Source organism: Maribacter sp. C-4077, assembly GCF_055378385.1.
Window position 1 is genome coordinate 935,172 of the sequence record NZ_AP038807.1, and the last position, 115,343, is coordinate 1,050,514.

Below are 115,343 nucleotides of genomic sequence, written 5' to 3' on the forward strand. Positions count from 1 at the left end.
TCACGCAATTATGAAGTATTTGGCCTTTATTTCTTTTCTCCCCTTTCCACAAAAGGATTTTATTCATAAGAAACAATCTCAAAATACATTTTTGAATTTAGTTTTAATATTTCACCCTCCACGGGTCAAAACATTCATCCTTTAAAAATTTCGCTTCCGATTTTTTAAGCTCTAATAATTTGGCGAATCTCGAATATTTTTAAGAATCAGTCTTTTTTCACTTCGATGAAGTAGACAGTTTTGCGACCCGCAAAACATAACTTGCTATCCGTTTCACGGATGCATTTTTTATTGATAATTCACCTTTCAATATTCCAATTGTAAAAATTGAATTAATCGGACAAATGAGATAAGATATTGAACCTATTTAAAGTTTTGATTGATACTGTGGTTTATAAGGAAAAATTTAAACCTTGAGAATGAATATTTGTGGGAAGGGGAAGGTAAGTACTAAACAACCTTGAATTGATTTATTTATTAGAAATTAAGGTAAACGACAGAACCACTAACCGGCAATAAGCATTTACGAGCTCAATATCTGTTAATTCCTATATTTTAAATTACCCAAATAAATAAAAGCGTGGACATACCACGCCTTTATCTAAAAAAACTAACTCAACTAAACAACAATATTTCTAATATGAACTCTTCTGCCAAGGAACTTCTCCCCCTTTCTGAATGTGTTTCATTAAAAGAAAATTTAGTTCTTGATATTTTTCAATATCACTATCTATTCGGTTCATTTGTTCAAGAGGGTCTTCCTTTAAATTGTACAACTCATATCCTTCATTAGGAGAATTCTGTAATAACTTCCAATCACCCTTACGAAGAGCATAAATCGCTTGACCGCCATATTTTGTACCACCTTCCCTTCTTGTAAAGTAAAATGCTCGGTCGGGTTCAAGTGAAGGTTCTGATTTTACCAACTGGGAATAAAAACTTTGACCCTCTATTTTATTTTTGGGTTTTACGCCTGCAATTTCAAGTAGTGTTGGATACAGGTCCATAGAAATTTGCACTTCTTCGGAAACACTCCCTTGTCTTATTTTCCCAGGCCAGCTAATTGCCGTTGGGACTTTTAAACCACCTTCATACATACTTTGTTTACCATCTCGAAGCGGGCCATTATTTGCCTTACTCGGTAAATGTCCTCCATTGTCACTTGAAAAAACAATCAAGGTATTATCATATTGACCACTTTCTTTCAATGCTTGAATAACCTTACCAATACCATTATCCATATGTTCTATAAAAGCGACCAAATTAGCTCGAGTTTCCTCAATTCCTTTTTCCCTTTTCTTTACTTTTTCAAGCCAATCCTCTGGAGGTTGTACCGGAAAATGTGGCGCATTGTAGGCTAAATACAAAAAAAATGGACGATTATCGTCTGCTTGACTTTTGATATAATCTACGGACCAATCTGTAAAAAGATCGGTAGCATGACCTTTGGGGTCAATGACCATCGCATTCAAACGCATATAATTGATATCATGTCTACGATGATCCCAATAATCATCCATCATATCCCCTAGCCATCCATGGAAGAAATCAAATCCTCGTTCTATTGGTGTATTGGGGGAATCTAGACCGAGGTGCCACTTGCCAATCAAGGCTGTAGAATATCCCACCATTTTAAGCTCTTCTGGCAACAGTGTTGCTTTTGGATCCAAATATCCCCAATTATTATCGGGATTAGTTCGAATTACACCGGGAACACCAACATAGTCTTGATAGCGACCCGTAAGCAATGCAGCTCGTGTTGGTGAACACACAGGAGCGTTTGCATAAAAATTGTCAAAACGCATACCTGACGCAGTAATTTGGTCGATGTTGGGGGTGCGGATATCTTTGGTGCCATAATATGATACATCATGATACCCTTGGTCGTCAGTTAAAATCAATAAAATATTAGGTTTCTCAACAATACCCAAAGAGTCCTGACCCGAAATATTACAACCAAACACCGAAGCAATTAATATGCAGAGGTATTTAAAATAGACCCTATTAAACATAGTGATATCTTGGATTTAAATTAATCACCTCTTTCTGCAAGTTGATCCTTCCCTTTTACCATTTTGTCATTATGGTCTTTTACTACTCGATTAATATTGGCAATTACATCCGGATTTTCCTTTGAAATATCATACTTTTCCGAAGGATCAATACTTAAATTGTACAATAATGGAGAATCATGTTCTGTTATTTCAGTACCATAAGCATCTTGAGTTATGAAATGAGCTTTAAAATCACCAACACGTACGGCATATAATTTATCGCCTCTATAATAGAACATATCCTTTCTCGCGCTACTCTCCTTATTAAAAAGCACGGGGGCAAGGTCCACACCATCAACAATCCTGTCCCGTGGTATATCAACGCCCGCTATTTTGCTAAACGTAGTAAACAAATCCATGGTACTGCCCAAATCGGTAACAATACCAGGAGCTATTCTACCGGGAGCCCAAAAAATACAGGGCTCTCGCATTCCACCTTCCCAGGTAGAACCCTTTCCATTTCGTAATAATCCGGCGCTACCACCTTCTTCGTTCATTATCAGCCAAGGACCATTATCTGACGTGAAAACTACAATCGTGTTTTTATCTAGTCCTGTCTTTTTTAATTCATCCAGGATTTGGCCAACACTATGGTCAATTTCCTCTACCACATCTCCATAAATTCCCCTTGGACTTGTTCCTTGAAAATCCTTAGAAGCGAACAAAGGGACATGAGGAAGGTTATGGGCCAGATATAAGAAGAAGGGTTCATCCTTTTTATCATTTATGAACTTTATGGCCTCCTCGGTGTATCGCTTTGTGATGGTATGTTGATCTGCTGGACGCTCGATAATTTCCGTATCCCTCATCAAAGGAACATTGAATGTATTGATGTCCTTTCTTTTCTCGGATTTCCAAAATTCAAAGTAACCTCCAGCTGACCTGAACGGCACTATATTGTCCATATCATTGCTATAGGGTATTCCGTAATAGGAATCGAAACCGTGGTTTGTGGGCAAATATTCTTCCTTGTGTCCCAAATGCCATTTTCCTATAGCTGCCGTAGCATAACCGCCTTTTTTCATCTGTTCTGCCAGAGTTACTTCAGACTGAGGCAGTCCATTATGGGAATCAGGAAAAAGTACACGATTTACGGAACTTGCCATTCCGCTTCTAACCGGAAGCCTTCCAGTTAACAATGCAGCCCTACTGGGAGTACATACACTAGCACCCACATAAAAATTGGTCCATTTTTGACCTTCATATGCCATTTGGTCAAGATTGGTTGTTCGAATGGTGGGGTGTCCATAGGAACTCAAATCCCCATAACCCAAATCATCTGCAAAAATGATGATTACATTGGGTTTTTCCTTCTTGGAGTTATTGCCCTGGGCTATAGCGATAGTATTGAAAATCAATATGATTCCCAAAACAAGATAATACCTTCCAGAGGATGCAAGAACTAAATTTAACAGCCCACCTAGTTTTAAACTATTCATAATATTCAAATTAAAAAATTATTAATAACCTGGATTTTGTTCTAGTACAGGATTTGCATCCAAATTTGTTTGTGGAATAGGGAACAGTATATGAAAGTCTTGCGCGTTCTTGCCTCTTGCCTGAGCTCTTGAAATCATAACGCCATGGCGAATCTGATCCTCTCTAGAATTTCCTTCAAAATAAAACTCCCATTCCCGCTCATTCAAAATGGCATCACGTAAGGAATCTTTTGTGAAACCTGATAATGTCAAGAGAGATGCCTCGGCACGATCACGCACTTCATTTATCAAATCAATAACCTCTTGGGAAGGTCCTGAAATTTCATTAAGGGCTTCCGCTCTTGTCAATAGGATATCCGAGTAACGAATTACCGGTATGTCATTACCTGCGTTCGCACCTACTGCATTTGGATCCCAAGGCAGTTTAAATGGATGTGTTTGGTCATTTCCAAGACCCTGAACGACCGTACCGTCTGCTAAGGTGTATTCCCTGATCATTTGAGATACCCTAGTGTCGGACGCCTCAAATGAATTTACAAAATCGTCAAAAAGATACGTTCTTGCGGCAAAAACTGCATTGTTAGAAAATGGTCTGGGGAAAGCTGGTGGAAAAATCAAGGCATTGAGTAAATTACTTGCAGTACCTGATGTAGCCAATTTAGGGAGTGTCCAAATTAGTTCTGCATTACCCTCATTTTCTATGGCAAAGACATCACTGTAATTTGGTAAAAGAGCGTATTGACCCAAATCTATTACCTGCTCAGCAGTATCCGCGGCTTTTTGCCATTGCTTTGTGTTCAAATAATATTTCGAAAGTACAGCTAGTGCAATTCCTTTAGATGCTTTACCAAAGGCTTCCGGTTCCAATGGCAATGTTTCTATGGCAGCGATTAGTTCTTGTTCAATAAAATTTCTAACATCTTCTTCACTAGCCCTTGGCTGTAAAGGGTCATCCGTAGGAGTTTTGTACAATGGCACCCTACCGAATAGTTTGTATAATTCAGAATAACACCAACCTCGTAAAAAATGGACCTCCGCTTCCGTTGTTTGAATAAAGGCATTGGAAAATGCTTCATTTTCCAGATTGGCCAAAACTAAATTAGCATCTCGAATTGAATTATAATACGTATTCCACATGGTCAGAAAATGATCATGATTACTTGTCCATGTATAGTTGATGTATTGTACCCACAATTCTTCTATGGATCCACCAGCTCCCCAAGCTTCACCAGTAGTCATGGTGCCCATATGGTATGGCGCCCAAGCTGCAACTGCACCTGAACGATGCGCATAGGTATATGCAGAATTCATTAATGAAGAAATTCCTTGTTCTGTGGTAAATAGGGTAGTTGGTGATAACTCAGAAAAAACTTCTTCATCCAGGCGTTCTGAACAACTTAACGTACCTATGCAAAAAAGAACGGCTATGATTTTATTTTTATATGATTTCATTTTTATATTTTTTTATTAGACCTTAAAAGCTAGCAGACAAACCCATGAGATAAGTTCTGGCTAATGGATAACTACTGTAATCCACCCTTACATTACTACGTCCAAATGAATTTGCTTCTGGATCAAAACCTATGTAATCAGTGATAGTAAAAAGATTTTGACCTGTTAAATAAACTCGCAAGGAGCTTAGGAAATCTATAGATTCTGTTGGTACATTATAGCTAAGCTGAACGTTTTTGAGTCTTATGTAAGAAGCATCTTGAATAGTAAGAGTATTTACTTTGCTTGGGCCATAGGAATTCGGGTTAGTTGCTGATGGCCATTTTGTATCGGTATTTTGAGGCGTCCAACGATTTAAGATTGGTTCCGATAAGCGGTTTCTTCTAAAGTTTGCAGGATAAATAGATTCAATTAAATTGATGTTTATCAAATCAACTCCAGATTGACCTTGGATAAAAAAATCCAGTTGTAAATTCTTATATGAAAAAGAATTTTGAATTCCATAAGTAAAGTCCGGATAAGGATTCCCGATGATCGTTTGGTCATCCGGATTTATCACTCCATCGCCATTACGATCTTCAAATATCGGAAAGCCTGGTTCAGCAGTTGGTTGAGCAGAATTGGTAATGTCATCACCTTCTTGAAAAATCCCTGTAACTACATATCCATAGTAAGATGAAAGTGGAGATCCTCTTTGAATAATTGCCGTATTTCCCACGGATTGAATATTACCGGTTACAATACTTTCAATTCTGCCTAAATCAAGAACCTCATTTCTAATAGCGGCAAAATTCAAGGATGTACTCCATTTGAAATTATCATTTATGATGTTCGTAGAATTTAGAAGAAATTCAAATCCTTTATTTTTAACCTCTCCTACATTACTTAGGACAGAGGAATAGCCAGTAGCGCTCGGTAATGGAAGGTTAAACAACAAATCCTTCGAGCTTTTGGTAAAATAATCAATGGTTGCGCTGTAGCGTCCTCCTGAAATTCCTATATCCAAACCAACATTAAACTGTTCTGTGGTCTCCCACTTTAAATCAGGATTGGCGATACGGCTTGGTATAATTCCCACTTGTGCGGTACCATCAAATATGACTTCTGGTCCTGTACCAAATGTTAGCTGAGAAGCATAATTTCCAATTTCCTGGTTACCAGTCTGACCCCAGCTAGCCCTTAATTTTAATTGGCTGATATTATCGGGAATGAAGTCTTCTTCTTCTAATTTATAACCTACAGCAAAAGAAGGAAAATATCCCCATTTGTTATTGGCTCCAAACCTAGATGAACCATCAGCACGAACTGAGCCTGTCAAAAGAATTTTATTGAACAAATTATAATTAACACGCCCCAAATAGGAGAGAAGCGTGTTTTCTTCCTTGCCACTATTAAGATTGTCGGTATTAGTATTTCCTAAAGCAAGGTTGTTTGTAGTCAAATTATCAGTTGGAAAACCACTAATATCACCTGCAAAAAATCTAGTTGCAAATTTTTGGTAGGTTGCACCTCCAAGAATAGTAAGTGCATGATTTTTATTAAATTCCTTATTATAAGTCATTGTGTACTCGAACAAATAATTTGATCTTTCCAAAGTATTGATAGCAGCAATACCACCTGCTGCACCTCCTCGTAGAGTATTTTTATTGTTATATATATCCCTACGGGAATTTTGCCTATCAGTACCAAAATTAAATTTACCGGACAGTGCATCTGAAAAGTTATAATTTATAAATGCACTGCCAAACGTACGGTTTGTCTCGTTTAAACTGGTTATACCTCTTATTAGAGTTACAGGGTTATTTACAGTCAAATTCGAAGATTGGGAAAAAGAACCATCTGGATTAAAAATTGGCTCGGTTGGGTCATACAACAAAGAAGCGTAGATTGGTCCAGCATTTTCATTTGTGTTTAAACCATCTATACTGTTATTATCCTTGATTAAACTTGTATTAAAGTTTATCCCTATTTGTGCTCGTTCTCCAATTTTAGTGTCTAAATTTATTCTTCCAGTATATCGCTTAAGACCTGAATTTTCAACGACACCTTCTTGGTCAAAATAATTCATTGAGGCATAGTACGAAGTTTGCTCGTTGGCTCCGCTAACGGAAAGTGTATGATTGGAAATAGGAGCAGAACGAAAAACCTCATCTTGCCAATCAACCCCAACACCTATGCTTTCTATATCTTCACTTGAAAAAACCGTATTATTTCCTTGCGCTATTGATAAATCATTTATTGCACTAATGTATTCTGCAGTAGACAATACGTCCAATTTTTTTACTACACCCTGAACACCACCATAAACATCATATGTAACGTTAATCCTTCCTTGCTTTCCTTTCTTAGTAGTAATTAAAATAACCCCATTTGCACCCCGAGATCCATATATAGCGGTAGCAGATGCGTCCTTTAAAATCTCGATAGATTGTATATCTGCAGGATTAAGAGCATTTAGAGGGTTTCTAGGACTTTGATTGTCACTTACTTGGGCCACGCCTCCAGAACCCAAATTAGGGCTATTGTCAATAGGAAAGCCATCAATTACATATAGTGGTTCATTACTTGCATTCAATGAATTTGAACCCCTGATGCGTATTGCTAGTCCTCCACCGGGTTCTGAGCTCGCTTGATTAATTTGTACCCCGGCAGCCCTTCCTAACATTAGTTGGTCAACGGAAGCATTCGCTCCAGGATTTAAATCATCAGGACTAAGAGAGGCCACAGCCCCTGTTAAATCGCTTTTCTTTTGAGTTCCATAACCTACTACCACAATTTCATCTAAAGCAGCAGCACTCTCCTCAAGGGTTACATTTATTATTGATTGCCCTGATATTGCAATCTCTTTAGTCGAAAAACCAATATAGGAGAAAATTAAGGAGGCATTTTCATTATTAACATTTATACTATAATTACCATCAAAATCGGTCTGGGTTCCATTAGTGGTACCTTTTTCCACAATATTTGCTCCTGGCAGAGGAGTCCCTAAATTATCCAATATTGTACCAGAAACAGTAAAACTTTGGTCCTTAAAATCAGTTTTTAATGGTTCCATGTGAATATTTGCCAATTTATAGATTGTAACCTGTCTGTCATTGACATTAAATCCAAGGTTAAATTTTTTAAAAACCGGCTTCAGAATAGTTTGCAAAGTAGCATCCTTTTTAGCTACCGATACTTTTTCTCCCTTGGGCAATACGTCATCTTTATAAAAGAAGATATATTCACTATTTCTCTGAATTTCATTAAGTAAATATTCTAATGGAACTTCATCCACTTTAATGTCCATTCTAGTTTGGGAATAAGAATCATTTGCCATCACCGTAGTCAACCCTAACGTTAAAAGTAATACGATGGTTCTCATAACTGTTTTGATGATGTGCTTTTTGGTAATATTACCCGAATACGGAACACATCTTAAGTATTTATTCATAATTTTGTAATTCAATTAGTTAATTATTGTTAGTCGATAATTCTAATGTTTAGCCAGTAAGTGTTGGCGCGCTTACTGGTTTTTTATTTGTTTTTATTTCATTGGCATATGTTTTATTATTGTTAGTTGGTTAAAATTATTTTACCATTATCTTTAATTACCCTCATTTTAGTTGCCTCATTAAGAATATTGATGACTTTGTTTATATCATCTTTTAAGTCCAACTTACCGGAGAAGGTTTCTTTGGATAATTCTTCATCAAAAATCAGTATTTCAATATTATAGTATCGTGATAATTTTGCGACGATATAATCCAATGGTTGTCGTTTAAGGCTTAAGTAACCATCCCTCCATCCAAAATAGTCATCCACATCTACTTTGCGTCTTTCAACTATTAGGCTTTTTACGTTCAAGCTTGCAAGGGTTCCAGGTGTTATTTTGAATGATTTGGATTCATCTTCCAGATAAGTAATTTTAACACTTCCGCTTTTTAGCACGGTATTTAATTGTTCGTCTTCCAAATAAGCAGAAACATTAAAAATAGTTCCTAGTACCTCAATTTCTTGATTTTTGGAGAGTACCTTAAAGGGTTTTTCAGCATTATGCGCAACGTCAAAAATCGCCTCGCCTTCCAAATAAACTTCTCTATTTTCCCTATTAAATACCGCAGGATATATCAATTTTGAACCTGAATTAATCCATACTCGTGTTCCATCGGACAAGAGAACATCAGACTTTTTTCCATAGGGGACTATTATAGTGTTATAAATAGGTTTTTTATCAATTAAAGTTTCTTGGTTAAATGTTTTCCCTTTGCCTAAAATAACATTGGCTCCATTGGGAGAATATTGAACCGTATTGTTACTATCAATAGGAATATTCTCACCATCCCCTAGAACTACCGTTACTTCACTTTGTGTTTTAGGATCTACCCTTGGGGTTTTATTCACAAATTCTTGTAAACCTTGTTTCTGGTCATCATAACTGTAAAAAAATAATCCCATTAAAAGAGCAAGACTAGCTGCAGCGGCAAAAACGACATAATACTTTTTACGCCTATTTTCTTTTTCAAAAGCCGTTGCCGAGTTCATTATTTGTCTTCGCAAGGCCCTTCGTTCCTCATTGGTTAATATTCTACTTTTATTTGATTTCATATAGTATAGTCTGATTTATAAAACCAGATAGTAATAAATAATTTATTGTCTTATATTAATAAGAGTCTCTAAACTCTATTATATAGACATACAATTAGAAAAAAATTAAAAAAGTATTGTAAATGCCGAATTACGTAGTGTTTTTATTGTCCTATACAATAAGGTCCGGGCTGAAGAAACTGAGAGGTTGAAACATGTGGCTATTTCTTCATAAGATAAATTCTGAGTGAAACGCATTTCCAAAATATTTTTTTGATGTTCAGTTAAATTGGAAAGTTTTTTCGCTAACTTATTATTGCGCTCATTTACTATTTCTGAGGATATAATTTCGTCTTCATGAGAGGATACCAATTTTAAATCGTTGGGGAATACATTCGATTTACTCTCCCAATTAATATTGACATGTTTGACTTTTAGGGTATTTTCTTTATAAAGCCTTCTCTTATAACAAGTAATTATATATCCCTGAATATTGTTTACATCTGAAAGATTCTTATGAGTTTTATAAAAATCCAAAAACAAATCATGAATTTGATCCTTAACAATTTCACGATCTCTAATAATGTTCATACCTATGTAAAAAAGCTTGTCCACAAATAAATCATAAAGCTCGCCGAGAGCATTGATATCTCCCTTACGTAAGTCTCTCCAAGCTTCTTTCTCGGCTAGATTTTCAATATTTTCTATCTTTTCAGCCTTTTCCATTTAAAAATAGTTCAGCCTTTTGGCTATATAATTTAATGCGTATTGATATAATTATTAAATAGGTATTTTGATGCTTTATTTTTTATCACATAGTTATCAAATATACTATTTTATTGAGTATATAGTAATCAACAAGTGTTTTTGTTAATTTTTACATGTTAGATTTTTTAAAAAAAATCCAATAAATCTGAGTCTAAGAGAATTTCTTTATTCTTAATTCCCCAAAATATTTTAAATAAATTCTGAATCTTTTTTGATTTAGATGTCTATGCATTGTTCATTTTCTTCTCATTCCATTATAGACCAATAATATGGTTAGAATGAGGTTTCTTCTTTTTCTTTTGAAAAGTATTACTATACTTTTTTGCCTTGGATTTGCTGAAATGATATTAGCACAAACCAAAACAAACATTGTTTGGATTGTCTGCGAGGATATTTCACCCTTTATAGGCGCATATGGTGACCCCATAGTTAGGACACCAAACATTGACAAGCTTGCTTCTGAAGGTATTCGATTTACACATGTCTACACTACAGCTGGAGTATGTGCACCTAGTAGATCATCTATAATAACGGGCATGAATCAAATCAATATCGGTACTATGCACATGAGAACGCGCAATAGACCCGATTTAATGCCCGAGGGTGTACCAAGCCATTCCGCGGTATTACCTGTAGGAGTTAAAGCATTTCCAGAGTTTTTGAGAAAAGTGGGGTATTACACCACAAACAACGCAAAAGAGGATTATCAATTTGAAGAACCTGTAACAGTTTGGGATGAAAGTAGTGTTGCTGCATCTTACACAAACAGAGAAGGAAACCAACCATTTTTCAGTGTATTCAACTTGGCAATTTCACACGAGTCACAAATCATTTCGCCGCCCGATTCATTATACTACGATGTCGAAAAAATGAACCTGCCACTGTATTATGAAAATACCAAGATGATGCGGCATGATATGGCAGCAATGTATACCCGAATTGAACAAATGGATGATGATGTAGGTGAGGTCATTGCGAAATTAAAAGCAGACGGAGTATACGAAAATAGCTATGTATTTTTTTTTAGTGACCATGGGGGTAATTTACCTTGGATGAAAAGGGAAATTTTAGAGAGAGGTACCCATATCCCTTTCATTGTTAAATTACCAAATGGAAAAAGTGCAGGAACAACGAACAATGATTTGATAAGCTCAATTGATTTTGCCCCAACCGTATTGTCCATAGCAGGTATCAAACCTCCAGAATACTTAGAAGGTAAAGCTTTTCTTGGGGAGTATAGTACTTCCGAAAAAAATAAATATGTATTTGCAGCAAGGGACAGAATGGCTAATAAATATGATCGGGTCCGTTCAGTTTCCGATGGAACCTTTAGATATGTATATAATTTTCATCCCGAAGTCTCAAAATATCAAGATCTCGCTTACCGAAAACAAATGGGAAGCATGCAAGAAATCTTAGACCTTAGGGATTCTGGAAAAATAAATAATCCTTATTTAGAAGATTGGTTCAATACACCAAAAGAAGTTGAAGAACTGTATTATACAACCAAAGACCCTGACGAGATAAACAATCTAGCCAAAAATAAATATTATCAAAGCAAGAAGGATGAATTGAAAAAGGCTTTATTTGATTGGTTGAGCCGTATGGATGATAAAGCTCAAGTTTGTGAATCTGATATGGTTATGAACGACTGGTGGAAGGGCAAAAATAAACCACTTACAACAAAAAGTCCCAAACTGAAGAAACTAAAAGAAGGTATTCAAATTACAAACCAAGAACCTGGGGCATCAATTGGATATCGCATATTTGATGGCCAGGTAAAGGATACGGTAATAACCAAAAAAATGAAAAGTTGGGATTTCGCCTACGTAATGGGGAATGGCAATAATACAAAAGTTAAAGTTTCAAAACCTTGGAAAGTTTACTTGGGAGGTACAATACCTTTAAAAAAAGGCCAAATTCTTCAAATAAATACACAAAGAATAGGATACAACCCTTCTGAAGATTTAATTAAATTCTAATCAAACACCTTGCTTTAATTACGTTAGGTATAAAACCAGGAACAGAGAATGAAAATTGTAAAATTAGTTTTAGTGTTATTCCTTTTTGCCTCCTGCGGAGAAAAAAAGGATGTAGCTGAGGAAAGTTTAGAACCTAAAAAAAGACCTAACATAGTTTTCATCATCAGTGATGATCATGCCTATCAGGCCATCAGCGCCTATGGAGGCAGGTTGGAGCAGATAGCGCCAACACCTAATATAGACCGTATTGCGGATGAAGGGATGCTGTTCAATAGGTGCTTGGTAACGAACTCGATCTGCGGACCATCCAGAGCGGCGATACTGACCGGAAAATATAGCCACCAGAATGGATTTATAGACAACACCATAGGTTCCAAATTTGATTTTGACCAACAGACCTTCGGGGAACTTTTGCAGCAGGCTGGATATAAGACAGGTGTATTGGGGAAATTGCATTTAGGTCAAACGCCTACTAAAGGTTTTGACTATATAGACATTCTTCCGGGTCAGGGTTCCTATTACAACCCCACATTCGTTAATGAGGAAGGGCAATACCAATTGGAAGGTTATACGACGGATATCATTACCGAAAAGGCTATTGATTGGATAGATTCGGTAAAGACCCAAGAACAGCCTTTCATGTTATTTTTAGGCCATAAATCCCCTCATAGGCAATGGCAACCAGGACCTGAAGAACTTGGTATGTATGAAGGGGTTGAAATTCCAGAACCTAAAACGCTATTCGATGATTACTCCGGGAACAGGGAAATAGCAGGGATGAACTATATGTCCATTTCCGATGCCATGAAAATGGCGCAGGATTTGAAGATTACGGATGGTCCCCAAGCGGGTCTTACCGAGGAACAGCAAAGGAAATGGGATTTCATCTATAAGCCTATCAACGAGGAATTCAAAAAAGCCAACTTAAAAGGGGATGACCTTACCAGATTTAAATACCAGCGTTATATGCGAGATTATCTTGCATGTGTTGCAGGTGTGGACAAAGGGGTAGGTAATGTGCTAGATTATTTAAAAGAAGCTGGACTTGATAAGAATACCATTGTCATTTATACTTCGGATCAAGGATTTTACTTGGGAGAGCACGGTTGGTTCGATAAAAGGTGGATGTATAAGGAGTCTTTACGTACGCCTTTAATAGTTAAATGGCAAGGAGAAGTAAAACCGGGTACGGTCAATAACGATTTGGTTTCTAACCTAGATTTTGCCGAAACCTTTTTGGATATCGCCCAAACCGATATTCCAGATGATATGCAGGGTAAAAGTTTGGTACCTATATTAAAAGGAAATACGCCAAAGGATTGGAGAAAGGCACACTATTATCATTATTATGAACATCCCTCAGAACACGATGTAAGAAGACACTATGGGATAACTACGGATAAATATAAACTTATCCACTTTTATTATGACCTGGATAAATGGGAACTATATGATTTGGAGAAAGATCCTAGTGAAATGAACAATATCTATGGAAATCCAGAGTATGCCCAAATACAGGAGGGATTGCATAAGGAGCTTGAGGAGCTTCGGAGTAAATATGGGGATAATGATTCATTGAACCAGCAGTTCATTGAGGACTATAATGAACGTGTCAAGGAAAATCCGTTTATTGAATATTGGAAGTTATCTCCTGAAGAGATGAGGAAGCTATACGAGGATTATCAAAAAAGTCAGAAATAAAACGATAAGATAATTTAACCTATCTGAATAAATTATTTAAAGCTTAACTCATGCATTACTCAAGGTATAAACACAAATGTGTAACTCAAAATGTTTTAATTATCTCAACATTTGGTCTTATATTCTTTTCCTGTTCTAATAAAAAATCTGAAAAATCTGAAAATTTTACCCATAACATTGAATTAAATAACCAAGAAAATTCGGAAGCACCAGAAGGAATGGTCTGGATACCTGATGGGATTTTTGAACAAGGAGCTTTATTTGGAGATAAAATGGCAATGCAACATGAAAGACCTAGTCAGACAGTTAAAATTGATGGGTTTTTTATTGATCAAAACGAGGTGACTAATGAACAATTTTCTCAATTTGTTGAGGAAACTGGTTATATAACCATAGCAGAAAGAGAAATCGATTGGGAGGAAATTAAAAAACAACTCCCTCCTGGAGCAGTGAAACCACATGATTCAATTTTACAACCTGGATCTTTGGTGTTCAAGAAAACTAAAACTAGTGTTCCAAATTTGTTCGATTACTCACAATGGTGGGAGTGGAAAATAGGAACTAATTGGAAACATCCAAATGGACCAGATTCCAGTATAGATGGAAAAGAAAATTATCCAGTAGTTCATATCTCATATGAAGATGCTATGGCATATTGTAATTGGGCCGGCAGAAGACTACCAACAGAAGCTGAATGGGAATATGCAGCAAGGGGCGGTCAAAACGAAGCTTTATTTTATTGGGGCAATGAACTTAAAAAGCTTAACGAATATGCAAATACTTGGGAGGGCGAATTTCCTGTATCCAACTCCAAATTGGATGGTTTTGAAAGTCTGGCCCCTATTCAACAATATCCAAAAAATGATTTTGGGCTATTTGATATGGCCGGAAATGTCTGGGAATGGACGAGCGATTGGTACAATTCTAATTATTATGAAAACTTAAAGTCAACCAATCAAATAACTCTTAATCCTAAAGGCGCTGAAAGCCCCTATAATAAAAATAATCCCATAGCTCAAGAAAAAGTGATTAAAGGAGGTTCTTTTTTATGCAGTGAATCATATTGTGCAAGCTACCGTATTTCTGCCAGAATGGCTACAAGTATCGATTCTTCCATGGAACACTTAGGGTTCAGAACGGTTGTTACTAGAGATATGTTAGATTCTCAAAATTGAATGAACTAAACATTACAAAATAAATGGAAAATTGAGTCATTTCAATATATCCTACATTCAAAAAAAATTCATTTCATTATGAGTTCAGAACGGCATCCAACGCATCATCTGCATCTTTGTGAATAAAATTGGCTTGATACATTATGGTTGTTTTTAAATCGCTATGACGATATAATTTTTGCAACATTAGAGGAGAAATGGTATCGCCAGCAATGTTTCCAAAAGAATGGCGAGCAATATGATTAGAAAGGTTCTTGGTTATATTGCATTTTTTAGCAAGTTGTTTAAGATATTTATTAAGAACAGCGATTCCATTACGTGTCTTTACAAATATGTCCCTTTTGCTTTTTTGGTCCGCATGCTTTAAATAAGGAAGAATGTAATCATCCTGAGAGCGTTGAGATGGTCTATAAAAATTCAATATTCCTTCGGCATGTTCGGGTATTTTTAGACTTAAGGGCTTTTCATTCTTGTTCATCGTATAATAGAGTCGGCCATCCATTAAATCCGACCATTTCATTTGAAGTACATCAGATATACGGATCCCGGCAAAATAGAACGAGAATAACCAAACATTACGAGTGTGCCAAATGGGACTATCTTTCTTCAATGATACCTTTTCAATTCGTTCAATTTCCTCCCTGGTCAAACCAATTTTCTGGGTAGGTTTGATTCGTATTCGTTCCTTCTCTCCAGCAAATGGATAGTGTTTAGCTTCTACAATTCCCTCCTTAATTGCAGCATTAAAAAGTGTACGTATATAAATAAGGTGGTTTGTAACAGTCCGGGTCTTATGTTCCAAATAAGAAATACAGAATACCTTGAAATTACTTAAAAAGGCTTCTGTTATGTCTTCAAAATACAAAGAATTATCTCTACTAAACTCCTCCTTAACATGCTCAAGGAAATTATAGCCAAATTTACGAGAGCTTCCAACTCTAATTCGTCGCCTTTCCTTAATACCATTAATTACCAATTCTCTTTCTTCAAAACGATTCCACTTTAAAAACTCGTGTACATTGATTAACATAGAAAGTTCCCCTTTACATGTAGAAAATTTCCCTGCCTGATATCTATTGGTAACCCTTTCTGCTCCAAACTGGAAAAAAGAGACAGTACGACCTTTATGTTTTGCTTTATTCTTTATTTGTTTACTAGAAATATACTCTTTGGAAGCATCGGCTTCCAAAGCAATACTATCTACCTCTGTCAATTTTTTTAGTAAATAATTGTTCAGTCTTGCCGAATTTATATGGGACTTTTTGACCCTGCCCAAAACATTATCCCAATCCTTTTCCAAAATATATTTTCCAGTAAAAATGTATCTCGTTTTTCTATTCTGGGTAATTCGAATGGCTAAGTACCGTCCTTTTTTGATCATGTTTCCAAAGAACTATCTTTATTGAAGCCATTTTAGGTGGAAATATTGCTTAAGTAACTACAATGTAAAAATTTTACCTAAAACATTTTGAGGGTTTTTATGATTTTTACTGATTCTTTAAAAAAGTTAAGTAACTGATTATTAGACATATGAATACATATGAAATCATATAAAACCAGTTCTTCTTTGGCTCATAACCCGAAGGTCACTGGTTCGAGTCCAGTTCCCGCTACTAGCAAACAAAGGGCTTTCAAGAGATTGAGGGCCCTTTTTTTATATAATCTTTATCCAAGTCCAAAACTGGACGAGAGCTTTATCCTGAATGCTGTCAAAGTGTTTATTAATATACTATCTCCAATTCCGCATAGGAAACTGGCGAAGTAATATCCGGTCTTTGTCCCAAATTGCCCCTATAGATGTCCTTGCTGATCGGCCAAGTCTCCAATTCCTCATCGGGTAGATCATCCTCGATCACGTTTATAATTTCTGCCTCTTTCAAGTTGGGGTCCAGCCAAACCTCAATATCCATTTCCTGTAAAATTACCGGTCGCCTGTTTTTTTTATTGTGGATTTTTTGGAACAATGGGGTCGCGCTTTTTGTAAGTATGGAGAATGTAACTGTGCCGTCGGAGATGGTAGTGTAAATCCCCGCCAGACTGAGCGGGCTATCGTCTTTTCGCTTAAAATAAAAAGGGATTTTAAAATTATTTCTTGCGGTGTGGGGTTCAAAAAATCCCTTTAGCGGTACAATACATTTCTTGAAGCCTTTGTAATTGGCGGAGTTGAAAAGTTTTTCTGATTTCGCGTTCAGCCCAGACCCATATTTTATCGTATCCTTATAATATTCTTGCGGTTCTACATGGAACTTGTAATGGGGTATGATTCCCCATAGGGCATTGGTTAATATGTTCGGGTTTTCCTCCGTAATGATCCAGGACCGATTGTGCGCGAATCCATTGTTAAAATAACGGTTGTATTCATTTTCAGGTTCGGCATACACATAGTTGTGATCCAAACGGTAATAGGTCTCTACCAATTTTACATCGCCAAACTCTTCCGTTGAAAAACACATCGTCCAAGACTTATAACTTTCTATTGGGTGTATAGGGTGCCTTTAATTCCTCCAAGGTTTTTTCAAAAGCTTCCATGGAACTATTTAATTCCTTCAAGGCTTGTTTGAAGGTATTGAACTCTTTTGAAGCGATTTCAATGTTCGTCACTTGTGTTTTGGTAGGTTCCTGTGTCGTTTCCCAATGAGCCCCTGCTACCTGTCCTACCCTAGATCTAATGGAAGGAGGCGTGGGCTCGTCCAAGGATTGTTTTACGGGATTGCCATATAAAGCCTTTCGTAGGGAACTTATCTCAAGCCCTAACTCCTTCAACTGATTGAAATGGGTCTCCTTGGCCAAAGGGGTCTTCAGCAAGGCTTCCTTCATGTGCCTGATCTGATTACCGTATTCACCCAATTTTTCGCCCGCATTATAAATTTGTCTGGAAAGCTCCGCCGTTCTATCCTGAAAAAGCTGAATGTCCCCATGTGCCATATTTTCCCTTTCATTGTGTACGGGTACCACCTTAAAGCTTTCCGGTGTTCCCTGGGGTTGCAATTCCCCGTCAAACAACACATACATTTGAACGCTGTAAGTGCCCGGTGAAACCAAAGGACCTTGGTCCTCTCCCGCCCAAGGCGGCCTAAAATCCGGAACGGACAAATCTATGGGGTTGGGCGCCGAACGCCTCAAATCCCACGTGGTACGTTGTAGCCCTTTACCGGACTTGCCTTGCAACCATCGTACAGGTTCTTGGTTTTGGTCCGATATCAAAAAGAGCACCTTGGCATCTTCCTGTCCCTTTTCTTCTTCCAGGGCTTCCCAGCCTGGAAAGGGAACCGACATATTCTTCGACCTCAGCTCCTTTTCCTTTTCGCTTCGTAAGGTCTTGCCCGTTTTTGGCACATCTTTTATCCAGTAAGAGAATGTGGCACCAAAAGGCGGATTGTCCGTGGCAAAGCTTGTGGATCCCAAAGTGGGCATGCCCTTGGCCTGCATAGGGACATTTGGTACGTACCACCACGCATCCCGTACCGGGAATAGTTGATTGTTTTTATCCGATATTTTTTTACCCAATCCCCGTAACGGGGTGTAATCGTCCAGTACAAAAAATCCCCTTCCAAAGGACGCTCCCACCAAGTCGTTGTCCCTTGGGTGCAATTCGATGTCCCGAAACGGAATCGTGGGCACTCCTGATTTTAAGGGAATCCAATTTGTCCCTTTATTCGGGGAGAAATAAATGCCATATTCCGTGCCAATGAACAATAGGTTTGAATCGACATAGTCTTGCTTTATAACCCATACGATGGTCTCCTTGGGCAGGTCGCCCACTATGGAAGTCCACGAACGGCCACGGTCCGTACTCATGAACAAATACGGGGTGTAATTCCCTATTTTATGGACATCCGCGCTAACGAACACAACATTTGGATCATGAGCGGATGCTTCGATATCGTTTATAAAGGAAAGCTCAGGAACTTTGGGCAAGGCCCCACTTTTCCGCCAGGTCTGGCCTCCATCCTCGCTTACATAGATCAATCCGTCATCGGAACCCGTATACAATAAACCTTCCTGTTTAGGAGATTCTGCAATAGAGGTCAAAGTGGCATATTTGGACATGGCTCCCGTGTCATACAGGGCATCCACGCTCCAGACCCTGCCCATCATATCCAATTCATAACGTACTCGATTGGTCGTTAAATCATCGCTTATCGGTTGCCAGGAATCTCCCTTATCGTCACTACGCCACAATCGTTGCGAGCCGTAATATATCCTGTTGTTATTGTGGGGGCTGATCAATAACGGACTGTCCCAGTTCCATCTGTCGGCCATACCATCGGTTGACTGGGGCTGAATATCCATTCCCTCCTCCGTTTTCCTATCATGCCGATACAAATTGCCTTCCTGGATTTCCATATAGACGGTATTGGGATCCGTGGGGTCGAACGCATTGTCGTAACCATCCGCGCCCAAAGGCACATACCAATCCTGATTGCGAACGCCCTCAGTATTCATCGTCCGGGAGGGGCCGATCAAGGTGCCTAGATCCTGCGCGCCTCCCACTATATTGTAAAAAGGACGGGCATTATCCAAGGAAAGCTTGTAAAACTGTGAAATGGGCAGGTTTGGAAAATGCCGCCATGTACTGCCCTCATCAAAAGTTTCGTAAAGTCCGCCATCTGTTCCTGCGAGCAAATGCCTGCCATTGTTCGGGTCGATCCAAAGAGCGTGATTATCGCTATGCTTTTCACGACCTGTGCCCAAAACCTTAAAGCTTTTGCCGCCATCCCGGGTTACCCTAATGAAGACATCCATTTGATAGATCAAATCGGGATTCGTTGGTGACGCCTCGATCTCCTGATAGTAATGTGGTCCCGTTCCTCCGGATATATAATCGTTGCGTTTTTCCCAACTTTCTCCTTTATCGGCCGAGCTGTAAAATCCCTTTTCGGCAGCATCCGCTTCAATGGTAGCATATACCAGATTTGGATTTGCGTGTGTAACTGCCAATCCTATTTTGCCCATATCCCCTTTGGGCAGCCCTGTGGTCTTTTGGGTCCAGGTGTCACCGTTGTCAGTGGATTTATAGATTCCTGATTTTGGTCCACCGGATAGCAGGGCCCAGATGTGCCTTCTTCGTTGGTAGGCCGCGGCATAGACAACATCTGGATTTTCCGGGTCGAACTCAATATCGGTAACACCCGTATGCTCGTCAATTTTAAGGACCTGGTTCCAAGTCTGTCCGCCATCGGTGGTTTTAAAGACACCGCGGTCCCCGCCCGAAGACCACAATGGGCCTTCAGCGGCCACCAATACCACATTGCTGTTTCTGGGATCCACCAATATTTTACCTACATGCTCGGAATTTTCCAGACCCATGGATGTCCAGGTGGCACCTCCATCGTTCGATTTATAGATACCATCTCCCCAGCCTACATGTCTGCCGCTTACGTTCTCACCGGTTCCTACCCAAACAGTCTGGGAGTTGTTGGGGTCAATGGTCACGCAGCCTATGGAATAGGAGGACTGATCTTCAAAAACGGGATGCCAGGTTATTCCGTTATTTTGCGTTTTCCACACACCGCCGGACCCCACGGCAACATACCAGATACTTGGATCCTTTTGGCTTACGGCAATATCCGCAATTCTTCCACCCATAAGTGCCGGACCAATAGCACGGAACTCCAAGCCATTTAGGTCCTTGGCAATACCCGAAAAATTGGGGTTTTGGGAATGGATAAGGTTAACATTGATAAGCAATAAAAAAAGGAGCGCTTTAACGGAGTTTTTGATATACATGGTTGAACCTTTAGTATGTTTGGAATGATATGGAGTTCTAAAGTAAAAATAACGAACCCTGATCAAACATTTGGGTGCCTCCAAACAATTTTTGGACATATTTTTAGGACCGATGGATTTCCTATAGAAAAAACATAATTCTTTTTGAGTTAGTAATTAAACGTATTGCTGTACCTAGGAATTCTATTCGATGATATCTTGCACCCAATCAAAAACTAGGAATGCATAAATGAGCCAGACCATACAAAGAATCTATTTGGCGGACGATGATAGTGACGACAGAGCATTTTTTTCCGATGCCTTAGGTGAAATTCCTATTGCCACTACAATTGAGGAGTTTAGTAACGGGGTAGACCTCATGTCCTTTTTATTGAACAGTGAGCACCAAAAACCCGATGCCATTTTCTTGGATTTAAAAATGCCCATGATGGACGGATTCGAATGCCTGGCCGACATTCGGGATTTAGAGTCGTTCTCGAATATTCCAGTAATCATTTACTCCACCTCTTTTCATGAAAAAGATGTAGAAAGACTAAAAAAAATGGGAGCTACCCTTTATTTAAAGAAACCCTCTTCATTCAATCAATTGAAGACCTTACTGCATAAATGTCTTTCTCATTTAGCTCAAATGTCCAAAGGTACGACCAAAATTGAACCTCAATTTCTAATTTCAATTTAGATTGTTTTAAAGTTTTCTCTTGTAGGATTGAGATAAAGAGAAAATCTTATTTGTTCAATGAACACATTCGTTCAATTTTTGGGTCAATAAAAACTTCCGAAATACGTACGTTCCTACCCAAATTTATATTACTTTGGGCGTCAAAATCCATTGGCTAAATGCACGAACTAACCTACACTTCCCAGGCAAAAAAGAATGTTTCTCTTAAAGACCTGAACGATATTCTTAAAACCGCCAATGAATTCAACAAAACCCACTCCATAACCGGTTGTTTGGTATACCACAACGGACTTTTTGTACAGACGCTGCACGGGGCGAAAAAAGGAATTTTTGACCTCTTGAAAAAAATTCAAGGGGACGAAAGACATACCAATGTAAATCTTGTATGGGAAGGTCCCGCAGAAAAAGAAGTATTCAAAGGGTGGCACATGGCCTTCTTCTCACCTAAAACTTCCGGTAAAACTTCTGAAAGTCTGATAGATTTTGAAAGGAACCTTATAACGCTTTCTACATTTTATAAGGCAGATTCAGCATCGGTACGGATATTTTGGTCCATTGTGAAGGATTTATGTTTGAACGAGGCACAAACACACTAATCAACTACACAAGATTAGTAATTAGACCGCTTTCCTAAAAAAGGACAAGCCTTCATCGGTTATTTTGATACCTATATAGGACATGGCCGTTTTTAAAGTTTCCACTTCCCTTTCCGCATTGTCGTTCAAAACTCCCAAAGAGCTTATTATCAAGGAATTCAATTGTCCTCTTGCCCTACCATTCAAATCTTGGTTCTCTTCAATATAAATGGCATCCCTTAATTTTATGTTTTTTGAAATAGCCTCATCTATCTGTAATATAAGATCTTTAATCTCATCGATAGGGTTCTTCGACAGGATTAAATCGAACTGTGTGCGGATACTTTTCTTCCATAAATTCAAGAGTTGTAATCTGGACTCAATATCCTTTTTAACCTCAACGAAGAGGCCGGCTTTTTTATGCTGCATTGATTCGCTCATCATTTGATAATTTAATTCAAAGTTATCAGTCCTTTTACCTGTTCATTATCCCAAAAGTTTGAAATAATTGTCCATATAGATTTAAACCAAAACACATTGTTTCAATCCTTCTAAAAAAAATTAGGCCGAGAGCTTGGTGCCACGCGCTTTCGTCAAATACACTTTAGGAGAACACTTAAAGCGTTTGTTAAATATTTTCGAGAAATAGCTACGACTGGAAAAACCAATGGTGTAAACAATTTCGGAGACGTTAAGGTCCGTTTCCTGAATTAATTTTTCAGCTAAATCCAAACGTTGGTTCTTAATGCAACTTGCCACTGTTGAGCCTGTAAACACCTTGAAACCAGATTGCAATTTTGCTGCGGACAATCCGTACTTTCTAACAAAATATTCTATAGAGTAAGGAAACTCCGGCTTTGTCCTGATTTCCGCAATGGCATCCTCTACGCGCAACATCTCTCGCTTCGTTAATGTGGAATCATGTAAGGATTTTTTAGAATTATCACTTTTATAATGTAGAATCTCCAATGCCAAAGTAAAGTGAACTAGCCCTTCAATCAATAATTTTCGGACCACACCAGTTTGGGAAATTGACTTTATTTGAAGCAAGTGCTCCTTAATCTTTAGATTGACCGTTCCAACATATTCATATTTTTTGTTCTTTAAAAATTGGGAAAAAAGCTGATTTTTTAATTTTTCGGTTTTCTCCACTGAAGTTTCGGAAGTAAAATCATCAGAAACTTGAATAACTGAAAAATGGACCTTCTTTCCAGGTTCCAATTCGATATTCACTTCCTCTTCCATACCCCCAAGAATTACCGTCCTTAAAGAATCCACCTCAATGGAAGACTTACTCGCAGGTAACTTTAGGGTAAAATTTCCTTCTAGGCAATAAATGAAAAACAAACCGCGTGTGGAAGGGTTTTTCAGGTTTAAATTGACTGTTTCCATAGTCTTTAAATCGAATTGGCTATACCCTATACCTGATTCCAGCTCCACGGACTGGACGCGTCCTGTTCCTTTATGGTTATCGAACATTAATATACGTTCCGTATCGAATATCGAAATACTTCCTCCTAGACTATTATTAAGCTGATTTAATTTTGCGTGTGTAGTGTTCATGGTTGACTGATTTAAGATTTTAAAAAGTGATGTTAGAATCACCTATTATTTTGAATCCCAAAAATCTTGATTAACCGATGATTTATGTTATAACATTTTCAGTTTTTGTTATAACATTTCATTCCGTTATCACTTAAATGGGGAATGGCGCTATTTAGATAACGAGGGCAAATAAACCGTGAATACGGCTCCTTCGGTATTCTTGCTGGTCGCCGTAATTATTCCATTGTGCGCTTCCACGATTTTTTTGCAAATGGCCAATCCAAGTCCGGTACCTGAATATTCATTTTTACCGTGCAGCCTTTGAAAAATCTCAAAAATCCTTTCCCCGTATTGGTCATCAAAGCCAATACCGTTGTCAATAAATTCCAACTTGTGATAGGTTCCTGCTGTAAGCTTGGGGATTTGGTTTAAGGCGTCAACCGTTATGCTGCTGTGCTTAATGGCAACCACTGGAACGGTTTCTGCTGCCATGTATTTTAAGGAATTTCCAATAAGATTTGAGAAAAGTTGTTCCATCTGAAATTGAACCCCATTAATTTCCGGAAGTTTATCCGCCTTGATGGAGGCATTTGTTTCACAGATCCGTTCGCCCAAATCTTCCAACACATCGTTTAAGATTTCGTTAAGGTCGATTTTTGCGGGCTTGTCCTCCACATCCTCTATTCTGGAGTAGGACAATAAATTGGAAATCAAATTTCGCATTCGCTCCGTTGAAGAAGTTATCTTTTCAAGATAATTTTGAGATCTGGGCCCCATCCTTTCCCTTTCTTCCACATTCAATCTACTAATGAACATCTGAATTTTTCGCAGGGGCTCCTGTAAATCATGGCTTGCAATACGGTTAAAGGCCTCCAAGTCAGAATTTATCTTTTTCAATTCGGCATTTTTGGCTTGCAAAAGGGATTCGTGTTCTATCTGTCTGGTGACATCCTTAAAAACACCTACCATGTACCAATTATTTTGGGTTGGATAATACTCCCCGATCGTATTGATATATTTTACCTCCCTTGTTCTGGTTTTGACCTTAAAGGTTATATCGATCCTTTCCTTGGTTTCCTGCGTTTTTGCTATGATCGACCTGACCCATATCATATCCTTTTCATGCACAAATTTCAATATGGTATCCAGGGTTGGATTCGCAGCAAAAGGAGCGTCGTAACCCAAAAGTTTATAGACGTTCTCGGAAAGGGACAACGTGCCATTGGTTAAATCCCATCGAAAACTGCCCGTGCTTGCAACATATTCAGCTTTTAGGAGCAACTTATTCTGTATCTCCAATTGCCGCTCGTATTCCTTTTCTTTGGTAATATCCTTTAAAAAATTGACCACCCCATTCTCTAGTTTAACCAGCCTAGCACTGAACCATACCGCCAAACTTCCAAAGACAAATTTGGCCGTATAATTGATAGTTTCCCCAGTGGAATAGCATTTTTTGGCCCTGTCAAAAACGCCGTTTTCCATAACCTGTTGGTCATAATCCAACCATCGCAAACCAATCATTTCATTGACTTTCAAGTCTGTGATTTCCTCTATACGGTTGTTGACATACTTAATGGTAAAATCCTCTATATCACCCCTATCATTGAAAAGTGGTTCTAAGTAGGCAATAACATTATTGCTACGATCCAAGATTTTCTCCCTAAATAAGTTGGACAGTTCCAACTCTGAAATTCGGTTCCTCAGTTCAATTCTGTCCGGCATATCATTGGGAAATTTATTGGGTAACTTGTAATTTGTCCATCTAAAAGAATTCTCAAGGACACCTATTAAATATGGGTTTTTAAATTCTTAATAGAAAGTTTTCCTTCTTAAAATCATCCATATGATAGGCCCAATTCATTTTTATCACTTGGGCCAGGGATTTCTTCAAGTCCTCAAAACTGGAAGGTTTTTTGATGTAGATATTGGCACCGTTCAGAAATGTGCGTTCAATATCCTTGTCAGACGACGAAGTGGAATAAATTGCAATGGGCAAATCCTTCAGCAACGGATTCTTTCGAATTTCGGTCAAACACTCAAATCCGTTCATTATCGGCATGTTAAGGTCTAGGAAAATTAGATTGGGTAAATTCTTCATTTGCTGCCTTAAGTAATCCAAGCAACTTTTCCCGTTGTCCAATTGCTCTAATTGGGTATTTAAGTCAACTCCTACCAAGGCATCGGCAAAAAACTCCCTGTCGTCCTCATCATCGTCTACCAGCAAAATTTTCATTTTATTCATACAATTTTCCGTTAAATGGTGTTTATAGTGTTATTTCTTATTTTCAAATATTGTGTTGTCGTCAAACCGGTAACCTTCTTGAATTGGCCGGATAAATGAGGTACACTGCTAAAATTTAGGCTAAAAGCAATATCGGACAATGTTTTATCTTCTTGCATTAATAGATCCTTCACTTTTTCAATGCGGATCAACACATAAAAATTTTCAATCGTAGTAAAGGTTTTCGACGTAAAATGGTTGGATAGGTATGAATAACTATAACCCAATTCTTCCGAAAGCATTTTGGATATAGAAATATTCCTATCATAATCCCCTCGAACATATTTTTTTATAAGGGCCTTTATTTGATCCAGTAATGACAATGTATTGCCGGCATTGATCTTTATTCCATAGGGGGCCAAACCCTTGGAAAGTGCCTGCATCTCCTTTTCCTCGATTTCCCCAGATAGTATAATCGAATCTTCATGAATTCGTTCAACTGGGATATCCATGGAATCCATGGTCCTTTTTACCACTTCCATGACAACTTTTTCAACTTCATAAGTGAACTCAAATTTCACGTTTCCAATTCAAATTAGATAAACCTCTAAAATATTTACATTCCATAAATCCGAATAACAAAATACAGTTTTTCTTTAACGATTTTTGGCAACGGGCGAACTTTACATCCCACTTTGTAAGCTCTAAATATATACGCCTTATAAATGTACCTCGGATTACAACTGACTTTGATTAACAATTCTTTAGGAATTGAGATTAGAATCCATAATTTTATATAAAAGATTACATTTCAATCAATTATAGCTTATTCTCATTAATAAAATTGCATTTAGCCCCAAGCTGATTTTAAAAATCAAAATCTGTCAAAGAAGTAATTGAACTGATTTCCAAAATCCGAAAGTACTCGATTTAAAGGATGAAAATTATAGTTAAGTATTTTTGATGATAGCCTACGGCGGGCCACAGGAGGTATTTCAAAAAGCGATCGAATTAAAAAAATTTTCCTTTCATGAGACGATTATTACAGACCAAAACTCATAATTTAAGAGCTATCTTGGGGGCTTGACGGAAAATTTGGCAAACAAACATTCCAAATATGCTTTATCTCCATTGGCACTAGCTGCATATATCAATAGAATGCAGATTGTGAGTCTATTATTGAAATATGGTGCGTCCTACCTGACAAAAATGAAAAAAGGATAAAGCCCACAAAATTTGGCAGAAAGGGAAGGGTATGATAAAATCTATGAATGTCTCTCGAAAGAATTAATTGACCGGAAGCAATCGGGCCACCACAATAAATTTTATACTTTTAATTGATAGGAATTAAGTAACGACCAAAACCTTCATTTTAAATAAAATAACCATGTCCGAACCTAACGAATTAGATAATTACTTGGACAACCACTATATACACCGTAGCAATTGGTTACGAGCGGCAGTTTTGGGAGCCAATGACGGCATTCTTTCTACAGCCAGTATTGCTATTGGCGTAGCTGCGGCCAGTGAAATAAGGGAACCAGTGGTTTTGGCAACATTGGCGGGCCTAGTTGCCGGGGCTTTATCAATGGCAGCCGGCGAATACGTCTCCGTAAGTTCACAAACCGATGTGGAAAAAGCGGATATAAAAAGGGAAAAAGAGGAATTAGAGGAAATGCCTAATTTGGAACTAAAGCGCTTGGCACAAATCTATGAGGAAAGGGGTTTAAAGAGAGAAACTGCCCTAACGGTAGCCAAGGAACTCACGGCACATGATGCCTTGGGAGCCCATATTCGTGACGAATTGGGAATCAACGATATTAGTGCAGCCAATCCTTTACAGGCAGCCATGGCATCAGGCGCCGCATTCACCATAGGTGGGATACTTCCATTCTTAGTTACACTTTTTCTACCCTTGGAAAACATGGAGTATTACTTGTATGGATTTGCCATTTTTTTCCTGGTGCTTTTGGGGGCCATGGCGGCAAAAGCAGGTGGTTCAAGCATCCTAAATGCGGTTGCCCGGGTAACCTTTTGGGGTACCATAGCCATGGGGTTGACCGCCTTGGTAGGACATTTTTTTGGGGTTAGCGTCGCCTAAATCTTGTATTGCTTAGTTGCTATCGATTAAAAAACGCTTAACGAAACTTTTTTTCAATAATCCTCTGGCGCTGGACAAAAGGTTTTCTGTTTCCTCCAAGGTGGTATTCCTCATATCTGCAATTTCATCTGGTGTGAAACCTTGATCTGTGTATAATTCAAATACGCACCTCATGGGCAAGGACATTTTACCCAATACCATATCCATATGCCTTTCAACCCGCTCCTTGTCCAAACTTTCATCCAGTTTTTGCGCAAGGCCCTTTTCCTCTTCGGTTATAAAGACATGGTCCAATGAATAGTTGGTCCTGTCCAAGGAACTATCGTCCAACTCTTCCAATAGAACCAAATCACCATCACCATCGGTACTAAAATCTTCCTCCATGGCATCCCACTCCTTTTTGGAATAGGTGTCAATGTTTTCAAAAAATATGTGATCAAATTCCTCTTCGGTCAAACGATCATCTAACAGGTCATCTACTTTTTTAAAAAGAAAAGGGCGAAGGCCATATTCATTTTTCACAAGTTCCCAATTGTCATAAACTTCAATAAACAATTGGTCCGTAAAGTCATTGGGATCGAACATTCCCTTATTTAATTTACCGGCACGTATTGCGTTCTTCAACCTTATAGCAACATAATTTTTAACCTGTGGCATCAAACGCAATAATTCCTTATTGAAAGCCTCCCGGTTTTCTTGGTTTTAAAAATCAACCAGATTATTATAGGTCTCCTGAACCATCCAAAGTATGGTACCCATAATTGCTTTGTTTTCTTTTGTTCTATTCATGGCTTAACTGTTTTATTCATTGAATGTACGTTGATATGAAAACAAAAAACATGATTTATATCATTAAAAATCAAATATTTAAAGCGTGTCTTATGAAGGTGCCTATGTATATCGCATGATAAATGTCATACTTTTAAAAATGGGAAACCATTAATTTTAAAGGTGTTAAATCAAGAGCAATGAAAAACATTCTTATCCCGACCGATTTTTCTGATAGTGCCGAAAATGCCATCACTTTTGCATTAGACCTATTCAAATGCGACCGCACCAATTTTTATTTGATGCATGCGTATGCCGATGAGCTCTACGCAATGAGCCCCGATTCAGAGGGAATTGATTTTAAGAAGAAAAAGTTCCATGAAGCTTCGGAAAAAAAGCTTGGGGAAATAATTTCAAAGAATATAAAAGAAAAACATAATCCAAGGCATCGTTTTGAGTCTATTTCCGTATTCGAATCTCTCGTAGACGGTGTTAACGACTTTGTCAACTTAAAGAACATTGACTTGGTATTAATGGGAACCAAAGGGCAAACAGCTGACAAGAACATCACTTTTGGAAGCCATACCGTTCAGGTCTTTAAATATGTAAAGTGCCCGGTTTTGGCCATTCCTAGTGATTATACATTTTCACAGCCAAAAAAGATATTGTTCCCATCAGATTATATGGTTCCCTATAAACGAAGGGAACTAAAACTATTGGATACTTTGGCCGGCCGATTTAAGTCCGAAGTCCATTCGCTCTACATTTCGGATTTTGAGGATTTGAGCCATAGGCAAAGGGACAATCAGTTGTTCCTCAAGGGATCACTGCCCAAGGCCAAACTAAGCTTTATTAGAATGGAAGTGAAGAACAGGGGAATCGCCATAATGGACTACGCCCATGAACACAAAATGGATATGCTGGTCATGGTAAATTCCAGACATTCTTTTTTGGAGGATATGCTCTACCGCTCCACCGTGGACCAAATTGCCCTAAACCCGGTAATTCCGTTTTTGGTATTGCAGAACTTACCTCGTTAATCATAATATTTTAGCCATGAAACCCTCATTAAGGGATTTGTTATGAAAAGTTGAATGTCTATACAAAAGTAAATGTTTAAGAATTAAGCTATTGACCTAAATTTAAACATATGAAAAAAATAATTCTACCTACAGATTTTTCTGAAAATGCCTGGAACGCCATCTTTACGGCCCTAAAGATCTATTCCGATGTCAAGTGCCATTTTTACATCGTGAACGCCTATGAACCAGGTGTTCTAAAACCTTTGGGCACTGAAAGTCACAAAAGATTGGACGTGATTTACGATTCCCTTTCACAGCACTCAGAAAAGGAATTGGCAGAAATACACACCTATCTAGACAATAACCATCACAATCTACAACATAGTTTTGAGACGGTTTCCTTGGGAAGCACGCTTGAAGAAGCTATGCAAAAAATAGCAAAGGAAAAAGATGCGGATCTTATTATCATGGGTACCCAGGGAGCTACAGGAGCCAAACAGGTGTTCTTAGGTAGTAATACGGTAAAAGTGATCGATAAATTACCAAATATTTCCATCTTGGCCGTACCGGATTCCTTCAATTTTCAAAAGTTGAAAACTGTCTTATACTCTACGGATTATATGAAGGGATACGACAAATTTGAACTGGACAGTCTATTGGAACTTGTAAATATTTGGAATGCGAACATTGAAATAATACATGTAACGGAAGAGTTCTCCCTGAACGAAACACAACAAACCAACAAAAATATATTGGAGGAACGGCTTTCCGGTTTAAACTTTACATTTGTTGATCTTCCTTTCAAATCCAGTACGGCATACACTATAGGACAGTATACCAACAACAAGACTTCAGATATATTAGGTATTACAAGACACCATCATACCTTTTGGGAAAAAGTCATTGGTGAACCGGTAGTGAAGAAATTGGCATTCCACTCAGAAATCCCTTTGCTAATCCTCCCGGAAAAATAGGCTTTTGGCAAGCGGGAGCGATTCCTAAGAAAATTCCCTGATTACTTCAAGGATATCGTTCTTTTGAAGTACCCCGGATTGCCGCCATACCTGCTTGCCGTTTTTGAAGAGCATCATGGTAGGCACGCCCCTAACATTGTACTTTGTGGCCAATTTTTGGTTTTTGTCCACATCTATTTTTACGATTTTCAGACGGTCCCCCATCGCATCCTTCACTTGCTTAAGAATGGGAGCCAACATTTTGCAGGGCCCGCACCAATCAGCATAAAAATCTATGAGCACGGGAATTTCAGAATCTACTATATTCTTAAACGAGCTCTTCATTTGTTACTAGTTTTTGTTTTGAAAAGACACCTTTAACATTCATGGCAATACTAAATCCGCATTAAAAAATTTAGTTAAAGGATGCTTCAATTTTAAGCGTTTTAACACCCAAGTTACTAAATTCAAAAGAATGAAGAATTGATATTTATCATGGATTTTGGGCAAAAGTTTGTGTACCTTAAATACATAAAATCAAAGGCTATGAAATCAGCCATAACAAGTCTTGATACCCCCAAGATGTCCCGATAGCTAGTCGGGATGGCGAAATCGAAGATTCATGAACGCCTATGGCAAACAAAATGAGATGATGTGAATAATTACATCTGACCCATGTAAAACAATAAAAATAAACAGATGACACGTATTCTTTTACCCACAGATTTTTCGGATAATTCATATAAGGCGATTTCGTATGGAGTTTCGCTATTTAAAGACACACCCTGTACCTTTTATCTCTTGAACACCTATATGCCCCCGGTATACCATACGGAGTACATCTTGGGAAGCCCGGGACAAATTGGTCTTGGGGATATGATACGCGAGGAGTCCAAGAATAACCTCAAAGAGTTAAAGGAAAAGCTGGAAACAGAGTTCAAAAATCCATTGCACTCCTTCATTACGCACTCCGCGTTTAACATGCTCACCGAGGAAGTAAGCCGAATGACGGATGCAGAGAAAATTGACTTGGTCGTTATGGGTACGAAAGGTGCCACAGGTGCCGAGGAAATATTGTTTGGGACCAATACGGTACATACCATTAGGAAAAGTAAATGTCCAGTCTTGGCAATTCCCAAAGAATATAATTTTAAACCACCAAAATCAATTCTATTTCCTACGGATTATGAGGTTTCCTATTCGGAAAAGAAGATTTCCTCCCTTTTGCGAATTGCGAATAAACAGGATGCCAAAATTCATGTTATGCATGTTTTTACCCAATTGGAACTGGATTCCGATCAGAACGAAAATCAGAATGCCCTTAAGGGAATATTAGGTAAAAACGGTGTATTTCATGAAGTGGAAAATGATGAGATCATAACCGCTATCAACAAATTTCAGGAACATACAGCGGTTGATATGTTGGTCATGATACAAAACAAACATACGTTCTTGGAACGACTTTTTATTGAACCCACTATCAAAAAAATAGGCTTTCATGTAAAGGTTCCGTTTATGGTCATTCCACAACTTTGACCTTATGAAGACCCTTAAAATACTTGTGCCCACTGATTTTTCAGATGAGGCCTATAATGCACTTTTCTACGCTACCAAGCTGTTGGCAAACCAGTCTTGTATTTTTTATATACTACATGTTTTCAAAAAACCGACGGGCATTCTACCAAAGTCACATCATCTTACTGATAAAAAAATCAGCCTATTGGAAAACGAGTCCATGGAGAATTTAAAAAAGACGTTCCATAAAATCCACTTGGATGATAAGAATGTTTTGCATGAATTTAAAACGCTATCCAAGCAAGGGTTTCTAAATGAGGCCATTCATGAAACCATAGGAATTTTTAATGTTGATTTAGTGTTCATGGGCAACAAGGGAACTACCGGGTCCAAGGAAATTTTTATGGGGAGTAATACGGTACAAACCATCAGGAATTTGACAAAATGCCCTCTCATGGCCGTTCCCAAGCAAGTAGAGTTCAAACTACTAAAAAAAATAGCCTTCATTACAGACTTGAAAAAGGGCTGCAATCTAAAAACCATAAAACCTCTTTTGCAATTGTTAAAAATCCTTGATGCATCACTACATATCGTACACATTATAGAAGAAGAGTTTCTGTCTTCCCTGCAAACATCCAACAAAAAGTTATTGCAAATTTCCTTTAAGGATTTGAACCCTAGTTTCACCTCAATTTTTGAGTTTACGGATAAAGCACAGGTTATTGACAGTTATGTAAAAAATAGTGAGGTAGATTTTTTCTCCTTGGTACACACCAAAAAGAGTTTTATTGAGCGGATACTTAAAAAACCGGTACTTATGGATTTAAGTATGTATTCAACAGTACCTTTTCTCATTCTACCGCATAGGGAATGACAATTATCATACTTTAAATACCTTATTTAACCTAACTTAAAAGAAATTAAAATTATGGAGATGAAATGAGCCATAACAAGTCTTAATACCCAATGAGATGGTTATTGGCGAAATCAAAGATTCATGAACACCTATGTAAACAAAATAAAATGATGTGAATAATTGCATCTGTCCTATGACAAACAATAAAAACAAACAAATGAAAAATATAGGTATTTGGTTGGACAGTAAATATGCTTTGATCGTACGTTTGAATGAAAACGAAGACTCTTTGAAAAAAATAGAATCCGGTGTTGAATTTTTCAATAGAACCAGCACCTCTGGGTCAAGGGTCAAATGGGGTGGAACGCAAGATATAACACATGAAAAAAAATATTTGGAAAAGGAAAAACAGCAATTTAAAACATATTTCAAGGAGGTGGCCCATGCAGTAGCCGACTGTGATGCACTGGCACTTTTTGGCCCTGCGGATATTAATGAGAAACTAAAAAAGGAACTGGAAGAAAACTATCCAACAATCGGTAAAAAAATAGTTGCCGTAGAAAAAGTGGATAGTATGACCGAAAATCAAACTAGGGCTCTCATTAGAGACTTCTTCAACAATAGATAAACCGATTGCCAATGGAACATTTTCTTACGGTTTTTGAGAATCCCATGGTCCAAAAGTTCATAAAACTTGCATTGTGGATCTTGCTCATTATCTTCATCATAGGTTTACTAAGAAAAACACTTAAAAAGCGAATTGAAGACAACTCCATTAGATACAAAGCTCAAAAAGGTGTAGAAATCCTTGGCTACTTTCTGATTTTGCTTATAGTCTTCATGGCATTCACCGTGGATGACATTAAGGACTACACGCTTGTCATTGGTTTATTTACCGCTGGGATAACCTTTACCCTCCAGGAACTTATTCTAAGCATGGCAGGTTCATTTTATATTTTCTTTGTGCGTGTCTATAAACCGGGTGATAGAATTGAAATTAATAATATCAAAGGTGATGTTATCGATATAGACAGTATTTACACAACCCTCATGGAAATAGGAGAATGGGTCAGTAGCGACAATTATTCCGGAAGAATAGTAAAAATTAGCAATGCATTTGTCTTTAAAGGCCCCATTAAGAATTATTCCATGGATTTTCCCTTTGTCTGGGATGAGCTTAATGTTCTTATTACTTACGGCTCCAATATGGAACTTGCCCAATCCATTATATTGGAAAAGGCAAATGAAATATTATCGGACTATACCGAAAAATCCATGGCACAATGGCAAGAGATGGTAGAACGTTATTATATTGAAAATGCAACGATAAAACCCACCCTGGCCGTTCAACTTACCGATAATTGGATAGCCTTGAACTTACGGTACATTACGGACTACAAACAAAGAAGGGATACCAAAAACAGATTGTTTTCAAATATTGAAAAGGCGCTAAAGAAAACAGAAGGTGAAGTAACTTTAGCCTCCACAACCCTTCAGCTTCTAAAAATACCCGAGGTTGAAGTTCAACTAAAAAAAGGATATGAAGGAGCCTAACATTGAGGAACAAAAATCCTCCGGGGAAAAAGTACTTTTCTCTATGGATAAACTAAGAAATTCGGTTAAACAAAGTGGGGCGAGCCATGAATTGGTGGAGGATATTGTGATGAAGGTAAGGGATGAAATTTATCCGGGAATCACTACCAATGAAATCTATAATCGTGCTTATGCCCTTTTAAAAAAGAGCAAGTCGATTTTTGCTTCCAAATACAAACTAAAAAAAGCTATCTATGAGTTGGGACCCACGGGATTTCCATTTGAACGGTTTGTAGCTGCCATTCTAAAATACTCGGGGTACCAGGTTGAAGTGGGCGTGTTTTTAGAAGGCCATTGTGTAACCCATGAAGTAGATGTCCTGGCCGAAAAAAATGAAAGCACCACCATTATTGAATGTAAGTTCCATAGTGATAAAGGACTCAACTGCAATGTGAAAATTCCCCTCTACATACATTCAAGGTACAATGATATCAAGGAGCACTGGATAAACGGAAAGAGAGAAAAGAATACACTGGAAAAGGGTTGGGTGGTTACCAATACCCGTTTTACACATGATGCCATTAAATATGGTGTATGTGCCAACCTGTACCTTCTAAGCTGGGACTATCCCAAAAACGAAGGTCTCAAGGACCGCATTGACCGTTTGGGACTATACCCCATTACGGTTTCCACACTTTTAAGCAATCGAGAAAAACAATTTCTGCTCAGTAGGGATATAGTACTTTGCAGGCAACTTAGAAAGGATAAATTCTTCCTTGATCATTTGGGTATCTCCACAAACCGAAAAGCGAAAATATTGGATGAGATAGGTCAGCTTTGTAATCCATAAACCATGAAGAAAGTTAAAATTCATTTTCTTGGTGCCAGTGGTACCGTTACGGGTTCAAAATTTTATCTAGAAACCCCGGAAGTAAATGTTATGGTAGATTGCGGCATGTTCCAAGGTTTGAAAGAACTCAGGGAAATCAATTGGAAACCTTTGCCCATTGATGTATCAAAAATCGATTTTGTGTTGCTGACCCATGGACATTTGGACCATACCGGATACTTGCCAAGGTTGCTAAAAGAAGGGTTTAAGGGTAAAATTCTTGGAACCGCCCCCACTTTGGACATCGCACAGATTATTTTGATGGATAGTGGAAAAATTCAAGAAGAACAGGCCCAATCGGCCAATGAGGAGGGCCACAGTAAGCATTCACCGGCCCTACCCTTTTATACTGTTAAGGATGCAGAAAGAACCTTTACATATTTTCAATCCTGTGAAAAAGAGCAATGGATTTCCCTTTCCCAAAATGTAAGGGCCAGGTTTCAATACAACGGCCATATTATCGGTGCTACCTATATTGAACTGGAAATTTGGGAAAAAGTATTTGTGTTTTCTGGGGACGTTGGAAGAACGGCAGATATTCTTTTATCCCCTCCAGAACGGCCCAAATGGGCAGATTACTTGTTTCTGGAAAGCACTTATGGCAACAAATTGCACCCGGAAGAAGATATTACAGCAATTTTAAGTTCCTTGATAAAACAAACAATCCAAGAAAGGGGAAATCTTATTATTCCCTCCTTTGCCGTGGAACGTTTACAGTCCCTTATGTATACCTTATGGGTATTGTTCAAGAAGAACAAAATTCCCAATATTCCCATTTTTGTGGATAGCCCTATGGGCAACAATGTACTTTCCGTTTTTGAAAGGTTTCCTGCCTGGCATAATGTAACCATTGCCGATTACCGTGCCATGATGCACCATTTTAATATTATTTCCTCCTATGCCGATACTTGGAAAACCATTGATGACCCCAGGCCAAAAATTATCATTGCCGGTAGTGGAATGGTCACTGGTGGACGGGTCCTTACCTACTTGCAACAAATGCTTGATAGGACGACCACCCAAATTCTGTTGGTTGGTTTCCAAGCCGAAGGCACCCGGGGCAGACAACTTTTGGATGGAGCTCATGAATTGAAAATATTTGGAAAATATTATCCAGTAAAGGCAAAAATCCACTTTCTGGAAAGTCTTTCTGCCCATGCGGACCAAAACGAATTGTTGCATTGGACAGATACCATTGAAAACGTTCCGGAAAAGGTATTTCTTATCCATGGAGAGCCCAATGCCCTGGATGCCTTACGAGTAAAACTTAAAGATACAAAAGGCTGGAATTGCCATGTCCCGAAGCAATTCGAAACCACAGAAATTATGTGTTGAAAGGGTGAATGCCTATTCATACCGTCGTATGATTTTTGTCATTTTTAATGCAAGGTTGAAGGCATATATTTGATTAATGCTAAAATCATGTCATGAAAAAAATACTTTTCCTTTTCACCGTTCTTCTTATGGGATGTTCTTCCACCAGTTTAATCGAAAACTGGAAGGACCCAGATACCGTACTATTTAACGCGAACAAGGTCCTATTGGTTGGAATGACCCAAAACAAAGAAGCACAAAATGCCTTTGAGGGACAACTCCAAAAAGAATTCGAAAAAAGGGATGTGGAAGCTTGGAAAAGCTTGGATGTTTTTGATGTCACATTTACAAATTCCAAAAAAAGCGAGGAAGAGTTGGATAAGGTGGAGCAAAGCCTACTGGACAAAGGTTTTGATGCCATACTGTTTACTAAAATTACAGGCTCCGAAAACAGGGAAAACTTTTTGAAATCCATGTCGCGATGGGAAGATGGCCAAGTAAGGTTCAACGATGACTACTTGGAACACCAAGGCATTTATTTTGACGAAGCCTATTATGAAAACTTCAAAGTCTATTTTGCGGAGACCACACTTTACTGTATTTGCGAGGGAAAAGAAAGGGCCATGATTTGGCGGGGCATTATAGAGATCATGGACCCCAGTAATGTGAACAAAGCCATAAAAGACTATGTCAATTTAGTCGTTACGGCATTGGAAAAGCAAGATTTACTTTTTATTCAGGATTTCTAAGGGCCTTTTTCGGTTTACATTATACACTCAAAACAGGGGGCTGAATATTTTACCGATTCCTTCCTTTAGTTTTTTAATCCATGGGCGTTCAACATATTCATCATACGTCAACAAGTGTCCTGATCCACTATCTATTAAAAAATCGGATTTTAGCAATTCTGCAAACTCCTTTTCGTAGACAATGGCATTTACCTCATAATTTTGCTCAAAACTCCGATCGTCCAAATTGGCCGTGCCAATCGAGGAAATGGCATCGTCGCTAACGATGATCTTGCTGTGCAGGAATCCGTCCGGAAAGAGGTATATTTTTACGCCCGACTTTAAAAAGGTCTCAAAATAGGAGTGTACGGCCCAGCTGACCAAGCGGTTATCTGCATTTTCAGATACCAAGAGACGTACATCCACCCCACTCAATGCAGCGGTCTGCAAGGCTTTTATTAGCGCCTGGTTTGGTATGATATAGGGATTTGTGATGTATACATATTTTCTGGCGGCATTGATGATGGAAAAGTAGGTCTGCTCCAAAGCGGGAAAATCATCGTCCGGCCCCCCGGAAACGATTTGCACCATGGTATCGGCTTTTGATTTGGAAATACCCGCGAGGTTTTCAAGGGGTTCCAATAATTCTTGAGAGACCAGGTACCAATCCATCATAAAAACCTGATTTAAGTGGTTGGCGGCAGGCCCGGTTATTTTTAGGTGCATATCGTGCCACTTGCCCAAGCCGGGGTCTCCTTTTAGATATTTATCGGATATATTGATGCCACCCGTAAATGCGATTTGACCATCCACCACGATTATTTTTCTATGGTTTCGATAGTTCAGTGAGGAGAAAAAACGTCCGAATTTAAAGGGCAAAAAGGGGTATACTTTCACCCCAATATCCTGCAATTTTTTAAGATAGGACTTGCTCAGGGAAAAACTCCCAATACCATCATAAATCATTCTTACCTTAACGCCCAGAGCTATTTTATTTTTAAAAAGCACCCATAATTTGTCCGCCAACTCTCCATCCTCATAAATGTAATACTGAATATGAATTTCGCGCTGTGCCTGCTCCAATGCATTAAAAATGGCATCAAAGGTGGTCTTACCGTCCTTTAAAAGCTGTAAATCGTTGCCTCCAACCGGAGGAAAGTGGGAGGTGTTGTAGAAGAGGGTCATCAATTTCCGGTATTTTCCTTCAAAGGAGTTCACCAAGTCCGTTCCAGGTCTAGGAAGTTTGGCAAACAGATTCCTTTTTAAGGCTATCAGTTTGTTCTTTCTTCGGTTTCTGCCCAATAGAAGGTAAAGGATGATTCCACCAACGGGAATCGCAAAAATGGCCAATAACCAAGCCAGACTTTTGGAAGGTTTGGCCCCATAAAGCAGAATTGCAACAACAATGGACAACGTGATCAAAATATAAATACCCAGAATAATCGTCGTCCACATAGCAAGGCCAATTTTAATAATACATTGGATTCAATTTCTTAAAATAAATCAAAATTGCTTCGAAAGCAATGATTTTGTGTGCGAGCTCTGAGTAATTGAATGAGTGAATAAGATTCAGGTCTAGCCTAACGAATAAAATTAGGCACAAAAAAACCCTTGAAATTAAATTCAAGGGCTTTTTTATCATAGAATTTTTTTTACCAAGTTTCTATTTCCTTTTTAATTTCCTCTTTTCTTTTTCCTGTTTTTTCCTGAAGTCTTCCCAGCATTTCATCAAATTTACCTTCGGCGAAGGTGGTATCGTCATCGGTTAAGTTTCCGTATTTTTGTTTGAACTCGCCTTTCACCTGGTTCCACTTTCCTTCTAATTGTTCCTTGTTCATAATATCTATTTTTAAAAATTCGACTTGTTATCTCAAGATACCCATGAATTGTGGTTTGAAATGACGTATTCGATGGGTTTATTGATGCATTTCTAAAATAGGAAGCCTTGCTTCCCAGATTGTCCTATATTAAAATCTAATACGTTGTTATTGTATGGGAACAGTTGGAATTAAGAACAGCCAAAAACCTTAATGAAACTCTAATTTTTTCAATCCTTTAACAATATAACCCCCTATTTTTCAAGTATCTATCTATAGAATCAATAATAGAATTGATTACGGCAGGGATAGCTTTTCATTGCTCTTATTTTTGATGCGGGAATGAACGTTGATAGGTACAATCAAGAGACTCCATTCCACAATTTGTTAAACTAAAAACTTAATAGTATGAAATTTAAAACAATAATCGCTACCGTATTGATGATAGCTTCCACTAACATATTTGCGCAAAGCGATAAGGACAAACAAGTAATGGCCGATGCGGAAGAGGCCAAAATGGAACTTCAGAAAATGGACGGAATGGACAGATTCTTCAATAATTCTTCAGGATATGTTATTTTCCCAAATGTGGGAAAAGGAGGATTGATCGTGGGAGGTGCATCCGGTAACGGCGTACTTTACGAAAATGGTATGGTACAAGGAATGGCCAGTTTGAAAAAGGTGGACATTGGACTACAGGCCGGAGGACAGGCACTTACAGAAGTCATCTTTTTTGAGACCGAAGAGGCCTTGAACGATTTTAAGGACGGCAATTATGAACTCTCCGCAAATGCCACGGCAATCGCAATCGACAAGGGCATTGCAGCAAATGCCAATTATAAAGATGGGGTGGCCGTATTTACAAAACCAAAGAAAGGTTTGATGGCAGACCTATCCATTGGAGGGCAAAAGTTCGAATATGACGAAATGGACAAATAAGGGTCCATGAACTTTATAAAGCTAAAAACCGGGACAAGTCCCGGTTTTTTTCGTCTTTATATTCGCTTTCCGATTAAAAATAGTTGAGCACATAGCCGAAAATCCAGTAAAGTATCAAGAATACAAAGATGGTTCCAATACAACCACATTTACCGCCCCCAATTTTTCTAGCGCCGTACCACGCCCCGATAATCTGTATAAGTTTTTTCATGTGTTTATTTTATTGTTTTTCAACGGTCATACTTAGACTGCGCTCAGCACGTGCATGTAAAGCCATATATTATTGCCATGTGTCCGAAAACGTTTATGGATGTTTCATTTTTTAATTGATCAATCTTCAATTATAGGTTTTGGATGATGATTGAAATTTAGTGTTTTTATATCACCCGAACGAAAGCTTAGTATTCTTTTTAAGAAGTTTGTTCACGTGTGCCCAAAGGGTGATTTTGGAAGATCCAGGTGACTTAACGATTTCCGATCCATGAAAAACTTGATGGAACAACATTTTCTTATGCAGAATTTGGTCGGACTCATCGCAGAAGTTATTGTAAATGGTTGAAAATTGTGAAAACAAACGAAATTTATTTTCCTCCAGATTCAATAATATTATTTCATTATGTCTCTTATCCTTACTTATCCTTCCAAATAATTTGCGAACCATATTCTCCTCCCCTTCCAACATATGAATAAAGTGGCATCTGTGATAAACCAGACATCCTGTAATCTCGTTCTGTGCATTAAACCGACTAGCATTCCGCATTAAATCATGAATTTCATCATAGGTCAATCCTTCCGCTGCTTCTGATCGATATATAAGTGATAACATAGGAAATGTATTTCCCGTTAAAATTAAGAACGAGGAGAAATTGATATTAGCCCAAAAAGATAAAAATGTGAACTTCTTAATGCATAATCATATTATTATCAACCAATTAAAAGCAATTCTATAAATCTATAAAAGCCAAAAAATTCTTAAAAGAGTTAATTTTCTTAACTAATTGGAAATACATTTGTTGATAATCAAGTACAAAATGCAAAAGGAAAAAATCAATTATAAATTGCCATCAAAGGATAACTCAAATTCACCTTTGATTTTGACCATTAAATTTTCCATAGTGGTTGCAACAATTGGTATAATTTTCTGTGTTATCCTTTTGGCCAAAAACAATTTCTAAAACTCCTAGGAATTTATATCCATTTTTGGATACATAATATTCAAGCTGAATTTTTTAAACCCTACTTAATACTCTGCTTTATGTTCAAAGTTTTTGATGTTGAACTGGTAGCATTTTAGTATTGCCAAATTTTATTCGCTTGGTATTTCGGGCAACTCGATAACTTGCTCCGGACCATAAAATTTTAGTGCTACACCAAAAACGATCACAGATAAAATCATACCAATCATAAAGACCAAATAGGTCCACCTTAATAGACGATACTTTCTTTCCAGAACAATTCCCAAATAATATAAATCCTTGGTCAAGGATGAATAAATATACTCTTGATCTTTAATAACCTCACCAATGGCCCATTGATACTTCTCCAATTTCATTTTATGAAAGTTCCCAAAAAATAGAAGATTTACTCGCTTTTTCCTTACGTCTTCATCCGTAAATTCACCACTGGTCACATTTGGTTTGGTCGCCAAAATGGACATAATCATTGAGGCTATACTAAACAAGATGAATATAAAGGTGGGGTAAATTAGGTAATCATTGGCAGGGCTATCCAATTTGGGAACCAAATTTGCCAATGAAAGCGATATAATAATCGCGTTTACAGAAAGTAAAATATTCGCCTTTGTATCCGCTATATCACTAAGTTTAATGTGGTTTCTTAGCGTCACCCTATAAAGCGTCTGCACGCCCCGATCCGGAATCTGTCCTTTGAACTTGGCCTTTAGGCTTTCCTTTTTCACCAGCTTTTTACTCTTGTTTTTGGCCTTAACGAGTCGCTTGATATTCTTATCCTTCCCTTTCTGCCAATTTTCCCTTGCATGGTCCGAAAAATATCTATGCTTAACCCTTAAAAGATGAATATTTTCCTCACGCCAATCCTCTATCGAATAATCCTTTAAATTTAATTGCTTTAATTCCTCCCTAAGCAATTCAGAAGTCTGCAAAAAGGACTTCTTGGCAAAGTGGGAAGAATCCGCATCCCGCATGATTTTCTCCAAATGGTTTTTGGGCTCGTAGTTCATTTTAGTTGCCAATATCAAACTACAAACATCCGTAATGAATTCCTCCGGGCAATCCTGCTTCTCCAAAAACTCACGGGCCAACTGGCAGCTATGTTCCTCGTGGTTATCGTGTGATTTCAAATATCCAAGATCGTGGAACCATACGGCAACCATCAGCTTTTCCCGATCCTTGTCCCCAATCTTTTCGCCTTCAATAAGTTCCTTGGCACTTTTTACGACCCTTTCGGTATGTCGTAAATTATGATATAGATAGGTGGTATCAATTTCCTTGCCCAATTTTTGGGTCACGAAGCTTTCAGCTTTCGATACAATGGTATCCATGAGAATATAATTTTTCTATTTTTTTAAAAGGGGGCAATGAATCCAACTTGGACCATATTTGCCTCTTTGGAATTAAAATAACCGATGTTAAAAGTCAATGCTTTTAGACTACTTATCCATAAGCCTCCTCCCTGTGAAGTATGCCATGTGTTTGAGCTTTCGTTGGAACTCCATACCCTTCCATAATCAAAGCCCGCATACATACCGATAGTAACGGGAGAAACAGCTGTAACATAGCGTTTGATGCTCCATTTAAGGTCGGAGGTGTGATAAAAGGAAGACCTTCCGGTAAAGCGTTCGTCTCTAAAACCCCTTAGCCCATTATTACCCCCAATGGAAGGAATGTGGTAAAAGAATATATCATTGGATTTGGACACCGTACTATATTCCGCGGTACTACCTAGAACCAAGCCCCCGGATGAGATTATTTTATGGTTAAAACCAAGTTTAAGCGACCCGTAGGCAAAGTTATTTTCCTGAAGGTTAAGATTGGCTTTGTATCCCAATCTAAGACCTATATAAATAGATTTTGAAGGGAAATCATCCGCATCCTCGTTGTCATAATAACCCGATAGCTCGGCTCCCCCATAATTCTGATTTTGGAACAATTCCGGGGTCAAATTGCTGCGGTTAAAAAATCTTTGATCATTTTCATTGACCTTATAAGACTCAAAAAGCCCCCTTATTTTTAAGGTGTAATAGGATATTCCGGCAGCCAAGTTCAATTGCTTTAATCGTGCCCTGTAATAATCCCTTCCCAAGTTATCCTCATTGTTAAAAGTATCATTGCCTATACCAAAAAAATTCCTGGCGTATCTATCACTGGTATAAAATCCGTCCATAATAAAATTCCATTTGGGAAATATATTACCAATAGCTCCGGAATATTTTAGCTCCGTTGCTTGGAAATTAAAATAGTATTTGGCACTTAACGTATGTTTTTGCTTGAAATCGTTGCCATTTAATCCGTTAACGGTATAAGTATTGGATGCTCCAAGAAACACCCCGTCATCTGTTCTGAAACCCGTATTGGGCACAATGACGTTCGTATTGGGTTTAAAGTATCGCCAATGGTAATTATTGGTCGTATAAATATCGCTCAGTTGGGTTTTGGGTTCTTCCTCTTCAAATACGATTTTTTCATGTTCCCAATCAAAGATCTTTATCCGTTTCTTGTTTTTTATGGCATATACGTCCTCCCCATAGCCACCTATAATCTTTATTTTGATTTTTGGGTCTGCATCCCCCCAAACCCTAAAAATATCATCGTCACCCAGTCCATAAAGCCAAACCTCCTTAGTCTCCTCCTCTTTGAAAGTACGTTGAAAGAATATTTCGTTCTTCTCATCTGTCAACAACCTTTTTAGGGTGACGGACAACCCACCGTTTGGTAGTTTTTCCACTTCGAACAGGTCGTCCTTTTCCGTTCCTGTTACCGCCACCACCGTATTCAAGTATTCCGCATATTCCCGCGTTTTTTCCGGTAAGGTCTCCAGACGTTCTTGTAAGCTTTTTTTAATAAATTCTGAAGTTTCGTCCCTAACTTCCACCGGCAGTCTCATAAAAGCCTCGTCAATTACCTGGGACGTCATGTTTTCTTTAATGTACGTCGCCTCGTCCACCCAAGCATCCACCCCATATTTGTTCAACAATGCCCTGTCCAACTTATTACCACCCATGTTCTGCCATTTGGGGTTCTCTATCTCGCCGTCGAACGTCTGCCATCTTTTGGTGGTTGGAACGAAGAGTTTTACAAACTTTACGGCAAAACCATCGAACCTGGGAAATACATTATCCCGATCCCTAGGTACGGGCATAAACTCGCGTTCGCCATCTGGGGTTTCGTATTCTACCCATCGCCATTGATCTTGATGCCTGTCCCAATCCCCTATCAACATATCAAAAATTCGTGCACGGATAAAATTCTTCTGGTCTATTGCATAGGATTCGTCCCGCTTTATTCTCTCAAGCATATCGGTAGTGCTCTCAAAATCCTTTACCTCGCCCGAAACTTTGTCGATCGTTCTCCTGTATCCCTTGTAATTTAATTGTTCGTCGGAGGGCCTTCGTTGTATGAAATAGAGCTCGTCCCCAAAATTTTCATTATACTGCTCCAGTTGGGGTTGTTTGGGCACATAAAACAAATGGGTGTCCGAATGGTTGATATCGACGGATTCCGCCAGAGGATTCACGACCAATTGCATAAAGGGATGGGCTGTGGTGAAAAAATCCGATATGACTTCCTCTGTCCAGGTATCCCTGTAGTCATCAGAATTATAGGAAATACCGGGCAACATGAACTTAAGGAACTTGAGGGCGCTTTTTCTCAAGGAACGCATGGCATATTGCTTACCATCATCGTCTGCCAAACGTAAGGAAAATGATTGGTGCCCTCCCCCCTCCTTTACCACATGAAGTCCACCATAAAGGGTATCCAATTTCACCACTGGCGCTTCCACTGGTTTTCCAAAATAGGAACGGTAACGTTCTCCCCACAACCATTTATAAAACCCTTTTTTTTCATAATCCTCTGGATTATCAAGTATTGGCGTGGTATATGTTTTTCCTATACTTTCATCGAACCTATCAAAATTTTTTCTCTCCTCTTTAGGCTTTAATACATCAAAAGTTTTTTCTTTCTCCAAATCGGCTTCCGAAATAAAGGTCACTTTTGAACTTCCATCCTTGTAATAATCCAATCGGGCAAACCCCCTATCCCCGTACGCATATTCTCCTTGATATTTCATGGTGCCACCAATAGCTGTGATATGGTTTTTATCGATTTTAGTGGGACTTTTTGAACCCAAGGAACCGCTAATAATCTGACGTATACCACCTCCGAACAATAATTGCAGGTTTTCCTCGTGACCGGAAATCACGGTTATCCTATCATTTGCCTGGGCCAAGGCACTTACTGCAATCCTTAGGTAATTGTATCGCCTAGAGTTCAGGTGATCTGGATCAAATGCCCCAAGATCCATCACCGTATTGCGTAACGTTCCCAAAATAGGCAACGGAGTACTATGGGATTTGAAGGATTCCGTCCCCGCATAGGTCCCGTTGCTCATTACTGGATGGTGCATAGCTATTACGATGTTCTTTCCCTGACCGTCATTGATATAGCCTTCCAGTTCTTCCATGAACCTTCTACGAGTAACGATATTAGGGCACTTTTTGTTGATATCCACCAATCTGGACCAATTGGCAATGAACCACTTGGAATCCAACAAAATCAAATCCAAATCGTCATTTATGACTTTATACTCAATGGGACAACCATTTTCTGGAAATACGTCAATTCCCTCTTTATCTATTTCCTTAAGGTAATCCTCTACCCGTTCCATTTTGTCAAGTTCGTAGCTCTTCCATTCATTGTTGCCGGGAAGAAATATGGTCTTTCCTTTAAAATCTTTTACCAAAGCCATCTGTTCCGTTATCAAAGTGCTATCCTTGACCCAGGAATCCAGTTCCGTAGAAACATTGTCACCCATAAAAATAACGGTGCTGTTTTCCCCGCTTTTATTTATTTCTGACCGAAATCGTTCCAACAATTTGTTGTTGGATATGATTGAGGTATTGCCATATCCTCCAGCTAGAAAAAAGGTATAACTAGGCTCCTCTGTAGGGTCTGATTTGACCAAAGGTATTACCCTATGCTCTTTGTAGGTAGCACAGGAATTTAACAATAAGGTTACTACGCCCAAGACGGCGTAAAAAAAATAAATGGGTTTTTCCCTATGATTGTGAGGTTTTGTCATAAATGCTATTCTGTTATCGATTGGTCGCCTTAACTATTCAAAGGCTATTCCACTAAGGACCACTCCCAAAATCATGAGAATCAAGAATCCAATGACTATGGCAGTTCCTAGCTTGGTCTTTTTATCCTTTTGAAAAATATATCCTTGTTTTTCCTTTTCAGGTTCCTTAACGAATTCCGTTTTTTCTTCTCCTTGTTTCATCGGTTCAAATGTTTAATGTTAATAATATTTCAGATGTAATTCGCCAATCAAAATTGTTGATGTATATCAACATTGATTATGGTTTATTTTATATGTTCAGCTTTTAATGTAAACTGTTTTCTTGTTCACAAAAGCCAAAATGCCCTCGCGGGATAGCTCCCTGCCATAACCCGATGCCTTGGTGCCCCCAAAGGGCAACCTTGGGTCCGATTTTACCATGTCGTTGATAAAAAAGGCCCCATCCGATATTCTTGGAATCAAGTCCAATGCGCCCTCAATGTCCTCCGTGAACAACATAGATCCCAATCCAAATTTGGAATTGTTTGCCAAGGCAATGGCATCTGCTCTATCCTTGGCCCTGATGATGGCCGCTACCGGACCAAAAGTCTCCTCGTCAAAAGCTGGCATTCCTGGAACGACCTCGGTAAGTATAGTTGGTTGAAAATAGGCTCCTTCCATCTTGTTTCCCATTATAAGCTGTGCACCTTTCTCAATTGATTTATCCACTTGTTCCTTTAAGCTTTTTGCCAAGTCTTCCCTTGCCAATACACCTATATACGTTTCCTTTTCCTTCGGGTCCCCGGAAACGAGCTGTTTGGTAGTCTCCGTAAATTTTTGGACAAAAGTATCGTATAGCTCATCACATACTATGAAGCGCTTGGCCGCGATACAACTTTGCCCCGTATTTTGCATCCTTGCCTTTACCATGGTGTCCAGGTGCTTTTCTAAATCCGCATCCTCAAAAACGATGCACGCATTGTTGCCTCCAAGTTCCAGTACGGTTTTTTTCAGGTTCTTGCCAGCAGTTTGTGCGATGCCCCTACCGGCCTTTTCGCTTCCCGTGAGGGTCACGGCCTTAATGGTTTCGTTTGCGATCAATTTCTCAATTTCCTCGTGGCCGGCAAGGATACTTTGAAAACAACCTTTTGGATATCCCGCATCCAAGAAAAGTTTTTCAAGTGCTCTGGCGCATCCGGGTACGTTTTGGGCATGTTTTAAAATACCGGTATTGCCGGCGGTCAGTGTGGGTGCGGCAAACCGAATGACCTGCCAAAATGGATAGTTCCAGGGCATTACAGCTAGAATACAGCCCAAGGGGTCATAACTTATAAAACTTTCCTCGGCATCGGTCTCAATAATTTCATCGGCCAAAAGATCTTCGGCATTGTAGGCATAGAAATCGCAGGCCCACGCACACTTTTCTATTTCGGCAATACTTTGAGAAATGGGCTTGCCCATTTCAGAGGTCATCAACATGGCATATTCTTCCTTTCGTTCCAAAAGTAGCTCGGAGACATTTTCCAACAGCTCGCAACGTTCCTTAATAGTTTTGTTAAACCATTCCTCTTGTACGGATTGGATCAACTCTAATTTCTGCTTAATGGAATGGGACGTATCCTTTTCGTAAGACCGGATTTTCTCTCCCGTATATGGATTTTTTGACCAAATGGTTGACATAGTATATGGAATTGATATATAACTCTCAAATATAAATGCAACAAGAGGATGTCGTTGGTCCTTTTCCCCAAATTGTTGACCCTTTTACGTGTTCATCATTGCCGTTAATATTTAAATGGTTAGAGCAAAGCTATATTCCAGATAATTCTAAAATTTGTAAGGAAAGTGATGAACGACATCACATTGAATTTTAAAATCAATCATTATGAGTAATAACACTGGAAATACACTTTTAGCGATTATTGCCGGCTCCGCCATTGGCGCAGCATTGGGAATTCTATATGCACCGGATAAGGGAGAAATAACAAGGAAACGAATTGCAGACAAGGCAAATGAAACCAAAGATCACCTAACTGAAAACGCGATAAGCTTAAAGGATAGGGTAGCAAACAGTATTGCTTCTGAAAAACAATCTTTGGACCACAGAGTAGAGTCTTTAGTTTCTGATGTAAGTTATAAGACCGAGGATATAATCACTACCCTGGAAACGAAGTTGGCCGAATTAAAAGCCAAAAACAAAAAACTTCAAAAAAGCTCGTAAATGGGAATTTTTGAATCGCTTAACAACACTTCAAACAAGGCTGTTGACCTAAGTGAACAGTATTACAAAAAGACTCAGGAGTATTACAAACTCAAAGTCTTTCATCAATTGGCAACAACTACCGGAATGTTCTGTAAAATGGCCATTCTTGGTAGTTTGGCCTTTTTAGGTGTTTTATTCCTTGCCGTTAGCAGTATGCTATATTTGGGTGAGGTATTGGGAAGTATGGCCTATTCTTGTTTACTAGTAGCAGGCATAATCTTTCTTATTGTAGCCATTCTATATAAACTAAGAAGAAAAGTAGACAATGCCATTGTTAAAAAACTTTCCAAAAAATTCTTTAGTTAATTAGACGACCATATATGTACAACAATTTTGACGAAATAGAATTTGATTTGCAGCGACTGAATCTTGAAAGACAAATTGCAATGGAGGAGCTTAAGGGGCTTAAGCAGGAAGTCAAGGAAGATTTAAATCCTTACAATTGGTTGTCTACTGCTATTTCCTTGATCAAAAAATATGGTATTCTTTATCTCATTAAGAAAATTCTAAAGTGAAAAATTAGCTTAAATCACCTCCAAGTTTAAAGGTTTTTTCACATGTGCCTGAAATTCACTTGGACTGATGCCATATTTATTCTTAAAAATTTTAGAAAAATAGCTACGGCTACTAAAGCCAATGGAATAAACTACTTGGGAGATGTTCATATCAGAGTTACCAAGAAAATCCCTGGCTGCTTCCAAACGTACATGCCTTATGTATTCCGTCACAGTACGGGTATATAATAATTTAAAACCTTCTTGTAGTTTGGATTGGGACAGGCCACTTTCCCTAGCTAGTCGTTCCAAAGTATAGTCTTTGGAAACGTTTTTGGCAATCGAATTGGCTAAATCCCTTATTATTTTTAATTCTCTACGTAACAACGAGGTTGAAGGAAGGGAATTTTTGCTTTCCTTTTCATGTTGGGCTATATGCATAGCCAGAATCTCATACACCAATCCTTCAATTTGCATAATTCTAATCATTCCATTTTTACTTCGGACCTTTCTTAATGCAGAAATTTTATTTGCCAGTTTTAAATTGTAAGATCCAAAAAAAGCGAACTTCCTTTCATGGTCGGTGTCCATGAATACATCGTACAGTCGTTTATTTAGTTCCTGTACCCCGTTCAATCGTTTTTTAAGAAATTTTCTTCGGGTTATTAAAATCACATTCATGGAAAGTTCCACCCCCTTTTCAAAATACCCCAAGCTTGTCGTATTGTCCATATTCGCTATGATTACAGATTGAAACTGTTCCAGCTGTCTTAACTCGCTTTCCAATTGGTTGCCAAACCGGTGGCCACATTGACCTTTCAAACAATAATAGAATCGAATAGGGCTAAAATCGGCATAATTACTTTCAAAAATCACATCTTCATGGAAAGTAATATTGTACTCCAACATAGTAACTCCCCAGTCAAACGATATAAAGCGAATATTACCAGTAGCATTTTCGTTATTTATCAATAGTGTAAACTCGCCCCATCGCTCGGAAATTACACCTCCAATTTGTTCCTGAATTTGACGAACATTCTCGCGAGTGGAATTGCCCGTGGTTTTGATTGTTATCATACGCAACTAATGAGTGTACATCAATATAGTAAGGATTTCCTGAAATGTAGTAAAGCACTAGTATTCATTAAGCCACAGGATTTCCAGTTGCGGAAAGTTAAAACCTTTTGATCAGATAAAGACTCTTTAACAAAAAAAAGACCCTAAAATGGAGCTTTAAGAATTAACAAACTACTATTTACAATTGGTCTCTTGTATCCTTTGTCCATGCATCCAACATCCAACTAACCTTTTCCAAACTGGCAATATATCCTCCCATCATATCAATAGTTCCTTCATCCCCTGCTTCATCAGCTTTTTTAATCACCTTGTTCATCTGTTTCAGTATAGATTCGTGATTGGTCAAAATGTGCTCCACCATTTTTTGGTCGCTTATCAAGGAAGAAGTTTCCTTTACTTTTGACAATTTAAAATATTCCGTAAACCGACTTTGCGGATGGTGCCTTAGGGTCAGAATTCGTTCAGCAATTTCATCAATTTTTATTCTCGCATCCGTGTAAAGCTCCTCAAATTTCTCGTGAAGGTCGAAGAAATTTTTTCCAAGAACGTTCCAATGAAAGCCTCTTAAGTTTTGATAGTAAATATTGTAATCCGCCAAGAGTACGTTCAACTCCTCCACAACAGGTTTTACCTCTTTTGTATCTATTGCCAAATAGCTCATGTTTCTTTTTTTTGATTATTAGTTTAACGTTAGTTACAATATAATAAAGCGTTATAGTTTTCCTTGCCTCAATAACATCGACGCTTGACGCAATTCAAATTTTGACAATCATTTAACAATTCGGACACTATTGTTTTACCAAGGGCTTTAAATTAATATAGTGGTAATTGATTTTCCCTACATGATCGTACTCTGTAAAATTTTGCTTTAATGTTCCCCATTCAAATTCCTTGTCAAGGTCATGATCTTTGTAATAGTTAGAAAGGCCCTCGCTAATCAAAATATATTCGTCCATCCTAATTTTATTCTTCAAGAGCCTATGGGCAACAATTAAGTCCTCCCCGAACAATTTTATTCGATTGCCAACCTTGGTGGAAGCCACCTCCTTTCCATAATGAAGGATAATCTTTAGGCCCAAAACCTCTGGAATCCTGGGGGCGTCTTTCTCATCTTTGTATTGGTCCCTTAGCTTTTGCAACTGATCATAAAACTCGATATAAAAATGTTCGCACTGCTCTATCAGTTTTCGTACGGGTGGTAATTTTCCGGTTTTAAAGAACAGGACGGCATCGCCTTCGATTTCCGAAACTTTTAAGCCAATTTTATTGGAGTATATTATTTTGTTCAAAAGCGTGGGAATTACTTTTGAACTTAGGTCAAAATCGGTTCCGCTCATAAATTCCGTAAAACCGCTGATATCGGGAATACAAATTAATGTAGGGGTCGCTTTCATATATTTTTGATGGGATTTGGCTACCAAAAGGCAGCTTTGGGTTTCTTTTTGTTATTTCCTGAATGGTACAAAATAACCCTTTCTTTGGGGGTTTAGTGACTCAAAAAACAAAATTTTTGCTACGTACAGCAATCGTGGTATTCCGTCCAAAACCCTATGTATTCACGGCAAGAATCCTAGGGATACAGCAAAGGGAAACGGCAATGCCCCCTTACTTTTGTTATGAATCGAAGTAGAACAAAATAATTTAGAGAAATGAAAAAGTTGATATTGATTTTTGGAGTGGGAGCTCTTATTACGAGTTGCAATATAAAAAAGGAAGAAAAAGGTGAAATGCCAGAAGTGGACGTAGATGTAATGGCCGACGCCGGCGAATTACCGGAGTATGAAGTTAATTGGGCCGATATTGATGTAGGTACTACTACCAGAACGGTCAATGTGCCCAAAGTGGTAGTCGTGATGGAAGAAGAGGAAGTAGAGGTGCCTTTTATAGATTTTGATATGCCCGAAGGTGACAGTACTCAAGTTTCCGAAAGAACTATTATGGTAGAGGCGGAAGTAACTGATACCGAACACAACTTAGATATACGAAAAATTTATGCCTCTGGAAACAAGCTTTTTGTTGTTTCAGAACTGACAAGTACGGATACATCCATAGCGGATAAAACAATGCGCGTTTCCGACCAGGTAGTGTTGAAGGCCCCAGAACTGGATGTAAAATATTACATCGTCGGTCAAAGACCGGAGAACATGTTCAACAGCAAATATGAATATGTCAACAACATGTCTGAAATTGAAAAAGAAATGAAGGACAGCAAAGTTATTTACGAGAAGTAGAATATTGGTTGATTGGTTGAAAAATGATTCTCGTATGGTAAAACATACTTGGGTCATTTTTTTTTCGCTCTCACCTTTAGGTCTTAAAAAACATTACATGGCAACAAACCCAACCTATGATATTGATTTCATCGATAGGCTAATGAATCGGCCAAGTGAGGCCGCATCTCATTTGGACCTAACATATGTATCGAGGAAAAACCTGTCTATCTTAAGAGTCAAAAAAGGGAAAAAGTTCTCCTATTTACTTCATAAAAAACCCCTAAAGAAAAAATCAGAGCTGAAAAGAATCTCAGCATTGGTAATACCTCCAGCGTGGGAGGATGTAAAAATCTCATCTATTTCCAATGCTCATTTACAGGCAATAGGTTACGATCTTAAAAGCAGGTTGCAATATAAATACCATCCTACCTGGGTGAAGGTTAGAAACAGAACCAAATTTTACAAAATGCGGCATTTTGGCGAGACACTACCTAAAATTAGGGAACGAATGGAGAAAGATCTTTCATTAAATGGATGGCCAAAAAACAAGGTTATGGCATTGATTTTAAAACTCATGGAAGAAACCCATATTAGGATTGGGAGCGAGCAGTATGCCAAGAGAAACAAAACCTACGGACTATCCACACTTAGAAGAAAACACATAAAATTCTATAAGGAAAAACTTCGGTTCGAATTCACAGGCAAAAAGGGAAAAAAACATAAAATAACCCTTAACAACAAGAGACTGCAGAAACTGGTAAGCAAGTGCGAGGAAATACCTGGCTGGGAATTGTTTCAATTTTTTGAGAAGGATGGTACCAAAACCAGTGTTGACAGTGGTATGGTGAACGACTATATTCATGAGATAAGCGGCCATCTTTTTACAGCAAAGGATTTTAGGACATGGGCCGGAACCGTAATTTTCTATGAGACATTGATAGACTTGCCAAAAACTACAAACTCCAAGGAAATCAAAAGGAACATCTTGACCGCCTTTGACCAGGCAGCCAAGGAGCTGGGTAATACTAGGAACGTTTGCCGAAAATATTATGTACATCCTCTAGTGGTCAAGAAATATGAGCAAGGTTGCCTCAATCTTAAAATCAAAGAATCCAAAAGCCAAAACATTGCTACGGATCTAACTAATACCGAAAAGCAAATCTTAAAACTTATACAAGAGTACAAACCCTTAAACAATCTTTAAAACACTGAATATGAAAGAAAAATTTTCTGAAGCGTGGACGAAAATGTTGGAAAAACTGGCCAGTTGGTTCGATGCCTTGATACTCAATTTACCCAATATCATGATTGCCATTGTGGTTTTTATAATTACGGTAATAATATCCAGATACATCAGTAAAGGGGTCTCCAGACTGTTGGAAAAAACAAAATTGCAGGCATCCATGCGGAGTCTATTATCAAAAATAGCATCAATTACCATTGTTCTCCTAGGCCTATTCTTGGTATTGGGTATCCTTAATTTGAGTAAGGCCCTAAATACCGTTCTGGCCGGTGCGGGCGTGGTAGGGCTTGCGGTAGGCCTGGCGCTTCAGGGAGCTTTGGCCAACACTTATTCCGGAATTGTTTTATCCTATATCAAACATATAAAATTTGGGGACTGGATAGAAAGCAATGGCTTTGAGGGGGAGGTGATTGATTTGGACCTACGATCGGTAACCTTGAGGCAACCGGACAACAACCTGGTTTTTCTCCCAAACAAACTAGTAGTGGAGAACCCAATAAAAAACTATTCTACCACGGCACAGTCCAGGGTAATTTTGGAGTGTGGTGTGGGCTATGAATCAGATCTGACCTTTGTTCGGGATTTGGTTAAGAAAACCATTTTGGAAAAATTCGATTCCATAGAGAACAAGGACGATATCATATTTCTATACGAGGAATTTGGGGACAGTTCCATTAATTTTGAAACGCGTTTTTGGATAAAATCAACCTCCGCACTAGAGGTGGCGAAAGCCAAGACCACCGCCATGATCGCGGTCAAAAAAGCCTTTGATGAAAACGGAGTCAATATACCATTTCCTATCAGGACATTGGACTTTCCACAAAAATTAAAAATCGTTTCGGAGAATGATTCAGAGGTATGAGTTTAAAAGTTGATCTTACAGGTGGTGTTCTACCTCACTTTCGCTTTTGAGAACATGGTCACCATCCTCATGTTGAATGTACAGGGCTTTGTTGCCCTGTTTTCCTTTCCTCGTCACCTTAGTTCCTTTTATTTTCTTGGTGACCTCATATTCAAAGGTCTCCTTGACCGTGCCTTTGGCAAAGCCATTGCCCCATTTCCATTGTACTTCAGCTCCTTTTTTAATCATAATTTAGTATATAGGCTTTTGAACTTGTGCTTCCCATTGCCTCTTATTTTTTTGGAGAACAAGGCAATGGGAAGAAGGTTTTAGAAAACCCACAAATTCTAACCAATTTGGAATATTAACTATGGGTATGAAATTCTGAATTTTTAAGATGTAAGCCCATTTTTAGCGCGCCCTTTTTTAGCCCATTCGCTAGTTAAATTAGCCGCATCGATTTGAGCCAAAACTCAAATTTATTCAGCCAAAAGGCCCATGGGATACCATTTATATTTACAAAAAATATAAAGATGACAGCAATTGTAGAAATAATTGGTGCAATATCCATCCTAACGGCAGTTGGATTTCTTATTATTTATGTTAAGGAAAGCTTTATTGATCAACCCAACAAATCAGAATTAAATCTTCAAAAAACGGGTAACAACGAATCTTTTATCAACATGAATGTGGATAGCCTTATTAATGACATTTCCACAGAGACCAATCCAGAAGTAAAGAGAGAAAAAAGAAAACGATTGGAGTCCTTTCGACTTAGAAACAAGTTTTATTATTCGAAATAGGTTAGAGCTAGTTAGACTTAAGGGGCATGCTTATAAAATTAAATAAGCTCAAAAGCCAAGATTGAGGATAGAAAAATTCTTTGGCTGTGGCAAAAAAGGGTGTTAAATGGCCTACATCCCAGCAAAAAGGCCTATCACTTAAATAAAAAATGAAATGAGTACGTATACCGAAAAAGTTGGAGATAAATTGAACGACATCTTGGAAAAGACCTATGATGCCGAAAAAGGCTTTAAAAAAGCTGCAGACAATACGGACAACGTTGCCCTAAAGAACTACTTTAAGAACAAGGCAAAGCAACGCTATGATTTTGGACATGCCCTAAAGGACGAAATCGCGAGCTTTGGCCAAAAAGTCGAGAAGGGCGATAGTTTGACAGGCAAGGCACATAGGGCATGGATGGATATAAAAGCCATGTTCACTTCAGATGATGCGGAATCCATGTTGGAGGAAGCTATTAGGGGAGAAAAGGCAGCCCTTGAGGAATACGAAGACGTATTAAAGGAAACCTCATTGCCTAGTAGTACATCCACCGTACTACGAAGCCAAAAAATGGCCATAGAAAATGGTCTATCCAATATAAAAACCTTGGAAGACCTGGCATAGATAATCTTAAGGATTTGCTTTGAAAAAAAAAGAAGGCTAAGCAGCCTTCTTTTCTTTTTCCAATGCGGTTTTGTTCGCTCTTTTTTTATAGCTCTTGGGACTACAATTATATCTTTTCTTGAAGATTTTACAGAAATAACTTCTACTTGTAAACCCTATAGAATAGACTACCTGCGAAATGTTCAGGTCGGTTGTCCTAATCAATTCCTCCGCTTTGTCAAGCCTAACCAGCCGGATATACTCCCCCAAGGTGGCATCGTGCATGAACTTGAAGCCTAACTGCAATTTGGAAGGGGAAAGTCCGGATTTTTCCGAAATACTGTTGATACTGTGTTCGGCTTCGGGATAATTGTTGATGTAATCCGTAAGATCGCTGATCATCTGCAACTCCTTCTTCAAAAGTGTGGTAGCCGGCTTTAAGCCTTTTTCAAGGTCTTCTTCAAACTGCTCTATCTGCTTGGCCATAATCATGTGACACACGCCGTTAAAATAAGTAAGTGAAGAGATGGAATCCGCATATTTTGCATCCTCCAATTGCTTAATAAGCTCGCCAATTTCCAAATTGAACTTGCCTACGTGTAGCCGACCCATAATTTCCTTATCATAGGAGTTCAGTAGGGAAACCACGGTATCAAGTTCCGCTTCTTCTGCGCCTTTTTGGTATTCTTTCATGTCGACCCTTAGACAATTGAATATTACATGCTCGTCCCTTTTAAAGATTAATTTTGTGTTGTGTTCATTATCATCGAAAACCACCCCGGTCTGTAACTCCTCCAATTTGGTCACGATTTCATGACCACTGAATTTGTGAAAGCAATTGCCTTTAAGACAGTAAAACATAAATACGGTATCGTTGTCCGGTTTATCCATCGGGAGTTCAAAATCCTTATTTAAGGAAAGGTCGAATTCCATGGCCATAAGGCCATTTTCCAGATTTACTATATTAATTTGTCCTGAGCCAATGGATGAATCTACAACCAACACTGGAACTCCCTTGTCATTTGTAACTTCACCTTTAAACCTCTCATTCAAGAGGTTTAGCTCGTGCAAAGCATTTCTTCTGCGTGTTTTCATATTGGTACTATTTTTAAGATTGTGTAGGATTTTACCCTATTTTAAAATTAAACCTAATTTATTTGGACCATTGCCGAAATACCATAAATCTTTAACGAAATACAGTAAAACACCGCCTTTTTCATCCAAATAAGCTCCTTACTTTTAATGGGTTAGCTTTTTTGGTGATTCAATCAAAACCAAGATTAAAAAATAGCTTACTTGCATCTGTAAAATTGAGGAGGCATATGTATTTTAAACTATCGAATACAGCGGAGCGGGAGACATTGGAAAGAATGACTAAGGCCTCTTTTAAATATCCAAACCTTTACAAACAACAAGGTATCATACATGGATTAAAAGAGGTTTCCATTCCAATCATTACCATGGAAGAAAAAAGTGAACTTTCATTGGCCATCTGGGGACTTTTACCTGAAAGCCACACAGCAGACTGGAGTATATTTCAGAATAATTTCAACACCTTAAATTTTCATGAAACTTCCATGGATTCTGGATTATGGTATTCAGATGCATTGGAGGCTAGAAGGTGTTTGATACCTGTTACAGGATTTTTTACAACGTTCATTGAAAATGGCACAGCCTATCATTTTAAGGTAGGGCTCAAGAATGGCGATCCCTTTTTTCTCGCAGGTATCTACACTGTGTTGGAAGATGGGTTTATTACCTGCGCGCTTTTGGTTGGAAAATCCAACGACTTTATGAAAAAAATACAGAACGGTGTAGATAGCATGCCCATTAGCATTTCAATGGATGAAAAGGACGAATGGCTTGATGTAAAAACAACTCCTATGAGAACTCGGCAATTATTAAAAAAGCCAATACAGCAAGACTACAACGCCATATCCATATCAGAAACATATTATAACTATGATAATTTGGAGTACAACCCTTCTATTTTCTTAGGGAATTGAATTAATCAATCTTTCCCGTTTTTAGGTATTTCCGATAATCCGTTGGTAGGATTCCATAGGATTCTTGAAAAATTTTGGAAAAATAGCTTCTGCTTTTGATACCTACCAAGTAAACGATTTCAGAAACCGTAAGATCACTATTCTTTAAATAATCTTTGGAGACTTCCAATTTTAGTTGCCTAATATACTCGTTTACGGTTTTGGAATAGAGTAACTTGAAGCCCAATTGTAATTTTTTGGGAGTCAATCCAGATTTTCTTGAAAGTACCTCGATAGAAATGGTTCCCGATATATTATCTATAATATACTCTGAAAGCGTGTTTATTTTTTTGATGTCCTCCTTGGACAGTGATTCCATTGCACATTCCTTGGTTTCAAAATTGTGATGTTCCAATAGTTGTAATGAAAGAATTAGGTAAATCCTCCCTTCAATGGACAAGGTCCGCATTATGCCGCTCTCATGAACATTGTCCAACTGCTTTACCTCATTGGCTATTTTTAGGCTATAACTACCTCCATGGGAATAAGGAATAATGTTTTTTTCATCTTTGAATACGGACAATAACAGTTCATTTAAGTGACTGACATTATTATTCTTTTTTTTCAAATATTCCTTCTTGAAGATTCTAATCATATTCACCTTTAGTTCTTTATTAGATGGAAAAATGAAGTTTTTTTCCTGAAATCGTTCCGGTGAAATAATGATGTTTTGGAATTGTTCCAACTCCAATTTTTCGCCCAAATGGCCCTCCTTATATGTAAGTCCACCTTTTGAAATAAAAATGAACTCCAAGGGTGAAACTCCCTTTGATTTTACGGTAAGCTTAATGTCATCAAAAAAAGTAAGGTCCAAATCAAACAATGATACGCCCCAATCAAACTCCATACTCCTAATAATGCCCTTTCCTAGCTCATTATCAAAGGTAACTACACGTTCTCCCCATTGTTCTTGCAAAGACCCTTTAAGGTTCTCTTTGAAGCCAAGAAGCATATCTTCATCCCTCACACTATTTATAAGAATCTCTTTCATAGCTATTTAAACTTAAAAACAACTAATGCAAAGAAATTGGAATTATATAGTTTCGGTTAACAATTATGAAACGTTGATTAACACAATTGCGATGCTTTGGGGGTAAAAATTTTGTTAAAAAAATAAATGGAGTCACTATTTGCTCAACTGTGACTCAATAGATTAAGTGGTTTTAGAACGCTCTTTTTGAGGCTTTAATTTTTTTAGATACTGGGTGGGTGTCATGGCATAGCGCTCCTTAAATAGCTTTGAAAAATAACTTCTTGAGTTGATGCCAATTTTATAGGTAATCTCAGTTACGTTGAGATCGGTCCTTTCCATCAATCCCTTCGCCATTTCCATACGCTCGTTTCTGATGTAATTGTTTACTGACATTCCGTAAAGATGTTGAAAACCACTCTGTAAGGTATTTTGGTTAAGGCCGACCCTTTTGGCCAGCGCGATGATATTGTCTACCTGATCTAATTCACTGGAAATGATTTCCGCGGCCTCCTCCAACTTTTTAACGGTAGCCTGTCTTAGTATTTTTCTATTATCTGGATCTGAAGAATCATCCACATACTGTCTTAAGTGATGGGCCACAATTTCATAACACTTCCCTTCGATAAAAACACTCCTAGGAAAACCGGATAATTCGCACTGCTTTATTTCCTCAATGCACTTGGCGATGTCCAAACTATAATTGGCCTTATAAAAAAAAAGGTTGACCCCGTTCACATCCCTAAAAAGGGCTTCAAGGTCAGAATCCATATCCGGCAGAAAATCCCCTATTTTTTCCTCGAACCTTTTACGGTTGATTTCAATGTTAAAAAAACAAATAGGTTCTACCGCCGGTAGAATTACCATATTACTATGTTTTCCATTGCTGGATATCATTGCGCTCTCCAAATGCCGTATCTCATGGGCATCTTCCTTGCCGTTAAACCTATGGACAAAACTGGACTCTTTGTTATAGATAATTTCCAATGGTTGCACCAAAGATGGGTTGAGCTCAAAACGAACCTCCTCCTTTAATCGCACATCTAAATCCATCAATGCCACCCCATGGGAAAATGACATGGCCATGATGGTACCTGTACCGGATTCCTTTGGGATATCAATACAAATCTCATTGTTTTCGGTTTCGTAATCAACTTTTAAACGACCTGCAATATCCTTGACAACGTCTACTAGGCTAAGTTCCTTAAGTTCTTTTTTTTCGGCCATTAGTATTATGTGATATGCGTACAAGATAAAACAAATTTTAATCATGATTCGCTTATCAATTCAACTGTAATGAACAAGGTTAAAGGGTGACCAGCTCCAAAATAAATCTCTCAAAACACCAAAATAAAATATTATTTGAATGAGTCAAGGATAACGTTTATACAACAAAGACTATCAGACAATTAGTATCATCTTTGGGTATGGAAAAAAGGAGTGACCTTTTAGTACATTAAACAATAAATACACATATTATGTTAAAATGGACAATTATATTTATAGTACTAGCCATCATAGCAGGAATTTTAGGATTTGGCGGTATTGCGGCAGGAGCCGCGGGTATAGCGAAAGTACTTTTCTTTATTTTCATAGTACTTTTTCTTATTTCACTTATTAGAGGAAAAAAAGTGGTTTAAATTACCTAAAAACAACCTTTAACAGATTAATAACCCAAAATTAAAAACGATGAGAAAGTCATTATTAATGTTCCTGTTCTGTCTAATGACGGTTGGAATTGCATTAAGTTGTCGAGAAGAAAAATCGGCTGGTGAGAAAATTGAAGATGGCGTAGAGGAATTAGGCGAAGATATTGAAGACGGAGCCGAAGAAGTGGAAGATGCCGTAGAAGATGTGGCCGATGACCATTAAAATAAATTCACAAACTTAAAAGAGGGCCATGCCCTCTTTTTTTATGCCCTTTCACTTCCTTTTCCCACTTCCGGTAACCACATCAATTAAACCATCTTCCAAACCGATCCATAGATAATTGAAAAAAGACTTGTTCCGATTTCTTTCCACTTCCATTGTTCCATGTCGATAACCATCGTCATCAACCTTGGAACCGTCATTGATAAACAGATTACCTATAAATGACATAATCTTTTTTACGTGGCTTCGCTCTTTGTTCAAAAGTTCCAGTTTAAAATCCTCGTAGTTCATTTTGATATCGCCCTGTGCCATAAAATCCCCGCCACTTAAGGTAAAAAACATCTGATCTATGGTTCCCTGGGCCCGTAATCTGGCATTTGGCACCAAAAAATCGTTTAAAGTGGAAGTTTCCATATTGCTCAATCCGCCAGAAATGATGAAAGTATCCTTAGGGTCAAAGACATCAAATTTCCAGTCGAGGTCCAGTTCCCCATTTCCCATAAAGTTGGCGTTGATTCTAATATCCACGGTTTCCCCTTCATTTTCCGTATTTGAAAAATTACTAATATGCGCCCCAAGGTTTTCAAAGGTAAGGACACCCGGTCGTACATTGTTTGGGGCATCTTCTTCATAGCTGAGAAACCCGTTGGCCAGTTCAATACCCTTTATTTGAAGTTTTATGGGCAACTGCCGGATAAGTTGGGAATATAATGGCCTTATTTTTGGGTTTTCCATAAGACTTTTGTCCCTATAAACATTAAGAAAGGGCTCATAAGCCACCACGGTATCCATTTGCAATTTCAGCACTTCATCAATGACGGTTAGGTCGTGATTTTCTATTCTTATTTCGGGAACCTTTAATGAAACATGGTCCCTTTCGTAACTGATCTTTTCGCTGAGTTCCCTGCGTGTATATTTCGTTTTGAATTCAAGCTCCATAATTTCGATAGACTCGTTATCCATTTGATAAGACCCCACCTCAAATTCCTCAAATTCCCCGGACGGTCCACTTATCTGATTGAATGAAAATTGGTATTCCCTAAACTCCATAGGGATATAGTCCTTGATTTTTTCTGTGTCCGTAGCGACTTCCTTTATTACAAAATCCAGGGTGCCCACGTTCAACAATTGCTTTTCCCCGTTGGAGTCCCAAATTTCCATATGGCCATCCTCCAAAGTGATAGTGTTTACGGATATCGGCTTTAATAAATGAATGGGCGTATTCCCTTTGGATGCAGTCGTACTATCCGCAGGGCAGGTATTAAATGTAAGATTGGGTTTGGACAAAAGGATTTCGGTCGCATGGATCTCACCCTTAAGGAACAAGCGCCAATAACTGAACCCCTTGATGGCTATTTTTTCCATATTCGCTGAAATCTCACAAGTGGAGGTTTGCCTACCCAAATTGTTCACGACCGGATTTTCAAAATCCAGATTTCCCTTTATGAGGCTTATATCCAATTTATTATAGGAATATTGGACATGGGAAGGCACTTTCCGTTCCAAGAATTCTGCAATCGCCTTCTTCATCTGCCATTCAGCGAAAAAATAGAGTCCGATCGAAAGCATTAAAAACCCCAATAGCCAAACACTGATTTTGTTAACGTTCATTCGCTACTGGGTTGAAGATTCAGGTGATGGAATTGCCATACACCTTATACGATTACTGATCAGGATTCTTTAATCCGGCACTATCCGGAGCAATGAATTTTTTAAAACTCGCCGCATTTTCCAATTCTAAATACTGATCATCGTTCACGGCTATTGGATGTTTTAGAAGATGTGGTTCCTTTTGAAGGATTTTTATACAATCGTTTTCGTCCAGGTCCTGTCCCTGTTCCCCATAGACATTTAAAAAATCTGGATGGTCCATAGCGATCAAATCCTTGATATCCTTGTTCAGACCATCGGCCAATTCTACCCATTGGGTACCTGTGACCTTCGTTTTTGAAATATCTACGGCTAGATTCTTTTTTTTCGAAGACTGAACATAGGCGTGTATTTGTTTACCAATAGTATTTTCAGAACTATAGTATAAAGTAATTTGTCTTTTATCCATTGCGATGGTGCCCATTTTCTTTAATTTTTAAATTTAATATCCTATCCCGCCCTTGCTTGACCCATTTCAAATAAAAAGTGTCGGTAATGCTATCAGGGCCAAAAAACACTTAAAAAATACATTATATTGTTGATTCCTTTAAAGATACAAAATGAACACCTTTCTTTGGATAGGCTACTTTACCGTAACCATTTGGAGTATTGTCAACATTATATTCTATGGCCAGCGTTCCACGAAGATGATCAGTTGGTCCCTTGCCGTCATCATACTCCCCTTTTTAGGCCCCATTTTATACTACCTTTTTGGTATAAACCGCAGGAAATTTAAACTGTTCAAGCTTAAGCAGACTGAAAAGCGCAAGCTGTATTCGGAAACATATAAGGAGCTTAAAGGCGGGAAACAGAGTGTTCATGATTTTTCGAATTACAAACATGATAAGATTGCCTCCTTAATAAGAAAGAACAGTTATTTTGCCCCATATGAAAACAACACTATAGAACTCCTGAATGATGGGGAATCGGCATTTGGGGCCATTTTTGATGCTATAGAAAAAGCGGAAAAGTTTATACATATCCAATACTATATTTTGGAAAAAGGAGACCTTTTGGATAGGTTTTATGAATTATTCTCCAAAAAAATAACCGAAGGGGTGGAAATTCGCATACTTTACGATGCTTTGGGAAGCCATTCCATACGCGGGAAGGTAGTTAAGCGATTTAAGGATATAGGGGTCAAGGTTTTCTCCTCTATGCCCATAAGATTTGGCAATCTGCTGTTTACCTTAAACTATCGTAACCATAGAAAAATAGTAGTCATTGATGGAAAGGTAGGTTTTACAGGTGGCTTTAATGTATCGGACAAATACATCAAATCCATATCGGAACTGGGGGTGTGGCAGGACCTACATCTTAAATTACAGGGACCCGTAGTGAATAGCCTGCAACGGGTTTTCATCAAAGATTATCACTTTGCCAGTGATGAGGACCTTTTGTTACAGGACAAATACTTTCCAAAATTTGACGGTAAAGGGGAAAGTATCGCCCAAGTGGTATCCAGTGGTCCGGATTCCAAATATCCCGCCATCATGCAGCAATATCTGGCAATGATCAATAGCGCGAAAAAAAGCATATGCATAGCCAACCCCTATTTCATTCCTGGGATGCCCGTTTTGGAGGCCCTACAAATAGCCTCGCTCAGTGGTGTGGAAGTAAACCTCCTGACCCCCAAGGTTTCTGATTCGTTGTTGGCAAAGTACAGTATGTTCTCCGGTTTCGAGGCACTGCTTAATGTTGGGGCGAACATTTATCTGAGGTCTGATTTCTCCCATAGCAAGGTTATTATCATTGATGGCGAAATCGCATCGGTGGGATCGGGAAATTTTGATTACCGAAGTTTTGAGCATAACTTTGAAACCAATGTCCTAATTTATGATAAGGATATAGCCAAAAAAATTGAGGAAATATTCTTTGGCCATTGCAAAAAGGACATTCAATTGGAATTGGTTTCCTTTAAAAAGCGTTCCATTTTCATCAAGTTTATGGAGGGTCTCGCTAAATTCTTTAGCCCATTACTTTAATACCGAAATTTTGAACTTTATAGCCGCACTAGTACCGATCCTATTTATGCAAGCCACCCAGCCACACATCATACCCGAGGAAATTAAAGAGGAAGCCTTGATAGCCTTGTCCCACTATCCAGAACTAGCGAATACACCCATCGAGTTCAAGTTCAAAAAACATATTGAAAAATCTACCATGCAGGCGCAGCCCGCTTTTTGGAGTGTTTTTAGGCAAAAAAAGAAAAGGAAGTACAAAATTTTAATAAGCGAAAAAATCAAAATTGCCGATAGTGTTTATCTCACCAAGGACATTCCCTCTAAAATCATGATTGGTTGGCTGGGCCATGAATTGGGCCACATTATGGATTTTAGAAATCGCAGTGGACTCAATCTCATTGGTTTTGGTATCAGATACCTATCATCCAAAAGATACATTCGGAAGGCGGAGCGTAGGGCGGATTCCTTTGCCGTAATCCATGGTATGGAGGATTATATATTGGCGACCAAGGAGTTTATTCTGAAAAAGGCCGGACTCACTGAAAGGTATGTTAATAGGATCAAACGCCTGTACTTAAGTCCGGAAGAAATCATGCTATTGGTTGAGGAGCGGGATGCCGTTGTTGATTAAATCGAAAACTATAGTTCTTTTTGGACAAAGTCCTCCCATTCTTGGAATTTGTCCTCGTCCATGACACGCTCCATTTTAACCTGTCCGCCCTTTTTCTTGTTCCGATTGTTCCATTCGTAAAAAACATCGGGTTTCACGACAAATACCTTGACCCCTTGCAAGGCCTTTGAGCGTGCCACCTTATAGTTTTTGTTCGCATTTTTTAAGGACTCGTCCAGGGTAGCTGCCGCTTTCTTAGGGTCCAGTTGGGCATCGGTTCCCAAATACCACGTATGATAAAATCCGTCGTCGTACTTTTTTGCACAAAGCGTATATTCCGGTACCTCCACATCAAATGCATCCTCCAGTTCCTGCAGGGCATCGTCCAATTTATTAACCGAGAGTTGGGAACCAACGGTATTTAGAAAAAACTTGGTCCGGCCCGTAATCTTGATTTCGGCCCGTTCCACATCGGTAAATTCTATGGTATCCCCAATAAGATAACGCCAAGCACCGCTAACGGTACTAATGATCAACACATAATTTTGACCTTTTTCCACCTCAGCAAGCGTCACCGATTTCGCTTCTTGGCTTAGTGACCCATCTTCTTGTACCAAATCTGGGTCAAAGGGAACAAACTCGAAATAGATACCGTTGTCCGTCACCAACTTCATGGCATCCGTTTCCGGTCTCGCCTGGAAAGCGATAAACCCTTCAGACGCTAAATACGTATCAATAACCGTTATTGGGCGACCCATTAAGGCATTGAAACTTTTCTCATAAGGACCAAAAGCGACACCCCCGGAAGTGTAGACCTCCAGATTGGGCCAAATCTCATGGATGTTTTTGAGGTTATGTGCCTTTATGACCTCTTTCAACATCAACTCTATCCAGGAAGGGATACCGCTAAGTCCTCCAATATCCCAATTGGGAGCCTCGGCTACTATTTTTTCCACGCGTTCGTCCCAATCGTCTATCTTGGCGATTTCCTCACCAGGTTTGTAATACCCCCGGAACCATGAAGGGATATTACTGGCACTTATGCCACTTATTTCACCTTCCAAATGGTCCTTTTGTTCAATAAGGTCTGTAGAGCTACCCAGCATCAAAATACCCTTTTCAAAAAAATCAGATGGAAAATCAAAATTACTCAGGGCCAATACCTGCTTGATACCGGCCCAACGAATTGCTTTGATCATTTCTTCCGTTACGGGAATCCGCTTACTGGTCTTTCCCGTGGTTCCGGAGCTTAGTGCGAAGTAATCCGGATTGCCGGGCCAAGTGACGTTTTCCGCGCCTTTATGGAGCTTTTCCCACCAATTGACACTAATGGAATTGTAGTCAAAATAGGGAACGGTTTCCGCAAAAGTGCGCTGAATGTCCTCGGAGGAAAGGATTTCAGGAAATTTATAGGCGGTTCCAAATTGCGTTTCGGCTGCAGACTCCAATAGGGATTTAAGAACTTCCTTTTGTTCCGCAACAGGATCGGATTCTCCAGAAATTGTACCGGTAACATCTATAATACCTTTAATAACACTTCCAATGATTGGCATAACGTATACTTTTGGTTATTGATAAAATTAACACTCCTCCATCATCGAGCTTCCTCAAAAGGACTTTTGTTTGACTGCTTTGAAAGTTTGTTTTTTATTCATTATGAATCACCCTACTTGACAAAACGTTGATTATGTAAGCCCTTAAAGGAATACCATACAATCTTTTAAAAACTAGACCCCAAAGGTTTTTGAAACCTTTGGGGTCTTTTATATCAATGGATTATCCCGCTACCTACGGATTATGAACTATATCCCTACTGAATACACAAAAGCGCCAGGGCCTCCTCTGTCCGATTCTCGTCCAGCCATTGCTGGGCCAACTTATGGATTTTTACGGTATCCATGGAGCTTTCCAACAGTTCCTTGATTTCGGGCAAAGCCGCAATCCTATCGATGGATTCCTGTGTGGGAAGGGCCTCCAGGTTCCCCAATCGGCCTAAATTATTACCCGTTAAAACGATACTGTTCCGTACTTTTTCGGGCAGTTGATCCACGCCGATACCTTGGTTTCTGATGGGTTTTGGAATCTCAAAAAGCGATGTCCCACTGGAACGTGTGTACCAATTTCCGCCCATACGGCCCACAAGATCCAATTTCTGGGTATCCAATTGGGCGTCCTTGTCCAGATACTCCTCGTTAATATGCACCAATTCCACTTTTGCCAAAATCAGGTTTCCAGCTCCCGGTGTATCGGCCAATTCTATCACTTCCGTGACCGAACATTCAATGGCCACCGGCGCCTCCCCCACCCTGGGCGGTTTCACCTTTTCGCTGGGGACCTCCGTAAATCCCGCCTTCACAAATTCATTGACGCCCTTGTCGTACGAAGTACTGGCCAAGGACATTTGCTCCACCATGGGGTAGTTGACAATATTGATCACCACCTCCGGCACTTCCAGTACATTCTGATGGGAATGCTTCATGGATCCGTCACGTCCGCTTCGATTGGGTGAAAAAATCATGATGGGCGGATTGATACTGAAAATATTGAAATAACTATAGGGGCTTAAATTGACATTGCCATCTTTATCCACCGTACTGGCAAAACAAATGGGACGTGGCGCTACGGCCGATAAAAGATAGGCATGTAGTTCCTGTTGGGAAACCTTATTTGGATCAATCGTTTTTGTCATATTTCAATTTTTAGCGGAAGAATTTTTCCCGAAACTTCACCGAAGCCTACTTTTATAAAATCCCTTTCCGCAACCCCTCTTAGGGTAATGGTGTCGTTGTCCTCCAAAAAGGTTCGGGTTTGTCCGTTAGTTAGTTGAATTGTTTTTGTTCCGCCCCAAGAAAGTTCCAAAAGCGAGCCGTAGGCCGTTTCGTCCTTCCCGGAAATGGTACCCGAGGCCATCATATCGCCCACTTTCACATTACATCCGTTTACGGTGTGATGCGCCAACTGCTGGGCCATGTTCCAATACATGTATTTAAAATTGGATTTGCAAATGGTTTGGGATTCCGAATTTTCGGGAGCTAAGGTTACTTCCAATTGAATATCATAATTATGGGCACCCTCGATTTTTAAATAGGGAAGCACTTCCGGGTCTTGTTTTGGTCCCATTATCTTAAAGGGTTCCAAGGCCTCTAAGGTCACGATCCACGGGGAAATGGACGATGCAAAACTTTTGCCCAAAAAAGGTCCCAAGGGAACATATTCCCATTTCTGGATATCGCGGGCGGACCAATCGTTGAACAATACCATGCCAAAGATATAGTTCGATGCCTTATCCACAGGAATGGATTCTCCCAATTTGGTTTCCTTGCCCACAATAAACGCCATTTCCAGTTCAAAATCCAACCGAACGGAAGGTTTAAAAACGGGTGTTTCCGCTCCTCTGGGCAATACTTGGCCTTTGGGTCGATGTATGTCGGTACCGCTCACGACAATGGATGAAGCCCTACCGTGATAGCCCACGGGAAGGTGCTTCCAATTGGGAAGCAGCGCGTTTTCCGGGTCCCGGAACATTTTGCCTACATTGGTGGCATGCTCCAAACTGCTATAAAAATCTGTATAGTCGCCAATTTGGACGGGAAGGTGCATTGTCGCTTTGTCTTGGGGAACGAAGGCATCGGGCCTAATTTTTAGGGGAGAATCCTCCTCCATCAATAGCTTTTGTACCTCCAACCGAACCTTGTTGGTAATGGGTTTGCCGAGGGCGATAAAATCGTTCAGAGTGGATTGCAAAAAATAGCGCGGTTCCACCGCCAATAAATTGGCCTTGGCCAATACGGAAAGGTCCACGATCTGTTCGCCTATGGCCATACCGGCCCTAGGGTTTTTTCCATCAGCAGAAAATATCCCGAAGGGCAAATTATAAATAGTGAAATCCGAATTTTGTGGTACGTGTACCCAAGTGGTCAACGGCTTCATGTACGTGCTGTATTTATGAATTCAACCAAGAACGGTAGTAATCCCCGTCGTCCAGTTTTAGGGCATTTTCCGTAACCATCAAGGGCCTGAAGGTGTCTATCATTACGGCAAGCTCCTCAGAACCTTTTTGGCCGATGCTTCGCTCCACGGCACCCGGATGCGGACCGTGGGGAATACCGGCCGGATGCAAGGAAATATTGCCCGGAGCCACCCCATTCCTGCTCATAAAATCACCGTCCACATAGTACAGCACCTCATCAGAATCTATGTTGGAATGGTTGTAAGGAGCCGGAATGGATTTTGGATGATAGTCGTACAATCTGGGCACAAAGGAACAGATCACAAACGCCGATGTTTCAAAGGTCTGATGTACCGGTGGCGGTTGGTGTATCCTGCCCGTAATCGGTTCAAAATTATGAATCGAAAATCCGTAGGGATAATTGTAACCGTCCCATCCCACGACATCAAAAGGATGCCCTTCGTAGATCATTTCATGCAGCACCCCTTGTTTTTTGACCTTTATGAAATGATCCTCCAAATCCGTGAACGTTTCCAAATCTTGGGGGAGTTTATAGTCCCGCTCGCAGTATGGAGAATGTTCCAACAACTGCCCGAACCAATTTCTATACCTTTTCGGGGTGTAAATGGGCGTGAAGGACTCCGCGTAAAAAATCCGGTTGTCCTCAGAATCAAAATCGATTTGATAGATCACCCCTCTAGGAATGATCAGATAATCGCCATATTCAAAGGGAATATTACCAAAAATAGTTCGCAACGTACCCGTACCCTTGTGGATGAAGAGCATTTCATCCGCATCGGCATTTTTATAGAAATAATCCGTGACGGATTTCCGTGGCGCCGCTACGCCTATATGCACATCATTATTGATCAATAGGGGTTCCCGTGCCTCCAGAAAGTCGTCCTTGGGTTCCACATTAAAACTCACCAATTTTAGCGAACGAATGTGTTTTTCCAGGGCGATTTTTGGGGACATATCCGTGCTCTTTACAATTTCCTTGACCATAGTGGGCCTATTGTGGTGATAGAGCAGCGAGGACATGCCATCAAAACCTATGGTGCCGAACAATTGCTCCGAATACAGTTCCCCATCCGGCCTACGGAACTGCGTGTGCCGTTTTGGGGGTATGTTTCCTTGTTTATGATATATGGGCATCGAATTTTATTTTAATTGTTCCTTACTTTTAAAGTTAGTCATTTTAGTACATGTGGCATAAAAGCGGCAAAAGCCGTAAATCAGGACTTTACCACGATTCACTTTGTACTGAATGTTGTGACGACGAAGTCGGTATGGCTTTTGCGCCGGATAAGCGAAGCCAAAGCCCCGAAATTCAGCCAGGCATTGGCATGGCGCGGGGTTTGGCGAGCGGTTTTTGACTTGCTTAAAGTCAAAAATCCCACTCAAAAGTGTCGTTTGTTTTGGTTCGTTTTCTTTGGACAAGCAAAGAAAATGAACAATTTTACACTATGACCTTCACACTCACAACCACAATACTTTTATCCCAAGCATTGGTTTTACAAAGTACCCCTCAACTCTTGCTCCCGCTCAATGGCCTCGAACAATGCCTTAAAGTTTCCTTTTCCAAAGGAAGTAGCTCCTTTTCTTTGTATGATTTCAAAGAACATGGTGGGCCTTGCCTGTACCGTTTTGGTGAAAATCTGTAACAAATAACCTTCATCGTCACGATCCACCAAAATTCCCAGTTTTCGCAGGGAATCTATATCCTCGTCTATTTTACCCACCCTTTCGGTTAGCACATCATAATAGGTGGTGGGAACGGTCAAAAATTCCACCCCCCTGCTTTTAAGGTCGGATACCGTTTTCACGATATCGTCCGTAGCTACAGCAATATGCTGTACCCCTTCGCCTTCGTAAAATTCGAGATATTCGTCCACTTGGGATTTTTTCTTTCCGGGAGCCGGTTCGTTAATAGGGAATTTGATACGCCCGTTACCGTTACTCATCACCTTGCTCATGAGGGCCGTGTATTCTGTAGAAATATCCTTATCATCAAAGGAAAGAATCTGTTTGAAGCCCATGACATCCTCGTAGAACTTCACCCAATAGTTCATTTTTCCCTCTTCCACATTCCCTACCATGTGGTCCACAAATTTGAGTCCGGCGGACTCTGGCTTATAGTCTGATTCCCATTTCCGATATCCGGGCAAAAAGACCCCGTTATAATCCTTTCGTTCCACAAAGATATGGACTACCTCGCCATAGGTATGAATACCGGAACGAACCACTTTTCCGTGATCATCTTCCTCCACTTGGGGTTTCATAAAGCTTTTGGCACCTCGTTTTACCGCCTCCTCGTAGGCATAGGTGGCATCATCTACCCAAAGGGCGGTTACCTTAACGCCATCACCGTGTTTATCGATATGCTTACCTACCTCGGTACCACTTTTTAAAGGGGACGTTAATACCAAGCGAATTTTATCCTGTTGAACCACATAGGATTCAAACTCCCTACTCCCGGTCTCCAAGCCTTTGTAGGCCAAGGACTCAAATCCAAAGGCGGTTTTATAAAAATGGGCCGCTTGTTTGGAGTTGCTCACATAGAGTTCCAAATAATCCGTGCCGTTTATGGGCATAAAATCAGTTGCTTTATCCTGCTTCTTCTCTGCTGCTATGGTTGTTGACATATGTTTTTATTTTATTGTTGTTAATGCAACATAGTTGCGAAATTTTTTACGTTGTTACTTCTTTTTGTTTGATGACCGCTTCCAAGGCATCCAACATAGCGTTATTTGCCGCCCGGGTACCGAATGAGATACGGACTTTACCGGGGGCACCAAAATTACCCACGGGCCGCACCATGATTCCTTTTTGTTCCATCTGTTTTACCAACTCGGTGTCCGATATTGGGGGTTGGATCATGACAAAGTTTCCCTGGGTGGGCCAATATTTAATATGTAAATCCTTCAATCCATGCAACACAAAAGCTCGTTCCTTTCGAACCAAATCCACGGTCTCTTGTACGAATTCCCCATCTTCCAATGCCGCAATGGCTCCTTCCAAAGCCATTGAGGACAACAGGAACGGTTTACAGATTTTTCGCATGTAACTGCTGATGTGTAACGGTGCATAGCAATACCCTATACGAAGTCCGGCCAACCCGTAGGTCTTGGAAAAACTGTTGATCGCGATGATATTTTTGTTCTGTTTTACAAAGGGAAGCCCTGTCACATAATCCGGGGCATCGGCAAAATGCCGATACACCTCATCCAGAACCACGATTACATGTTCCGGAACTTTGTTCATAAAATCCTCTAAAACGTCTTTTGGAATAAAGGTTCCCGAGGGATTGTTGGGCGAAGCCAAAAAGACCAATTTGGTACTATCGGAAATAGCCTTCAAAATACCCTCAAAATCATATTCAAAATTCGTGGTCATAGGTACATTGATTGCCGTTGCTCCCATCCACCTTGTAAACGCAGTATAGGGTAGAAAGCACGGCTGACTCACAATGACGGTATCCCCTTCCCCAAGAAAGGCCTTTGAAATTAGGTCGATAATTTCCGAACCGCTGTTCGCCGTTATGAAATGATCTTCTGTAAGTGCTTGGTCAAAATCCTTTACCAAGGCCTGGCGCAAACGAATATCCGTATTGTCCGGATATTGGCTCAAATCATCCAACGAAGCAATCAGGGCCTGTCTCACTTTTGGGGAATACCCCAACGGATTTTCATTGGAGGACAGTTTATGGACATCAATACCTTGGGGCATTACAATTTTCTTGGCGCCACCTTTATAGGTGCTGTCCTCTAAAATATATGTTTTGAATTGTATCGACATGATGTTTACTTGGTTCATCAATCCGGTCTAAAACTACAAAAAAAATTCCATTTTGTTGCATTAACAACAATTTTAACGATTTTCTATGTATTTTTGTTCGACGAAAGGCGAAATATGGACCGTACCGAAGGATTTGGCGTATACATTGACCGTACCCTTAAAAAGGTGCAAAGTACTTTTTTACAAGTGTTCGATGATAATGATATTGACCTAACCATTGAACAGTGGGTCATTCTCCAACGGGTGCATTTAGAAGGTACCGATGCTTCCCAGGCAGACATTGCCAAATCCAATTTTAGAAATAGGGCGACGACCTCCCGCGTCATTAGCGGACTTTGTAAAAAAGGTTTGTTGAAAAAATCCCGATTCAGGGACGATCAAAAGCGCTACAAATTGGTGATGACAGAAGAGGGCCAAAAGCTCATGAAAAAAGTACTTCCCTTAATTCAGGATTTAAGGCGGGTCAGTACCATTCATATTTCAGAAGAAGCCTTTGAAACCTTCTATCAGGTCCTGGACCAGTTATACGATAACTTTGACAAATACGATGGATACAAAAAAACTTGACCCAACCCTTCGCTATTACCGTATTATCTTTTATTGATTTTGGTTTTAACAATATGGATTTTTTACTAAATTTGCACCCACATTTAAAAAACCCATTCTTTTAAATGTTCTATGGTCGCGTAGCTCAGCTGGATAGAGCATCTGCCTTCTAAGCAGACGGTCACACGTTCGAATCGTGTCGCGATCACGACACTCGAGAACCACGCCAATTGGCGTGGTTCTTTATTTTTAGGAGAAATGCAAACCTGTTTGCCAGTTCGAACAAAAATAAGGGCCCGCAGCGGTAGCTGCTAGGTTTTGTATTGGCAACTTTGAATGCAATCGTGTCGCGATCACGAGTAAATCTAAACAAGGTTGTAAACAAAGTAAGCTAAAACATAGCTTGCCTTTATTTTTTTGTAAGGATATTATAGCTAGCCACACTTGATTTTATAAATATTCATCGAAAGAAATGCAAAGACCGTTCCCGAGAAGAATTCTTCCTCGAAACGGACACTTTTAACCAAAAATTGTTGAATTTAGAGCTATATTAAATTGGGGAAGGTGTAATAAAGGTAAGTCTGTCATTAAGGGAGTATTATCCTATAACCACCCAAAAAAATTGTAGAGACTTGAAAAAATATGTTTTATTTTTTTTAACGTGCTTTTTTTGGCAAGGTTCTATCCTAGCTCAAATAAAGGACAATAAGGAAATTTCAGAGCTAATTTCAAAACTAAAGCAAGACATTCGTGGTCCCTATAAAGATATCCGTTGGTTCTGTACCGATGGGAGCATTCGCCAGCCGAAGGATCCCTGCCCTGATGAAATAGGCCCAGGCTGGCAACATGCCAGATATCGTGATGATGTTTTGGAGTTGGGCAAGTCAAACCATATTTATTTAGGTCAAATTCTTGCCTACACAGACCCAAAGGATTTTTGGGATTCTGAAAATGACCATGCCCGATTAAAACAATATCAATTGGAGCAGTATCTTAAAGGTGTCGATGATGGCTGGATTTTGCAAAAAGGACAGTATTACAGGGGTGCCGTTCAATCAGAAGACGAAGAGACTTGGGGAATTGATTTCTATAAAGATTTATTAAAAGATGATGAAAGTCTAGAGAAAAAATTCTTTTTGATTCGACAGTCATTAAAGGATGTGCCTCACAATGGCGATAGTAATATCGCTCAAAAAATGCGAAGTGAATCAAAGGTGTTGTCAGATGAATATGTCCCCTTTATGGAACTTCGCATCAAAATTCATGGACGCCCTGAACCTTCCGATATTCAAAAAGTGGAGCGGTTCATAATTAAACATCAAGATAAATTGACAGGTACCTTGAACGCTCAATTTAGGGAATTGCTTTCTACCATGCGTGAGTTTCACAGACCTATTGATTTGGGCTCTCTTACCAAAAATATTGGTAACCTTCAGAATTCAAAACTGAAAACTTTCCTAAACCAATTCGCGAACAATGGTAATCTGGCCAATAATCCGACCGAATTGATTCGTGAGGCATCCGATTTATTGTTAAAACTCAGAGAGGGAATTTTATTGGAGACAGATTCACAAGTTCGCTTGGAACTTTTGGATGTTTCACTAAAACTGGAAGGTTTGGTCTTTAAAAATGCATTGAATTGGGAAACCGATAGCTTACAATCCCTTTTGGAAAAAATATGTCACTTAGGTATGGCTTCCGCTGGTGCGGGATTTTTGGAAATATGGGAATGGAATCAGCTGCAGGGTTATCTTTCAAACTACGAATCGGAATACCTCTCATTGGCCGAATTGACCGAAACCCTGCAACAAGCGCGAAGTGGGGTGGAGTGGAGTGCCAGCATGGTAAAGTCCAATTATGACGATGTTGTCGAAACCTACGTAGGATTTGAGCCCATGGCGTCCGGTTTTATCGATGATAAAATCAGGGGTTCCGTAGCCCTACACTTGGGTAATGCCGTGGGTGAGCTTGGTAGTTTTATTGCTTCGGAATCCTCATTGACCAATCAGGTTATGGACGTTTCCAACCAAAGTACCGTTCGGGGGTTAAATCCTGGCTATGCTTTTGGAGAATTGGTCGTAATCGGAGGCAGTTCAGATGATATCGAAGTATCTTCGGATAAAATCTATGTGTTTCAAAGCCCCCCTTCCGACTTGAAGCCTGTGGCAGGAATTGCAACGGTAGCCGAAGGAAATATGGTTTCACATGTGCAATTATTGGCCCGCAATTTGGCAATTCCGAATGCGGCCCTATCCAATGAAAACCTACAACAATTGAAAAAGTATGACGGGCAACGGGTGTTCTTCGCTGTTTCTAACAAAGGAAATGTGATATTAAAACCCGAAGCGCAAATGAGCGAAATTGAAATAAACCTCTTTTCGAAAAAAGAGCGAAAGGATGAACGGATCGAAGTGCCCGTAGGTCAAATTCGTTTGGATGAAAAGGGAGTTTTGGATATGCGAAGCGTAAATGCCGATGACTCAGGGAAACTATGCGGCCCTAAGGCAGCAAATTTGGGACAGTTGAAAAAAATGTTTCCAGATTATGTGGTCGAAGGGTTGGTCATTCCCTTCGGGATTTTTAGGGAACATATGGATCAGACTATGTCTGGGCAAACCGTGAGTTACTGGACTTTTCTGAATAATGTGTTCATTGAGGCGGACCGAATGCGTTCAAACTCCATGGGAGAAAAAGAGGTGGAAAACTACCAATTACGCCAGTTGGAAATACTTCGCGAATCAATCAAGACAATGCCTCTTAAAACAAAATTTGTAGAAGCCTTGAAGGTGGGATTTAAAAATGTTCTTGGTTCAGATATAGGTGAGGTTCCGGTTTTTCTACGGAGCGATACGAATATGGAAGATTTAAAGGATTTTACCGGGGCAGGACTCAACCTTACCCTTTTCAACGTGGTCGAGGAGGAAAAGATTTTGGATGGCGTTCGTGCCGTCTGGGCTTCCCCTTATACAGAGCGCAGCTTCAAATGGAGACAAAAGTATTTGTTGAACCCAGAAAATGTCTTCCCTTCCATTTTGGTGATTCCCAGTGTCGATGTAGATTATTCTGGAGTTTTGATTACCAAGGGAATCGTTTCGGGCAACGAAAATGATTTGACCATTGCCTTTAGCCGTGGTGCAGGTGGTGCGGTGGATGGGCAGGCTGCCGAACAATACTTATTGAAGAAAAATGGCCAGAATATGTTGCTGGCACCTGCCCGTGAATCCTATTATAACAGCCTACCCAAAACTGGGGGAACCCTAAAAAAAAGCGCCACTTTTGAATCTCCCGTACTCAACCCAAAGAATCTTAAAGATATTCGTAGTATGGCCAAAACGATTCAAGAACGTATTCCAAAGGAAACAAAATCCGATTATCATGGGGCCTATGATGTTGAACTTGGTTTTAAGGATGATAAATTGTGGTTGTTTCAAATCCGTCCCTTTGTAGAAAATAAAAAGGCCCTGAGCTCTGATTATTTGGAATCGATTACCCCAAAAGTGGAATTAAACAAAATGATTTCCTTATCAAAAAATCTATAGCTATGGAAAAAATAGTTGCATTGGCGTCGATTTGTTTTCTGGTGATGGCCTTTACTGTATCGCCCTATCCCATTGACGGCTATGAACGAACCGGCATAAAGCGATTGAAGCGGTTGGAACTCATCCAAAGTGGCGAACTCAAGGATGCCTCAACCATCCCGTTGGGAGCTTTAAAATCTTGGGAAGAGATTTCGTTGAATTTAGCGTCAAGAAAAGAAGATAGTCTGGGGTCTTTTTTTCAAGTTGATGATGGTCTCCAAAGGGAAATAGGTGGAATGTTTCGTGGTCTTGACAGAAGCTATTCCATTGCAGTGCTTGATATTTCGAACTCTGACAGTACCCGTTACGCACAGCGAAATGAAACCTTGGGCTACCAACCTGGAAGCGTTGGTAAGTTGGCAGTGTTGAATGCCCTTTTCCATCAATTGTCCAAGATATACCCTGACTCCTTTGAGCAGCGAATTGAGCTCCTGAAAAATAAATCTGTTAAGGCAGGGGTTTGGGGCCTTACCGACGAACACACCGTTCCTATTTTCAATATCGAGAAAAATACCTTGGTAAAAAGGCAGGTCATCGCCAGTGATGTCTTTTCGCTTTTTGAATGGGCGGATCACATGCTTTCGGTCAGTAATAATGGTGCGGCAAGTATCGTTTGGCGTGAGGCCTTGTTGATGTCTGTCTTTTGCGAAAAATATCCGGAATTGACCAAGGAGGAGGCTGATGCCTATTTTAAGGAAACCCCAAAAAAGCTATTGACCGATATGGCAAATGATATTGTCAACCTTCCTTTACGGCAATTGGGTATCACCCATGAAGAATGGCGTCTGGGCAGTTTTTTTACCGGAGGGGCCAATACTTATGTTGGTGACAAAGGGGGCAGTATTGGCACCCCATTAGGGTTGATGAAATTTTTGGTCCAGTTGGAACAGGGCAAAGTGATTGATGAGGCATCAAGTCTTGAAATGAAGCGGTTGATGTATATGACCGATAGGCGTATTCGATATGCACAATCACCGTCTTTAAAAGAAGCTGCGGTATATTTTAAGTCGGGCAGCCTGTACAAATGTGATCGAAGCAAAGGAGAGGAATGTGGTAAATACATGGGCAATGTAATGAATTACATGAACTCGATAATCATCGTCGAACATCCCGATAATTGTAAATATATAGTCGCCTTGATGAGCAATGTGCTAAGGAAGAATTCGGCTTCAGATCATATGTATTTGGCCAATTTAATAGATAGGGCGATACGTAAAGGTTAGTTCGTTCAGCTATTGGTATATTTATAACTGTTCCGAGCCAATTGTTTCCAGCTTTAGACTGTCCGGCTGAATTATCGGACCACCGACACTGTCGAAGAAAACCTTCCGATTGATTGAATCTTGAATAATCGAATCTTTTATAAAAAGTTCTTTTAAATAAACAGAATCCGTAGAATAATGTGCCATAGCAGAAGCTGCATCCAGCTCAGAGTACGAGGGGCAACCAAAATGTTCCTGATCAAACTCAAAATTCGTTAGCATGGGTCTTTTCCAACTACTAAGACTCCTAAACGCGGAAGCGACCATGGGCATGGCCGTTCTTGCTCCGGAACCATAGCCCATTTGTACCCTTTTGTCCAAGGTACCCACCCAAGAACCGATTACAAGTTCCGGTGAGCATCCAATGAACCAACCATCGGAGTTGTTCTGGGTGGTTCCTGTTTTCCCGATTATGTTAAAGGGTACCCCGTATGCCTGAAAACCTTTCCCCGTGCCCTCTTGGGTAACCTCGAGCATCATTTTTTGTAGCGTTTTTACATTTTCCGTTGCGGAAACCCGATTCCCTATATTTTTTTTATCTGCGGTAAAAAGGACCGTACCATCTTCCTGTTCTATTCGTTCAATGATATAGGGCGTAACCGAACGCCCACCATTTGATATGGAGGCATAGGCTTTAACCATTTCAAAAAGTGAAATTTCGGCCGTACCCAAAACAATAGATGGTACATCTGGTATTTCAGTATCGATTCCCATTTTTTTGGCCAGCGCAATGACATTTTGGTTACCCGTTTTCAACTGAAGTTCGACCGAAACGGTATTGATTGAATTTGCCAATGCGCCATGCATGCTATAACTGCCCCCATACCTGTGGTCTGCGTTCCTTGGTGTCCAATCTTCAAACTTGGAGTATTTTCTTAAAATGTTGTCGTAGAACGTACAGGCATTTTCGTGGGAGTTCAGGGCAGCGAGATAAGTAATGGGCTTAAAAACCGACCCCACTTGTTTCGGTTCTTGAATATGGTCTTTTTGCGAAAAGCCGTAATCAATACCCCCGAGATAGCCCATAATCTCGCCGCTTCCGCTGTTCAAGGCCAAAATACCCGTATGCAATCTGGTCACCGCCTTGATTATGGAATCTTTTAAAGATTGGTCCACGTCGACCCATCCCAAGCCAAGCTCCCAGTACTTTCTATTTTGAATTGAATTTACAAATTCATCCAACTCAGCCTCGGTCTTCCCCTGCTGCCTTAATTTTTTTACCTGCGGATGGTCGGCCAATAGTCGTTTTACCAAACCCTCTTTACCCCCTTCAACTGTGGCACTGGTCCAAGCCCTATCCATATCGGCCTGCAACCGTTTCATTTGTTGGGTCATGGCATTTTCAAGGTATCTCTGTATATTGGGATTGAGCGTGGTATATATTTTTAGACCATCCAACTCTACATCGTACTGTCCACCGTTACTTTTTGGATTTTCAAGTGCCCATTTATTAAATTCTCGGCGTATAAATTCTTTATAGTACGATGCAAAAGAGGATTGTTTTACAGGCGGCTGATAATTAAGTGCTAGGGGTTTTTTGGCCAAATTGGCTAAACTATCGTCGATATAACCATATTTAATCATTTGCTCAAGAACGATATTTCTTCTTTTTTCGGCTCTCTTGGGATGATTCCTCGGGTTGTAGAACGTTGGTGCCTTTAAAAGACCTACCAAAGTGGCACTCTCCGAAAGATCAAGATCTGTTGTAGATTTATTGAAAAACCGATGCGCCGCCTTTTCCAGGCCATATAGATTCTCACCAAAAGAAACCGTGTTGAAATAAAGCAATACCAATTCATCCTTGGTATAAATAGTCTCCAGTCGTTTTGCAATTATGATCTCTCTCATCTTATTGATCGGAGTGGTCAAAAACCTTTGTTTTTTACGTCCGAACAAATTCTTCGCAATCTGTTGGGTTATGGTACTGCCGCCCCCTGCATCTTGACCTAGCAAAACCGACTTGATTAGAACCCGGGCGTAGCTTTTATAATCGATGCCGCCATGGGAAAAAAAACGGACGTCCTCAGTAGCTACTAAGGCATTGATGATTTCATTTGTTAGCTCGGCTCGCTCAATATTCGACCTATTTTGAAAAAAAAATATACCTATCGGCTGTTCGTCTTTACCATAAATAGTAGAAGTTACCGGATTCTGAAGTGCTTTCAGTTCTTGTTTTGTAGGGATATGTCCAAATGCGCCAAAATAGGTTAACAGAAAAAATGAAAATACAGCGCCAAGGCAAGATGTAAAAAGGTATAGGGTAAATTTGATGGGGTGCTTTCTAATAAATCTTAGGGAACTTAAAATTATTTTTTTGGATTTTCGCAACAAAATTATGACCTGAATCATTAATCTGTGGCTGATATGTTCCACCCGTTCCTTCATTCGTTGCAAAAGATTAGTTTTCTGCATTTATCTCTGAAATGGCATTCAACGCAAAAGTCCTGATTTTTAAATCGTTTTGTTTTGACAAAGGCTCCAAAATAGGCAAATATTTTTTATCACCCTGTTTTCCAATAAGATAAAGTACTGCCAACTTCACCTTTAAATCGGGCATATTCAAAAGCAGTTCAAAACATTCCTTTTCAGAGGGGATTTTTGGTTTGATGCGCTGAATAGACTCTTCGGAAGAAAAATCCCTCATTACTTCTTCAATGATTGGAAAAAGCTGCTGTTTGAGGCTTCCGGTCAACAGATTGTCCAAAAAATCAATGGCAGTGGATCGAAGCTCTTCTTCATTACTTGTCAATCTTTCAAAGGCCAATAGGATATCCTCTTGGGCATATTTAAGCCCCAATAACTTAAAAATACGCTCCAAACCAGCATCCAGACGCCGTTCCAACAATTCTAAAAGTGAAGTTCTGGCATCCCGTTCCTTTTGCTGAACTTCTTGCCGGGGCCTTTTACGATTTCGGTACGAGATTATAATTTGGGTATGCATCGCGTTGAGGGTCTGGTGAAAAAGTTTACACTCTTCATAAATCTTGGAAGCCACTTCAAAACGGTTGAACTTTATTTCAGGATGCGATGAACGCAGGTTACTTAGTGAACGGATACTTTCCAATCGAACGCTAAGATCTACGTCCTTGAACAATTGAAATAGATACTGTATGGATTCTTGGTTGCCAAACGTTTCAATAACCCTTGGTATGAACCTACGCGCTTCCAAGCTTACCTTTTGTTCTTTTACCATCCATACCAAAACTGGCATTACTCCAAGTCCATAATTCCTTAGGGAAGCTATTACTGGTCCTCGATAGATTTTTTTTGGAAGCAATTCCACTAAATTGGGAACAAAAGATGATTCCATGCTTAACCCCATTGCTTCGATGGCTTCCATGTGTAAATCCACATTATGGCCATTCAAGATTTGGGTGAGTAGGGAGTGGAATTTTGTCAACCCGGCAATACCTATGGTCTTTATTAAATAAGGAGACAAATTTTTATCCGATTCTTCCACAGCTTTTTGAATACGCCTTTCCAAATGATATCGGTTTCGCATCCTTTGGTTGTTTATAGACTCCCTAGCCAAAGAAAAAAGTGCTGCACCAGCGATATTTTTATCCTTATGGTCAAGATAGTATGAAAATATGGCCTCAGGTTCGTTTCTTGAGTGCAACAGCAAAAAATCCATAGCCGCCAAGTTCAAATCCTCATCACCGATAAAAAGTAATTCGTTCATGTTCCACGGCATGGATACGCTATCCAAATAATAAAGATTTTTGATAGCCGATGTCTTTACCTTATTGGAAGGATGGTCCAAGAGGTTTCGAACATCGGGGGCGAAACGTTTATCATTAATTTCCATCAGCTTATCCAGCATAAAAAGGATTTGATTTTCATTTCCTTCGGAAAAGACCTTGCGCATACCTTTCAAGACGGAAACCTGCTTGACTACTGGAGCTGCCAATTCTTCGTTGGTTTGTCCCCTCAAGTTGGCCCTGAAGGTTTCATAATAAGTTTTGCGGACTCTAAAGATGAAATAGGCCCATAGTAACACCAATGCGATAACCAACCAAGTGACCTGATAGCTTTGCCACTCAAAACCTTTTATCAAAAACACCAATAAAATTCCCGCAATACCGGTGGCCAAACTATCGATGACGACATCAATGAATGATTTGGTCCTATTTTTTATTTCAAAGGGTAGTGGTAATGCCAGCAATTCAAAAGCACTTTTGTTTATCGATTGTTTTAGAGCACCGTCCATAGCCTTAATGACAACAACCGCTGAAAGCTCTGGCAGAAAAAGGAAAAATATGCTGCCAAGCAAGATCCCCAATGGTAACAATAGTAGGGAAAAACCAACTCCCCAAACACCAACAATACGCTGTGTTAGAAATAACTGTAACGCTAAAGAGACCAGATTAAAGGTCGAGAACCAAAACCCAAAAAAAGAGGACAGTTCATCGGGGTCGGAAATGGCATCGGCGGCATAATCGCTGAACAGGTAATCGACTAGTTTGGCGACCAAAACGCTTATACCCACAAGCATGGCAAGATTTCTTAAATGTGGTTCCTTTTTCACCAGCTGAAAAGGTTTTTCCGAGATTGTCGGATACGTTTTGCTCTTTTTGAATTCATTTAATTTCGTGACGCGAAAGCTCCAGATTCTTTGTAGTAGTGGGAGCAACAGAAGTAGTAAAAAGGCCGCTAGGAGCATCATGGTACCATTTCCAAACCATGGGGCCAATAACGAAGTCAGGTAACCGCCAAAAAGGCCGCCCATGATGGCTCCAGAACCGATAAATCCAAACAACCTTTTGGCGTCCCTCACATTGAAAACCAAGTTTGCCAATACCCAAAATTGGGAGGCCGCCAAAACTCCATAGATGGCTACCCAGGTATAGACGATGTAAAGCATCCATCCTTTTAAAATATCCAAAAACACAAAAATTCCTGCGGAAATCAACACCAAACTTGAAAAAACAAGTGTGTATCGAATGATAGTTTTTAGTCTGTATCTTGAAAGTAATTGCGAGTACCACAACGAACTCAGAATGGCTCCTATGGCAACCAATAGATAACCGAACGGGAGCTGCTCTGGACCAAGTTCTGAAAGGAAAAGTGCACTTACCGTTGGTTTTAGCACTAAAAGTACCGCTACAACGATAAATATGTAGCAGAACATAAAAATAGAAATGCGCAATTCCCCCCTGCGAATATCAAAGAAGTCCGAAATAAATTTTTGGACCATTCGTAAATGTTGGTTACTTGTTCGACTTTATCAAATAACGGGCTTTTTCAATACTTTCTCCACAGGTTTGACCAAGTCTCGGATAATCTGTTCCCCATTGGCGTCGTCAATCAAGGCAACTAATATATAACGCCTTTCAGGGTCCTTGCCCCAAACCAAAACAGAATCGGAGTGGTAGGTTTTCCAAGAACCTGACTTTCGGAAAAGTCTGGCATTTGGTGCAATCTGATCTAATGTATTGACAAACTTGTGGTGCAGTTCAGGGTTTTCCATAATGTCAAGCATCTGTTTTGAACGTCTTTCATTGACCAATTTACCGTGGGCCAAAAGATAGTAGAACCGGCATACTTGTGATACTGACGCGGCGTGGCTTAAGTTCTTTAACGGTTCACGATGCGTATCACCGCCGCCGCCATAACGCTTTCCTACCCAGAGACCGCCTCCAGTCTCCTCGTCATAAAAGGCATATTTGGAATCCGTCATAACCTCTTCGATTTTGTCATAACCCAAACGGTCAATCATTCGGGTAGAGGCCGCATTATCAGATTTACTGATCATCAGGCGCATATCTTTTTTAACTTCGATAGTTTCATTCAATTCCCCTTTTTCAATGGCGTCCATTGAAGCCAACAATATGGCAATCTTTGGCAAGCTCGCCGCGTACATCATATGGGTACCATTGACCCTGGCAAATCGTATATCTTCAGGATTACTTAGGTCAACGATACCAACCGCCATTTTTTTTGAATCGATGAGTTGTGCCCAATCCTTATTTTTGGTAAGCTCGTATTCTAGATTATTTTGCAATGATGTATCCACCATTTTATAAAGTGGTTTTATACTCTTTTCCAAGGTTTGTATAGGAAGTTGGGATAGAGCATTGCAACTCCATCCAATAGCCATTACGAAAGTCAATAATCTTATTCTCATCAAGTTAATTCGAATTCAATAAATCTGTGTGAACAACAAGGACTTAAGGACATGCCATTGAAATTTGGTTATCTAATATATCTTACCAATAAAAAAGTAGGTAAAATTATATAATCCATTTATGTACAATTTGTTAAATATTGTCAATTGTAACGTTTTTGAGGTATTCTTTAAACTTAATTTTATTTTTTGCCATATTTCTATTCTCTTAATTATTCAGATTCACTTTCCCATTCAAACCCTCTCAAATAAATCTCCTTTGTTCTTTCCATTTTATTTCAATTGCATTTATCTTGTGAAGCGATTCATTTTGACTTTTAAAACCAATCAAATGCCCACTATCATGAGAATCCCAGTCATTTTCAACAAGAAGTTTTCCTTCCTACTTCTAACCACATTTTTTGTTCTCTCTTTACATGCGCAAGACTCCGGCAGTTCATACGAGGATTTGACCGCTTTTTTTAAGGAGTGGAGAACCTTTGAAAACCCTCCTTTGCGGGATGGCGCACCGGATTACACCCAGGAAACCTTTGACAAAAGATGGCCGGCATTCCAAACCCTACATAAAAAGTTGCAGGAGATGGATACCACAGGCTGGTCCATACCCGATCAAGTAGATTGGCGTATCGTAAACGCAGAGATGAACGGCTACGACTTTAACCATCGCATCTTGAAACCCTGGCAGCGCGACCCCGCCTTTTATGCCACCATTTGGACGGCACGAAGCGATGTTCCCGCACACGAAGGGCCAACGCATCACGTCATCATAGATCTTTGGACCTATAATTTTCCGTTGGATAAGGAACAACGCACCAAATTATTGGCGCAGCTAACGGTCATTCCGCCCTTGAACGAACAGGCCAAACTTAACCTGACCGGGAATGCCAAGGACCTTTGGATTGCCGGAATTCGCGATATTAAAACCCAGAGCAAAAACCTGGAAGATATGAAGGAGCTCCCCGGAATATCAAAGGACCGAAAAATAGTAAAGGCCATAGAAGAAGCCATTGCTTCTACGAACAATTTAGCAAGTTGGTTGGAGGCCGAGGCATCCAACAAAACCGGGCCATCCGGTATTGGGAAGGAAAATTATACCTGGTACCTACAAAACGTGCATTTGGTGCCTTTGACCTGGGAAGATGAAGTCATGATCTTAAAACGGGAACTTTCCCGAGCTTGGTCGGCCTTAAAACTCGAGGAGCATCGCAATAGAAACCTACCCAAATTGACCGATGCCAATTCCCCCGAGGAATACGACCGTCGTGCCAAAGCTGCCGCAAAAAGCCTTCTGGATTTTCTGGACAAAAACGAAATGGTCACGGTAAAGGATTATTTTGAACCCGCATTAAATGCACATCTTGGCGGTTTTGTACCCCGGGAAACCCGCAACTTTTTCTGGATTACGGCGCATTATGACCAACGGCCCCTATACTCCCATTTTTACCATTGGTTCGAGCTGGCACGTATGGATACTGAACCGCATGCCAGTGAAATCAGGCGAACGCCCCTCTTGTACAATATTTTCGACTCCCGTAACGAAGGTACGGCCACGGCCGTAGAGGAGATGTTCATGGATGCGGGACTGTATGACGATTCCCCTCGCTCTAGGGAAATCGTTTATATTATGATAGCCCAACGAGCCGCAAGAGGACTTGGTTCCCTGTATGCCCATGCCAATATGATGACCATGGAAGAGGCCGGGGGCATTCATTCTGAATATACCCCACGCGGCTGGATGAAGACTGAAAAGGAATTGTTGCTTTTTGAACAGCATCTCTACCTGCGGCAACCTGGCTATGGCACCAGCTACATTACCGGAAAATATCTCTTGGAAAATACAATGGCCGAATACGCCCGAATGAAAGAAGCCAAAAATGAACCTTTTGAAATGCGCGCCTTCTTTGATGAATTGAATTCGGTGGGAAGTATTCCCATTTCCTTAGGCCGATGGCAAATGACCGGTGTAGAAAATTACTTAGGGCAAGAATAGCGATAACTGTAAATTTCCTATCGTAATGTTCAATGCCAAACCAAAGAAACTGGCCCGCCAAATGGGACTATTGGCCCTTACGGCCACGGGTGTATGTTCCATGTTAGGTGCTTCCATCAACGTGGTGCCCTTTATGATCCAACGAAATGTTCCCGGTATTGGGCCCTACGTTTTACCAGCCTTTGCCTTTGCTGCCATACCCGCATTGTTTGCCGCTTTGGCATATGGAATTTTGGGTTCGGCCATGCCACGGGCCGGTGGCAGCTACATTTACGCCAGCAGGGGTCTCAACCCTTACCTAGGTTTTATTGCCAGTTTTTCGCAATGGTTCGGGCTTTCGATTGTCATTGGGGTCATTGCCTATGTCACCGTTCCCTTCATCAGGGATGTCACCTTGGCCTTGGGTTGGGAAGGAACCTCCCAAAGTATGGAAATTGGATGGATCAGGGTGACCATCGCCTTGAGTCTCATTTGGGCCTTTGTAGCTATCAACATCCAAGGCATTAAGAGTTACGAGCGCATTGTCCTGCCTATGATGTTCCTCATGTTCGGTTTGGGAGGAATTGTCATCGTTGCAGGTTTGATTTATGATGCATCGGATTTCCTGCTAGCGCTTGAAAACAACACGGGAACAACTTTTGAACCGACCGAGCATACCGATTTTGACTGGCGCATATTCCTATCGGCCGCAGCCCTATTATTCTCCAGTTTTATCGGTTTCGACTCCATCGCCCAGGCAGGTGGGGAGGCCAAAAACCCGACAAAATCCCTTCCCACGGCCATTCTTCTAGCCATTTTTGGTGTGGGGTTGTTTTACTTTTTGTTCGCCGCATCGGTATACCATATCGTTCCTTGGAGCTATGTGGCCCAGGAAGCCATGGGTAAGGACATTTCCGCGCCGGGCCTTTTAAGTTATGTATTGCCCTCTGGTCTGGGAATCGCCATTTTGGCCGGAGCGGCTATTGCCTTGATCAATGACCTGCCGGCAATGCTTTTGTCCGTCTCCAGATTGATGTTCGCATGGGCGAAGGACGGTATTTTTCCCAAGGCCGTTTCCAAAATACACCCTAAAAAGCAAACCCCGCACATTGCCCTTTGGGCGGCAGGAGGCATGGCCAGCATCGGGGTTTTGGGCTCCCATTTTGCGGGCGATTTCTTTTTGGGCATCGATATCATGGTCACTTCCATGATGGTGAATTTTTTATTGATGTGCATTACTTTGGTTTCCATCGGAAAACTAAATCCTGAAATCGCAAAGCGAATTGGTGTCCTGAAAAATAGAACGATGCAGCTTCTGATAGGCTGGATGGGCATTATTACACTATCGGCCTTTTTGATTATCCATACCTATAAGGATATGATGGCGGAGACCAAAGCTTGGTATTTTCACTCCACCCCCATTTGGGGCATCGTCATGGGCGTGGCAAGTGCTATCTTTGTCTATAATTGGGTCCGACTGAAAAAAAATGAACCCCTTTTGAAAGAACGATTTTTACAACTTCCCGAAGAATAAAACATGCAAAAAACGATAGCGTTAGCGGATGGTCTGGAAATTTCACGTGTAGTGACCGGACTTTGGCAAATTGCCGATATGGAACGGCACGGAACTACCTTGGATCCCGTGGAAACGGCTAAATACATGCAACCGTATCTGGATGCCGGACTGACTTCCTTTGATATGGCCGACCATTACGGCTCCAGCGAAATCATTGCAGGTACTTTTAAAAACAACCTTACAGATAAAAACGCTGTTCAACTTTTTACCAAATGGGTACCCAAACCGGGGAAGATTACCCGAGCGGCTGTCCGTGAAGCGGTCAATACGGCCCTGGAAAGGATGCAGCAGACTTCCATTGACCTCATGCAATTTCATGCATGGTACTATCCAAATCCCAGTTGGTTGGACGGGTTAATCTATTTGAAGGAACTAAAGGACGAAGGGCTCATAAAACATTTAGGCGTTACCAATTTTGATGCGGCCCATTTGCGCATTGCCCTGGCCAGCGGTATTCCCATTGTGAGCAATCAGGTATGTCATTCCTTGATAGACCAACGTGCCCGAGGAAACATGTCCGCGGTCTGTAGCCAATACAATGTAAAACTATTGGCGTTTGGTACTTTGGCGGGCGGATTTTTGACCGATGCCTGGTTAGGCAAACCGGAGCCCAAACATGCGGAATTGAATACCTGGTCACAGATGAAGTACAAGCGCTTCATAGATGCCGCCGGGGGGTGGGAACCTTATCAGCACGTGTTGAAAGCCGTACGCAAGGTAGCGGACAAACACAAGGTCTCCATTGCCAATATCGCTACGAGGTACATCCTTGAAAATCGGGCCGTGGCCGCCGTCATCGTTGGAGCTCGATTGGGTAAAAGTGAACACATACAGGACAACCGAAGCATGTTGGACATCACCTTGGACCCTTCCGACATGGAAAACATCAAAAATGCGTTGGAGGAATTACAAATGATTCCGGGTGACTGTGGGGATGAGTACCGAAAGCCTCCCTTCTTGACCGCATCAGGCGACCTCAGCGACCACTTGGAAACCATTCCAAAAGCGTTTACGCCGATAAAAACCGGACACAATCGCGAACAGATTTTTAGCGGTACGGAATGGGAGGATTACGCCGGATACTGCAGGGCCGTAAAAGTGGATAACAGGATCCATGTTTCTGGGACGACCGCCACCCATGGAAATCTAATGATTGGCGGGAACGATCCAGCGGCTCAGACCCATTTCATCATCGATAAAATTGAAGGAGCTATTTCCTCTTTTGGAGGTTCGTTGAACGATGTAATCCGTACCCGAATTTTTGTGAACGAGTTATCCGATTGGGAAGCTGTGGCCCGCGCGCATGGAGAGCGGTTTAAAGACATCAATCCGGCAAATACCTTGGTGGAGGCCAAATTGGTGGGCAAAGGCTATATGGTGGAAATTGAGGCCGAAGCGGTTTTAAGCCAATAATACACCTATTCCATTTCCCAGTCCAAATCGGATTTTTTGATTGCCGATGCAAAGTCCTGCCACTGGGTATTCATAAAATCGTCCACGGCATCAGAAAAATCGGAAATCAACTGGGTTGCCTGCACCAAGTTCTCCCAATGCTGTTTGGATGGTTCCGTGGTCTGGGCGGCAGCGATCTGTAGGACTTCCCTAATTTTTGAATAGGCCGATATTTCAAAGGATTGCCAAGCCCCCACCTGACGTTCCGGTCTTGGGGTCTGCCCTTTTGCTTTTAAGGCTTTTAAATCCGTATTCATTCGGTCGATTTTTCGTTGTAAGGAAGCGTTCGATTTCCCCGATGCATCTGAGACTAGCTTAAGTAGCTTTTCCACCTTTTTCTGCTTTTCATTAATGGATGTAAGTTTCCCTGAAATCCGTTTTACTTGCTCATCGGCCCCTTTTCTGTAGTTGTACAACTGCCGGTCTACTTCCTCGTCCAAATCGAAACGTGGATCAGAGATTACCCTTACTTTTGTAGTATCGGATACATTTCCATACTTCAAGACGATGGTATAGTCTCCCGGCAGCACGGGGATATCCCTGGAAAAATCGTCCGTCCAGGAACCTGGTAAGGAACTTGACTTTTCGTCCAATTTCCAGAGCACGTAATTCAATCCAACTTTGAAATCTTTGGTTTCCACCGAATTGATGTTATTGCCTTGATGATCAAAAATATCGGCCTTAATTATTTCACCCTGCTTGGGTACTTCCGAAAGGTAAAAGGGGATTTCGGTTTTTTGAAAGACCTTGTTCTCGCCCTCAAAAGTGGTGTGGAACCCGGTCCAAATATTCCCGGGCGGATTTATAAATAGTCCTTTGACCTGTACGGCATCGTTCATGGGTAGGGCGGTCAATCCCTCTTTCAATCTGTTCCCGGCAATTTCACGTAAAGACAACAAATCGTCCAGCACCCAAATGGCCCTTCCAAAAGTTCCTACAATTAAGGCGGATTCCGTTTCCTGAATTTTTAAATCCATGGTGGAAACTGAGGGAAAACCGTTTTTAAACTGTGCCCATGTTTGGCCTTCATCGGCACTGATCCAAAGTCCGTGCTCCGTTCCCAGAAAAACCAAATTGGGTTCTACCGCATCCTGGATAACGGTGAGGGCATATCCACGAACCGAATCTCCATTTGCCATTCGCTGCCAGGTCTTTCCAAAATCATCGGTCCTAAAAAGATAAGGCGCATAATCGCCCTTTCTATAATTGTTCACCACCATCCAAGCGGTTCCTTTGTTATAGGTCGATGCCTGAATCTGTGCAATCCACCCTTCTTCTGGCAAATCGGTTACATTGGAAGTGAGATTGGTCCATGTCTTTCCACCGTCCGTGGTCAATTGCACCTGACCGTCATCGGTACCTGCCCAAATCAATTGCTTGTCCAGCGAACTAGGGGCAATCGTTAAAATAGAAGAATAGCGTTCCGCCCCGGAAATATCCAGGGTGAGTCCGCCGTAATCTCCTTTTTGGTATGCCGGATTATTGGTGGACAGGTCCGGTGAGACAACCTTCCAAGTGGACCCTTTGTCCGGAGTAAAATGCACGAACTGGGAACCGTAGTAGGCCGCATTGGGGTTGAACGGGTCCCGTGCAAAACCAGCGTTCCAATTAAAGCGCAGCTCAGTTTTTAGATCGGGGCCGGGCGGTTGAATGCTTACGTAATAGCCTGTCAATTTATCGTACCGATACAAATTTCCATTCTGTGAGGAACCGTAGCCAAATCGGGAGTTGTCCAAATCGGGCGAAATGTCAAAGCCATCGCCCCCCACTAAATATTGCCAATACAGGGTACGGATGCCCCCGCGTTTCCAGGTATAGGCCGGTCCGGACCAGTTGCCATTGTCCTGCATGCCACCATAGACATTATAGGGGCGGTCGTTATCCACACCTACATGGTAGAACTGTGCCACGGGAATGGTCTCCGGAAAATACCAGCTTTTGCCATGGTCATGCGTAATACCTAAACCACCATCGCCCCCAATGATAAAATGCTTTGCATCCTTGGGATTGACCCAGAAGGCATGAAAATCGGCATGGATTCCCTTGGTTTCGTCGGCAGGAATCATGGGAATCGTATCAAAAGTCACTGCACCATCATAACTGACGGATAAGGGCTGATAAATATTATAGACTCTATCTGCATCCTCTGTATCCACCGCCAAATCCTGAAAGTAAAAAGGTCGGTTATTGGCGAATTTGGGCGTATCATTGATGATTTCCCAATGCACTCCTCCATCATCGCTGCGGTAAATGGCATTTTTTTTCGCCTCTATCTTGGCATACATCCTATTGGGGTTGGAAGGGGCGATCGCCAGCCCGATTCGTCCCAAATCGCCAGAAGGCAGGCCTGCATCGGCAACCAATTTCCTCCAGTTTTTTCCTGCGTCCCCGCTCACAAAAAGTCCGGAACCTTCCCCTCCCGATGTAAAATAATACGGGGTGCGTTCGTGCTCGTACAAGGCCACGAACAATTTTTTGGGATTCCTTGGATCCATGACCATGTCCGCAACGCCCGTTTTTTCATTGGTATACAGTATTTTTTCCCAATGGGCACCGCCATCAACTGTTTTGTACAGTCCCCTATTTGGATTGGCCGAAAAAGGGTCTCCCATAGCACCAACATAGATAGTATTTGGGTCGTTAGGGTCAATGATAATCCTGTGGATGGTCTTGGTAGCTTCCAGTCCAAAATGCTTCCAACTTTTTCCTCCGTCCTCGCTTTTGAAAATTCCCATGCCCAAGTTCATGGAATTTCTAGGATTTCCTTCGCCGGTACCTACCCAAATCACATTGGGATTGCTTTGCTGTATGGCCAAGGCCCCAATGTTCTGTGTGGGCTGTTCATCAAAAACTGGACTCCATGCAGAACCACCATTCTCGGATTTCCATACCCCACCAGAGGCAGCACCTACATACATGATATTTGGGTTTTCAGTTACCACATCAATGGCCGTTATCCTGCCACTCATATTTGCAGGTCCCACATTCCTAATTTTTAGGTTCTGTAGTTTTGAAAAATCGATTTGTTGGGCAAAGCACGTAACTATAAAAAAAGTAGAAAAAAGAAGCGTAAAAATTGATTTGTTGGCCATTGGAATTATTGAGTTAAAAATCAAAAATAAATCATCCAAAACAATTCAGATGCACATTATTGATCTCCTAAAATAGGATTTCAGATTTAACTAAAGTAGACCTTCGCTTTTTAAGGTTTTTTTGAGTTGTGACTGGTTATCCCAAAAACGTTCCTTTATTTTTTGAATGGTCTCAGCGTACTCTGGATGGGTCTTAAGGGGGGCTATGAGCGGATCTTCTTCCAGAAACAATAATATCCAATATTGAAAATGGTCCTGTGTGGCAAAATTCTTAAGTTCGTCAATAGCTTCGTCAATTCTTCCGTCATAAGAATATTTCATAGCAATACTGGCACTTTTGTACATGGATACATCTTGTTCGCAATAAATGGCATAGGCATTATAAAACTCCCTTGCCTTTTCTTCCTTTCCCACCTTGGAATACGTTAAACTAATCTTCAGGTCTTCTTGTGGGTATATTTTTAGATTATTTTGACTCCTGGCTTCAACAAAGGCTTTATAATAAGGGTAAGCACCTTCATAATCCCTCTGAAAATAATGGAGCTTTGCCACTTCCTGTAGAATATCCAGACGGGTACTATCCTTTTCCAGTTCCTTTATCAAGCTTTTTTTGGTTTGCTCCATATCACCATTTTCGGCATACTTAATATAAGCCTTTAAATAAGGGGCATAAGCGTTCTTTGGATCAAATTCAAGGGACTTGACTATATATTTTGAAGCTTCTTTTATGAATCCTGTTTGTGCAAGTGCATTACTTAGTGTTAGGTAAATATAACTTTTGGCAACAGAGTCATTGGCAGCGATATCCAGTTGGATACCTATGAGGGCATATTTTAAATATTTGGCAGTATCCGGTATATAGCTGTTGTATAAAGTAGACAAAACCTGAACCACATCAGCCGAATTGGGATTATATTCCAACGCCTTTTCCAGATGGGGAACAGCTAACCTATATTCATCCGTATGCACATAATATAGAGCCTTGGCAATAAGGCTAACATCGTTTTTAGCATCGTATAAAAGGGCTTTATCCGCATAATTGTTGATGAGCTCCGTGTAGTTTTTCTGCCTTCGATTGATATCCAGAAAATAATAGGAGATGGCCAAATTGGCGTAGGCCAATGCAAAGGTTGGGTCATGTTCAACTGCCTTTTCAAACAAGGGAATGGCCTCCTCCAGACCTTCTTTGGTCTTTAAATAGTAAGGGTCTAATGCTCTCAAGTAATACTCGTAAGCCTCAAGGTTATCTGTGGGTTTCTTTTCAATTTGGGCCAACTCTGCGGGCGTTACCACGGCTTTGATAGCATCTGCGATCCGTTTGGCTACATCATTCTGTAGGCTAAAAATATCCACCACTTCTTGATTGTACTGTTCAGACCATATAGGGGTATCCGTTGTTGCATCTATCAATTGTATATGAAGCAAAATCGTATTTCCAACTCTTTGGCCACTACCCTCTACCAAATAGTTCACATTAAGTTCCTGGGCAATCTCCTGCACATTTTTTTGGGTTCTTCTATATTTTTCGACGGAAGTCCTGCTAATAACCTTTAAATCCTCAATTTTTTGAAGATTGTTCAAGGCAGATTCCATAAGCCCATTTACAAAATAAAGGTTGGTAGAATCGCTACTCTCATTTTTAAAGGGAAGCACGGCAATGGATTTCTCCAACATCACCGTTTGATTTGGCTCTTTTTTGGAAATAAAAAAATAAGCGGCCATGATTAGAAATACTCCAACAATAGCTATAACCGGCCAAAAATAAAGCCGTTGCCTAACGGTGTCCTGTTGTGGGGGCAAGGACAACTCTGTCTCCTTATGTATTTCCCCTGGAGAAAAACCATACTGTTCCCTAAAGCATTTTATAAAGTATGAGGTACTTCCAAAACCTACTTGATACGAAACCTCGGATACCGTTGAATCGGATTCGTTTAACAAGTTCATGGCCTCTTCCAATCTAATTTTACGTATAAATTGACTTGCAGATAATTGGGTTTCCTTTTTTATTTTCCGAAGCAAATTGGACCTGCTCATGTGCATGGCATCCGCCAGTTCGGATACCCCAAATTGTTCATTAGATAGGTTTTTGAGAATTATGTCCCTTGCTTCTTCTAAAAAGGTTGACCTGTTCACAGATTGGATAAAATACTTGTTTTTACTGCCCCTAAATTAGAAAAAATGTAGGGAACCAAGGTATTTCCTTGAATCGCCTATCATCACAGGCCAAACACCATATTGCGTCATATTTTATACCGTTGCGCCATAGTTTTTATACCCTCCTGAAACTTGATATGTTCTTCCGCATAACTAGTAAACCTTGCATCACAGCCTCATCGACCTTTGTAATATCAAAGAAATCATATAAAAACCTTTAAAAATTTATGCATGAAAACAATCAAAAAACAAATTATGTTAAGAATGGCCATTACTGCCCTTACCTTAATTACTACAATTTCTTATGCTCAGAAGAATTCAGCTTCTCATAACAATTTTACCAGAGATGGCTTTATGTTCGAATTTGGCCTTGGAGGTGGTGTTATTAGTATTGAAGATAGTGGTGGACTCCGAAACTTTGATGATAGTCAAGGTGGTGGTACTTTTCCGGAATTAAAGTTTGGTTACATGTTGAATAATAGTTTGGCGATTACCATTTCTTTACCTGGAATGATTTACACGCTTGATGAAAATGATAGGGACTTTGGTGGTATAATACCTTCTGTTCAGTATTGGATAAAGGATAGATGGTGGGTACATGGCGGCGCTGGTTTAGCCATAGATTCTCCTGCTCTCTACGATATCAAGGAAAATGTTAATGACGATTGGAATACAGGTATAGCGGCAATGGTTAGTACGGGTTATGAAGTCTACAGAAAAAACAAATTTGCATTAAATGTGCAATCCAAACTGCTTGTTGGTGGTGTAAAGCTAAACAATGACATTGACAGAGAGGTTGTGCAATTTAGTTTGGGAATTGGTTTTAGCTGGTTTTAATTAATAAGGAGTTTTAAAAAGTAAAGAAAATGAAAAGTCTATTTGTAATACCATTGGCATTAATGATTCTTAGTGCCTGCAATGACCAATACAATACAAAAACCGAACAACCAACACCGGCTGATTATACGGCAGGTGAAAAATGGATCTGGAAATACAAGGGTGTGACTACTGAAGGAGAAGTACGCTCAGAAGGAACAGATACAAGGGTAGTCGTAAGTTATGATGGAGTTTTAGGAATGACTATCGGTAAAGATACCATTCCAATTGCAGAAATTGCTAAACCAGATGACAGTAAAACACCAAAGTACGACTGGCCTCTTGAAATTGGCAAAAAGTGGAAATATGAGAATAATTGGACTAGTCAGGATGGAACTACCGGAAATCAAAGTCAAACTGCCGAAGTACTATCATTCAAAGAAGAAACAGTGGAAGCCGGAACTTTTATGGCATACACCATTAAATATTCTGGCAAGACTACCAATTCCAGGGGTTACAATGCAAATGAAACAGAAGTTTGGTTGTATGCTCCTGCCGTGAAAAATTTCATAAAACTAACCCAAGACCAAGGTGAATTTCACTACGTAGAGGAATTAATCGAATACTCAAAACCTAAATGAAAGCAAAAATGATTGTAAATAATGAACAAACACGTATGATTAAGATAGCGAGAACAACCGGTATATGGTATTTAATGATGGCTATTACAGGAATTCTAGGATTTATGGTCTTTCATTCTCAAATATTCGTATCCGGTAATCCTGAACAAACGCTATCGAATTTGGTAGCATTGGAATCGACTGCAAGAATTAGGTTAGTGTTAGAGTTTGCTATCGTACTATCACAGGCACTCACCGCTGTTTGGTTTTTCAAATTATTTAAGGACAATTATGAATGGGAAGCTTGGACGCTAGGTATATGGGGCATGGTGAATGCCGTAGCCATAATGATAAGTGCAATTTCAATAGCCTCAGCAATAGGTATTGCAAATTCCGATATAAGTATTACGGAAGACAAAGTTCTACTAATTCAGATACTTCAACATATGATTTCAAATGCTTGGGGAATTGGTGGTCTATTTTTTGGGCTTTGGTTATTTCCAATGGGATACATTGTTATTAAGTCAAAAAGGTTGCCTATCTGGTTAGGAAGAGTTCTTATTTTAGGTGGTAGAGGCTACCTGATTAGCACTGTTATACGCTACGCAGGAATTGATTTTAGCTTCAATAGATTTCTTATGCTACCCGCAACCATTGGAGAATTCTGGATGATAGGATATTTACTAATTTTTGGAATAAGGCCAATCAACGAGAAAAATTAAACTAAAATGGCATATAACATTGGTTAAAAAACAAACGGTTGAAAGTTTTAAGTAAAGATTGTGACATTCGACAAAAATCAGTTCTCGGATGAAAGATTTACGGTTCTAAAACCGTACTTTTCTTACTAGAGACCATTGCGGCTAATTTGAGTTAACCTATGAAATTATTTAGAAAAATTCGGCATAGGTTAATATTAGACAATAAGAAAACGCAGTATCTGAAGTATGCGTTAGGCGAAATCGTTCTAGTAGTCATTGGAATTTTAATTGCCTTACAGATAAACAATTGGAACCAGTCAATTAAGGATAAGGATTCCTTACATGAATATTTGACTAAAATTAAAACTCATACGGCTGAAGATATAGAACAACTAGCAGGATTAACAAAAGGTCGAAAACAAATTGCAGATATCTGTAAAGAAGCCCGCAATAGCATTTTAAATAAGACCGAAAAAGAAAATCTTTTTTTATTCAAAGTAAGTGGGGCTGCTTTTGCCGATTTCTATTTCAAACCAAATTCAGGGGGTATGAATCTTTGAAAAACTCTGGTTTTTATGGAAAAATAAATAATACCAAACTTGATTCACTATTGGCTAAATATCATGGTTTAGTGGATATCATAGCGGAAAATGAGCGAAATTACAATCAATATGCCGTGTACCAAGAAAATTATCTCGATTCGCAATTCGATAGGTCACTTATGTTGGCTTCTGCGTTTATGCCATTGGATTCCTTAGCAACCAAAGCCACACCTCTATCTGAATATGACGAAGCATTTATCGAGTTTACAGCAGAACCTGCTTATAGAAATGTTATAAGTCTAGCTGCGTGGCAGTTTGACACGATGATTGAACAATATAGCGAGTTAACAGAACTAGGACATCTCATAATAGAAGAAATTAATACGACAACCGGTGACTAAAAAAGAAAATATAATCAAAAAAAAAATGGGATACTGGCCACAAATTGAATACAATCTGTTGAATTATAAAAAACAACAACTGTATTGATGTAGCAGCCTACAAAAAATCATGAAGACACTCTTCAAAACAGAACAAGGAAAACAAGCTATTTTAAGTCTATATGATGAAAAGCTAAAGGAACTCAAAATTGCGCATAAATTTCTGAAGGTGAATACATCTTTTGGCGAAACAAACGTAATTGCAACTGGCAATTCAACTAATCCACCAATAATTTTGGTGCATGGCTCAAATGGCTGTGCACCAATAGCTTTAGAAACGTATCCAAACTTACATAAAACACATCGAGTATATTCTATTGATGTTCTGGCTCAACCAAATAAAAGTGCTGGCACCCGTTTGAGTATGAAAGATGATTCTTATGGAAAATGGATGATTGAACTAATCCAAAATCTAAATTTAGACTCAGTAGCAATGGCAGGTTTCTCCTTTGGTGGATTAGTGATTTTGAAAACGCTTGAATACGATGAAAGTAGGATTACCGGAGTCTATTTGTCCGCCCCAGCTTACATCGTAAATGGCAATCCATTAATAGCATTGTTCAAAATTTTCATTCCGATAAAACGATACATAAAGACTAAAAAACCAAAATACATTGAGAAGTTTTTAACGGAACTATTCACCAAAAGGGATGAATTTGCTTTCAAATTCCTATCAAAAGTGTTTTTGGAGTTTGACATGGACTTCACACCAGTACCTGTGATTGATGCTAAGAATGCTGCCAATATTAAAACGCCGATTACAATTTTTGCTGCCCAGCATGATATTATTTTTCCCGGTAAGAAAATGCTAAAAAGAGCAAAAAGGATTTTTCCATCCTTGACATTGGATAATTTACTAATTGATTCAAAACACGTTCAGAGCGAAAACCAAAACCGAATCATAGAAGAAGTAATAATTAAAAATCCAATTTAATTTACTTTGACCTATGCCTTTCTGGACGTACAGTATGGCTTGACCATTAGCATCGTATTAATTCAATTGGCGCTCAAACGAAAGAAACATTTAAATCATCAATCATACCGAATGTAGCAGAAGTGAAAAAAGACACTATCCCAATAAGTGTGCAAATAGAAAATTATGGGTAATTCCAGTATTTCCACTAATAGCTTGCCACCAGGTCATAAATCCTACTTTGCGTCATAATTTATATGAATTCACCATAGTTTTTATCCACTCCTGAAACTTGATATATGATTCCGCATAGCTTGTAAACCTTGCTTCATGACCTCATAGACCTTTGTATCATCAAATAAATCGATTAATAATCTTAAAACAAAAAGTCATGAAAACAAGTTCTTTCAAATCGTTTAAAAACAGAGTAGGTATCTCCGCTCTTATGTTAGTATTCTTAACAGGATGTGGTGAATCGGCCAACAAGGAAAAAGTAACAACAGCTGTTACCAATGAAAATAGCGTCCCGAAACCTACCATGGACCTACAGGCGGCTATACTATCAAATAATGTAGAAGTAGTAGAACAGCACATTGCTTCTGGAACGGACATCAACAAAAAAGACGCCATGAGTGGTTCCACACCGTTGATTACCGCAGTAACTTTTGACAAAGGAAATATCGCTGCAAAACTAATAGATGCGGGAGCAGATCTTACCCTTAAAAACAACGATGGTGCCACTGCATTACATGTTGCTGCTTTTTTTGGACGTGTAGAAATGGTACAACTCTTGATCGATGCCAATGCGGACAAATCCCTAAAAAACAATTTTGGAGCTACCGCTAGGGAATCGGTAATGGGACCTTATAATGAAGTTAAGCCCATTTATGAAATGTTACAGCAACAGTTGGCTCCCATGGGCCTACAGTTAGATCTTGCCGAAATAGAAAAAACACGTCCAGTCATTGCAATAATGTTGCAATAGGACATTTTAATCCACTACAATGAAAACACAAAGAAGATACGACATTGATTGGTTGCGGGTCATTGCTATAGGCCTACTTCTAATCTATCACATAGCGATTGTTTTTCAACCTTGGGCCATGTTCTTGGGATTTATTAGAAGTGAGAATTCATGGGAGGGTCTGTGGAAGCCCATGACCCTGCTCAATGTCTGGCGCATTCCATTCTTATTCTTCGTTTCCGGCATGGGTGTTTATTTTGCCATGAAAAAAAGAAATTGGAAGCAATTGGTTTGGGAACGTTCCAAAAGGATTCTATTACCTTTTCTCTTTGGAATCGTGGCCATTACACCGCTTCACATGTACATTTTTCAAAGCTATTACAAAATTTCCCCAAACTATTTTCCACATGTGGGCCACTTATGGTTTCTAGGAAATATCTTTTGTTATGTACTACTATTGATGCCGTTATTTTTTCTGCTAAGAAAACACGAGAATGGTACGTTTCAAAAAGTACTGTCCAAAGTGATGAATCATACTTTGGGACCACTAAGCATTGCCCTTTTCCTTATGTTGGAAACGTATATACTACAACCTCAACCCTTTGCGATGTACGCCCAAACTTGGCATGGCTTCTTTTTAGGATTGCTCGCTTTCCTTTTTGGTTTTATGTTTATGTACAGCGGTACTAGTTTTTGGAAAACCGTCTTACAATGGAAATGGGGGTATTTTGGCTTGGCTGCCATATTATATGCGATTCGATATTCCGTTTTTGCCACCGAAGCACCAGGGTATTTAATGTCCCTTGAATCTATAAGTTGGATTCTATGGGTATTTGGAATGGGTTATGGCTATTTAAATAAACCTAGCAAAACGCTTATATATTTAAGCAAAGCGGCATATCCAGTCTACATTGTTCATATGTTCGCTTTGTATTTGGGAGCATTATTAATTCTACCGCTGGATATACCTGTATCCGCTAAGTTTATTATCATTACAATATTCACTATGGCGGTCTGCTTTTTAATCTTTGAATTCCTAATACGTAGAATTCCATTCGTAGGGCCTTTATTCGGATTGAAATGGGATATGAGACCAAATCCGAACAAAAAGCTACCTGAAATACAAAACACTTTCGATAACGAAAACCTTAAAACGGGAAATGAATCCCTATCTTAAAGACTTATAGTTAAAATGATGAAAAAAAAGGCTCATACTATTTTTAGAATCGTATTGCTTACGAGTACTGCAATCTCCTTGTTTTTCGTACCATGGTCTATTGTTTGGGCCTGGATAGTTCCATTACCAAATTCGGTACAGGAACAAGTGGAAGAGGCTTTGGATAGAGGGTTCGATGGCATCATAGTCTATGTGGATAAAGCCGGAGAACCTCCAAAGACCTACACAGCTGGCTGGCATGATTGGGACCACACTATACCTGCCCGTAAAGATGCTTTGTTTAAAATTGCGAGCGTAAGTAAGCTTTACCATGCCGTAGCAATCGCTAAATTGGCAGAAGCCAAGCAGCTATCCTTGGATAACACCTTGGCCGATTATTTTCCAGAATTGGTTGGAAGAATCGAATATGCCAACGAAATCACGTTGCGCATGATGGTTCAGCACAGAAGTGGTATTCCTAACTATACGGATACCTATAATTATTGGGCAAACCCAAAGGAAACATCCGAAGAAAACCTAGCGTTAATCTTGGATCAACCGGCTACGTTTAAACCTGGCAAAGGGTACGAATATAGCAACACCAATTATTTGTTACTCTCGGAACTGATTAAAAAAGTAACTGGGGAAAGTGAATTTCATTATTTTAAAAGGGAAATCTTAAACCCTCTAAAACTTAAAAATACCTTTGCATCTATTAATGATGTGGATTTAGATGATGTTATGAGTGGTAGATATGAGGGTTACAATACCGACTTAAAAACGGATGACCAAGGAATGGTGGCCACTGCGCAAGACGTAGGTAAATTTTTAAGGGCACTTAACGATGGCTCCGTATTCAAGGGAGGGGAACGTGAAATATATGCATCCATATATGTGTTCAACCACACGGGATTGGTACCAGGATACCAGACCATAGCTAAATATGATGAAGATATGGATGCCGTAATCGTACAATTCACCAATACCACTAATTTTAAAGGGTATAACTGGAATATTTCCGAAGTCATATATAATCGAATCGTTAAATTAGTGCGTCGTGGACATACCGAATAAAACCTTGAAGACGATTACGGCTATTGCATTTGTTCTAATAGCGATTGTATTAGGAATCATTTTTTACATGGACGTAGAATTTCCTATCGGCCTATCAGACTATTTTAAAAAGGAATATTATGGTCAGTTTGGGCCTATGGCTTTATGTGTAGAATTGTTGGTTGCAGGTATTTATTTATTAAATGGAGATAAAAAGGTGAATTTCACCCTAGCCCTTTTTGGTTTTTCGGTCCTAATGGATTTTCTATTTAGTATACTGGGAGTCTTTCCAAGCTCTTTGCCGTTATATACCAAGGTTATCTTTCTAATTTGTGCGGCTTGGTCTCTTTGGTTAGCATTTACGGATAGCTTCAACCTTGGGCGTATTTCCATATGGGGTGCATTGGTTAGTTTTATTTTGGGAAATATTGTTGAGTTATTTTTTAACTTTTGGTAAAGCATCGGAATAAAAATCATTTATGACATATTTGAATTCCTCCTATTTTTTTGATTTTGAAACCCCAATAATGATAGAGGTGATAGAAGAATTTAATGCTTCCAATTTATCCCCTCAAGAAAAAGCCATTGGCCTTTATAACAAGGTAAGAGATCAATGGCTTTACGACCCCTATTCTATTAGTTTATCAAAGGCAAACTATAGAGCTAGCCATATTGCGAAAAAAACCACAGGAAACTGCGTTGAGAAATCCATTTTACTTATTGCTGGGTTACGTGGTTTGGGCATACCGGCCAGATTACATTTGGGCAAGGTAAAAAATCATCTTGCCGTGGAGCGTTTAACGGAAAAATTTGGTTCCAACGAGTTAACACCCCATGGTATGGTCAATGCGCTTCTTGACGACAAATGGCTTAAAATGTCCCCTGCCTTTAACAAGTCGCTCTGTAAAAAATTCAATGTAGAACCCTTAGAGTTCGATGGCAATAATAGTTCCTACTTGCAGCAATACAACAATTCTGGAAGTCTTTTCATGGAATACACTGAAGACTATGGTCATTTTGAAGACGTGCCACTCGATTTTATGAAAAAAAATATTGAGGAACATTACCCCCATATCTTCAAAACTAAAAAGGGAATGACCGAATTTAAATTATAAAACTTTCATAAATCTTTGTTAAACCACGTGTTTATAGTTTAAACAGAAAGTGTTCCAAATACATCTTTTATTTACATTTAGTCCTTACCAACTCAATTCATAACCGATGCAAAAAGATTCAAAAAGCTGTAAAACCATGGTTTTCCCGTGGTTTAAACTCACGTTAAGTTCCTTTATTATATTGGTTGCCTGCAATGAAAAACCGGTTGCGGACCTCTCAAAACCGGAAGAAAACAGGTTTACGACCACCGTTTTAACGGAACCCGGCGAATTGGACGAGCCCATGGCATTCACCTTTATTAACGATACGGAAATGCTTTTGGTAGAGCGAAAAGGAGGCGTCAAATCCTTCAATGCGGATACCAGGATCGTAAAAACCGTGGGGATTGTTCCTGTAAATACCTTCTACACTAACAAGGAAGGCCAGACCAGGGCCGCGGAAGAAGGCTTGATGGGCATTGTCGCCCATCCGGATTTTGCGAACAATCACTGGATTTTTATGCTCTATGCCGACCCGGATGAGCCCAAACATGTTTTGGCTCGATGGGAATACAGGGATGGAAAGCTACTGGACGACACCAAAAAAGTGGTGCTGGAGTACCCTGCCCAACGCGAAGTATGCTGCCATACAGGGGGTGGAATGGTATTCGATAAAAATGGTAACCTGTTCATGACCATCGGTAATAATACGGCAAATCCACCACAAGGTACATCCAATCTGGACGAACGTCCTGGACATGAAACCTCGGACGACCAAAGAACGGCCGGAAACTCCAACGACCTACGAGGGTCTATTATCCGCATTCACCCAGAAGATGATGGTTCCTATACCATTCCTGAGGGCAATCTCTTTCCGGAGGGTACGCCCAAGACCCGCCCAGAAATCTATACCATGGGGCATAGGAATCCATGGAGAATCTCCATCGATAATGAAACCGGATTTATTTATTGGGGCGAAGTAGGTCCGGATGCCTCCGAGGATTTGGACCAAGGACCCAAAGGTCATGATGAATTCAATCAGGCCAAAGGACCGGGATTTTTCGGGTGGCCCTATTTTATTGGGGACAACAAGCCCTATGCCGACTATGACTACGAAACCGATTCCATTTACGGCTATTTTGATGTTGAAAAACCGATGAACACCTCTCCAAACAACACGGGTATTACCGAGTTGCCCCCACCACAAAAGGCATTTTTCTGGTACCCTTATGGCTATTCGGAGGAATTTCCCCTTTTGGGCAGTGCTGGTAGGAGCGCTACCGGAGGTCCCGTGTTCCGTCAGGCAGACTTCCCTGCATCGGACAAACGCTTCCCCGCCTATTACGAAGGCAAATGGTTGATTACTGAATTTATGCGCGGGTGGATCATTGCCGTAACGATGGATGAAAATGGGGACTATGTGTCCATGGAGCCTTTTTTACCCAAAGAGAATTTCTCCAGTGCCATAGACATGCAATTTAGTCCGGATGGGGACCTGTACGTAATGGAATACGGGTCTGCCTGGTTTCGAGGCAATGAAAATGCCCAAATCAAAAGGGTTCAGTACAATGGTGGCAATAGGATTCCTATCATCCAGGCCAGTGCGGATAAAAAAGCAGGTGCGGTACCTCTGGAACTAAATCTTTCCTCGGAAGGCACCATGGATTATGACAACGATGCATTATCCTATCAATGGACAGTGTCCTCGGATAGTGGCTTTTCCCAAAGTCTGGATGGCCCAAATCCTAAAATCACCTTGGAAGATGCAGGTATCTATACCGTAAACCTACAAGTGACGGATAGTGAGGGAAACAGCAACGAACAGCAGTTTAAGGTGACCGCGGGTAACGAACCGCCAACCATTGATTTGGAAATCGTGGAAGGGAATCAAAGTTTCTTCTTTCCGGACAATCAGCTAACCTATACTATCAAGGTTTCGGACAAAGAAGACGGCTCTATTTCGGATGGCACCATCAAAGAGGAAGAAGTAGCGGTCAACTTTGACTATGCCCCGGAAGGTTTTGACCCCATTGAAATTGCCCAAAACCATGTAAGTACGGATGAGTGGATTACCCTCTCAAAAGGAAAGGCCCTAATCGATGAAAGTGACTGTCTTTCCTGTCACCGCGTGGATATCCGCTCCATTGGACCCAGCTATCAGGAGGTTGCGGCCAAGTATAAGAACGATATCCAAGGACAAAAGGAAATCGCCCTACGGATTATCAATGGTAGCGTTGGAATCTGGGGCGAGCATGCCATGAGCGCCCACCCGGACCTGAGTGAGCAAGATGCGGCTTTGATCGTGGACTACATAATGGGCCTCAACGATCCGGAACAGGAAGTTAAAAGGATACCGCTATCCGGAAGCTATACCACATCGGTACCGCAAAAAGAAAATGGAAAAGGTAGCTACCTCTTGCGCGTAGCCTATACGGATAAGGGAACGGACAAAGTGCAATCGCTCACTTCCGAAAAGATCATCGCCTTGAGAAATCCCGTCATCACCTCGGAACAATATGACGAGGCCGAAGGCACCAAATTGTTGATAACACCTAACAGGGCTCTAAAGATGAATAGGAACGGTGGATGGTTATCCTATAAAAACATCGATTTTACAGGTATTACAGAAATGGTCATCAATGCGGAGGCCTCCACCCGTACCAAAGATATTGGCGGTATTATCGAAGTACATTTGGATGCCCCGGACGGGCCTTTGGTCACGACCACGGAAGAAATAGCCCCGTTGGAACTGAACTTTAGGGAAGAATTACAACGTCTTAGAAGCGAGTGGGAAGCTGGGGGAAAAAAAGGCCCGGAACCCAGTTTTAGGTCCGTAATGGCCCTTGCCCAAAAAAGCATCCCAGTGGATGTGAAGGATATAAACGGTTTCCATGACCTCTATTTGGTGGTCAGGAACCCAAATGCCAAGGAAGGGGAAATGCTCATACAGATAAATACCTTGGAGTTCAAGAAAAGTACAGAGGCATTGTAAAAAAAATGTTCCATGTCCCTAAAATGGTAGAACATTTTTAGGTGTACGCAAATAAATAGAAAGTCGTCCAAGAAGGAACTTTTGGACGACTTTTTTGTTTCTATCATTTATGGGTCAAAGCGACAAATAGCTGAAATTCCACCAATAACAACCTTTAAATCCAAGGGTTTTTAGGCTAGTGGATTTTTTATTGTCTCAAATTGAGACTTTAACATGGAATTGACCTAGATTCTTTAAATTAATCACTACATTCCCCTAATTTAATTTGTAAACTGACCGATTATTTCAATACAAACCGACAATCTTTCAATTTTTTAACAATTTGAAAGTCATTCGGATACACTTAGGTAATGAACTATTACGGGGATATCCGCATCCACCTTCTTGGGTGCTGAACTTGTTTGAAGTACGAACACTAGCAAAGGGAAAATGAACAAAAAAAACATATTCGAACGATTGACTTCCGGCGAGGTTATTCCCATGGACGACCCCGATTATGGTGCTATACGGGAAATGGTCAACAGAACCAAAAAACTTTCGAATCAACTGAACAGTTTAGACGACTTGGACGATATCCGCAGTATCCTAGGCGAAATCATCGGTAAAAAAGTAGATGACAGCACTACTTTGTTCACCCCCTTTTACACCAACATAGGTATCAATATTTCGTTGGGTAAAAATGTATTCATAAACCACGCCTGTAGCTTTTTGGATTTGGGCGGTATCGAAATTAAGGACGATGTGATGATAGGCCCACGGGTAAACATCACTTCGGAAAACCATCCCACGGAAATTGCGACAAGAAAAAGCATGGTTCCCAGTAGAGTAATCATCGAGGAAAATGTATGGATCGGTGCCGGAGCTACCATCCTACCTGGGGTAAGGGTAGGAAGGAATTCTGTTGTGGCCGCCGGCGCTCTGGTAAATAAGGATGTTCCTCCCAACACGGTTGTGGGGGGCATACCGGCAAAAATTTTAAAGAACTTAAATTAACCCATAAACCTTTAAAAATGAAAAATGAAAATCAAAAACCCAAGGTTGCATCCGAGGTAAAATCCCTTAGAAGATACATGTATGTTTTCATGGGAATCTTGATGACGGTCCCTTCCCTGATTCGTTCGCAAGAAGTAGGACAAACCGAACGATTGGTATCCCCGGAGCTAAATGAAGATCGCTCCATTATGTTTAGAATTAAGGCGCCACAAGCCGAAAGTGTTAGCTTATCAGGGAATTGGATGCCCATGGTACCCAATGGGGAACAAGGCATGACACGACAAACCGCGCAACTTACCAAGGACACAAATGGTGTATGGTCCGTGAAATTGGGCCCTCTGGAACCTGAACTCTACACGTATACCTTTAAGGTAGACGGGGTTACCACTATAGACCCATCCAACCTTAAAGTGGCCAGGGACGGTATTTTTAGAACCGAGAGCGTGTTGTATGTGCCCGGGGAAGCATCGGATCTTTATTGGGCAAAAACAGGGCCCAAGGGAAGTGTTCACCAAATTTGGTACGATTCCCCTACCCTTGAACTTACACGACGTATGTTCGTCTACACACCGCCCGGATATATCAGTTCCAATGAAAAGTATCCCGTGCTGTATTTATTGCACGGTGGCGGGGGTGACGAGGAAGCGTGGCCTACCCTTGGTGTGGCCCCAGTAATCTTGGACAACCTTATCAACAGTGGAAAAGCGGAACCCATGATCGTAGTCATGACCAATGGAAACCCGTCACAGGCATCGGCACAGACCATCACCCCCAAATTGCCCAATGTGGATGTTTCCGGAAGGGGCATGGCCAGCATGCTGTTCGAAAAAAGTTTGGTAAACGATGTCATTCCTTATATCGAAGCTAATTTTAAGGTCAAGGCAGATAAAGAAAATAGGGCGCTTACGGGTCTTAGTATGGGCGGTTTGCAGACCATGAATACTTCCTTCGCCAATCCGGACCTTTTCAATTATATCGGCGTGATGAGCATGGGTTTTGCGGATTTAAGCCGATTTGGCATCGAAGTGGACCACTCCAAACGTGCCGAGCAAATCTTGGCACTAAAAGAAGCAAACCCAAAATTGTATTGGATCGCCTGTGGAAAAGATGATTTCCTATACCAAAGCGTGGTCACCATGCGCGACGAATTGGACAAGCATGACTTTGACTATATCTATAGGGAAAGTACCGGAGGACATACTTGGACCAACTGGAGAATATACCTTTCAGAGTTTGCCCCGATGCTATTCAAATAATTGAACCTTATAACCTTTACACCAAAAGTATGAATACAATATATAAAAATTACAATCCTAATTTACTTGTCCTATGTTTTGTTCTTGTATGCTACACAGCAGTTCTAAATGCACAAGAGACAAAAAAAAGATTGCCCATTATTGATGTCCATGTCCATGCCATGAAGGCAAATCCCAATTTCGCCTCTGAAATGTGTCCATGGTTTCTCAAGAGTATGCCGGGGAGTGGCCCCAACCAAGATGGACCATCGTTCATAAGTACTGGATGTGTGGCTCCACTAAAACCTGCTAAAACCGATGCCGAAATGCAAGAAGCCATTCTTAGGGCGAACAAAGAATTGAATATTACCATGGTAGTAAGTGGCGATGCCGATATCATCCATAGATGGCACAGTGCCGCACCGGACAGAATTATTCCGTCCTTGGGAATAAGCAATGCCGAACAAATGTCGGTGGAAGCCTTCAGGGATTCGCTCTCCAATGGTTTTTATAAGATTATGGGCGAGGTAGCTCCACAATATCAGGGAATGTCCCCAAGCGATATGTCCTTGGATGAATATTTTGGTGTTGCCGAAGAACTGGGTATTCCCGTAGGCATCCATATGGGAACTGGAGGTAACGGCATGGCCAATATCACTTCGCCTAAATACAGGGCTTCTCTCGGCCAACCCTTTTTATTGGAGGATATGCTGGCAAGGCATCCAAAGTTAAAAATTTGGGTCATGCATGCGGGTTATCCAATGGCAGACCAGATGATCGCTTTGATGGGTGCCAACGCCTACGTCTATGTAGATCTGGCCGGCTTCATTTGGAGCTATCCGCTTGAGGAAATTCATGCCTATTTAAAAAGATTGGTACAGGCAGGTTTTGCCAAAAGGATTTTATACGGTACGGACCTTATGATATGGCCCGGTCCGCTGGAAACTTCCATTGGGGTTATCGAAAACGCAAACTATCTTTCTGAAGAACAAAAGCGAGATATCCTATTTAATAACGCCGTTCGCTTTTTCAATCTGGACGCCACAATGTTTGAATAATGTAAGCTATTTTTAAAAGAAGCCAAAACGCTTCCCTATAAACAAAAAAAGATCAGAATTCAAAATTTCTGGTCTTTTTCATTTAAAATCGTGCCATTATCATTTAATTATTGACTGATTTGGGTCAATTTCAAAGGTTTTTCACCATTTATTTGGATTTTTAGATAAAAGGTGTAGGTTATAAAGAAGTTATAATCTAAAACACTTTTATGCGTCAACTAAAAATCACAAAGCAAATCACCAACCGAGACACCAAGTCGCTTGAAAAATACTTTCAGGAGATCAACAAGATCGATTTGATTACGGCGGACGAGGAGGTGGAATTGGCCCAGCGAATAAAGCAAGGGGATCAAGAAGCTTTGGAAAAATTAGTAAACGCCAACCTTAGATTTGTCGTCTCCGCCGCAAAGCAATATCAAAATAGGGGCCTAAGTCTAACGGATTTAATAAATGAAGGAAATCTAGGTCTGGTCAAAGCGGCCAAAAGATTTGACGAGACCAGAGGCTTCAAATTCATTTCCTATGCAGTATGGTGGATCAGACAGTCCATCTTACAGGCACTTTCCAAAAATGGGAAATCCATAAGGCTGCCCCAGAATAAAATCGCGACAAATACCAAAATCTATAAGGTATATTCCTCCTTGGAGCAAAAATTGGAACGCCCACCAAACTCCTCCGAAATTGCTTCGGAACTGGATATGAGCGTACGTAAAGTGGAAAGCTCCATCAAAAATTCAGGTCGGTCATTATCCTTGGATGCCCCCTTTAAGGAAGAAGAATCATCTAACCTTTACAATGTACTATCATCCAAGGATGCGAATAAACCGGATGAGAAAATGATGGAGGAATCCCTCCAAACGGATTTGAAAGATGCGTTAAATAGCATACCGGATAGACAAAGAGACGTTATTAGGCTATTCTATGGTATTGGAAAGGAACCGCCTATGAGTCTTTCGGAAATTGGCGATTTGTTTGATATCACCCGCGAGCGGGTACGACAGGTACGTGAAAAAGGATTGCGTGCACTCAGAAATAAGTCCAGAAATAAAGTATTAAGAACCTATTTATAAAAAAGAATATGCTAAAGATTGAAGTAAAAGAAGGAGAATCCATTGAGAGAGCCCTAAAACGGTATAAGAGAAAATACAGAAGAACCAAAGTATTGGATAAAATTAAAGAAAATCAATATTATACCAAACAATCTACCGAAAGGAGAGAAGCTCTACAAAAAGCTGAATATAAGCAACAATATTTATTGGAGAACGAAGACCAATAACACATTTTTGTCAATTGTCATATTTGTTTGTTTACCTCAAAATAATTGACAACCTAATAACTCCAGCGGGTAATAATTACATATTAAGTACCTGAAAATCAATATAACAAAAGCTTAACATGGTCAATTTGTATAGACCGTGCAGAATCTTATGTTATATCTGAACTTATATCAAAGAATACAATTATAATGAAGATTATTTACATAAAAAGAGAAAGTAATGTGAAAGAAGTATATAGGACCAGATTGGGTAGGTTGAATTCAAAGGTAACCTGTATAAAAAAGTATTTTTTAGGGATGCCTTTTAAAACCGTTCACAAGTATACCCATACCTTTTTTACAAAGAAAAATAGCAATGTAGAAAGAATGCTATTTGTTTAACCGGAATATCCAATTAACAATTTTATAAACAACAAACTATCTTATGAAAATTTTAGTCATTGGAGCTGGAAACATGGGACTTACCTATGCAGAAGGCATGTCCAAATCCAAACTTTTGAAAAGGAGAAACATCATGGTATTGGACACCTCCGAGGAAAAACTGGAAGAATTACGGAAAGAAGCCAAATTCGACATTTTTAAGGAATTGTCAGCTTGTGTGCCGCAGGCAGATATAATTTTTATTGCCGTAAAGCCGTATCATGCAGACGGTCTAATGATGAAAATGGAACCTTTGGTAAACGAGGGCCAAATAGTCATCTCAATAATGGCCGGGGTAACCATCAAAACGATTAAAGACTTAACAGGATTAAAAAAAGTGGTACGTGCCATGCCCAACCTACCAGCCAAAATAGGGAAGGGCCTTACCTCCTTTGTAGCATCAGAAGAAGTATCCAAAATAGAACTTTTAACGATTGAAAGCCTTTTGGATACTACTGGAAGATCCATTTTGGTAAGCGACGAAAATTTCATCGATGCCTCAACAGGAATATCAGGTAGCGGACCTGCCTATGTGTTTTATTTTATGCAAAGCATGATGGAGGCAGCATTGAAAATGGGATTTTCAAAAAATGTATCCAAAGTTTTGGTAAGCCAAACCTTTACGGGTGCCATTGAACTATTCAATCAAAACGACCTATCCCCAAATTCTTGGATGGACAAGGTAGCCAGCAAGGGAGGAACTACCCGGGCCGCCTTGGACAGTATGGAGAACAACAACGTAGGTGAATTGATAAAAGAAGCGGCATTCGCTGCATTTGACCGTGCCGTGGAACTTGGAAAAGAAAAATCGTATGTATAAAGAGTTAATAGTGGTAAAAGTTGGTACCAATGTTATGACCAACAAGGACAATAGAATTGTGCGACCGGTTCTGAGAAACTTGGTTGAGCAAATAGCGACATTGTATGAGAGGGATATCATTACGGTACTTGTTTCCTCCGGATCAGTAATTGCCGGAAAAGAGGTTCTGGGAAAATCCAATATTGAGGACAGGACTCAAAGACGGCAGGTGTATTCTGCCATAGGGCAGCCCAGGATGATGCGTTTGTATTATAATATATTTCACGATTATGGAATGAAATGTGCCCAGGTATTGCCCACAAAAAGGGATTTTAGCCCAGGCGTACACAGGCAAAATATGATCAATTGCTGTGAAGGTCTACTTTCAGAAGGGGTGATTCCTATCGCAAACGAAGATGACGCGGTATCTGTGACCATGAGCATGTTCTCAGACAATGATGAACTTGCAAGCCTTATTGCCCAATTGTTGAATGCGGACAAGTTAATCATACTTACCGATATAGACGGTCTCTATACTGGAGATCCAAACGCCCAGAACAGTAATCTTGTGGAACACGTAAAACCGGAAGAAAATCTGGACAAGTATATAAAGGACAATAACAAACGGGAAGAGGAAGGCCGTGGCGGTATGGGTTCCAAACTGGATTACGCGCAGCAGGCGGCTGCCAAGGGCATACCCACCTACATTGCCAATGGAAAAAAGAACGACACGATCATAGACATCATCGATGGTAAAAATGTAGGTACCAGAGTAACCTTGGAAGAAGAATTAATAAAATGAAACTTTTGACTACAGATAAAAAAAACAACGTTTTGGACAGCATGATGCGACTGTTGGACCAAAATAGGGAAAGCATCATCGAAGCAAATAAAAAAGACCTGAGTCTCTTTCAGAAAGAGGACCAAGCCATGTTTGATCGACTTATTGTTACCAACACCAAAATTGACGGTATGATCCAGTCGATTCGTGAGGTACAAAGTCAGGAAGATCCAGTCAACAAACCGATTTCCACAAAGGTTCTGGACAACGGTTTGGAGATCACCAATAAAACGGCCCCTTTTGGTACCATTATGATTATTTATGAATCCAGACCAGATGTAACCATTGAAGCAGCCGTGCTAGCGTTCAAGGCAAGTAATAAAATACTCTTGAAAGGTGGAAAGGAGGCTTTGCACAGTAATACTATACTGACCCAATTATGGCACCAGGCCCTGGAGGAAAACGGCCTTCCAAAGGATTATATTCAATTGATGACCTTGAATAGACAGGAAACCCAGGAATTCTTAAAAAACCCTACGGAAAAATTGGACCTCATCGTACCACGAGGTGGCGAAAGGTTGATCAATTTTGTGAAGGAGCATGCCAACTGCGCCGTCCTTGTCAGCGGACGAGGAAACAATTTCCTGTATGTGGACGCTACTGCCGACTGGGAAAAAAGCATCAAGGTAATCATGAACGCGAAGACCGATAAAATTTCGGCGTGTAATGCCTTGGACAAAATATTGGTTAACCAGAAAATCGATAACTACGAACAAAAACTGACGGAGCTCTACAATCTATTAAGCTATAAAGGTGTTGAAACTTGGGTGGACCAGACGGTTGGCAAGACCTTGACATCTGCCAAACCTATTACGGACGAATCCATGTGGAAAGAAGAATTTTTGGCCATGAAATGCTGCTTGGCAGCCGTGGATTCCTTAACCGAAGCGGTATCCAAAATCAACGAACATTCCGGAGGGCATTCCGCCACCATCATGACCAATGATAAAGGAAGTGCCATGCGATTTATGGAGGAGGTGGATTGCGCGGCGGTCTATCAAAATGCTTCCACAAGATTTACGGATGGCGGTCAGATGGGCGTAGGGGCGGAACTTGCCATCAGTACGGACAAGCTGCACCACAGGGGACCTTTGGGATTGGAACAATTGGTCACCAATAAATATTACGTTTTTGGCGACGGTCAAATAAGGGAATAAGAAAAAATTCAAGTTCAAAGTTCAAGTTCAGGTTCAAGTTCAAACTTCAAGTTCAAGTTCAAGTTCAAGTTCAAGTTCAAGTTCAAAAACATAATTAAATCCTACAAATGTTTGAAACAATAGAGAATATTGAGGGCGCGACCATTTATCATGGGAAAATCCATAATCGGATTTATTTATTGGAAATAAATTCCGCAAAAATCGATGTGATTTTGCCAAAAATGACGGAATTGGCAAAACAGCGGAAGTATGATAAAATCTTAAGCCGCGTCCCTGAAAATGCCATCACGCATTTTAAATCAAACGGTTTTACTATAGAAGCAAAAATACCCGGATTGTACAATGGAAAGACCACAGGCTATTTTTTGGCGGACTATTTGAACAAGAACAGGCTCCAATGTGATAAAAAACAGTTGAAGACCATTGAAACCGTAAAGAGAATAGCGATGGCCGCCAACAAGCCCAATGAAAATCCGCAAATGGGTATCCCCGAAGGCTATGCCATACGAAAACTTGGGACAGCGGACTTTTCCGACTTGGCAACCTTACATGAAAAGGCCTATAAATACCATCCGAAGCATATAAAAAAAGTACATGATTTTGAGGCATTGGAGGAAATGGACCATCAATTTCATGGGCTGTTCGTTAAGGGTGAACTTTTGGTGTGCGCGATTTTGAGGGTACATACCACAGAGGCAAATTTGGAGATTGTAGATTTTGCAACGCATCCTGACTATAGGGGCCAAAACCTTTCCTATTACCTGGTGCAGGAAATCAAAAAACTTATGAACGTCGAGAATTGCACCACCATTTACGCGTTGGCAAGAGCCACTTCGTACGGGTTGAACATTACATATAGCAAACATGGTTTTAAGTTTGCCGGCACCCTTACCAACAATGCTTTTGTTAGGGACGCAATGGAGAGTATGAACGTTTGGTACTACAATCGGCTTTAAATTTGTAAGCCTATCCAAACTTCCTTTCCGGATCAAAAGGCTTTATATCCATGGAGGTCCCCTCGCCTTCCATAACTTCCGAAATCAGTTTTCCCGTGGCCGGGCCCAAACTCCACCCCATCATGGCATGGCCTGTAGTGATGAAAAAGTTATCGAAGGCCTTCATCTTGCCTATGTAGGGCAATCCGTCGGGCGAGACGGGACGCAGACCACATTTGGCACTGTTGATTTCGGCTTTGGTTATTTCAATAGAAGGATAAAATTTCATTACAGCTTCCGCAATGGCCACTACCCTATCCAAATTAATGTCGTAGTTTACACCCGAAAACTCCATGGTCCCGGCAAAACGGGTAAATCCGTCCATAGGCGTAATCGCCACTTTGGCTTCCATTAAAATCGCCGGCAATTTTATTCCCGTAGGCCGATGCACATCGATGCAATACCCTTTTCCCGCCTGTACCTGTAGGGTTAGGCCCAGTTGTTTTACCAAATCATTGCTCCAGGACCCCGAAGCCAACACCACGTTATCGGGTTGATAGGATTGCTTGTCGGATCGGACGGTATGGATTTTACCGTTTGTGTAATCAAACTTGGTTACTGCTTCCC

Annotated in this window: 101 protein-coding genes and 1 tRNA gene (1 of these 102 only partly in view); 57 read left to right on the top strand and 45 right to left on the bottom strand. The window is 40.0% G+C overall.

Going from position 1 to position 115,343, the window contains the following annotated elements; translation table 11 throughout:
- Positions 1-635: 635 nt before the first annotated feature.
- From ACZ41C_RS04115 to ACZ41C_RS04140, 6 genes are all read right to left on the bottom strand, one after another.
- Positions 636-2,012 (bottom strand): sulfatase family protein, encoded by a 1,377-nt coding sequence (locus tag ACZ41C_RS04115; protein ID WP_464564531.1) that lies wholly within the window; start codon positions 2,010-2,012, stop codon positions 636-638.
- Positions 2,013-2,032: 20 nt separating this feature from the next.
- Positions 2,033-3,493: a sulfatase family protein gene (locus ACZ41C_RS04120; protein WP_464564533.1), complete on the bottom strand. Its 1,461-nt coding sequence runs from the start codon at positions 3,491-3,493 to the stop codon at positions 2,033-2,035.
- Between the two features lie 21 nt (positions 3,494-3,514).
- Complete coding sequence (locus ACZ41C_RS04125; RefSeq protein ID WP_154918394.1) at positions 3,515-4,945, bottom strand: RagB/SusD family nutrient uptake outer membrane protein; 1,431 nt, start codon at positions 4,943-4,945, stop codon at positions 3,515-3,517.
- A 22-nt stretch (positions 4,946-4,967) separates the two neighbouring features.
- Positions 4,968-8,309, bottom strand: a complete 3,342-nt coding sequence (locus ACZ41C_RS04130; protein ID WP_464564536.1) for a SusC/RagA family TonB-linked outer membrane protein — start codon at positions 8,307-8,309, stop codon at positions 4,968-4,970.
- Positions 8,310-8,500: 191 nt separating this feature from the next.
- Entirely contained in the window at positions 8,501-9,532 is a 1,032-nt protein-coding gene (locus ACZ41C_RS04135) for a FecR family protein (protein WP_464564538.1), read from the bottom strand.
- Between the two features lie 105 nt (positions 9,533-9,637).
- Positions 9,638-10,237, bottom strand: a complete 600-nt coding sequence (locus ACZ41C_RS04140) for an RNA polymerase sigma factor (protein WP_154918388.1) — start codon at positions 10,235-10,237, stop codon at positions 9,638-9,640.
- Positions 10,238-10,557: 320 nt separating this feature from the next.
- On the opposite strand from ACZ41C_RS04140, the gene ACZ41C_RS04145 reads away from it, so the two are divergent.
- From ACZ41C_RS04145 to ACZ41C_RS04155, 3 genes are read left to right on the top strand one after another with little or no spacing between them, the layout of a single operon-like run.
- Entirely contained in the window at positions 10,558-12,261 is a 1,704-nt protein-coding gene (locus ACZ41C_RS04145; protein ID WP_464564541.1) for a sulfatase family protein, read from the top strand.
- A gap of 48 nt (positions 12,262-12,309) precedes the next feature.
- Complete coding sequence (locus ACZ41C_RS04150; RefSeq protein ID WP_464564543.1) at positions 12,310-13,962, top strand: sulfatase family protein; 1,653 nt, start codon at positions 12,310-12,312, stop codon at positions 13,960-13,962.
- A 50-nt stretch (positions 13,963-14,012) separates the two neighbouring features.
- Positions 14,013-15,137, top strand: coding sequence for a formylglycine-generating enzyme family protein (locus ACZ41C_RS04155; RefSeq protein WP_464564545.1), 1,125 nt, complete (start codon positions 14,013-14,015; stop codon positions 15,135-15,137).
- A gap of 76 nt (positions 15,138-15,213) precedes the next feature.
- Here the strand turns inward: ACZ41C_RS04155 and ACZ41C_RS04160 are convergent, their stop codons facing one another.
- From ACZ41C_RS04160 to ACZ41C_RS04170, 3 genes are all read right to left on the bottom strand, one after another.
- Positions 15,214-16,518 (bottom strand): phage integrase SAM-like domain-containing protein, encoded by a 1,305-nt coding sequence (locus ACZ41C_RS04160; protein WP_464564547.1) that lies wholly within the window; start codon positions 16,516-16,518, stop codon positions 15,214-15,216.
- Between the two features lie 340 nt (positions 16,519-16,858).
- Complete coding sequence (locus ACZ41C_RS04165; protein ID WP_464564549.1) at positions 16,859-17,590, bottom strand: SOS response-associated peptidase; 732 nt, start codon at positions 17,588-17,590, stop codon at positions 16,859-16,861.
- A gap of 10 nt (positions 17,591-17,600) precedes the next feature.
- Positions 17,601-20,966, bottom strand: coding sequence for a WD40/YVTN/BNR-like repeat-containing protein (locus ACZ41C_RS04170; protein ID WP_464564551.1), 3,366 nt, complete (start codon positions 20,964-20,966; stop codon positions 17,601-17,603).
- Between the two features lie 130 nt (positions 20,967-21,096).
- Here ACZ41C_RS04170 and ACZ41C_RS04175 point away from each other — a divergent pair, with 130 nt between their 5' ends.
- Together ACZ41C_RS04175 and ACZ41C_RS04180 are read left to right on the top strand one after the other, a co-directional pair.
- Complete coding sequence (locus ACZ41C_RS04175) at positions 21,097-21,546, top strand: response regulator (RefSeq protein WP_138257237.1); 450 nt, start codon at positions 21,097-21,099, stop codon at positions 21,544-21,546.
- A 158-nt stretch (positions 21,547-21,704) separates the two neighbouring features.
- Positions 21,705-22,142: a BLUF domain-containing protein gene (locus ACZ41C_RS04180; RefSeq protein ID WP_138257236.1), complete on the top strand. Its 438-nt coding sequence runs from the start codon at positions 21,705-21,707 to the stop codon at positions 22,140-22,142.
- 21 nt (positions 22,143-22,163) lie between these two features.
- Here ACZ41C_RS04180 and ACZ41C_RS04185 read toward each other — a convergent pair whose 3' ends face one another.
- The 5 genes from ACZ41C_RS04185 to ACZ41C_RS04205 all read right to left on the bottom strand — a co-directional run bounded on the left by ACZ41C_RS04185 (position 22,164) and on the right by ACZ41C_RS04205 (position 26,468).
- Positions 22,164-22,550, bottom strand: a complete 387-nt coding sequence (locus ACZ41C_RS04185; protein ID WP_464564554.1) for a hypothetical protein — start codon at positions 22,548-22,550, stop codon at positions 22,164-22,166.
- 132 nt (positions 22,551-22,682) lie between these two features.
- Positions 22,683-23,684, bottom strand: a complete 1,002-nt coding sequence (locus ACZ41C_RS04190; protein ID WP_464564556.1) for a helix-turn-helix domain-containing protein — start codon at positions 23,682-23,684, stop codon at positions 22,683-22,685.
- A gap of 150 nt (positions 23,685-23,834) precedes the next feature.
- Positions 23,835-25,388, bottom strand: coding sequence for a sensor histidine kinase (locus tag ACZ41C_RS04195; RefSeq protein WP_464564558.1), 1,554 nt, complete (start codon positions 25,386-25,388; stop codon positions 23,835-23,837).
- A 79-nt stretch (positions 25,389-25,467) separates the two neighbouring features.
- Positions 25,468-25,908 (bottom strand): response regulator, encoded by a 441-nt coding sequence (locus ACZ41C_RS04200; protein ID WP_464564561.1) that lies wholly within the window; start codon positions 25,906-25,908, stop codon positions 25,468-25,470.
- An 11-nt stretch (positions 25,909-25,919) separates the two neighbouring features.
- Positions 25,920-26,468 (bottom strand): helix-turn-helix domain-containing protein, encoded by a 549-nt coding sequence (locus ACZ41C_RS04205; RefSeq protein ID WP_464564563.1) that lies wholly within the window; start codon positions 26,466-26,468, stop codon positions 25,920-25,922.
- 806 nt (positions 26,469-27,274) lie between these two features.
- Here ACZ41C_RS04205 and ACZ41C_RS04210 point away from each other — a divergent pair.
- A complete protein-coding gene (locus ACZ41C_RS04210; protein ID WP_464564565.1) occupies positions 27,275-27,988 on the top strand; it encodes a VIT1/CCC1 transporter family protein in 714 nt (237 codons plus the stop codon).
- Positions 27,989-28,000: 12 nt separating this feature from the next.
- Here ACZ41C_RS04210 and ACZ41C_RS04215 read toward each other — a convergent pair whose 3' ends face one another.
- Entirely contained in the window at positions 28,001-28,612 is a 612-nt protein-coding gene (locus ACZ41C_RS04215) for an RNA polymerase sigma factor (RefSeq protein WP_464564567.1), read from the bottom strand.
- 344 nt (positions 28,613-28,956) lie between these two features.
- Here ACZ41C_RS04215 and ACZ41C_RS04220 point away from each other — a divergent pair, with 344 nt between their 5' ends.
- Together ACZ41C_RS04220 and ACZ41C_RS04225 are read left to right on the top strand one after the other, a co-directional pair.
- On the top strand, positions 28,957-29,796 hold the full coding sequence (locus tag ACZ41C_RS04220) for a universal stress protein (RefSeq protein ID WP_464564569.1): 840 nt from the start codon (positions 28,957-28,959) through the stop codon (positions 29,794-29,796).
- A gap of 110 nt (positions 29,797-29,906) precedes the next feature.
- A complete protein-coding gene (locus ACZ41C_RS04225) occupies positions 29,907-30,752 on the top strand; it encodes a universal stress protein (protein ID WP_464564571.1) in 846 nt (281 codons plus the stop codon).
- A 24-nt stretch (positions 30,753-30,776) separates the two neighbouring features.
- Here the strand turns inward: ACZ41C_RS04225 and trxA are convergent, their stop codons facing one another.
- Entirely contained in the window at positions 30,777-31,076 is a 300-nt protein-coding gene (gene trxA / locus ACZ41C_RS04230; protein WP_464564573.1) for a thioredoxin, read from the bottom strand.
- 354 nt (positions 31,077-31,430) lie between these two features.
- On the opposite strand from trxA, the gene ACZ41C_RS04235 reads away from it, so the two are divergent.
- From ACZ41C_RS04235 to ACZ41C_RS04265, 7 genes are all read left to right on the top strand, one after another.
- A complete protein-coding gene (locus tag ACZ41C_RS04235) occupies positions 31,431-32,267 on the top strand; it encodes a universal stress protein (RefSeq protein ID WP_464564575.1) in 837 nt (278 codons plus the stop codon).
- A gap of 4 nt (positions 32,268-32,271) precedes the next feature.
- On the top strand, positions 32,272-33,120 hold the full coding sequence (locus ACZ41C_RS04240) for a universal stress protein (RefSeq protein ID WP_464564577.1): 849 nt from the start codon (positions 32,272-32,274) through the stop codon (positions 33,118-33,120).
- A 199-nt stretch (positions 33,121-33,319) separates the two neighbouring features.
- Positions 33,320-33,730, top strand: coding sequence for a hypothetical protein (locus tag ACZ41C_RS04245; protein ID WP_464564579.1), 411 nt, complete (start codon positions 33,320-33,322; stop codon positions 33,728-33,730).
- Positions 33,731-33,741: 11 nt separating this feature from the next.
- The gene (locus ACZ41C_RS04250) at positions 33,742-34,656 is read left to right on the top strand and encodes a mechanosensitive ion channel family protein (protein WP_464564581.1); all 915 of its coding nucleotides are present in this window, start codon (positions 33,742-33,744) and stop codon (positions 34,654-34,656) included.
- Entirely contained in the window at positions 34,643-35,485 is an 843-nt protein-coding gene (locus ACZ41C_RS04255; protein ID WP_464564583.1) for an ATPase, read from the top strand. The genes ACZ41C_RS04250 and ACZ41C_RS04255 overlap by 14 nt, the downstream gene beginning before the upstream one ends.
- A 3-nt stretch (positions 35,486-35,488) precedes the next feature.
- Entirely contained in the window at positions 35,489-36,859 is a 1,371-nt protein-coding gene (locus ACZ41C_RS04260; RefSeq protein WP_464564585.1) for an MBL fold metallo-hydrolase RNA specificity domain-containing protein, read from the top strand.
- A gap of 92 nt (positions 36,860-36,951) precedes the next feature.
- The gene (locus tag ACZ41C_RS04265) at positions 36,952-37,587 is read left to right on the top strand and encodes a DUF2207 domain-containing protein (protein ID WP_154918344.1); all 636 of its coding nucleotides are present in this window, start codon (positions 36,952-36,954) and stop codon (positions 37,585-37,587) included.
- Between the two features lie 27 nt (positions 37,588-37,614).
- Here ACZ41C_RS04265 and cls (ACZ41C_RS04270) read toward each other — a convergent pair whose 3' ends face one another.
- Both cls (ACZ41C_RS04270) and ACZ41C_RS04275 read right to left on the bottom strand, forming a co-directional pair.
- Positions 37,615-39,021 carry a cardiolipin synthase gene (gene cls / locus ACZ41C_RS04270; protein ID WP_464564587.1) on the bottom strand — a complete coding sequence of 469 codons (1,407 nt, stop codon included), beginning with the start codon at positions 39,019-39,021 and terminating at the stop codon, positions 37,615-37,617.
- Between the two features lie 197 nt (positions 39,022-39,218).
- Positions 39,219-39,404, bottom strand: coding sequence for a CsbD family protein (locus tag ACZ41C_RS04275; protein WP_272636673.1), 186 nt, complete (start codon positions 39,402-39,404; stop codon positions 39,219-39,221).
- 387 nt (positions 39,405-39,791) lie between these two features.
- On the opposite strand from ACZ41C_RS04275, the gene ACZ41C_RS04280 reads away from it, so the two are divergent.
- Entirely contained in the window at positions 39,792-40,322 is a 531-nt protein-coding gene (locus ACZ41C_RS04280; RefSeq protein ID WP_464564590.1) for a lipid-binding SYLF domain-containing protein, read from the top strand.
- Positions 40,323-40,395: 73 nt separating this feature from the next.
- On the opposite strand, the gene ACZ41C_RS04285 is transcribed toward ACZ41C_RS04280, so the two are convergent.
- The 6 genes from ACZ41C_RS04285 to ACZ41C_RS04310 all read right to left on the bottom strand — a co-directional run bounded on the left by ACZ41C_RS04285 (position 40,396) and on the right by ACZ41C_RS04310 (position 48,260).
- A complete protein-coding gene (locus ACZ41C_RS04285; protein WP_162850207.1) occupies positions 40,396-40,533 on the bottom strand; it encodes a hypothetical protein in 138 nt (45 codons plus the stop codon).
- Positions 40,534-40,704: 171 nt separating this feature from the next.
- Positions 40,705-41,148 carry a BLUF domain-containing protein gene (locus ACZ41C_RS04290; RefSeq protein WP_464564593.1) on the bottom strand — a complete coding sequence of 148 codons (444 nt, stop codon included), beginning with the start codon at positions 41,146-41,148 and terminating at the stop codon, positions 40,705-40,707.
- A 480-nt stretch (positions 41,149-41,628) separates the two neighbouring features.
- Complete coding sequence (locus tag ACZ41C_RS04295; RefSeq protein WP_464564595.1) at positions 41,629-42,843, bottom strand: Pycsar system effector family protein; 1,215 nt, start codon at positions 42,841-42,843, stop codon at positions 41,629-41,631.
- Between the two features lie 23 nt (positions 42,844-42,866).
- Positions 42,867-46,601 (bottom strand): ShlB/FhaC/HecB family hemolysin secretion/activation protein, encoded by a 3,735-nt coding sequence (locus tag ACZ41C_RS04300; RefSeq protein ID WP_464564597.1) that lies wholly within the window; start codon positions 46,599-46,601, stop codon positions 42,867-42,869.
- A 33-nt stretch (positions 46,602-46,634) separates the two neighbouring features.
- Complete coding sequence (locus tag ACZ41C_RS04305) at positions 46,635-46,802, bottom strand: hypothetical protein (protein WP_161598223.1); 168 nt, start codon at positions 46,800-46,802, stop codon at positions 46,635-46,637.
- Positions 46,803-46,898: 96 nt separating this feature from the next.
- The gene (locus ACZ41C_RS04310) at positions 46,899-48,260 is read right to left on the bottom strand and encodes an NAD-dependent succinate-semialdehyde dehydrogenase (protein WP_464564599.1); all 1,362 of its coding nucleotides are present in this window, start codon (positions 48,258-48,260) and stop codon (positions 46,899-46,901) included.
- Positions 48,261-48,465: 205 nt separating this feature from the next.
- Between ACZ41C_RS04310 and ACZ41C_RS04315 the strand changes: the two genes are divergently transcribed.
- The 3 genes from ACZ41C_RS04315 to ACZ41C_RS04325 are packed head-to-tail and all read left to right on the top strand — an operon-like array spanning position 48,466 to position 49,358.
- Entirely contained in the window at positions 48,466-48,801 is a 336-nt protein-coding gene (locus tag ACZ41C_RS04315; protein ID WP_138257212.1) for a YtxH domain-containing protein, read from the top strand.
- The gene (locus ACZ41C_RS04320) at positions 48,802-49,149 is read left to right on the top strand and encodes a hypothetical protein (RefSeq protein ID WP_464564602.1); all 348 of its coding nucleotides are present in this window, start codon (positions 48,802-48,804) and stop codon (positions 49,147-49,149) included. It abuts the gene before it with no gap.
- Between the two features lie 14 nt (positions 49,150-49,163).
- On the top strand, positions 49,164-49,358 hold the full coding sequence (locus tag ACZ41C_RS04325; RefSeq protein ID WP_464564604.1) for a hypothetical protein: 195 nt from the start codon (positions 49,164-49,166) through the stop codon (positions 49,356-49,358).
- Positions 49,359-49,367: 9 nt separating this feature from the next.
- On the opposite strand, the gene ACZ41C_RS04330 is transcribed toward ACZ41C_RS04325, so the two are convergent.
- The 3 genes from ACZ41C_RS04330 to ACZ41C_RS04340 all read right to left on the bottom strand — a co-directional run bounded on the left by ACZ41C_RS04330 (position 49,368) and on the right by ACZ41C_RS04340 (position 51,808).
- On the bottom strand, positions 49,368-50,414 hold the full coding sequence (locus tag ACZ41C_RS04330; protein WP_464564606.1) for a helix-turn-helix transcriptional regulator: 1,047 nt from the start codon (positions 50,412-50,414) through the stop codon (positions 49,368-49,370).
- A 178-nt stretch (positions 50,415-50,592) separates the two neighbouring features.
- The gene (locus ACZ41C_RS04335) at positions 50,593-51,075 is read right to left on the bottom strand and encodes a Dps family protein (RefSeq protein WP_464564608.1); all 483 of its coding nucleotides are present in this window, start codon (positions 51,073-51,075) and stop codon (positions 50,593-50,595) included.
- Positions 51,076-51,202: 127 nt separating this feature from the next.
- The gene (locus tag ACZ41C_RS04340; protein ID WP_138257207.1) at positions 51,203-51,808 is read right to left on the bottom strand and encodes a DUF2652 domain-containing protein; all 606 of its coding nucleotides are present in this window, start codon (positions 51,806-51,808) and stop codon (positions 51,203-51,205) included.
- A 255-nt stretch (positions 51,809-52,063) separates the two neighbouring features.
- Between ACZ41C_RS04340 and ACZ41C_RS04345 the strand changes: the two genes are divergently transcribed.
- The 3 genes from ACZ41C_RS04345 to ACZ41C_RS04355 all read left to right on the top strand — a co-directional run bounded on the left by ACZ41C_RS04345 (position 52,064) and on the right by ACZ41C_RS04355 (position 54,732).
- A complete protein-coding gene (locus ACZ41C_RS04345; protein ID WP_138257206.1) occupies positions 52,064-52,645 on the top strand; it encodes a hypothetical protein in 582 nt (193 codons plus the stop codon).
- 97 nt (positions 52,646-52,742) lie between these two features.
- The gene (locus ACZ41C_RS04350; RefSeq protein WP_154918318.1) at positions 52,743-53,831 is read left to right on the top strand and encodes a DNA topoisomerase IB; all 1,089 of its coding nucleotides are present in this window, start codon (positions 52,743-52,745) and stop codon (positions 53,829-53,831) included.
- A gap of 10 nt (positions 53,832-53,841) precedes the next feature.
- Positions 53,842-54,732, top strand: a complete 891-nt coding sequence (locus tag ACZ41C_RS04355) for a mechanosensitive ion channel family protein (protein WP_154918317.1) — start codon at positions 53,842-53,844, stop codon at positions 54,730-54,732.
- A gap of 15 nt (positions 54,733-54,747) precedes the next feature.
- Here ACZ41C_RS04355 and ACZ41C_RS04360 read toward each other — a convergent pair whose 3' ends face one another.
- A complete protein-coding gene (locus ACZ41C_RS04360) occupies positions 54,748-54,960 on the bottom strand; it encodes a hypervirulence associated TUDOR domain-containing protein (RefSeq protein ID WP_464564612.1) in 213 nt (70 codons plus the stop codon).
- A gap of 284 nt (positions 54,961-55,244) precedes the next feature.
- On the opposite strand from ACZ41C_RS04360, the gene ACZ41C_RS04365 reads away from it, so the two are divergent.
- On the top strand, positions 55,245-55,514 hold the full coding sequence (locus ACZ41C_RS04365) for a hypothetical protein (protein WP_138257202.1): 270 nt from the start codon (positions 55,245-55,247) through the stop codon (positions 55,512-55,514).
- 154 nt (positions 55,515-55,668) lie between these two features.
- Positions 55,669-56,118, top strand: coding sequence for a ferritin-like domain-containing protein (locus ACZ41C_RS04370; protein WP_138257201.1), 450 nt, complete (start codon positions 55,669-55,671; stop codon positions 56,116-56,118).
- Between the two features lie 36 nt (positions 56,119-56,154).
- Here the strand turns inward: ACZ41C_RS04370 and ACZ41C_RS04375 are convergent, their stop codons facing one another.
- Positions 56,155-57,192, bottom strand: a complete 1,038-nt coding sequence (locus tag ACZ41C_RS04375) for a helix-turn-helix transcriptional regulator (RefSeq protein WP_464564615.1) — start codon at positions 57,190-57,192, stop codon at positions 56,155-56,157.
- Positions 57,193-57,419: 227 nt separating this feature from the next.
- Here ACZ41C_RS04375 and ACZ41C_RS04380 point away from each other — a divergent pair, with 227 nt between their 5' ends.
- Positions 57,420-58,103, top strand: a complete 684-nt coding sequence (locus ACZ41C_RS04380; RefSeq protein ID WP_464564617.1) for an SOS response-associated peptidase family protein — start codon at positions 57,420-57,422, stop codon at positions 58,101-58,103.
- A 1-nt stretch (position 58,104) separates the two neighbouring features.
- On the opposite strand, the gene ACZ41C_RS04385 is transcribed toward ACZ41C_RS04380, so the two are convergent.
- Both ACZ41C_RS04385 and ACZ41C_RS04390 read right to left on the bottom strand, forming a co-directional pair.
- Positions 58,105-59,133 (bottom strand): AraC family transcriptional regulator, encoded by a 1,029-nt coding sequence (locus ACZ41C_RS04385; RefSeq protein ID WP_154918312.1) that lies wholly within the window; start codon positions 59,131-59,133, stop codon positions 58,105-58,107.
- 162 nt (positions 59,134-59,295) lie between these two features.
- Positions 59,296-60,339: a helix-turn-helix domain-containing protein gene (locus ACZ41C_RS04390; protein ID WP_138257197.1), complete on the bottom strand. Its 1,044-nt coding sequence runs from the start codon at positions 60,337-60,339 to the stop codon at positions 59,296-59,298.
- 251 nt (positions 60,340-60,590) lie between these two features.
- On the opposite strand from ACZ41C_RS04390, the gene ACZ41C_RS04395 reads away from it, so the two are divergent.
- A complete protein-coding gene (locus ACZ41C_RS04395; RefSeq protein WP_138257196.1) occupies positions 60,591-60,752 on the top strand; it encodes a DUF1328 domain-containing protein in 162 nt (53 codons plus the stop codon).
- A gap of 49 nt (positions 60,753-60,801) precedes the next feature.
- Positions 60,802-60,984: a hypothetical protein gene (locus tag ACZ41C_RS04400; protein ID WP_138257195.1), complete on the top strand. Its 183-nt coding sequence runs from the start codon at positions 60,802-60,804 to the stop codon at positions 60,982-60,984.
- 51 nt (positions 60,985-61,035) lie between these two features.
- On the opposite strand, the gene ACZ41C_RS04405 is transcribed toward ACZ41C_RS04400, so the two are convergent.
- Complete coding sequence (locus tag ACZ41C_RS04405; RefSeq protein WP_464564620.1) at positions 61,036-62,595, bottom strand: hypothetical protein; 1,560 nt, start codon at positions 62,593-62,595, stop codon at positions 61,036-61,038.
- Positions 62,596-62,647: 52 nt separating this feature from the next.
- Positions 62,648-63,058, bottom strand: coding sequence for an arsenate reductase family protein (locus ACZ41C_RS04410; RefSeq protein ID WP_464564622.1), 411 nt, complete (start codon positions 63,056-63,058; stop codon positions 62,648-62,650).
- A 136-nt stretch (positions 63,059-63,194) separates the two neighbouring features.
- Between ACZ41C_RS04410 and cls (ACZ41C_RS04415) the strand changes: the two genes are divergently transcribed.
- Together cls (ACZ41C_RS04415) and ACZ41C_RS04420 are read left to right on the top strand one after the other, a co-directional pair.
- Positions 63,195-64,619, top strand: coding sequence for a cardiolipin synthase (gene cls / locus ACZ41C_RS04415; RefSeq protein WP_464564624.1), 1,425 nt, complete (start codon positions 63,195-63,197; stop codon positions 64,617-64,619).
- 46 nt (positions 64,620-64,665) lie between these two features.
- On the top strand, positions 64,666-65,229 hold the full coding sequence (locus tag ACZ41C_RS04420) for a hypothetical protein (RefSeq protein ID WP_464564626.1): 564 nt from the start codon (positions 64,666-64,668) through the stop codon (positions 65,227-65,229).
- 8 nt (positions 65,230-65,237) lie between these two features.
- On the opposite strand, the gene ACZ41C_RS04425 is transcribed toward ACZ41C_RS04420, so the two are convergent.
- The 6 genes from ACZ41C_RS04425 to hisC all read right to left on the bottom strand — a co-directional run bounded on the left by ACZ41C_RS04425 (position 65,238) and on the right by hisC (position 72,973).
- Complete coding sequence (locus ACZ41C_RS04425; protein ID WP_464564628.1) at positions 65,238-66,761, bottom strand: GH3 family acyl-acid amido synthetase; 1,524 nt, start codon at positions 66,759-66,761, stop codon at positions 65,238-65,240.
- 257 nt (positions 66,762-67,018) lie between these two features.
- Positions 67,019-67,897: a flavin reductase family protein gene (locus ACZ41C_RS04430; RefSeq protein WP_464564630.1), complete on the bottom strand. Its 879-nt coding sequence runs from the start codon at positions 67,895-67,897 to the stop codon at positions 67,019-67,021.
- Entirely contained in the window at positions 67,894-69,129 is a 1,236-nt protein-coding gene (gene fahA / locus ACZ41C_RS04435; protein ID WP_464565699.1) for a fumarylacetoacetase, read from the bottom strand. The genes ACZ41C_RS04430 and fahA overlap by 4 nt, the downstream gene beginning before the upstream one ends.
- Before the next feature lie 22 nt (positions 69,130-69,151).
- On the bottom strand, positions 69,152-70,312 hold the full coding sequence (locus ACZ41C_RS04440) for a homogentisate 1,2-dioxygenase (protein ID WP_464564632.1): 1,161 nt from the start codon (positions 70,310-70,312) through the stop codon (positions 69,152-69,154).
- Between the two features lie 359 nt (positions 70,313-70,671).
- Positions 70,672-71,802 carry a 4-hydroxyphenylpyruvate dioxygenase gene (gene hppD / locus ACZ41C_RS04445; RefSeq protein ID WP_138257188.1) on the bottom strand — a complete coding sequence of 377 codons (1,131 nt, stop codon included), beginning with the start codon at positions 71,800-71,802 and terminating at the stop codon, positions 70,672-70,674.
- A gap of 46 nt (positions 71,803-71,848) precedes the next feature.
- The gene (gene hisC / locus ACZ41C_RS04450) at positions 71,849-72,973 is read right to left on the bottom strand and encodes a histidinol-phosphate transaminase (RefSeq protein ID WP_464564634.1); all 1,125 of its coding nucleotides are present in this window, start codon (positions 72,971-72,973) and stop codon (positions 71,849-71,851) included.
- Between the two features lie 96 nt (positions 72,974-73,069).
- Here hisC and ACZ41C_RS04455 point away from each other — a divergent pair, with 96 nt between their 5' ends.
- The 4 genes from ACZ41C_RS04455 (at position 73,070) to ACZ41C_RS04470 (ending at position 78,302) form a co-directional block, all read left to right on the top strand.
- Positions 73,070-73,522 carry a MarR family winged helix-turn-helix transcriptional regulator gene (locus ACZ41C_RS04455; protein ID WP_138257186.1) on the top strand — a complete coding sequence of 151 codons (453 nt, stop codon included), beginning with the start codon at positions 73,070-73,072 and terminating at the stop codon, positions 73,520-73,522.
- Positions 73,523-73,635: 113 nt separating this feature from the next.
- Positions 73,636-73,709: transfer RNA gene (locus tag ACZ41C_RS04460), tRNA-Arg, on the top strand.
- A 424-nt stretch (positions 73,710-74,133) separates the two neighbouring features.
- Positions 74,134-77,040 (top strand): PEP/pyruvate-binding domain-containing protein, encoded by a 2,907-nt coding sequence (locus ACZ41C_RS04465; RefSeq protein WP_464564636.1) that lies wholly within the window; start codon positions 74,134-74,136, stop codon positions 77,038-77,040.
- 2 nt (positions 77,041-77,042) lie between these two features.
- The gene (locus tag ACZ41C_RS04470; RefSeq protein WP_464564638.1) at positions 77,043-78,302 is read left to right on the top strand and encodes a serine hydrolase; all 1,260 of its coding nucleotides are present in this window, start codon (positions 77,043-77,045) and stop codon (positions 78,300-78,302) included.
- A 21-nt stretch (positions 78,303-78,323) separates the two neighbouring features.
- Here the strand turns inward: ACZ41C_RS04470 and ACZ41C_RS04475 are convergent, their stop codons facing one another.
- From ACZ41C_RS04475 to ACZ41C_RS04485, 3 genes are read right to left on the bottom strand one after another with little or no spacing between them, the layout of a single operon-like run.
- Positions 78,324-80,753 carry a transglycosylase domain-containing protein gene (locus ACZ41C_RS04475; protein WP_464564640.1) on the bottom strand — a complete coding sequence of 810 codons (2,430 nt, stop codon included), beginning with the start codon at positions 80,751-80,753 and terminating at the stop codon, positions 78,324-78,326.
- Positions 80,740-83,538, bottom strand: coding sequence for an Npt1/Npt2 family nucleotide transporter (locus ACZ41C_RS04480; RefSeq protein ID WP_464564642.1), 2,799 nt, complete (start codon positions 83,536-83,538; stop codon positions 80,740-80,742). Before ACZ41C_RS04480 ends, ACZ41C_RS04475 begins: the two co-directional genes overlap by 14 nt.
- 30 nt (positions 83,539-83,568) lie before the next feature.
- Positions 83,569-84,468: a serine hydrolase gene (locus tag ACZ41C_RS04485; protein ID WP_464564644.1), complete on the bottom strand. Its 900-nt coding sequence runs from the start codon at positions 84,466-84,468 to the stop codon at positions 83,569-83,571.
- 343 nt (positions 84,469-84,811) lie between these two features.
- Here ACZ41C_RS04485 and ACZ41C_RS04490 point away from each other — a divergent pair, with 343 nt between their 5' ends.
- The 3 genes from ACZ41C_RS04490 to ACZ41C_RS04500 are packed head-to-tail and all read left to right on the top strand — an operon-like array spanning position 84,812 to position 89,426.
- Positions 84,812-86,458 (top strand): hypothetical protein, encoded by a 1,647-nt coding sequence (locus tag ACZ41C_RS04490; protein ID WP_464564646.1) that lies wholly within the window; start codon positions 84,812-84,814, stop codon positions 86,456-86,458.
- 25 nt (positions 86,459-86,483) lie between these two features.
- The gene (locus ACZ41C_RS04495) at positions 86,484-87,971 is read left to right on the top strand and encodes an APC family permease (RefSeq protein WP_464564648.1); all 1,488 of its coding nucleotides are present in this window, start codon (positions 86,484-86,486) and stop codon (positions 87,969-87,971) included.
- 3 nt (positions 87,972-87,974) lie between these two features.
- On the top strand, positions 87,975-89,426 hold the full coding sequence (locus ACZ41C_RS04500) for an aldo/keto reductase (protein ID WP_464564650.1): 1,452 nt from the start codon (positions 87,975-87,977) through the stop codon (positions 89,424-89,426).
- A gap of 5 nt (positions 89,427-89,431) precedes the next feature.
- Here the strand turns inward: ACZ41C_RS04500 and ACZ41C_RS04505 are convergent, their stop codons facing one another.
- Together ACZ41C_RS04505 and ACZ41C_RS04510 are read right to left on the bottom strand one after the other, a co-directional pair.
- Positions 89,432-92,557 carry a WD40/YVTN/BNR-like repeat-containing protein gene (locus ACZ41C_RS04505; protein WP_464564652.1) on the bottom strand — a complete coding sequence of 1,042 codons (3,126 nt, stop codon included), beginning with the start codon at positions 92,555-92,557 and terminating at the stop codon, positions 89,432-89,434.
- A 90-nt stretch (positions 92,558-92,647) separates the two neighbouring features.
- Positions 92,648-94,690 carry a helix-turn-helix domain-containing protein gene (locus ACZ41C_RS04510; protein ID WP_464564654.1) on the bottom strand — a complete coding sequence of 681 codons (2,043 nt, stop codon included), beginning with the start codon at positions 94,688-94,690 and terminating at the stop codon, positions 92,648-92,650.
- A 252-nt stretch (positions 94,691-94,942) separates the two neighbouring features.
- On the opposite strand from ACZ41C_RS04510, the gene ACZ41C_RS04515 reads away from it, so the two are divergent.
- The 21 genes from ACZ41C_RS04515 (at position 94,943) to ablB (ending at position 114,737) form a co-directional block, all read left to right on the top strand.
- Positions 94,943-95,548 (top strand): hypothetical protein, encoded by a 606-nt coding sequence (locus tag ACZ41C_RS04515; protein ID WP_138257153.1) that lies wholly within the window; start codon positions 94,943-94,945, stop codon positions 95,546-95,548.
- A gap of 29 nt (positions 95,549-95,577) precedes the next feature.
- Positions 95,578-96,168, top strand: a complete 591-nt coding sequence (locus ACZ41C_RS04520; RefSeq protein ID WP_464564656.1) for a hypothetical protein — start codon at positions 95,578-95,580, stop codon at positions 96,166-96,168.
- Complete coding sequence (locus tag ACZ41C_RS04525; RefSeq protein WP_464564658.1) at positions 96,165-96,869, top strand: DUF4386 domain-containing protein; 705 nt, start codon at positions 96,165-96,167, stop codon at positions 96,867-96,869. Before ACZ41C_RS04520 ends, ACZ41C_RS04525 begins: the two co-directional genes overlap by 4 nt.
- Before the next feature lie 158 nt (positions 96,870-97,027).
- Positions 97,028-97,408: a DUF6090 family protein gene (locus ACZ41C_RS04530; protein WP_464564660.1), complete on the top strand. Its 381-nt coding sequence runs from the start codon at positions 97,028-97,030 to the stop codon at positions 97,406-97,408.
- Positions 97,405-97,791 (top strand): hypothetical protein, encoded by a 387-nt coding sequence (locus ACZ41C_RS04535; protein WP_464564662.1) that lies wholly within the window; start codon positions 97,405-97,407, stop codon positions 97,789-97,791. The genes ACZ41C_RS04530 and ACZ41C_RS04535 overlap by 4 nt, the downstream gene beginning before the upstream one ends.
- 109 nt (positions 97,792-97,900) lie before the next feature.
- On the top strand, positions 97,901-98,764 hold the full coding sequence (locus ACZ41C_RS04540; protein WP_464564664.1) for an alpha/beta hydrolase: 864 nt from the start codon (positions 97,901-97,903) through the stop codon (positions 98,762-98,764).
- A gap of 370 nt (positions 98,765-99,134) precedes the next feature.
- A complete protein-coding gene (locus ACZ41C_RS04545) occupies positions 99,135-99,728 on the top strand; it encodes an ankyrin repeat domain-containing protein (protein WP_464564666.1) in 594 nt (197 codons plus the stop codon).
- A 19-nt stretch (positions 99,729-99,747) separates the two neighbouring features.
- A complete protein-coding gene (locus tag ACZ41C_RS04550) occupies positions 99,748-100,884 on the top strand; it encodes an acyltransferase family protein (RefSeq protein ID WP_464564668.1) in 1,137 nt (378 codons plus the stop codon).
- Positions 100,885-100,899: 15 nt separating this feature from the next.
- Complete coding sequence (locus ACZ41C_RS04555; RefSeq protein ID WP_464564670.1) at positions 100,900-101,937, top strand: serine hydrolase domain-containing protein; 1,038 nt, start codon at positions 100,900-100,902, stop codon at positions 101,935-101,937.
- Between the two features lie 4 nt (positions 101,938-101,941).
- On the top strand, positions 101,942-102,373 hold the full coding sequence (locus ACZ41C_RS04560) for a hypothetical protein (RefSeq protein WP_464564672.1): 432 nt from the start codon (positions 101,942-101,944) through the stop codon (positions 102,371-102,373).
- 22 nt (positions 102,374-102,395) lie between these two features.
- Positions 102,396-103,031 (top strand): transglutaminase-like domain-containing protein, encoded by a 636-nt coding sequence (locus tag ACZ41C_RS04565; protein ID WP_464564674.1) that lies wholly within the window; start codon positions 102,396-102,398, stop codon positions 103,029-103,031.
- Between the two features lie 106 nt (positions 103,032-103,137).
- Positions 103,138-106,002, top strand: a complete 2,865-nt coding sequence (locus ACZ41C_RS04570; protein ID WP_464564676.1) for a PQQ-dependent sugar dehydrogenase — start codon at positions 103,138-103,140, stop codon at positions 106,000-106,002.
- Positions 106,003-106,431: 429 nt separating this feature from the next.
- Positions 106,432-106,995, top strand: a complete 564-nt coding sequence (locus ACZ41C_RS04575; RefSeq protein ID WP_464564678.1) for a DapH/DapD/GlmU-related protein — start codon at positions 106,432-106,434, stop codon at positions 106,993-106,995.
- Positions 106,996-107,012: 17 nt separating this feature from the next.
- Positions 107,013-108,251 carry an esterase gene (locus ACZ41C_RS04580; RefSeq protein WP_464564680.1) on the top strand — a complete coding sequence of 413 codons (1,239 nt, stop codon included), beginning with the start codon at positions 107,013-107,015 and terminating at the stop codon, positions 108,249-108,251.
- A 29-nt stretch (positions 108,252-108,280) separates the two neighbouring features.
- Entirely contained in the window at positions 108,281-109,288 is a 1,008-nt protein-coding gene (locus tag ACZ41C_RS04585; protein ID WP_464564682.1) for an amidohydrolase family protein, read from the top strand.
- 209 nt (positions 109,289-109,497) lie between these two features.
- Positions 109,498-110,358 carry a sigma-70 family RNA polymerase sigma factor gene (locus tag ACZ41C_RS04590; RefSeq protein WP_464564684.1) on the top strand — a complete coding sequence of 287 codons (861 nt, stop codon included), beginning with the start codon at positions 109,498-109,500 and terminating at the stop codon, positions 110,356-110,358.
- Positions 110,359-110,366: 8 nt separating this feature from the next.
- Positions 110,367-110,564, top strand: coding sequence for a 30S ribosomal protein S21 (gene rpsU / locus ACZ41C_RS04595; RefSeq protein ID WP_138257138.1), 198 nt, complete (start codon positions 110,367-110,369; stop codon positions 110,562-110,564).
- Between the two features lie 424 nt (positions 110,565-110,988).
- A complete protein-coding gene (gene proC / locus ACZ41C_RS04600) occupies positions 110,989-111,804 on the top strand; it encodes a pyrroline-5-carboxylate reductase (protein WP_138257136.1) in 816 nt (271 codons plus the stop codon).
- A complete protein-coding gene (gene proB, locus ACZ41C_RS04605) occupies positions 111,797-112,585 on the top strand; it encodes a glutamate 5-kinase (protein ID WP_138257135.1) in 789 nt (262 codons plus the stop codon). The genes proC and proB overlap by 8 nt, the downstream gene beginning before the upstream one ends.
- Positions 112,582-113,781, top strand: coding sequence for a glutamate-5-semialdehyde dehydrogenase (locus ACZ41C_RS04610; RefSeq protein ID WP_464564687.1), 1,200 nt, complete (start codon positions 112,582-112,584; stop codon positions 113,779-113,781). The genes proB and ACZ41C_RS04610 overlap by 4 nt, the downstream gene beginning before the upstream one ends.
- Before the next feature lie 107 nt (positions 113,782-113,888).
- Positions 113,889-114,737, top strand: a complete 849-nt coding sequence (gene ablB, locus ACZ41C_RS04615; RefSeq protein ID WP_464564689.1) for a putative beta-lysine N-acetyltransferase — start codon at positions 113,889-113,891, stop codon at positions 114,735-114,737.
- Between the two features lie 10 nt (positions 114,738-114,747).
- On the opposite strand, the gene ACZ41C_RS04620 is transcribed toward ablB, so the two are convergent.
- Positions 114,748-115,343, bottom strand: partial view of an NAD(P)/FAD-dependent oxidoreductase gene (locus tag ACZ41C_RS04620; RefSeq protein WP_464564691.1) — the 3' end only. It continues 664 nt past the right edge of the window; 596 of the gene's 1,260 nt are visible here — the last part of the coding sequence; the start codon falls outside the window, past its right edge; its stop codon occupies positions 114,748-114,750.

Coding starts and splice junctions, on each gene's coding strand:
- ACZ41C_RS04115 (WP_464564531.1), bottom strand. CDS start 2,012: ATGTTTAATAGGGTCTATTTTAAATACCTCTGCATATTAATTGCTTCG.
- ACZ41C_RS04120 (WP_464564533.1), bottom strand. CDS start 3,493: ATGAATAGTTTAAAACTAGGTGGGCTGTTAAATTTAGTTCTTGCATCC.
- ACZ41C_RS04125 (WP_154918394.1), bottom strand. CDS start 4,945: ATGAAATCATATAAAAATAAAATCATAGCCGTTCTTTTTTGCATAGGT.
- ACZ41C_RS04130 (WP_464564536.1), bottom strand. CDS start 8,309: ATGAGAACCATCGTATTACTTTTAACGTTAGGGTTGACTACGGTGATG.
- ACZ41C_RS04135 (WP_464564538.1), bottom strand. CDS start 9,532: ATGAAATCAAATAAAAGTAGAATATTAACCAATGAGGAACGAAGGGCC.
- ACZ41C_RS04140 (WP_154918388.1), bottom strand. CDS start 10,237: ATGGAAAAGGCTGAAAAGATAGAAAATATTGAAAATCTAGCCGAGAAA.
- ACZ41C_RS04145 (WP_464564541.1), top strand. CDS start 10,558: ATGAGGTTTCTTCTTTTTCTTTTGAAAAGTATTACTATACTTTTTTGC.
- ACZ41C_RS04150 (WP_464564543.1), top strand. CDS start 12,310: ATGAAAATTGTAAAATTAGTTTTAGTGTTATTCCTTTTTGCCTCCTGC.
- ACZ41C_RS04155 (WP_464564545.1), top strand. CDS start 14,013: ATGCATTACTCAAGGTATAAACACAAATGTGTAACTCAAAATGTTTTA.
- ACZ41C_RS04160 (WP_464564547.1), bottom strand. CDS start 16,518: ATGATCAAAAAAGGACGGTACTTAGCCATTCGAATTACCCAGAATAGA.
- ACZ41C_RS04165 (WP_464564549.1), bottom strand. CDS start 17,590: ATGTGTTTTTCAACGGAAGAGTTTGGCGATGTAAAATTGGTAGAGACC.
- ACZ41C_RS04170 (WP_464564551.1), bottom strand. CDS start 20,966: ATGTCCAAAAATTGTTTGGAGGCACCCAAATGTTTGATCAGGGTTCGT.
- ACZ41C_RS04175 (WP_138257237.1), top strand. CDS start 21,097: ATGAGCCAGACCATACAAAGAATCTATTTGGCGGACGATGATAGTGAC.
- ACZ41C_RS04180 (WP_138257236.1), top strand. CDS start 21,705: ATGCACGAACTAACCTACACTTCCCAGGCAAAAAAGAATGTTTCTCTT.
- ACZ41C_RS04185 (WP_464564554.1), bottom strand. CDS start 22,550: ATGCAGCATAAAAAAGCCGGCCTCTTCGTTGAGGTTAAAAAGGATATT.
- ACZ41C_RS04190 (WP_464564556.1), bottom strand. CDS start 23,684: ATGAACACTACACACGCAAAATTAAATCAGCTTAATAATAGTCTAGGA.
- ACZ41C_RS04195 (WP_464564558.1), bottom strand. CDS start 25,388: ATGCCGGACAGAATTGAACTGAGGAACCGAATTTCAGAGTTGGAACTG.
- ACZ41C_RS04200 (WP_464564561.1), bottom strand. CDS start 25,908: ATGAATAAAATGAAAATTTTGCTGGTAGACGATGATGAGGACGACAGG.
- ACZ41C_RS04210 (WP_464564565.1), top strand. CDS start 27,275: ATGTCCGAACCTAACGAATTAGATAATTACTTGGACAACCACTATATA.
- ACZ41C_RS04220 (WP_464564569.1), top strand. CDS start 28,957: ATGAAAAACATTCTTATCCCGACCGATTTTTCTGATAGTGCCGAAAAT.
- ACZ41C_RS04225 (WP_464564571.1), top strand. CDS start 29,907: ATGAAAAAAATAATTCTACCTACAGATTTTTCTGAAAATGCCTGGAAC.
- trxA (WP_464564573.1), bottom strand. CDS start 31,076: ATGAAGAGCTCGTTTAAGAATATAGTAGATTCTGAAATTCCCGTGCTC.
- ACZ41C_RS04235 (WP_464564575.1), top strand. CDS start 31,431: ATGACACGTATTCTTTTACCCACAGATTTTTCGGATAATTCATATAAG.
- ACZ41C_RS04240 (WP_464564577.1), top strand. CDS start 32,272: ATGAAGACCCTTAAAATACTTGTGCCCACTGATTTTTCAGATGAGGCC.
- ACZ41C_RS04245 (WP_464564579.1), top strand. CDS start 33,320: ATGAAAAATATAGGTATTTGGTTGGACAGTAAATATGCTTTGATCGTA.
- ACZ41C_RS04250 (WP_464564581.1), top strand. CDS start 33,742: ATGGAACATTTTCTTACGGTTTTTGAGAATCCCATGGTCCAAAAGTTC.
- ACZ41C_RS04255 (WP_464564583.1), top strand. CDS start 34,643: ATGAAGGAGCCTAACATTGAGGAACAAAAATCCTCCGGGGAAAAAGTA.
- ACZ41C_RS04260 (WP_464564585.1), top strand. CDS start 35,489: ATGAAGAAAGTTAAAATTCATTTTCTTGGTGCCAGTGGTACCGTTACG.
- ACZ41C_RS04265 (WP_154918344.1), top strand. CDS start 36,952: ATGAAAAAAATACTTTTCCTTTTCACCGTTCTTCTTATGGGATGTTCT.
- cls (WP_464564587.1), bottom strand. CDS start 39,021: ATGTGGACGACGATTATTCTGGGTATTTATATTTTGATCACGTTGTCC.
- ACZ41C_RS04275 (WP_272636673.1), bottom strand. CDS start 39,404: ATGAACAAGGAACAATTAGAAGGAAAGTGGAACCAGGTGAAAGGCGAG.
- ACZ41C_RS04280 (WP_464564590.1), top strand. CDS start 39,792: ATGAAATTTAAAACAATAATCGCTACCGTATTGATGATAGCTTCCACT.
- ACZ41C_RS04285 (WP_162850207.1), bottom strand. CDS start 40,533: ATGAAAAAACTTATACAGATTATCGGGGCGTGGTACGGCGCTAGAAAA.
- ACZ41C_RS04290 (WP_464564593.1), bottom strand. CDS start 41,148: ATGTTATCACTTATATATCGATCAGAAGCAGCGGAAGGATTGACCTAT.
- ACZ41C_RS04295 (WP_464564595.1), bottom strand. CDS start 42,843: ATGGATACCATTGTATCGAAAGCTGAAAGCTTCGTGACCCAAAAATTG.
- ACZ41C_RS04300 (WP_464564597.1), bottom strand. CDS start 46,601: ATGACAAAACCTCACAATCATAGGGAAAAACCCATTTATTTTTTTTAC.
- ACZ41C_RS04305 (WP_161598223.1), bottom strand. CDS start 46,802: ATGAAACAAGGAGAAGAAAAAACGGAATTCGTTAAGGAACCTGAAAAG.
- ACZ41C_RS04310 (WP_464564599.1), bottom strand. CDS start 48,260: ATGTCAACCATTTGGTCAAAAAATCCATATACGGGAGAGAAAATCCGG.
- ACZ41C_RS04315 (WP_138257212.1), top strand. CDS start 48,466: ATGAGTAATAACACTGGAAATACACTTTTAGCGATTATTGCCGGCTCC.
- ACZ41C_RS04320 (WP_464564602.1), top strand. CDS start 48,802: ATGGGAATTTTTGAATCGCTTAACAACACTTCAAACAAGGCTGTTGAC.
- ACZ41C_RS04325 (WP_464564604.1), top strand. CDS start 49,164: ATGTACAACAATTTTGACGAAATAGAATTTGATTTGCAGCGACTGAAT.
- ACZ41C_RS04330 (WP_464564606.1), bottom strand. CDS start 50,414: ATGATAACAATCAAAACCACGGGCAATTCCACTCGCGAGAATGTTCGT.
- ACZ41C_RS04335 (WP_464564608.1), bottom strand. CDS start 51,075: ATGAGCTATTTGGCAATAGATACAAAAGAGGTAAAACCTGTTGTGGAG.
- ACZ41C_RS04340 (WP_138257207.1), bottom strand. CDS start 51,808: ATGAAAGCGACCCCTACATTAATTTGTATTCCCGATATCAGCGGTTTT.
- ACZ41C_RS04345 (WP_138257206.1), top strand. CDS start 52,064: ATGAAAAAGTTGATATTGATTTTTGGAGTGGGAGCTCTTATTACGAGT.
- ACZ41C_RS04350 (WP_154918318.1), top strand. CDS start 52,743: ATGGCAACAAACCCAACCTATGATATTGATTTCATCGATAGGCTAATG.
- ACZ41C_RS04355 (WP_154918317.1), top strand. CDS start 53,842: ATGAAAGAAAAATTTTCTGAAGCGTGGACGAAAATGTTGGAAAAACTG.
- ACZ41C_RS04360 (WP_464564612.1), bottom strand. CDS start 54,960: ATGATTAAAAAAGGAGCTGAAGTACAATGGAAATGGGGCAATGGCTTT.
- ACZ41C_RS04365 (WP_138257202.1), top strand. CDS start 55,245: ATGACAGCAATTGTAGAAATAATTGGTGCAATATCCATCCTAACGGCA.
- ACZ41C_RS04370 (WP_138257201.1), top strand. CDS start 55,669: ATGAGTACGTATACCGAAAAAGTTGGAGATAAATTGAACGACATCTTG.
- ACZ41C_RS04375 (WP_464564615.1), bottom strand. CDS start 57,192: ATGAAAACACGCAGAAGAAATGCTTTGCACGAGCTAAACCTCTTGAAT.
- ACZ41C_RS04380 (WP_464564617.1), top strand. CDS start 57,420: ATGTATTTTAAACTATCGAATACAGCGGAGCGGGAGACATTGGAAAGA.
- ACZ41C_RS04385 (WP_154918312.1), bottom strand. CDS start 59,133: ATGAAAGAGATTCTTATAAATAGTGTGAGGGATGAAGATATGCTTCTT.
- ACZ41C_RS04390 (WP_138257197.1), bottom strand. CDS start 60,339: ATGGCCGAAAAAAAAGAACTTAAGGAACTTAGCCTAGTAGACGTTGTC.
- ACZ41C_RS04395 (WP_138257196.1), top strand. CDS start 60,591: ATGTTAAAATGGACAATTATATTTATAGTACTAGCCATCATAGCAGGA.
- ACZ41C_RS04400 (WP_138257195.1), top strand. CDS start 60,802: ATGAGAAAGTCATTATTAATGTTCCTGTTCTGTCTAATGACGGTTGGA.
- ACZ41C_RS04405 (WP_464564620.1), bottom strand. CDS start 62,595: ATGAACGTTAACAAAATCAGTGTTTGGCTATTGGGGTTTTTAATGCTT.
- ACZ41C_RS04410 (WP_464564622.1), bottom strand. CDS start 63,058: ATGGGCACCATCGCAATGGATAAAAGACAAATTACTTTATACTATAGT.
- cls (WP_464564624.1), top strand. CDS start 63,195: ATGAACACCTTTCTTTGGATAGGCTACTTTACCGTAACCATTTGGAGT.
- ACZ41C_RS04420 (WP_464564626.1), top strand. CDS start 64,666: ATGCAAGCCACCCAGCCACACATCATACCCGAGGAAATTAAAGAGGAA.
- ACZ41C_RS04425 (WP_464564628.1), bottom strand. CDS start 66,761: ATGCCAATCATTGGAAGTGTTATTAAAGGTATTATAGATGTTACCGGT.
- ACZ41C_RS04430 (WP_464564630.1), bottom strand. CDS start 67,897: ATGACAAAAACGATTGATCCAAATAAGGTTTCCCAACAGGAACTACAT.
- ACZ41C_RS04440 (WP_464564632.1), bottom strand. CDS start 70,312: ATGCCCATATATCATAAACAAGGAAACATACCCCCAAAACGGCACACG.
- hppD (WP_138257188.1), bottom strand. CDS start 71,802: ATGTCAACAACCATAGCAGCAGAGAAGAAGCAGGATAAAGCAACTGAT.
- hisC (WP_464564634.1), bottom strand. CDS start 72,973: ATGAACCAAGTAAACATCATGTCGATACAATTCAAAACATATATTTTA.
- ACZ41C_RS04455 (WP_138257186.1), top strand. CDS start 73,070: ATGGACCGTACCGAAGGATTTGGCGTATACATTGACCGTACCCTTAAA.
- ACZ41C_RS04470 (WP_464564638.1), top strand. CDS start 77,043: ATGGAAAAAATAGTTGCATTGGCGTCGATTTGTTTTCTGGTGATGGCC.
- ACZ41C_RS04475 (WP_464564640.1), bottom strand. CDS start 80,753: ATGCAGAAAACTAATCTTTTGCAACGAATGAAGGAACGGGTGGAACAT.
- ACZ41C_RS04480 (WP_464564642.1), bottom strand. CDS start 83,538: ATGGTCCAAAAATTTATTTCGGACTTCTTTGATATTCGCAGGGGGGAA.
- ACZ41C_RS04485 (WP_464564644.1), bottom strand. CDS start 84,468: ATGAGAATAAGATTATTGACTTTCGTAATGGCTATTGGATGGAGTTGC.
- ACZ41C_RS04490 (WP_464564646.1), top strand. CDS start 84,812: ATGAGAATCCCAGTCATTTTCAACAAGAAGTTTTCCTTCCTACTTCTA.
- ACZ41C_RS04495 (WP_464564648.1), top strand. CDS start 86,484: ATGTTCAATGCCAAACCAAAGAAACTGGCCCGCCAAATGGGACTATTG.
- ACZ41C_RS04500 (WP_464564650.1), top strand. CDS start 87,975: ATGCAAAAAACGATAGCGTTAGCGGATGGTCTGGAAATTTCACGTGTA.
- ACZ41C_RS04505 (WP_464564652.1), bottom strand. CDS start 92,557: ATGGCCAACAAATCAATTTTTACGCTTCTTTTTTCTACTTTTTTTATA.
- ACZ41C_RS04515 (WP_138257153.1), top strand. CDS start 94,943: ATGAAAACAATCAAAAAACAAATTATGTTAAGAATGGCCATTACTGCC.
- ACZ41C_RS04520 (WP_464564656.1), top strand. CDS start 95,578: ATGAAAAGTCTATTTGTAATACCATTGGCATTAATGATTCTTAGTGCC.
- ACZ41C_RS04525 (WP_464564658.1), top strand. CDS start 96,165: ATGAAAGCAAAAATGATTGTAAATAATGAACAAACACGTATGATTAAG.
- ACZ41C_RS04530 (WP_464564660.1), top strand. CDS start 97,028: ATGAAATTATTTAGAAAAATTCGGCATAGGTTAATATTAGACAATAAG.
- ACZ41C_RS04540 (WP_464564664.1), top strand. CDS start 97,901: ATGAAGACACTCTTCAAAACAGAACAAGGAAAACAAGCTATTTTAAGT.
- ACZ41C_RS04545 (WP_464564666.1), top strand. CDS start 99,135: ATGAAAACAAGTTCTTTCAAATCGTTTAAAAACAGAGTAGGTATCTCC.
- ACZ41C_RS04550 (WP_464564668.1), top strand. CDS start 99,748: ATGAAAACACAAAGAAGATACGACATTGATTGGTTGCGGGTCATTGCT.
- ACZ41C_RS04555 (WP_464564670.1), top strand. CDS start 100,900: ATGATGAAAAAAAAGGCTCATACTATTTTTAGAATCGTATTGCTTACG.
- ACZ41C_RS04565 (WP_464564674.1), top strand. CDS start 102,396: ATGACATATTTGAATTCCTCCTATTTTTTTGATTTTGAAACCCCAATA.
- ACZ41C_RS04570 (WP_464564676.1), top strand. CDS start 103,138: ATGCAAAAAGATTCAAAAAGCTGTAAAACCATGGTTTTCCCGTGGTTT.
- ACZ41C_RS04575 (WP_464564678.1), top strand. CDS start 106,432: ATGAACAAAAAAAACATATTCGAACGATTGACTTCCGGCGAGGTTATT.
- ACZ41C_RS04580 (WP_464564680.1), top strand. CDS start 107,013: ATGAAAAATGAAAATCAAAAACCCAAGGTTGCATCCGAGGTAAAATCC.
- ACZ41C_RS04585 (WP_464564682.1), top strand. CDS start 108,281: ATGAATACAATATATAAAAATTACAATCCTAATTTACTTGTCCTATGT.
- ACZ41C_RS04590 (WP_464564684.1), top strand. CDS start 109,498: ATGCGTCAACTAAAAATCACAAAGCAAATCACCAACCGAGACACCAAG.
- rpsU (WP_138257138.1), top strand. CDS start 110,367: ATGCTAAAGATTGAAGTAAAAGAAGGAGAATCCATTGAGAGAGCCCTA.
- proC (WP_138257136.1), top strand. CDS start 110,989: ATGAAAATTTTAGTCATTGGAGCTGGAAACATGGGACTTACCTATGCA.
- proB (WP_138257135.1), top strand. CDS start 111,797: ATGTATAAAGAGTTAATAGTGGTAAAAGTTGGTACCAATGTTATGACC.
- ACZ41C_RS04610 (WP_464564687.1), top strand. CDS start 112,582: ATGAAACTTTTGACTACAGATAAAAAAAACAACGTTTTGGACAGCATG.
- ablB (WP_464564689.1), top strand. CDS start 113,889: ATGTTTGAAACAATAGAGAATATTGAGGGCGCGACCATTTATCATGGG.